The following is a 115343-nucleotide window of genomic DNA, read 5'->3' as shown; positions in this document are numbered from 1 at the left end:
TCCAGTCAATGTTTTTAATATCGTCTCCATAGGCGTACTCGCGCACTTCGCTAAACAACATGCCCCGGCCTTTAAAAGCGCTATTATACTCGCCAACAAATATATGGTTAGTTAAACCCCGGCTTTTTATTTCAATTTTCCGGACTTTTTTAAGCAAATCGGCAGTATCCATAAACAGCAGTAGGTTAAATCTAATATTGGCACAAAAATAGCTATACTTATCATAATGATAGCTAACTATCAAACTTAAATTGTTTGCAAAAAAGATAAATTTTGCTGCCCGAATGTAATTTGCTGCACCACCAGCAAGGCTAATGCCTTAGCCTAATAAAATAATATTTGCATATTTATGTATTTTGCCGTAACTTTGCGCCAAATTTATGCTTGTAAAGCATGTTGCGTTCGTTATAATAACAACACGTAATACTAAACTGTTTATTTGATTAAAATTTTACACCCACAGAAACCTAATTATTAATACGCAAAAATTTAGCTGCAACAAACAGCCTTGTATTCAAACTTTGCGTTTAATATTATTCCGGAGAGGAAAATACCTCTTAGTCTTACAAGTATCCGGAAAAAGTACTGTACCATAAAAATTTATTTTAATCAATTCTCTCATTCTTTCTTCATTTAGCAAGAAGCAGTTTAAACAGTCATGTATTTATTACTTATGATGATGCGCAAATTTGTTGCTTTCTTTTTTTCCGGATTTAACAGCAGCATCCGGAAAACCCTACTACCCTTTGTTGTATTAGTTGTAGGTTTAACTATTTCTAAAACTTCAATTTACGCCCAAAGCTCTGAAATTGGCGCATGGGTTGGCTCATCAACTTATTTTGGCGACCTTAATACCAATTTTCAATGGCAATATACTCGCCCGGCCATGGGCGTTTTATACAGGTATAATTACCACCCTTATTTGCATTTTAGGGCTGGCTTAAGTGGCGGTACCGTTTTGCACCGCGACGATGCCTCAAAAAACCCGTTTCAAGAAGTGCGCAACCTTAGCTTTAAAACACATATTATTGAATTGGCAGGGTTGGTTGATTTGCATTTTATGAAATACAGTGTTGGGCGCGGCGGACATTATTTTACCCCGTATTTAACAACAGGGCTTTCGTTGTTTCATTTTAACCCCAAAGCTAAGTTTGAAGGCCAATGGTACGCCCTGCAAACGCTTGGTACCGAAGGCCAACAGCAAACCGACTATACAGGACGCAAGCCGTATAAAAAAATTCAGCCCGCAATACCTCTTGGCGGTGGTTTTAAATATTGGCTGGCTGGCTCGTGGAACTTCTTTGCCGAAGGCACTTATACCAAAACTTTTACCGACTATATTGACGACGTAAGCACCTCGTTTGTTGATAATGCTTTGCTTGGAGACGGAACAATTACCGCCGAAATTGCCGACCGCAGCGACGAATTGGGTAACTCGGTTGGTGCCGAAGGCAAACAACGCGGCGACAGCATAACCAAAGATGGTTTTTTTATGTTTAAAATCGGCCTGACTTATACTTTGTATAGCAACCGCTGCCCCCAGGCAAAATAAATAATATTGCTAAAATGCAAACAAGTAGCTAATTTTGTTGTTGAAATTGTTTAAGTATTAAACCATATAATTAACCACTTAGACACATAGAACTTGTATAAGTATTAAAAGCTGTGACCCTTTTAAACACTTGACACTAAAAAACTATTGAGGTAAAAACAGGTTGCAAAAATGTAAAACAGATTTATTGACGACTTAGTTTCGCAATTGCTTCAATGGCACATAGTTCCAAAATGGTTCAGTCAACTAATTTTTAAACAACTTCGTTAAATAACAAGCCGTTTGAGTTAACAAATGGCATATTTTAATCTTAAAATTAACAACTTATAAATAAAAAACAACTCTGGCCGAGACATCCCCTCCTTTTGCCACTACTATTTTTGATGCCCCCCCCATTCAGATATCGCCCAGCGCACTAAACGAGGTAAAACTACTTTTAGACGAAAAAGACCTTTCAACTGCCGAGCACGGTTTGCGCATAGGTGTTAAAGGCGGTGGTTGCTCGGGTATGACTTATATTTTGGGCTTTGATACCCAGCAAGAAGGCGATGAGATTTTTGAAATTGATGGCATTAAAGTTTTTATGAACCAAGCGCATGGCATGTATTTGTTGGGCATGAAACTTGACTACGTCAACGGCCTCGAAAACCGAGGTTTTACTTTTACTAACCCCAACGCCAGCGATACTTGTGGCTGTGGCAGTTCGTTTGCTGTTTAAGCGCAATAAATAAACAAATTAGCTAAATAAACGGTTAATTTAATATAGTTAGTTACCAACCAATGCGGCAACTTTGCATAAATAGTGCTTAGTTGTAAAATTTTATATTGCCTAAAAAAATGACTGCCGGCCAACCTTCGCCTTTGTTTTCATATATTGTTATCAGTTATAACAGACCTGTTGACACCCAATTAGTGCTGGCCAATATTTTTGAGCTTGAACACGACCCAAATCAAACCTTCGAAATAATTATCATCAATAACGGCTCTACAAGTTCGTATGATAATTTTGAGACCTATTTAAACGAATTGCCAAGTTTACAGCGAAATTTAGTAAATTACATAAACAGCGCTGAAAATTTAGGAGTTGCGCGTGGCCGGAATTTGGGCATTACCCTCGCTAAAGGCTATTATTTAGTATTTATTGACGATGATGCCTTGTTTCAGGAAAAGCAAGCTCCCAAAATTATACTTGAAATATTTAACCAACACAACAGCCCAAAGCACGAGCACGAACAGCAACAGTTGTCTTATAATGATATTGGCATTTTAGCGCTTCGAGAGTATAGAACCACAACCCACGAATATTATATTGCAACCAAAAACAAACAACTTGCCAAACAGCCCCAGTTCTTTACAAATTTTTTTGTAGGAAGCGGACATGTGGTAAAAAAAGAAGTTTTTGAAAAGGTAGGCTTATATCCGGAAACCATTTTTTATGGTATGGAAGAATACGATTTAGCCTACAAAACTATAAATGCCGGATACGCTATCTTATATTCGGCAGCTATTACCGTACTTCATCAAAAAAGCCCAAATGGCCGCGAAGCCGAAACAAAGCTAACGCAATGGAATTTAGAAAACAAAACGGTTATAGCTTATAAATATTTGCCTATTATTTATACATTTAGCCATTTTATTGCATGGTCGGGTTATTTTTTGCGGCAATCGAATTTTAACGTCGTGCAATGGTGGCAGGCATTTAAAAATACCTTAACAAAATTGAAACAAACAAAACGGCAACCAATTTCTAAGAAAGCACTTGCCTATATAAAGCAGGTTAAAGGCCGGCTTTGGTATTAAATTGATTGCTTAGTTTATTTTTATTCAAATCGTCTCCGGAAGATGAAATATGGATAGAGCACGCAAAAAAACTTGCAAAAACATGTTTGAGGTGCTTTACCTAAACCACCAGTGCAAAAATCCAAATAAACTCAAATTTAGCACTACTACAATCAAAGGCAATAACCATCCGGGGGCAATTACTTCGTCGCCAATATAGTTATCAATAGCCGATGTAAGCCGCGTGGCACTCGCTTGAGGCGAGTTGGGGTTGGGTGCTGCGGCAACTTCGGGATTAGTGGGCGGTGTTGTGTTTGGCTGGTCGTTGTTGGCAGCAGCTTCAGTAAGAGGTGTATTATTGTTAGTTTCCTCGCCATTTAAAGAAGAATTAGCCTCGCTTTTTTCAACGACATTTAGCAATACCTCGCCCAACGGAATACGCCCTACTAATAATTTGGCTGCCTTGCGCAATACAAACGACAAACCATCGAGTTTTGCAAAAAAGCCTAAAGCCATACTACCCCAATCGGTGTTATTAGGATTGGTTTTTTGCTGTGCTGTAAAATAGTTGGTTAGTTTTTCGGTTAAATAGTTGTAAAATGCAGGCTTGTTTTGGCTATACACTACTTGAATTACTCTTTGGATAGCATATTTATAGCCTACCAAAGCATATAAAATTACAAAGCCCGGCACAAATAGCACTACCGCCAACCAATACAAAGCACAATAGCTGGTTTCGCCACAAAGTGCGGGGAAGTTTATAATTAAAAAAAGATTTAAAGCTAGGCCACCTAAAATAAACAGCAGTAAACTACTTAAAAAAGCAGTTGTGCTTTTAGCCACTAATTTAATACTATTTGAAATAAGAGACATGTTGAATTTATTTGTTGATTAATACTTGGTGGAGCACCTCCCTGAAAACATAAATTTTTAAACGGCAAAATTTTTATGCTGCAAAAAATGGGTTTTAAGAAGCGGGCAAATTTTATATCGCTCATCGTGGGTATCGTTATAAACTGCCGCTAAAGTTTGATACACATTTGACAGCCCAATTTTATTAGCCCACGAAAAAGGGCCATCCGGATAATTTACACCTAATTGCATGGCGCGGTCAATATCGGCAATAGTTGCCGTGCCTTCTTGTAGGGTGTAGCAGGCTTCGTTAATTATCATGCCCACAATACGCGGCGTTACCAAACCTACCCTGTCGTTCACTTCGCGCCAGTTCATACCTAATTTTTGAAAGATAGCGGCAGCTATTTCTCGGTTTTTTTGGGGCATCCAAAGCGATACCTCCCACAAAGGTCGATTTATAAAAGTAGGCCAATTATTAAATCCGGCCAAACAGCAATTCATATTCTCTTCGCCCAAAATATAAACTGCCTCTGAAAGTGAGCGCCGCACTGCCCCAACCATCACAACAGTTTGTGTAAGTGTGGCATAAGTTGCCAAACGGTCGGCGCAGTTAGTTTCTGGTATTAAGTCAAAATCTGTATCAATTATCAAATCGAAATGGTTTGTTGCCAAATGGTTAACAGCTATATTGCTACCGGGCGGCAGTTGGTTTAAGGCTGTTTGGGTTTCGGCTATTAGTAATGAATCGCCTATTAGCAAAATATTCATATCAATAAATTAAATGGGGCGTAAAAAAATATCGAATACAACTAAGGCTTATCCTATAACGTCTTCAACATCAAAAGCTATTTCGCCGCGTTCATACAGCAAACTTATATATTGGTTGGCATCTAAACTTCCTTCGGCTATTAGGGTTAGCTCGTTGGGGGTAAGGCGGCATTGGTACGTTATTTGCCGGGCTTGGTCGGCAGTTAAAAATGTTTGAGCACTCCGGGTTATTTTGGTATGCAGTACAAATTGACCGTTACAATATAATTCCAAAAATTTAACCGCCTGATTTTTAACGGGCGATTCTATAAATCCTAATTTCTTAAGGTTCCGGAAAAGTTTGTTAATGTCAATATTTGGCAAACTACTATTAGGTAAATGTGACATCCCTTAGATATATAAATAAGATGGGTTTTTGGGGCTGATGGCTTTTGGCTGTTAGCTGATGGCTTTTGGCTGTTAGCTATTGGCTGGTGGCTATTGGCTTTTGGCTGTTAGCTTTTGGCTGGTGGCTGGTGGCTGGTGGCTGTTAGCTATTGGCTGGTGGCTATTGGCTATTGGCTGTTAGCTGGTGGCTTTTGGCTATTGGCTGTTAGCTTTTGGCTTTTGGCTGTTAGCTGTTGGCTGTTAGCTGGTGGCTATTGGCTGGTGGCTATTGGCTGTTAGCTGTTAGTTGGTTGGCTTTTTGTTTTTCCGGAGTTTGAGCTTGTTTTATTCGCTTGGGAGGCTTCGCCTACTACTTGGGTAACCAAAAAGTCGAGCATAATTTTTACCTTTTTTTGTTTTTCCGACAGTTTTGCAAAGGGCAATTGATTATAGCGCGTAAAAATAAAATCGAATTCTTGGGCAAAACTAATTTCGGCCTCGTCTTCGGTATTACCTGTTCCCATTATACCCAACAGTTCAGATTGAATAATATAATAATCGTTTTCTTTTTCAAATAAACAACGCAAGGGGGCATCTAAAGTATAGGTTCGGTTGTCGCAAACTATTACGTGCGGGGCATACGATAACGAAGTATCATCGGCATTAAACACCTCTTGAATCCGGTTTTTTATTTTACCACCTTTTGTGGTAACTTTTACCCGTGCATAAGCCATGCGTTCTTCAACTTCTTCGTTAAATACAGGAATGATTTGTGTTAATAAACTGCTTCGAACCTCGTTTTTAAAAGGATTTATTCTGTAAATAGGATTGGGTTTAGATTTTTTTTGATTTTGCTCAACAATAAACACTGGTGTATTGCCTAAGCCACTAACTAATTCAAACAAGGCTTCGGTTATATGATTGCGTTTGTAGGGCAAGGGGTAAACGGTTTTAAGTTCGGTGTAATTACCCTTGTTGGCTACTTGCATTACTTGGTTAAAACTTTGGCTTACAATATCGCGTTGTTCTTCAACATTAGTGCCAAGTAAGGTTTGTATTTGGCGGGTATAGGCAAAATGCAGTACTACGTACCCCTCACCTGCATCAAACCCAACAAGGTCTAATTTAAAATTGTTGAGGTCTATGGTAGTAGCGGTTATAATTTCAAACCGGGCTAAGGTGTAAATCAAATTTTGAATGTCGTTGCCCAAGCGCAATAAAAACTCAATAGGCAAGGTGCCATACTTGGCTATTTCGCCGCCAACCATAACCGATACGGTTTTATTAAAATTGGTATTCATGGGTTTGTGTATTACTACTGCGTTGACGCTTTAACAAAGATTTAGACAAGCCGGGCGACGAGCTTTTTATTTATTTAGTGAGAGGTAGCAGAGATAATTAATTATGAACTTGTTTAAAAATTAGTTTATTGAAACAGTTTAGAACTATGTGCCATTGAAGCAATTGCGAAACTAAGTCCTCTATAAATCTGTTTTACATTTTTGTAGCCTGTTTTTACCTCAATATTTTCTTAGTATCAAGTGTTTAAACTGTCACATCTTATTTTATGCTTAAACAAATTCTATGTGTCTATGTGGTTAATTATATGGGTTAATTCTTAAACAACTTCTATGAGTTATGAGTTAGGGGTGCAATTTATGGTTGTAAGGTAGGGAGTATTTTAAATATTTCCGGATTATTTTACTTAGGTTTGCTATAAAGGCTATTTTACCATATCCGGATCCGGTTGTTTGGTTGCACTGGATATAATTTTCCTTTTGCTCTCATCACCCAAATAAATTATGCAAATTAAGCATCAATTTTTGCATATTTGGCATGGCTTTCAATAAAATCACGGCGGGGGGCAACGTCATCGCCCATCAACATCGAAAAAATGCGGTCGGCTTCGGCGGCGCTTTCAATCGTTACCCGCATAAGTGTACGGGTTTGGGGGTTCATGGTTGTATCCCAAAGCTGTTCGGCGTTCATTTCGCCCAAGCCTTTGTAGCGTTGTATTGTTACTTTACTGGTGTCGCCACCTTCTCCGGCAAATTCGCGGGTTGTTTGTTCGCGGTCTTCTTCGTTCCAGCAATAGCGTTGGTTTTTTCCTTTTTTTATTAAATACAGGGGTGGCGAGGCAATATATACATTTCCTTGCTCAATTAGGCGTTTCATGTGCCTAAACATAAGCGTTAGAATAAGCGTAACAATATGGCTACCGTCCACATCGGCATCGCACATAATAATTACTTTGTGGTAGCGCAGTTTTTCGGTTACTAATTCTTTTTCTTCGTTGTAAAAAATGCCTAATGCCTGGTAAATATTTTTTATTTCTTCGTTGGCAAAAATTTTATGGTCCTGGGCTTTTTCAACATTTAATATTTTACCGCGCAAGGGCATAATAGCCTGAAACTCGCGGTCGCGGCCTTGTTTGGCGGTGCCACCTGCCGAGTCGCCCTCTACTAAGTACAGTTCACAAATAGCAGGATTTTTGCTCGAGCAGTCGGCTAATTTGCCAGGTAACCCCGAGCCTATCAATACGTTTTTGCGCTGCACCAATTCGCGGGCGCGGGCTGCGGCCTGCCTTGCCGTGGCAGCTAATACTACTTTTTCAATAATAAATTTGGCTTCGCGGGGGTTTTCTTCCAAAAAATTGTTTAAGGCCTGCCCTACCAACGACTCAACAATGCCGGCAACCTCGCCATTGCCTAATTTTGTTTTTGTTTGGCCTTCAAACTGTGGTTCGGGCACTTTTATGGATATTAACGCAGTTAGCCCCTCTCTAAAATCTTCGCCAGTTACGTTGCCTTTGAGTTTGGAAAAGAAATTATTTTTTTCGCCATACGATTTGAAGACGCGCGTTAAGGCTTTCCGGAAACCGGTTACATGCGTCCCCCCTTCAATGGTATTTATGTTATTTACATACGAGTGTACGTTTTCATTGAAAGTTGTATTATACTGCATCGCTACTTCAACAACAATATTGTCTTGTGAATCCTCTAAATAAATGGGATTTGGTATTATCGCAATCCGGGTCGCATCTAAATAGCGTACAAACTCTACGAGTCCTCCTTCCGAGTAAAATGTTTCGGTTTTGGTTGTTCCCTCTTCTGTTTGCTCTCTAAAATCGGTTAGGGTAATGCGTATGCCGCGGTTTAGGTAAGCCAACTCGCGCAAACGGGTAGCCAAAGTATCATAGTTATACTCATGAACCGTAAAAATAGTGTCATCGGGCTTAAAGGTGGTGGTGGTTCCACGCCTTTCAGAGATGCCAATTTCGCGCACAGCGTACATAGGCGCGCCTCGCTCGTAAGTTTGTTCGTATTTTTTGCCATCGCGTTCAACTATTACATGTGTTTTTTCAGACAAAGCATTTACGCACGATACACCTACACCGTGCAAACCTCCGGATACTTTGTAGCTGTTTTTATCAAATTTACCGCCCGCATGTAGAACCGTCATCACTACTTCAAGTGCCGAGCGACCTTCGTCCTTGTGTATATCTACCGGAATTCCCCGCCCATCGTCTTGAACAGTAATTGAATTGTCGGCATTTATGCTTACAAATATATTGCTACAATAACCCGCCAATGCCTCGTCTATAGAGTTATCAACCACTTCGTAAACCAAATGATGCAAACCCTTAGAGCCAATATCGCCAATATACATGGCTGGCCTTTTGCGCACTGCCTCTAAACCCTCTAAAACCTGAATACTATCGGCACCGTAATTTTGATTCATAAAAATTGTATGTTATATTTATATTTCCAGAATAAAAGAAAGGACTGCTTTTATTGTTATCCTTATTTAGCAACAAAAAACAGCATAAACGATGTGTTTGGCATTATTGATTTGGCCTTAAACTAACACCCGCCAACAAGCATCTTAATTAAACCAGTTAAGGTTAAAAATCCTGCAAAGTTACTAATTTTTTTTCAATTTTTCAGCCCATATCAGGGCAAAATCAAGCATTCCAAGCAAAAATAATCAGCCTCATAACGGTTTAATACCATGACTACTTAGTTTCTTTCTAATAGTCTTTAAGAACTGCAAAGGAGAGCGCTAAATTAAAAAATTTGCCCTTAGCTCGATACAAATATTATTAATACCAACCCAACAACACCTGCATTTAACGCAACAATAAAAATAAAACGTACCTTTGTAGCAAGCCAATCCGGCAAAAACCAACTCAAAACTTCTTACCACTTACTGTAGTTTCGTCTCAAATTTAACCATGTATCGTATTCTTTTTCGAGTTGTTTTATTTGTTTTATTAATAGGTGTATCTAATAAGCAATGGCAGGCCACCTCCCAAACAAGCCCATCTACATTAACCACCGGCAGCAATTACGCCCTTGACCAGCAAGTTTGGATAGCACAACAAATTGCCGCCATGACTCCTAATCAGCGTATAGCACAACTTATTATGGTAGCGGCCTACTCAAACAAAGACGAAGCACACCGCACCGAAATTGCCAATTTAATTAAACAATACAAAATTGGGGGCTTAATTTTTATGCAAGGCACTACTTTTAAGCAAGTCGAGCTTACAAATTACTACCAAAGCATTAGCTCAACACCGCTGCTAATTGCCACCGATGCCGAGTGGGGGCTAAGTATGCGCTTAGACGATGCCCCACAATACCCACGGCAATTAACGCTTGGTGCCATACAAAACAATCGACTTATTGAAGATATGGGCCGCGATATAGCCCGTCAATGCCGCCGCTTAGGAGTACATGTAAATTTTGCTCCCGTTGTAGATGTCAATGTAAATCCTTCTAATCCGGTTATCAACGACAGGTCGTTTGGCGAAAACAAATACAACGTAGCCGAAAAAGGTATTGCCTATATGCGTGGCATGGAAACAAACGGCTTAATAGCTTGCGCCAAACATTTTCCGGGGCATGGCGACACTGATGCCGACTCGCACTACACCCTGCCCGTTATTAACCACGACCGCACACGCCTCAACGAAGTAGAACTTTATCCGTTTAAACGCTTAATTGAAAACGGCGTTGGCAGTATGATGATTGCCCACTTAGCAGTTCCTACCTTAGATGCCCAACCCATTAGCGCCACAAGCAGCATGACAATGCCCACCACTTTGTCGAAAAAAGTAGTAACCGACCTGCTTAAAAATGAAATGGGTTACCAAGGGCTAATTTTTACCGATGCACTTAATATGCAAGGGGTAGCTAAGTTTTTTGGCCCCGGAGAGGTAGATGCAAAAGCACTTTTGGCCGGAAATGACATCCTATTATTTTCGGGCAGCGTAAGCAAAGCAATTCACGAAATTAATAAGGCAATAGCAGCGGGGTTAATTACACAAGACGAAATTGATAACCGCGTGCGAAAAGTATTAGCAGCCAAATTCCGGATGGGCTTATACCAGCAGCCACTTCAGCCTATAAATACAAGTGGGCTACAACAAGATTTATGGCATAACGCCGAAGCTTTAAACAGGCAACTTTACGAAAACGCTATTACTTTAGCGCGCAACGACAAACAGCAAGTACCCATTATTCAGCTTGCCAACAAAAAAATTGCTGCCTTAGCCATAGGGGCAAACAGCCAAACCGATTTTCAACGCACTTTAAGCAAGTATGCCCCCATTGAACAACATACGCTAAAATGGGCCGATACCGAAACAAAATTTATACAAAAAACAAACGCCCTCAAAAAAAGCGATTTGGTTATTATTAGCCTTCACGGCTTAAGTCGCCACGCTTCAAAAGGGTATGGTATATCGGCGGCAGGGCGCAATTTAATAAGCCAGCTTCAAGCGGCGGGCGTTGAGGTAATTGTAGTAGTGTTTGGCAACCCGTATAGTCTAAAATTTTTTGAAAATAGCCCTACCATAGCAGTTGGCTACGAAGATACCCCTTATGCTCAAAATGCTATGGCACAAGCTTTGTTTGGGGCAATTGGCTTTAAAGGGCGCTTGCCCATATCGGCAGGTAGTTTTAAATACGGCCAAGGGTACAATACCCAAGGGCACTTACGCCTTAAATACACTATTCCGGAAGAATTGGGTATTAACAGTTTCGATTTATTGCCAATTGATTATATTGTGCAACAGGCTATTGCCACCAAAGCTATGCCCGGATGCCAAGTTCTGATAGCAAAAAATGGAAAAGTTTTTTTCGAACGCAGCTATGGTTCGCACACTTACGGCGCATCGCACCTTGTTTTAGACGACGACTTGTATGATATTGCTTCTATAACCAAAATAGCGGCCAGTGCCCTGGGGTTAATGGATATGTACGATGCCCAAAAACTTAATTTATATGGCACTTTGGGCAACTATCTTCCCGAAACAGTGGGCAGCAACAAAGAAAATTTGCGCATTAGAGATATATTAATTCATGAGGCTGGATTAGAAGGATGGATTCCGTTTTACGAACAAACCGTTTTTGAGCCAACCCGCAGCCAAGTTTATGCCGCCCTACCAAGCGAAGGTTATAATGTACCCGTTGCTAATAATTTATGGATGCGTAACGATTATTTGGATACCGTTTGGGAAACTATCCGGAATTCGAAATTGCCTAACCGCGGCACCTACAAATATAGCGATGTTGGGTTTTATTATTTCAAAAAAATACTTGAAAATTTCTCCGGAAAATCCTTAGACCAATATCTAAACGATCGTTTTTACAAGCCATTGGGCTTAACAACATTGGGTTACCATCCGTTAGAATGTTTTAGCCGGAATAGCATTGTACCCAGCAGCAATGATACCGAATGGCGCTACCAAGTTATACAAGGTTACGTCCACGATATGGGCGCCGCCATGTTGGGTGGCGTTAGTGGCCATGCTGGCTTGTTTAGCAACGCCAACGACTTGGCTGTAATTATGCAAATGTTGTTAAACGGCGGGTATTATGGTGGGCAGACTTATTTGCAACAGGCTACGGTTAATTTATTTACCTCGCAGCAAAAAAATGGCAACAGACGGGGCTTGGTTTTGATAAACCCGAGCCTAACAAAAACTATATACAACCCACCAGCCAACAATGCTCGTTTAAAACCTTTGGACATACGGGTTTTACCGGCACCTGCGTTTGGGCCGACCCCGAACAGCAACTAATTTATGTATTTTTGAGCAACCGCACTTACCCCAGTATGCACAATAATAAATTAAACCGCGACAATGTGCGCATTAAAATACATGACGCAATATATACCGCTTTAGCTCGCAGTAATCCGACTTTAGCTTTTGATTAGTTTGGGCAAAATTTGTTCAAACACAAACCAAACTTGTAGAGGGCGCAGGGAGGCGGGTTACTCTTTTTGGGTAAACTGTCGCATTTATCTTAATCACTGATTTAGCGGATTATTTGATTTAACGGATTTCACCATCATTGCCTCCTTTGGAGGGAATATTAATAAAAAGTGAATTAACACTGAAGTTGTTTAAGAATTAAACCATAATAATTAACCACATAGACACATAGAATTTGTTTAAGCATTAAACGGTGTGGCAGTTTTAAGGACTTGATAGCAAGAAACTATTGAGATAAAACAGGCTGTAAAAATGTAAAACAAATATATTGACGACTTAGTTTTGCAATTACTTTAATAGTACATAGTTTCAAATTAGTTGAAGAAACTAATTTTTAAACAACTTCACTTTTACATTTTATTATTAGTGTGGTAAAAATTGTGCAGTGCCTTGTTTAGTTTTTTTATTTTTTGGGCTAAAGCTTTTTTAGTAAAACCGGTAGTGCGGTAATACGGAAAAGGAGGTGCCATTTGTACTAACGATGCGTCCTTAAAAACCAAGGCATCGCGGATTAAAACATGCTGAGTATAGGGCTTCGCAGTTGTATTCGGTAAGTTAAACTCGCCCGTTACTGCTTGGTCGGGCTTGTCAAAATACGAGGCATCTTTGGCATATACCGGGCCCCGCTCAAGTACTACATAAAAATCCGGAACAATAAGATTTGTATCAAGTTCTAACAATGCGTTTCGTAAAAAGCCGGTGCGTTTTCCTAACAATAATTGTTCGGTATCATCGCTGTAAAAAAAATAGACAGGGCAAAAATCGATATGATTTTTTATTTGGGCAGCTATTTGTAGATTTTTTTGCTCTGTTTCGAGGGCAAAAGCGGCAGCACGCTCGTTTAAGCCTTGTTTAAGCATGGCATTTATAGTTTTTTGCCGCGTTGATAAACGCACTAAAATAGCACCTCCATCTTTTAAATTGTTGATTTGATATTGTGCAAACGAATTGGCATTTTTGCGCATGTCGGCAAATTGGGGTATGGTTTTTTGCACAGCTGGCGGCTGCAAGGTATTAGTTTGACTTAAACAGAGTTGCCCGCAAAAACAAGTCCCAAAAAATAAAATAGCAATTATGCTAATCATAAAATTAATATGTGTCATAGCAATTTGTTTTAAGTAGTATATCGAAAAGCCTTAAAAGTAACTAAACTAACTCGCGTACTAAAAAACGACCTGTGTGGCTATGTGGGTGCGCAGCTACCGTTTCCGGAGTTCCGGTGCATAGCACTTGTCCACCGCCTTCGCCGCCTTCGGGGCCAATATCAATTAGCCAGTCGGCAACTTTTATTACATCTAAATTGTGTTCAATTACTATTACGGTATTGCCTTTATCAACTAATTTTTGCAGTACTGCAAGCAAAAGTTTAATATCGTCAAAATGTAGGCCGGTTGTGGGTTCGTCTAATATATACACAGTGCGGCCAGTATCTCGTTTTTGCAATTCTGTTGCTAGTTTTACGCGCTGTGCCTCGCCGCCGCTAAGAGTTGTTGCCTGTTGCCCCAAGGTTAGGTAGCCCAAACCAACATCTTGCAGGCTTTTTAGCATCCGGAAAATTTTAGGTAGTGGTTCAAAAAAAACAACAGCCTCATCAACGCTCATATCCAAAACATCGCTAATGCTTTTATTTTTATAGCGCACTTCTAACGTTTCGCGGTTATATCGTTTGCCCAGGCAACGCTCGCAAGGCACATAAACATCGGGCAAAAAATTCATTTCTATTACTTTCATGCCGCCTCCCTCACATACTTCGCAGCGCCCACCCTTAACATTAAACGAAAAACGGCCAGGGCCATAGCCTCGAATTTGAGCTTCGGGCAATTTGGCAAATAAGTTTCTAATATCGGTAAACACTTCAACATAAGTAGCGGGGTTGCTGCGCGGCGTGCGGCCAATAGGTTGTTGGTCAACCTCAATTACTTTATCAATAAGCCGAAGCCCTTCAATACTATGGTAAGCCAGCGGTTTTTGTAACGACTGCGGGTAACAGTGTTTGCTTAATATTGGCAGCAGTGTTTCGTTAACCAAAGACGATTTTCCACTGCCCGATACGCCTGTGATGCAAATAAAACGCCCTAATGGAAACGATACGTTTATATTTTTTAAATTATGTCCGGTGCAGCCATTTAAAACCAAGCTGGGAGTTTCGTTAGAAACCGGCCTGCGATTTTCGGGTAGGGGTATTCTTTTTTTTCCGGATAGGTATGCTGCTGTACGCGAGTCTTCCATCCGGATAAATTCCCCCGGAGACCCTTGTCCTATAATTTGTCCACCTAATTTTCCGGCTCCGGGGCCAATATCAATTAAATGGTCGGCAGCTAACATAATGTCTTTATCGTGTTCAACCACCAACACCGTATTTCCCATATTGGTCAGTTGAAGCAACGAGCTAATAAGTCGGTGGTTATCGCGTTGATGCAAGCCAATGCTTGGTTCGTCTAAAATATAAGTTATGCCGGTAAGCTGCGAGCCTATTTGGGTAGCTAAGCGTATGCGTTGCGCCTCGCCCCCCGACAAACTGTATGACGGGCGGTTTAAACTTAAATAATTTAGGCCAACATTAAGCAAAAAAACCAGTCGGGCATTAATTTCTTTTAATACTTCATTGGCTATGGCCGCTTGGCGCTCGTTTAAGTGGGGCGGCAAGGTTTCTTCGAGCCATGTTTTTAGTGTCGCTAAATCAAGTTGGTTTAGTTGGTCAATATTGGTATTGGCTAATTTAAAATGCCGCGCTTCAATTTTTAGGCGAGTGCCTTCGCAGTCGGGGCAAGTTTTGCTACTCATATAATTTTCGGCCCATTGGCGCAGACCTTCGTTGTTTTTTGGGGCGTTGTAAACCCGTCTGATGGATGGAATTAGCCCCTCGAACGGCAAATTGTAGCTTGTTGGTATTCCATCGCCATAATCGTATTTTAATTCAATTTTTTTGCTGCCCGAGCCAAAAAGTAAGGCTTGATAGGCTTTTTCAGAAAGTTTTTCAATGGGGGTATCTAAGCTAAATTTAAAAGTGGTTGCCAAAGCCTCAATTTGCCGTAAAGTAAAGGTGTCGCGCACTTTTCCTAATGGTGCAAGGCCGCCTTCGGCAACCGATAATTTTTTATTAGGTACAATTTTATCTAAATCGCAGTCGTTTACAATACCAAGGCCATCGCAGGTGGGGCAAGCTCCGTAAGGCGAGTTAAACGAAAACGTATTGGGCGAAGGTGTTTGGTATGACAAGCCTGTATCAATACATATTAAATTTTTACTAAATGGTTTGATTTTCATTGCATCGTAATCGTAGATGTTTACAACGTCTTTGCCCATTGCAAGTGCTGTTTCAATTGATTGTATTAGGCGACTTAATTGGTCAGTTGATACCTTCAGACGGTCAATTACTACTTCAATATCGTGAACTTTATATCTGTCGAGCTGCATTTTTGGTGTAATTTCGCGTATTGTGCCATCTACGCGCACGCGCACATACCCTCGTCGTCTTATTTGTTCGAACAATTCTCGGTAATGCCCTTTGCGGGCTACTATTACTGGGGCTAAAACAGCAATATTTTTATCGGGGTAATGTTCAAACAAATAGTCTATAATTTGTTGGGTACTGTATTGTTCCATTTTTTTGCCTGTATGATACGAGTATGGCTCGGCGGCACGGGCAAAAAGCAGGCGTAAAAAATCGGAAATTTCGGTAACGGTGCCTACGGTAGAACGCGGATTTTTAGAAGTAGTTTTTTGCTCAATAGCAATAACGGGGCTTAATCCGGATATTTTATCAACATCGGGGCGCTCCATATTACCTATAAATTGTCGGGCGTAGGCCGAAAAACTTTCCATGTACCGCCGTTGTCCTTCGGCATAAATGGTATCAAAAGCCAAAGACGATTTGCCGCTGCCCGATATTCCGGTAATAACCACCATTTTGTTGCGCGGCAACTGCACGCTAACATTGCGCAAATTATGCACCCGCGCCCCTTCAACTTCTAAAAACTGGGGTTCGGAGTTGATATATTGTTCCATTTTTTAGTAAAAAGCTAATATAGGTGGCAAATATACAATCTTTTTCCGGATTTTAGGGCGTAAATTGTACAAATAGGCTTGTTTGTTTTGTTTTTATTTAGCCCAGTTTTCGCGGTCTAAACTTCTAAAATGGATAGCCTCGGCAATATGCACTACTTCAATTTCGGGGCTATTGGAAAGGTCGGCAATGGTACGGGCTACTTTTAAAATACGGTCGTAAGCGCGTGCCGACAGACCTAACCTTTCCATTGCTGTTTTTAGCAAGTTTTGGCTGGCGCTATTAATTTTACATATTTTTCGCACCATGTTCGAGGGCATGTGCGCATTACAATAAATACTTGTTTGCCCTTCGAAGCGGTTTCCTTGCACTTGACGGGCATTGATTACACGGGTCCGGATGGTACTACTGTTGTCGCCTTCATTAGTATCGGCAGTTAGTTGCTCAAAATTTACAGGTGTAACTTCAACATGTAAATCAATACGGTCGAGCAGCGGCCCCGAAATTTTGTTCAGATATTTTTGTATTACACCCGGCACACAAACACATTCTTTTTCCGGATGATTATAATAGCCGCAGGGGCAGGGGTTCATAGAGGCTACCAACATAAAACTTGCCGGATACTCGACTGACATTTTAGCTCTCGAAATGGTAACACGTCTTTCTTCAATAGGCTGCCGCATTACTTCTAAAACGGTACGTTTAAACTCGGGCAGTTCGTCTAAAAACAAAACGCCGTTGTGTGCCAATGAAATTTCGCCCGGCTGGGGGTGATTGCCACCACCTACCAAGGCTACATCGCTAATGGTATGGTGTGGTGCTCTAAAGGGTCTGGTGTTTATAAGTGCGCTATTTGAAGCTAATTTGCCAGCTACAGAGTGAATTTTTGTGGTTTCTAAGGCTTCGTGAAGGGTTAGCGGGGGTAAAATAGTAGGCAAGCGCCTTGCTAACATGGTTTTTCCGGCGCCTGGTGGCCCAATTAATATTACGTTGTGGCCGCCTGCTGCGGCTATTTCTAAGGCGCGTTTTATATTGTGTTGGCCTTTTACATCTGCAAAATCGAAGGGAAATGCATGTAAATTCTCATAAAATTCATCGCGGGTATTAACTTGTGTTGGAGTTAACTCTAATTTTCCGGATAAAAAATCAATCACTTCGCGTAGGTGCGTTACGCCATAAACAAGCAATTTATCAACAATTGCGGCTTCGCGGGCATTTTCGGCAGGCAAAATAAAACCTTGATAGCCATTTTTCCGGGCTTCTACGGCTAAAGGCAATGCTCCTTTTATTGGTCGCAGCGAGCCATCTAACGACAATTCGCCCATAATCATAAACTGTTCAATATTGGCGGGTAATTGGCCGCTTGCCACCATAATACCAATAGCAATAGTTAGGTCGTAATGCGATCCTTCTTTTTTAAAGTCTGCAGGGGCTAAATTCACCACAATTTTTTGACGAGGCATTTGATAGCCATTATTCCGCAAAGCCGACTCAATGCGGTGTTGCCCTTCTTTTACTGCATTGTCGGGTAATCCTACTACAAAATAACGTGGTTCGCCTGTGCTAATATTTACTTCTACCTTAATTTCTAATGCGTTTACACCATACAAAGCCCCTGCCTGTGTTATAGATAGTCCCATATTTGTAAAATCAATTTGATATTTTGCCGGATAGATAACATTAAAGAATAGAATACTTGTTTTTGAAAAAAAAAAGACAGATTTGACCACTATTCCTTGCCTATATAGGCAACCCTTTTTTAGCTTCTCCGTTTTAGTGGTAGTGTTTTTTGTTTTTTTTTAACGTAAAAAAACACAGCAAAAAACAATTTTAAAATAAGTATATCGTTTAAACTTATTTGGTTCTTATTTATTTAATATTGTTTTTTGAAAACCACATTTTTAACCCCATTTCTATTTCTATTTTTACTTACCATGAATGAAGATGCTACACATAATTTAATAATTCGTTTTTTATATGGCGAAACTTCGAAATCAGAAAATATTTTAGTTGCCGACAAGTTGGCTTCTGATATTATTTTTTGTGATATATATAACGAATTACGTGCCGTATATAATGCTTTGGATAGTGTAAAAATGCGGTCGCCTAATTCCAGTTCGGTACAAATTATATTAAACCACTCAAAATCTATAGCATTAGAACAAATGATGTAAACAATACAAGTATTGTTTAATGTTTTAATTTTGCTTTCTTGGTGTTGTTTTAGAACGTGGCGATGGTTGATAAAAACATACTGTATCTTTTTCTTTAATGTTTTTGTTAAGTTTTTGTTTGTTGTTATAGCCAAATACAGACGGACAAGTTTTATTAGTTATTTGAGGTTTTACCTTGCGGCCAATTAGGTTTGGCTATTATTGAAATAATAAAATAGTTGGTATTTTGTTTGTATGCGCGTTAGCAAGTACAACTAAATAGCCATAATTTCCTTTTCTTTAGCCAACAGTATTTTGTCCACTTTTTCGATATGCTCGTCGGTGGCTTTTTGAATTTGTGTTTCGGTAGTTTTGCCGTTGTCTTCGGGTAGGCCGTCTTTAACCATTTTTTTTATTTTCTCCATTGCCTCTTTACGCACATTGCGGATACCCACTTTGGTTTGCTCGCCAATATGTTTAACTTGTTTTACCAAATCTTTTCGGCGTTCTTCGGTTAGTGGGGGTAAATTAAGGCGTATGGTGTTACCATCGTTTTGTGGGGTCATGCCTAAGTTGGCGGCAAAAATGGCTTTTTCAATAGGGCCTAACATATTTCGCTCCCAGGGTTGTATTAACAAGGTGCGGGCATCGCCGGTGGTAATATTGGCTACCTGCGAGATAGGGCTGTTTGTGCCATAATAATCTACATAAATGCCATCGACCATAGCGGGCGATGCTTTGCCCGCCCGCACTTTGGTTAGTTCTTTTTCAAGATGTTCAATACTGTGGTGCATCATATCTTTGCTGTGCGAATACACTTTATTGGCTTCTTCTAATGGAATCATAACGAAAAAAGTTTTTTCAAATAAAAAATCAAAAATAGGTTTTGTTATTAAACTGCAAATTTACACAAAACAATACAAAAAAAGTATGCCGATAGTGTGGATAGCTTACGGCATACCTTTAACAAACTATTTTTTTGAAAAATTCAAACCTTACAAGCAATAAAATTTTCAATTAGGTTGAGTTGCCACGGAAAAAATTTACATATCATCTAAGTCATCACCTAAAAGAGGGTCGGTGGTTGTGGGGCGGTCGGTAAATTGCATCAATTGACTTTTTATACGATTTTCAAGTTCTGTTACCAGCTCCGGATTATCTTTTAGAAAGGTTTTTACATTGTCGCGCCCCTGCCCAATTTTATTTCCTTCAAAACTATACCACGAGCCACTTTTTGCTATAATATCTAATTCAACGGCATAGTCAATAATTTCGCCTATTTTTGAAATGCCTTCGCCGTAAATAATATCAAACTCGGTAGTGCGGAAGGGCGGCGCTACTTTATTTTTAACTACTTTTACTTTGGTACGGTTTCCTACTACATCATCGCCGCTTTTAATTTGGGCTATCCGCCTGATATCTAAACGCACCGAGGCATAAAATTTTAATGCTTCGCCGCCGGTAGTAGTTTCGGGGTTGCCAAACATAACGCCAATTTTTTGGCGCAACTGGTTAATAAAAATACAAATACATCCGGTTTTATTAATGGTTCCGGTAAGTTTGCGCAAGGCCTGGCTCATAAGGCGGGCTTGTAAACCTACTTTAGCGTCGCCCATATCGCCTTCTAATTCGCCGCGTGGCACTAAGGCTGCTACCGAGTCAATTACTACAATATCTAAAGCACCCGACCTAATTAAGTGGTCGGCAATTTCAAGGGCTTGCTCGCCGTGGTCGGGCTGCGAAATAAGTAAATTGTCCACATCAACGCCCAAGGCCTGTGCGTATGTTTTATCGAAAGCGTGTTCGGCGTCAATAATGGCTGCAATACCGCCGCTTTTTTGGGCTTCGGCAATAGCATGTATGGCTAAGGTTGTTTTACCCGATGCCTCTGGGCCATATATTTCAATAATACGCCCGCGCGGAAAACCGCCTACACCTAAGGCAATATCTAAGCCTAACGAGCCGGTAGATAAAGCATCAGTTCGCTCAACTTTGCGTTCGCCAAGTTTCATTACCGTGCCTTTCCCGTATGTCTTATCGAGTTTATCTATAACTAATTTAAGTGATTTGAGTTTGTCTTGGTCAGATGTTGCCATGTTGAAATAAATTTAATATTGTTTATTAATAATTGTATTGTTAAAAAGGTTGGGCTAATACCAATTTGTTTTTGATTGAACCGCTAACAAAAGTACTACAAATTTAGGTTAGTAGTTATTACCGGCACAAAATTACTAACAAAATTAGAAAATAGCAAAAAAAAAGAGTAAAATTCTTTGTTTTTGGGCAAAAAACCGTAATTTTGTAACAAATTTAAGTTCGCAACATAAAAAATAGTTTCTTTAAACAATAAAACATCCGGATAATAGTTAGTTATAGTACCTGTCTCCGGATAATTCAGCCATCTTAAAAACTTCATTTTTAGTTAATTTAACACTTAACTATGCAACGATTTTTGTGCTGAAACTGTTCTTTATGTATCGCTTCACTTTGTTGTGCCCAATAAAATTGTTTATTTTGACTATGTGTAAACCAGTTTTGCTAAATACCACCAAACGCTCCTTGTTGATGCAACAATTACAAAATACCGTTTTTGATGTTGTGGTGATTGGTGGTGGTATTACCGGTGCCGGTATAGCTTTAGATGCCGCCGCCCGGGGTCTAAAAGTTGCCTTGCTTGAGAAACAAGATTTTGCCGCCGGCACCAGTAGCCGCTCAACAAAGCTTATTCATGGCGGCCTGCGTTACCTTAAAAATTTAGAGTTTGGTTTAGTGCGCGAAGTAGGTACCGAACGGGCTATTTTACACCGCAACGCCCCTCATATAGTACATGCTCAAAAAATGTTATTGCCAATTTACCGAAACGGCTCGCTGGGTAAACACACTACCTCCTTAGGACTTTGGCTTTACGATAAATTGGCGGGTGTAGTGCCTGCCGAACGCCGCTCTATGCTTACTGCTAACACTACTTTAGCAGCCGAGCCACTTTTACAAGCCCGCAATTTGTTGGGTGGCGGCCTTTATTATGAATACCAAACCGATGACGCTCGCCTAACTATTGAGGTATTAAAAACTGCTGCAAAACATAAGGCTGTTGTACTTAACTACCTGAAAGTTGAAAAATACCATTATTATCAGCAGCAAATTAATGGCTTAACAGCTACTTGCCAAATTACAGGTCAAACAGTTAACGTATCAGCCCATTGCGTGGTAAATGCCGGAGGTCCCTGGGCCGATAGGCTCCGGGCTTTAGACGGGGCATTAAGCAAAAAACAACTTCAGTTAACCAAAGGGGTGCATATAGTAGTGCCCCGGCACCGGCTGCCCTTACAACAAGCAATATATGCCGATACGCCCTATGCAGATGGCCGCATGTTTTTTGCCATTCCGCGCGGGAACACTGCTTATATAGGTACAACAGATACTAATTATGACGGAAGCCTTACCAACCCGCAGGTTACTCAGGCCGATATTGCCTATTTGATTGGCGCATTGCAAGCAGTTTTTCCGGATGCTCAACTTACACAGGCCGATATTGTTTCAAGCTGGGCCGGACTGCGCCCACTCATATACGAACAAGGCAAATCGCCCAGCGAACTATCGCGTAAAGATGAGATTTTTATCTCGCAAAATGGCCTTATTACTATTGCAGGCGGCAAACTTACCGGCTACCGTAAAATGGCCGAACGGGTTGTTGACAAAGTAATGATTCGGCTACACCGGCAACATCAGTGCGCCATACGGCTGTCGGGCACTAAAACGCTGCGCTTAAGTGGCTCGTTTAGCCGGCAAGCGCAAAATCTTAACGACCTTACCCAATACTATTTAGCCCACTATCAAGAAATTGCCGGCCTAACCGAAACAACTGTTAAAAGTTTAGTTGAAAAATACGGCGGTAATACACGTCATATCTTGCGAAGCCTTAAATGTGCAACCTTTCATCCGGAAAAACCTTTAAACGAGCGTATTTTGTTGTCTGAACTGCGCTATTGCGTATTGCGCGAAATGGTAACAACACCCGCCGATTTTTTAATCCGCCGAACAAGCCGCTTGTATTTTGAACGCGAAACTTGCCCTTACTTGTTGCCCTTGGTAATAAACGAGCTGGCAAGTATTTTGCAATATACTCCTGCACAAAAACAACAGGCATTAATGGCCTGGCAAAAACAATACGAGGCTGTCCTAAAATTTGACGACAAGGACGATACGGCAATAAATTTTGAAAAATTTGACTTAATGATAGAGTTGGAGAAATAAAAAATAATTGCTTGCTGGTATTTGTTACTGAAGCAAGACCTGCCATTTTTTTACTATATCCGGATAATAATTTGCATAAAATTCCGGATTAAAATTGGCTTCGTGCAATAAAGGTAAAATCTGAAGCAAGTTCCGTTTATCAGTTATCCACTGCTCACAAACATCATGATTAAGGCGCATCCCTATGCTAGAAATTCCAATAAGTATTTGCGTTTGGGGAATTATTGCCAGCCTCAAACAAATAGGTTTAGTAGCGTGCTGCCAAAACAACTGTTGCTCGGTTTGTGAATTAGGGTTTGCGCTTATTTTGCCATAAATTTGATATTCAAGGTCAAAAAACTTGGCCGAGTTAAACCACAGCCTTGGCTGATAAGGTAAATTGTAACCACATAAATTATAGGCAGCCGTAGCGCCTTGCCGTAGGCCGGTATACCAAACTTGCTCTATAGCATTACGGTTGGGCAAAGGCTCAATAAATTGGGCGCAGTCGCCGGCGGCAAATATATTGGGTATATTAGTGTTTAAATAGTGATTTACCAAAACACCTTTATCGGTAGCTATATTACTATCTTGCAAAAAGCCAATATTGGGTTGTACGCCCGCCGTTAAACCAACAAAATCACAAAAAATTGTTTCGTTATTGGTGGTGGTAACCGAGCCTACGCGGCCTGTGGTGGCATTGGGGTTAATCGCGGCTAACTGTGTATTAAGTTTTAACCTAATGCCCCGTTGTTGTATTTGCTGGGCTACTATTTCGGATTCTTGGGGCGGTAAAATATTGCCCCAATAATTGGCTTCGCGCACCAATAAACTAAGTTGAATACCACGGCTATGCAGCATTTCGGCTAACTCAATGCCTATTAGGCCGCCCCCTACAATTACGGCATGTTGGGGGGTTGGATTGGTATTTTTTTCTAACAGTTCAAGGTCTTGGTAGCTGTAAAGACCTTGAACGCCCGGCAAGTTATGCCCTGACCAATTCCCAAAATTGGGCTTCGAGCCGGTGGCAATTAGCAATTTATGGTAGTTTAGTTGCCTATTATCGCTTAAATACAGGGTGTTGGCGTTGGTATTTATGTATTTTACATAGCCATTTAGCAGGTCAATGCGATTTTTTTGCCAAAAATTATCTTCATAGGGTTTGGTTTGGGCGTAAGTTAAATGCCCCATGTAAATGTACATTAGGGCTGTTCGGGCAAAAAAATGATTAGTTTCGGCAGATATGACGGTAATTTGGCAGTTGCCGTTAAGTTTTCGTACGTACCGGGCAGCAGTAATACCGGCAATGCCGTTACCAATAATGGCAATATGTTGCATGTTTTTTAACTACTTGACATCTTAATAAAAAACTTATACTATTAATTTGCCGTTTAGTCAATTTCCTGTAGTGAGTTAAATATATTTAGGACTAAGCGTTAGTCGTTATGGCTGGCTTGACGGTCAAAATCGCGGCGTTGGTCTTTTTCTTTAATACTGTCGCGTTTATCGTAGGCTTTTTTACCTTTGGCTAAGGCAATTTCTAATTTTATATAGCCGCGCTCGGTTTCAAGTACTTCAATCGGCACAATGGTCAAACCGCGCTCTTTAATTTTTTGCTCTAAACGTTTTAATTCGCGTTTGTTAAGCAATAATTTCCGGGCATTTTTTGGTTCGTGGTTATAAACGCCTCCCCGCTCGTATTCAGATATGTGTAAATTTTTAACCCAAAGTTCACTATCTTTAAAAAAGCAATAAGCATCGCTCATATTCAGTTTGCCAGATTTAACCGATTTTACTTCGGTGCCCGATAGTATAATTCCGGCCTTGTATTTTTCGATAAAAAAGTACTCGAAATGGGCGCGCTTATTAGAGGCACGTATTTTATAGGTTTCGGCAATAGCAGTTTGCTTGGGCTTGGTGGTTTTATTTCCGGAAATTGCTGTTGACCCCGATATTGATTTTTTGTTGTTAGTTGGTTTTTTTGTTTCCATCTTATTTTGTGAGTTGCTTGTTTATTAAATCAGCCCGAAACGAAAAATTGATTAATAAACAGTAAAAACAATGTTAATATTATTCAATTCCAAGTAGTTCGAGTAAATTTGTTACCTCATCAAACGTCCGGATGCCTGTAATTAGTTCATTTTCGCCCCAAATAACTAAACCTTCGATGTTAAAAATAGCCGTAATTTGGGCTATATCTGCTGAGTTAGCTTTCGGCAAATCTAACAAAACCGGATATTGATTAAAAATAGGTTGCCATTTTTGTGCATTTGCAATTAAATCTTTACAAGTAGTTTCAATATTTGCGGGGTCAAATTGGGCCAAAATATAGGTAGTAATTTGTTGGTGGGCGTATTGGCTTTGGTTGTAAGCCTGCTCAAAAATTGTTTGCGCCTGCCAAGGGCTACAAAGCGGAGGCAATTGCACGCAGCGTATAAAATTAGTAATTTGGTGCGCATCTATAAGTTCAAAATTGGGCGTATATTGGGCAGCTATGCCGGTTAATTGCAAAGCATAGGCAGTGTCGTTTAAATTTGTTTCGGGCTGGGGGTCAAAAAAACCTGTTAATTGTGGCCCGGTTACCCAATTTGTTATTTCACGGGCTTGTTGCAACGTAAGGGCAGTAAGGTCCAAGCAAAGCCATTCGGCAAAAGTAGCAAAAAAGCGCGCATCGCTAAGGTGCGAAATGCCTGCTGCAAATATACGCGGCGGGGTTTTAATTTGTGGTTGTTGTTCGTTGTTTGGCAAAAGCAAGCAAGTTAATGTGTTATAATTATAATATAATAATGATAAAAGTGCTGCGGCTACTGCTTGTTGAGCTTCCAGTTATATTCGTAGAAACTTAATTTATAATCGGCAGGTATGGGGTTGTTGCGGTATTGATTGATATATTGTAAGGCATTGGTGCCAAAATCGCTAGCGTACCACTCAAAAATTTTTGATATGGCAACGGTTTTAGCTTTTGTGTTTACCTGAATAAAACTATTGTCGTTTATGGCGCGGCGGGTTTGTTGGGTAAGTTGCGCCTCGAGTTTGTTGGGTTTGTAGGCAAAATTTACTAATTGCGGGCAGCCAATTGCGGCGCAAACCAAAACAAAATGAAAACGAGCATCGCGTTGGAGGCCAAAAAGCATATTTTTTTCTAAATTATCTAAACTTGTTGTTTTTTGGGCAACCTTAAAATTGGCCGCACTAAAAAAATCTTTTACGTCTAAAGGCGAGGCAGGAATATTGTGGTCAAGTACATTTTTAATAACTAAAATATTATAGGCATTAATGTAAAAGGCCTGTTTTGTTTTGCTGTCGGCTTTGCTAAGGTCGGCGTTTGCAATTATACCCAATAAACGGTTAAGGTCTGTTTGATCCTTTTTTAAGGCACTATATGCCACCCGACCATTACCTACGTATTTGCCAAAAAGGGCATCGGCTTCGTCAAAAAACATAGATAAAGCATTTGGCGGGGAAACAGGTTGTTGTGGCGGTATGTTTGTTGGGGTTGAAGGTTTATTGGGCGATGTTGAAGGTGGTAAATTATTTTGGGGGCGTACGGCTATTAACTCGGGTTGAATATTAGGGGCACCCGGAGCCGGGGGCATGGGTTTTGCCGCGTTGGCCTTGAAACTGCTGTTGTTATTGTTTTGCGCTGTGTTTTTTCCGGATTGATTAGCTGCGCCAGCCTTTTCGGCAACTATTTTTTTAAGCAAATCTTCTGAGTTAAAAATAGTATCGGGAGTTGGCAATTGCCCTGTCACTGGGGGTGTTCCGTATGCCTGTGCTGTGTCGGGGTGAGTTTGCTGTGGCGGTAAGTTATTGTTGTTTGGCTGGTTGGCAACCAATGTATTATTATCATTATTGTTGTTATTAGCCTGTTGGCATCCAATACAGCTAAAACAACAAGTTGCGGCAATAATAAAAACTAAAATAAAAATTATACTTTGTTTTGCCATGGTTTGCAGCGAAATAAATCGTTTTTAAAAATAGATACAATAACAAGCGGCAAAATTATAGTAAATTATATTACCACTTACGACTTTCGAGCACCATTTTAGTTAGGTATAAAAAACATCCGGATAAAGAAATGAAGTACAAAATGTCGCGCGTGTCGGCAACGCCTCTGCTAATAGCATTATAATGCGCATTAATGCCTAATTGTTGAATAAAATAATCGGCTTTGCCGTAAAATAAATTTAACGCACTAAAATAGTCAAATCCTTGATAAAAAATAAAACACAAAAAAACAGCCAATAAAAAAGCTACTATTTGGTTGGCCGTTAAAGCCGATGCAAATATGCCCATAGCACAAAAAGCAGCAGCCAAAAATACTAAACCTAAATACGAGCCAATAGCAGCACCAGTATCTATATTACCCACCGGCGACCCTAATTGATAAGCCGTGTAAAAGTATATGAATGTAGGCAAAATGGCAAAAATAGCTAAAAACAAGGCGGCAAAATATTTACCCAACACAATTTGCCAATCGGTAACGGGTTTGGTGGCTAAAATTTCGAAAGTACCCAAATTTACTTCTTCGGCCAATGAGCGCATTGAAATTGCCGGAATTAACAACATAAATACCCACGGGGCCAATAAAAACAGTTGTTCTAAACTGGCATAGCCATAATCGAGCAGGTTTGTTTCAGGGAAAACCCATAGAAATAACCCCGTAATAACTAAAAATATAACCAACGCTATGTAGCCAATTAGCGAGCTAAAAAAAAGGTTAATCTCCTTTCTGAAAATGGTAAGCATTTTATTTTATATTTTTTTAGAATTTTTCCGCCTCATTTCATTTTTAGCTACGCTTAAGTCCGTTCCTTTGATTTTAAAATCCGGACAAGACTTTATAAAAAACTACAAAGATTAAATTTTTTAATTCCGGATAGTTTTTTTGTTCGCTTGGGTTTCGTATGATTTCTTTGTGTTTTATTTATATAATTAGCATAGCATCACCGTAACTATAAAACCGGTATTTATGTTCAATGGCCTCTTTGTAGGCTTTCATCATTAAATCGTAGCCTGCATAGGTAACAACTAAAATTAGCAAACTTGTTTTAGGCAAGTGAAAATTAGTAAGCAAGCAGTCGGCAATATGAAAATCGTAAGGCGGGTGAATAAAAAGGTTGGTCCATCCTTCGGCTGGTTTTAAAAGGTTTTGCGCCGAAACGCTCGACTCGCTGGTACGCATTGAAGTAGTGCCGATAGCACAAACTTTGTGGCCTGTTTCTTTTGATTTGTTTACAATGGCGGCAGCTTTTTCCGGAATTTTAAAGTACTCGGCTTCCATTTTATGTTTAGAGAGGTCTTCAACCTCAATGCGTCTAAATGTACCTAAGCCTACGTGTAGGGTTACTTCGGCAAAATTAATGCCTTTAATTTCCAAACGTTTCATAAGTTCTTTGCTAAAGTGCAAGCCGGCGGTAGGGGCGGCTACGGCACCAACTTCTTTGGCAAAAACGGTTTGGTAGCGTTCGTAGTCTAAATCTTCTACCGGGCGTTTTATATATCGAGGCAGGGGGGCCTGCCCTAAGCGGGCAAGCTCGGCTTTAAAAGCCTCATCATCGCCCGGAAAAATGAACCGTATGGTGCGCCCTCTCGAGGTAGTATTGTCTATTACTTCGGCAACAAGGTCGGTTTGAATTTTGTCGGTATTAAAATAAAGTTTATTACCTACCCTAATTTTACGGGCAGGCTCAACTAACACATCCCAAAGGCGTTCTTTGGCATTTAATTCGCGCAGCATAAAAACCTCAATTTCGGCGTTTGTTTTTTCTTTCCGGCCATATAACCTTGCAGCAAATACCTTCGTGTTATTTATAATCATCGAGTCGCCATCTTCAAAATAGTTTAAAATATCCGTAAATTTTTTATGTTCAATTAAGCCCGTTTTCCTATGAACAACCATTAACCTCGAGTCGTGGCGGTTTTCGGTGGGGTATTGGGCTATAAGTTCGTCAGGTAAATTAAAATCAAATTCTGATAATTTCATATAATTAAAATATATTTATGGCTTTGTTTGTGCGGCGCAAAGATAGCACTTTATATACAAGTATTGTAATAAAATACTAAAAAGGAACGAAATTAATAGGCTTGTGGTTTTACCAAATAAAACATTCTCTTTCTTAGATGGTTAAGGCTAAAAATATAAATTTTTGCTTCATTTTTAGCTTATCTGTTAGCATCTGACTATGTATTAAAACCACTTTTTTGTTTGATGAAAACAAAATATTTATTCTAAACAAAATTAAACATAAAGTAGTTTTAAAAAGCTGAAAATATTTAACGAAATTTGCCCTAATTATTTATTATGCTGCAAAAAATAGCTGTTTTTTTCCAAATAATTGGCGAGGGGTTTGCACAAGCCTTGCAAGCTCTTTGGGGTAATCCTTTAAGAGCCTTTTTATCGGCTTTGGGCATTGCAATTGGCATTTTTTGTGTTATATCGGTATTAATGCTTATTGATAGCCTTGAGCAAAGCATCCGGAAATCGTTCTCGCGCTTAGGCTCTGATTTAATTTTTATTCACCAATTCCCTTGGGACGGTGGGCATGGCCGTTGGTGGGAGTACATGAAACGCCCCCAGCCATCGTACCGCGACTATTTAGCTCTGCGCGAACGCGCTAACCTTACCGAAGATGTGGCCATTAGGGTAGTTATTCAAGGGCAAGCACTTAAATACCGCGATAATATAATTGAAAATGCCCCCTTAGGCGCCGCTACTCAAGAGTTTGCCGACATTATGCGCTTCGAGTTTGAAAGTGGCCGGTGGTTTAGCAGCAACGAGTCGGCAGTAGGTAATGACGTTATTGTGTTAGGGCACCGCTTAGCCGAAGAGCTTTTTCCTAATATTACCGACCCGCTTGGACTGCAAGTGCGTTTTATGGGGCAGCAACTTACTTTAGTGGGTATTTTAAAAAAAGAAGGCAAAAGCCTTACCGGAGATGGAGTTGATGGCATTGCTTTTGTACCCTATAATTTTGCCCGCCGCTATTTAGACGTTGATAGCGAACAACTAATGCCATTAATTGTTGCCCGGCCAAAGGCTGGCATTCCGCTAAGCGAGGTCGAAGACCAGCTAAGCCATGTTTTGCGCACCAGCCGAAGACTAAAACCTACTGCCGAAGATAATTTTGCCCTTAATCGCTCTAGTTTGTTCGACCAATTTATAGCTTCTATTTTTGGTGTTATAAATGCCGCCGGATGGTTAATTGGTGCCTTTTCAATACTTGTAGGTGGGTTTGGCATAGCCAATATTATGTTTGTATCTGTACGCGAGCGCACCGGCCAAATTGGCATTAAAAAATCGTTAGGTGCACGCAATTATTTTATTTTACTCGAATTTTTAATCGAAGCGGTGTTTTTATCTATCATTGGTGGCATAGCTGGCTTGTTTTTTGTACAAGGCTTGGCATGGCTTGGCAATACAATGATAGATAGTTTTACCTTGATTTTAAGTTCCAAAAATGTGATTACCGCCCTAATACTGTCCACGGCAATTGGGGTTGTATCCGGAATTGTGCCGGCTATACAAGCCGCCCGCATGAACCCCGTTGACGCAATTAGGCAAAATTAACAAATTACAAGCGCGATTTTGTGTAATTTTGCCACCCAATTCAAAACATGAATGAATACACAAATTATTCAACCCCAACATTTACACCGCCTCGATAACTTAGAGTTGCTGGCAGAGCAAGTAGTAGAAGGGTTTATAATTGGGCTGCATAAAAGCCCATTCCACGGTTTTTCGGTAGAGTTTGCCGAACACCGCCTCTATAACCCCGGAGACGCGATTAAAAATATTGACTGGAAAGTATATGCCCGCACCGATAAAATTTTTTCAAAACGCTACGAAGAAGAAACAAACCTGCGCTGCCGTATTGTAATTGATGTGTCAAGTTCTATGTATTTTCCGGAGGAAGCAGGGCAAAAAAATCAGCCCGGAATTAACAAATTGCAGTTTTCCATAGTAGCGGCATCAGCGCTAATGTATATGCTTAAAAAGCAACGCGATGCCGTTGGGCTAACCATCTTCTCTGACGAGGTAAAATTTCATACCCGCGCCCGCTCCACAACTGCCCACCATAAACTGCTCGAAACTACTTTAATTCAACACCTAAACCAAAATAACCGCAACCGCGCTACCGCCGCCGCCCGCTGCCTGCACCAAATTGCCGACAATATTCATAAACGCTCTATGGTGGTTATTTTTAGCGATATGTTTGAAACAGCACAAAACCCCGATGAAATTTTTTCGGCACTACAACACTTGCGCTATAATAAACACGAGGTAGTACTTTTTCATGTAACCGACAACAAACGCGAAATTGATTTTGAGTTTGAAAATCGCCCTTACGTTTTTGTTGATATGGAAAGCGGCGAAGAGGTAAAACTACAACCCAACCAGGTAAAAGACTATTACCAGCAACAGATGTACCAGTTTTTACAAACACTAAAACTGCGATGCAGCCAATTCCGGATAGATTTAGTGCCAACCGATATTAACCTCGATTTTTCGCAAGTATTATTGCCCTATTTGGTTAAACGCAGCAAAATGCAAGTCTAACTGCTTGTAAAATTAAACATTACATAATAAATTTATAAATTAATTCTTATACCCTCCTTAAACCCCTAACCTTATTGATGTTGCCTTTTGACTCTATAATTAACAACGATTCGGTGGCATTTTTAGAACGCTACCTAAACAACACCTCCCCAACAGGCTACGAGTGGCGCGGCCAACAACTTTGGCTTGACTATATTAAACCTTATATTGATACCTATCAGGTTGATAATTATGGCACAGCCTATTGCATTATTAATCCGGATGCACCCTACCGCGTAGTTATAGAGGCCCATGCCGACGAAATATCGTGGTATGTAAATTACATAACCGAAGACGGCTATATTTATATTATCCGGAATGGCGGAAGCGACCACATGATTGCACCGTCTAAAAGAGTACAAATACATACCCGCGATGGCCGCATTGTTCCGGGTGTATTTGGTTGGCCGGCCATACATTTGCGCCAAGATGAATCTTCATTTAGAACCGATTTACATAATCTTTTTATTGATGTAGGCTGTAAAAAACGCGAAGAAGTTGAGGCGTTAGGTATTCATGTTGGCTGTGTGGTTACCTACCCCGACCCCTTTATGGAGCTAAACAACCGCTATTTTGTGGGTCGCGCCTTAGATAATCGCTTAGGTGGCTTTGTAATTGCACAGGTCGCTCGGCTGTTAAAAGAAAACAATATTAAACTGCCTTATGGTTTATATATTGTTAATTCGGTTCAAGAGGAGGTTGGCCTTAGGGGCGCGCAAATGATTGTTGAAACCATACGCCCGCATGTGGCCATTGTTACCGATGTAACCCACGATACCACAACCCCTATGCTTAGTCGAACCCGCCATGGCGACTATGCCTGCGGTAAAGGCCCTGTGCTTTCGTATGCGCCGGCTATACAAAACAAACTCCTCGATTTAATGGTAAATACCGCCCAAACTAACGATATACCTTTTCAGCGCGAAGCAAACTACCGCTCAACCGGCACCGATGCCGATGCTTTTGCCTTTGCCACAGGTGGTGTAGTAACAGGGCTTTTGTCCTTGCCGCTTAAATATATGCACACCACCGTTGAAATGGCCGATAAAGAAGACGTAGCCAATACAATACGTTTGTATTACCATACCTTGCAAAATATAGAAAGTGGCCACGATTTTAAATATATTAAATAATTAAAGTACGCAAACAGATTAACTGTTATACTAAGCAAATCATAAGATTAAAACCCTTTGATTCTACATTTTTTAAATTTGTAACACAGAAACCACAAAATCGCCATTTGTTAAGTTTAATTTGTTGTAAACAAAAGGTTGCGTGCGGTTTGGGTGGCTAAAAAGGTATGCACCTGCAAAAATTGCAATAGCGTGGCCTGCGGCTGTGTCCCATTCCATTGTGGGGCTTAGGCGCGGGTAAACATGTGCCTGCCCTTGTGCGAGGCGGCAAAATTTTAACGAGCTGCCAACATTTAATATTTCGTAGGTTTGGTTGGCTTCAAAACTTTGTTTGAGGCTGGCAATATAAGCCTCCGTTTCGGGGTTTAAATGCGAGCGACTGGCTATAATTATTATAGGTTGCCCCTTTTCAGGTGGTTTTGCCTCAATACGTGTAAGGTTAAGATTTTCTTCTATACTATGACTTGTGCCAGTTGGTATTTGTTGCCTAAAACTACCTAATATGGCAGTACCACAAAACAATTCACGCAAAACCGGGGCATATACTACGCCCAATATTGGCAGTTGATTGTAAATTAAGGCAATATTTACAGTAAACTGGCCATTGCGGGTAATATACTCTTTGGTGCCATCTAAAGGATCGACAAGCCAAAAAAGTTGCCAATTCTTCCGGATAGGCCATTCGGGCAATGGACTTTCTTCGGCAACAACCGGAATATCCGGAAATAAGATTTGTAACTCTTTTACTATGTATTCGTTGGCAGCTTTGTCGGCAGCGGTTACCGGCGACTGGTCGAGTTTTATTTCTATGGCTCTATTTGTTTGGGCGTAATGACTTAAAATAATATCTCCAGCCGCTAAAGCAATTCGATTTATTTTATTTAACGTAGTTTGGTCTTGATATGTATGCATAAATTATTGGGTTGGAAATTGCTACTTAAACTTAGGCTTTAATTAACTAACAAACGGAATTAGCAAATCTACAATTTGGGTTAAATAAAAAGCATCTTCTTCTGTAAAATCGCTGTATTCGGTGCTATCTATATCGAGTACAAATTTCGTTTCCCCTTCTATTACTAACGGCACTACAATTTCGGAGCGCGAAAGTGCATCGCAGGCTATATGCCCCGGAAAAACCTCGACATTTGGCACAATTAATGTTTTTTGTTCTAAGGCTGCCGCGCCGCAAACCCCTTTGCCCATGGCAATACGTGTACACGCTACCGTTCCCTGAAAAGGCCCCAACACCAAACTGCTATCTCTCGTATTATTAGTATTACTATCAGCACTTGACTCAAGGCAATAAAACCCTACCCAAAAAAACGAAAACTGCATTTTTAGCGCAGCACAAATATTGGCCATATTGGCTATTAAATTGGCTTTGGGGTCAATTAAGTGCGTTAGCTGGGGCAGTAGTTGTTGGTATTGGTAGGCGCGGGTGGACTGTTGGGGGGCAATTTGTATATGATGCATAAATACTTTCTATTTTACTTAGTTTGAATTGGAGTAGCAAAAAGAGTTTGCCGGAAAACAAAAAAATATCCGGATAGAAAAAACAACAAAAGCGGCATATAGTTTTTAAAACAAACAGGTCATTTCTCTTTATTTATTTAGCTTTTGCCGCAACAGCTCGCCGCAAAGAACTGCTGCCGCACAGGCCACATTTAACGACTCAACGTTTGCCTGCATGGGTATTGAACGCCATTCGTCAATATATTGGGTTGTTTTGGTGCCAATTCCATGCGTTTCTCCGCCTAATACCCATACCGCCGGGGTATTTGTTGTGGTGCTGGTGTTTGGCTGGTAAATACTTTGTTTGGCTTGGCCGCTTAAACCATAAATACGGCATTTAGCCTGCCGTAGCAGGTGCAGTCCATCGGCAATATGCTCGCAGCGCAACAAGCGAGCTTTAAAAATAACTCCCGCCGATGCTTTTATTACTAAGGGGCCAATAGCAGGGCAGCCCACACGCGGGTAAACAATGCCATCAATGCCCATGCCGGCTGCGGTTCGTATAATAAGTCCCACGTTAGCGGGGGTAGTAATGCCATCAAGGGCTAATAAATTAACTTGTTTTTGAGGAGCGTTTTGCTGTAAGTATTGTAAGTCGTTGGCAATAAAATAATTTACTGTTTGTATATTTGGAGCTAATATATCGGCTACCACACCTTGATCTTCATCGGGTTTTTTGCTGATGCGTGCTACTTGCACAGCCGGCATCCGGATACACTGAACCCCCCGCAAACCACATGCTTGTTCAATAGCCAATACCACAGCGCCTACGGCATTGGTAGCCATCAACACTTTATCTATTTGCAAATTAGGGTTGTTTAATGCCTCTAAAACCGGTTTTCGGCCATAAATGGTAATAAAACGGTCGCGTGGGTGTTTTTCTTCCATATCTTTGGGGTGTAAAACTACTTTTAAGTAAGCAATTTTCCAAAAAACTTTTTTATTAAATAATATTTTTATTTATTCAATTGCTCGTTTATGAACAGTAAACCCTTGAATGACCTTTATATTAGCTTGGTACAACCCAACGTAATTTGGGAAAATCCTGTCGAAAACCGCAAACATATTTCCCAATTACTGCCTAAAGCAAATGGCCACATAATATTATTGCCCGAAATGTTTGCAACCGGATTTACCATGAACACCAAGAATTTTGCCGAAACTATGCAGGGTCCAACTGTTCAATGGATGCTACAAGAAGCTCAAAATAGAAATCAAGTTATTGCCGGAAGCCTTATAATTAAAGAGGACGACAAAGAAAATGCTAAAGATGATGCTATTAATAAAAAATACTATAATCGTTTTGTATGGGCTTTTCCGGATGGGCACTGCAAATGGTATAATAAACGCCATCTTTTTAGAATGGGAGCCGAACATTTGCATTATGAACCCGGAAATAAACGAGTGATTATTAATTATGCAGGTTGGCGCATTTGCCCGTTAGTGTGTTACGATTTGCGTTTTCCGGCATGGAGCCGCAACCATCAATTGCCTTTGTTTGATTTGCTAATTTATGTGGCAAGTTGGCCGCAGGTGCGCAGTTTTGCCTGGGAGCAACTGCTTATTGCCCGCGCTATCGAAAACCAAGTTTATACAGTTGGGGTAAACCGCGTTGGCCTCGACACGCATGGCCAACAACACCAAGGAGGCAGCACGGTACTAAACTATATGGGGCAACCAATGGCTGCTGCCCCATCAAACAACGAAGAAGTGGTAATTAATGCAACCATTAATTGGGAGGCTCAAAACGAATTCAGGGCAAAATTTGGGGCTTGGCGCGATGCCGACACCTTTAATATTGAGTAAATACCGTTTAGACTGCTTAAAAGGTCGGTATAGATTTATTGCACAACCATTAATTTTTTATGCCATTGATCTGAGGCAGTTTGAAGGGAACATATATATAAACCGGCTGGTAAATTAGCTGTGCTTATTGTTATGTTTGGTGGTATTTGGTCGTTTGCGGCAACAGGTTGGCTTAATACTATTTGGCCATTTGTGTTGCGCAATAAAAATTGCCCATCGTTTAACAAGGGTACAGATAAACTAATTTGGGCGTACTTGTTAGCGATATTTTGCTGTACCTGCAAACAATTATCGTTATGATTGGGCAGATAGCAGTCGGCATTGGCATTATCATCCGGATTTTGTTGGTTGCCATAAAATAACCCGCCTTTTCCCGATTTTTTCACAATATCAACCGTATAGTCTTCTACTTCGCCATAGTCAAAAACATCGTTGGGGCCTACCCATCCGGTGCTGCTCATAGATACACGCATACGAGTTTTGCCCTCAAGGGCTGCATCCGGAATAGTAAAATTACCTTTAAATGTTGTTCCGGGTTTATAAAACATATTAGCCACTAAATTGCTGGCACTAAATATCCGTTCTCCGGGCTCAAAATCGTAATTTTGATTCCAGTCAACCCAAATTTGCCAGTACAAAACATAGCCTTTATTTTTTACGCCTGCCGATACCAATAAAGGTAAAACGGTATCTTTTGGCAATTCAAATACCAATTTTTCGGTAAAATCGGCATAACCATTATTTTTTCCACTTACATGTAGTACATTATTAATACTAATCCCTTCAATCCATTCATTAGCAGAACTTTCGGCTTTTGACAGGGCGTAGCCTTTGCACGTAGTAAAAAACGATTTCACTGCCGAGTAGGTGCTGGTATCAAAATCGCAAGCAGTTTTTATGCTAAAACTGTATTCGGTACAAGGCTCGAGCAGGCTAATATTGATTGAGTCGGCGGTGGTATATTTGTTTTGCCATATAAATTCGCTGGCTTTTTTAAACCTGATGGCATAAAATGCACCCGGAAACCCTTCCCATTTAAGGGTAACAGCATTTTCGGTAATGGCAGTGGCTGCAGGATTTTGCGGGGCAGGACAATCGTATCCGGTATTAAATATTAATATATCGCTGTAATCGCTGCTACCATATTGGGTATCACAAGTGGTTTTTATACGCGCCTCGTAGTCTGTTTTAGGTGTTAGGTCGGTAATTTCTATTTGCGCCTGACTAACAATTAGTTTTTTCCAGTCTTTGTTATTGCCACCAACAAAACGGTATTCAAACAAATAGCTCAAGGCGCCGTCTTGGGGTTGCCATAACAATAAAGCACTTGATTTTGTTACTTTTTCGGCTGTCAAACCGTTGGGGGGCTGGCAACTGAATTTAGGGGTAAAATAAATAGGTTCACTTTTTAAACTGGTGTCGCCCTCGCTGCAAATAGCCCGCACATAAAGTTTGTACTCTTTGTTGGTATATAAATCGGTTAGGTTTAGGTAATTATCGGGGGTATAAACCAAAAATTTATAGGTATCGAACCCAAAACTGTAATAGACCTCATAATTAACGGCGCCATAAACGGGCTCCCAATACACAGATGCCGATTTGGTATATATATCGCTAACTGCTAAATCGTAGGGTGGGTAGCAGGAGGCATCTAATGTTGAGAAATTAATAACTGGGCAATAAGGGCTTAGCGAGTTGTCAATACAGGTGGTTTGCACTTGTAACTCGTAGGTTGTGCCCGGAATTAAATAGTTAAGTGCGGTATTGGTTTTGCTGATATTGTAAATATATTTCCATTCGTCTTGGCCAAACGGGCGGTAGCGCAAGGTGTGAGTTGGCGTAATTTCGGTGGTTTCCCAAGCAATTTGTGCGCTTACTTGGGTAATATTTCCGGCGGCAAGTTTAGTTGGTGGGTCGCAAATAATGGTTTGGGTGCCGGTAATACTTATATTGTCTATATAAATATTATTGCCGTTTTCTGAGAAAGCTTCAAAACCTATCAGCACTTCGCCACCTGCATAGGCCGACAGGCCAAGCGTTTCGGTACGCCACTCGTCGCAATTTGCCGGAATGAATGTTGAGGTACAATATCCGGATTTAGTAGCTAAACTACTGCCTTTTTTATTGTAAACCTCTTTAAATGTTTCGCCGCAATTGGTCGAAACAATTACGCGCAGCCCATCGGTGTACGATGCCCCTGCTTGGCAATAGGCCACATCAAAATTAAGAGCAGCATTGGTATAAGTGTTAAGGTCAAGACGGGTGTAGGCGTAGTCGTATTGGTTTAGATTATAGTAATTATAGCTGTTTACATAAAAACTGAACATGTCGGTGTCCTCACATTTATTAGATAGCTGTAATTTCCAAGTTTGGTCGTTGTCGGGGTTTATGATAGACCATTTGGCGGTGTTGAGTTCAAAGTTTTCGGCAAAAGGCATGGCATTTAGTATGGCGAAGGCAAAGGTTTGCGAAGCGTCGTCGTTGGTTGTATTTAGGTCGGTTAGGCCATTGGGGGCAGTAGTGTAGGCGGTAAGGGTGTATGATCCGGAAAAAGTAAGGTCGTTTGTTGGCGGTAATAATACAGACTCGGCAAAACCTGCCGGCAAATTTCCTACCCAGAAATAGTTATAAATAGTGCCGGGTGCATTAGAGAGGTAGTAGTTGATGGTTGCTTTTTTTAAGGATTGGGTGCCATAGTTTTTAATAATTACCGTTGGAGCAAGTGCAGCATTACAAGCAAACCCTTCCGGATTGGTTATGTCGGTGATGGCAGCATCTAATAAAACCAGCGATAAACAGCCGTCGCTTTCGATGAGACTACTTCTGTATTTTATAAACGACAAGCGCATACGGTCTTTTTGGCCTTCGGTAAACCGTACTTTACAAGCGCGTTTATTGTAATCTAAGTAATTATCTGTGGGGTCGTTTTGGTCGCCAAGCCCACCTATATTTTTTGCCCTGAACGGATTGCGTGGGTGGGTGTCGTCTGTGTCGGTTGTACAACTATTGTCGGGTGTTGAGCAGTTTGCAGTCGAAATTTTTGAACCATCCGGAGGGGTGTCGCAAACATAGTCGCCGTTTTCTAAGCAGTTGTTATTAGTGCAGCCGTTTTCAAAAGTATGGAATAGGTTAAGGTAATGGCCAGCTTCGTGAATTAATACTTTAGTCTCGTCTATTGAACTGCCAAAGTATTTGGCCACAGTTAAGATGCCATCGGCTGCTGTTCCGGCCGATGTTGCATAGGGCGTTAAACCAACTGTATTACAATCGTTAACGTAGCACATGTCGGTAACAACCCAAATGTTTAAATACTTGTCTGGGTCCCATTGCGCAATATCAGTTTTTACATAAATGTCCTCATCTTCTTTAAGGTCAATATTGGTATATTTGCTCGATGCGTGCCTTACTATACCGGTAGTACTACTGCCTTCAGGGTCGCGGGTAGCCAAACAAAACTCAATACCCACCGATATGCCCTTGCTGTTGTAATAGCTGTTTTTGTTATTAAAAGCATCGTTTAACCAGTTAATAGCTTGCTGAACTTGCGCATCTTTAAGATTTGCGCCTTTGCCAATAGTTTCGCTGGGGGCGTGTACCAAATGTACAACAGTAGGAATAGTGTAAACCTCGTCGTCTTTACCTTGTTTAGCGGTATTATTTAATTTTTGTAAGGTGGCAGTAGCCAACTGATGGTTACATTTATTTTCATAAACTATGTATTTAGGGTTGTTTTTTATGTGTTTTTGCCGCCAAAAATCAACGCCGCAAGCTTGCATTTGACCTTGATTTTGAGCTTTTAAAACCTGTTGCGGCTGAGATAATAATCCTAGTAAAGTAACAATACAAAGAAAGGCAAAACGTGCAAACGCTTTGCTCGAGTTAGTGGGATGATACGGCATAAACCTTAAAATGAAGTAGTTTTGTAAGTATTGAAAGTAAGCAGTAAACGAAAAAAGCCCTCAAAGGTAATATTTTTTCTCGGATTAAAAGCGTTGGCACTTGGATTTTTGATGAATAAAATACATTTAATTATTATTTAATAAACATATAAAATACAGGCAAATTTTATTATCTATTATTTTTTATGTTTTGACGTTGCAGTAGCCTTTTAAACTATTACTGTTTAACTTTGTTGTTGCTTGTATTGTTTTATTATAATGTCGAATATGAATGCCTTAAATGACTACTTAGACAACCATTATATACATCGCAGCAACTGGCTTAGAGCAGCAGTTTTAGGTGCAAACGATGGCATTATATCAATATCAAGTTTGGCCATTGGCGTGGCTACAGCAAGCAGTACTAAAGAGCCTGTAATTTTGGCAGCTATTGCCGGACTGGCTGCCGGCGCTTTGTCTATGGCTGCCGGCGAGTATGTTTCGGTAAGCTCGCAAACCGATATTGAAAAAGCCGACATTGAACGAGAAAGACAGGAAATAGAAGAAATGCCCGAAATTGAACTGCAACGTTTAGCACAAATTTATGAACAACGCGGGCTAAAAAAAGAAACAGCTTTAGTGGTAGCACAAGAGCTAACCGCTTTTGATGCCCTTGGCGCGCATGTGCGCGACGAACTGGGTATCAACGAAATTAGCCGAGCCAACCCTATACAAGCAGCTTTGGCATCGGGGGCGGCATTTTTAGCGGGTGGCGCTATGCCGCTTATAGGAGTTATAGCCTTGCCGCCACAAAATACCGAGTACTATCTTTATGGAATGGCAATTTTGTTTTTATCCGTATTAGGTGGCGTTGCAGCCAAAACCGGAGGTTCAAATGTTGTAAATGCTATTGTAAGGGTTAGCTTTTGGGGTACCATAGCTATGGTTTTAACAGCTATTGTAGGTTATTTATTTGGTGTGAATATTTAAATAATTCAACATGTATGAATGCATGCTTTGATGGTAGCATTGCTAACCCAGCTAGTTTTTTTCCGGATAAATAAAAAAATGCAAACCCATACCCTCACATCCGGAAAAAATTTGGAGATAAATTTTTATACCTACCAAACGTTTGGTATATTTGCACTTCAAAAAAGAAAAAACCAAATTGACCTCAAAAAATCTCTGTAAATAAAAATTCTATAAGTTACCGAACATTATTGGCAACTACACAATTAACCATTAATCATCAAAAAAAATCAGATAAAAATGACGGCCTTTGCACCACAACATAATCAACAAACAGTAATACCGGCAGCGCAACGCCATATTAAAAAAGTAGCCGTATTAGGTTCGGGGGTAATGGGTAGCCGCATTGCCCTGCATTGTGCCAATATTGGCTTGCAAGTTGTACTGCTCGATATTGTGCCTCGCGAGCCAAACGCCACCGAAACCGCCTTAGGTCTAACCCTAACAAACAAGCAGGTGCGCAACCGTATTGTTAACGAAGCACTACAATTTGCCTTGCAAAGTAACCCATCGGCAGTGTATAACAAATCTTTTGCCCAACGCATTACCACCGGAAACTTTGAAGACGATTTGCAATTGCTTAAAGAGTGTGACTGGATAATTGAAGCCGTAATTGAACGCCTTGATATTAAACAAAGTATTTACGAAAAAATAGAAACAGTACGCAAACCGGGCACCCTTATAACGAGCAACACCTCGGGCATCCCCATCCGGATATTAGCCGAAGGACGCAGTGCCGACTTCAAACAACATTTTTGCGGCACCCACTTTTTTAATCCGCCGCGCTACCTTCAACTCCTCGAAATAATTCCAACCCCCGACACCCACCCGCAAGTAACCGATTTTTTAATGCAGTACGGCGACCAATTTTTGGGTAAAACAACTGTTTTGTGCAAAGATACCCCCGCTTTTATTGCCAATAGGATAGGTGTATTTAGCATTATGGCTATTTTTCATTTAATGCAACAAGTAGGATTAACCATTGAAGAGGTTGATGCACTAACCGGCCCCATATCGGGGCGGCCAAAATCGGCTACCTTCCGGACCTGTGACGTTGTAGGCATAGACACCTTAGTAAAAGTTGCACAAGGGGTATATGATAACTGCCCTAATGACGAAAGCCGTCATTTGTTTGCCATCCCTAATTATGTTAATACTTTGGTTGAAAAAGGCTGGATTGGCGACAAAGGCGGGCAAGGCTTTTATAAAAAAATGCGCACCGATGATGGAAAAACCGAAATTTTAGCCCTCGACCTCGACACTTTGAACTACCGCCCGCAAAACAAACCCAATTTTGCCAGTTTAACCGCCGCTAAAACTACCGACGACCTTAAAAAACGCCTTAAAATACTGCACAGCGGCACCGACAAAGGCAGCGAGTTTTTAAATAAACTTTCGGCACAACTATTTCAATATGTATCGAACCGCATACCCGAAATTGCCAACGACTTATACCAGGTTGACGATGCCATGCGAACAGGTTTTGGCTGGCAACTCGGCCCTTTTGAATACTGGGATGTGTTGGGTGTTGAAAAAGTGGTGGCCCAAATGACTGCATCCGGAGTACAAGTAGCCGAATGGGTACGCATTATGATAGCATCGGGCAAAACGCAGTTTTATACTACCGAAAACGGCCTCCGTAAAGCGTATAACCCCGCTACACAAACCTACGAACCTATACCCGGCGGCCAAACTTTTATAATATTAGATAATTATCGCACGCAAAAGCCCGTTTGGGGCAATGCCGGCACCACTTTGCACGATATTGGTGATGGCGTTTTATGTTTAGAGTTCCATACTAAAATGAATGCCATGGGCGATGAAGTTTTGGCCGGAATACAAAAATCTATCGAAATTGCCGAAACCGAAGGTTGGCGCGGCTTGGTAATTGGCAATAATGGCGAAAATTTTTCGGCAGGGGCAAATTTAGCCCTTATGTTAATGTTGGCCATTGAACAAGAGTACGACGAATTAGATTTTGCCGTTCGTATGTTTCAGCGCACAACTATGCGGGCACGCTACTCGCAAATACCTGTAGTAGTAGCACCGCACGGGCTTACCTTGGGCGGAAGTTGCGAACTGACCATGCACGCCGACAGTGCCGTTGCCAGTGCCGAAACCTATATTGGTTTAGTTGAGGTAGGAGTAGGTATTTTGCCCGCCGGAGGTGGCACAAAAGAGTTGGCATTGCGGGCCAGCGATGCTTACTACGAGGGCGACATACAAATACCACGCCTGCAACAATCTTTAATGAATATTGCCACCGCAAAAGTTGCAACCTCGGCACACGAAGCCTTCGATTTGGGTATTTTGCTTAACAACCGCGACCATGTTGTGGTTAATCCGCGAAGGGTAATTGCCCAAGCGAAACAAAAAGTACTTAGTTTGGCCAGTGCCGGATATAGCCAACCCCAGCCCCGCACCGATATTAAGGTTTTAGGCCGCTCGGCATTGGGCACTTTTTATTCGGGTATTGCTGCCCTGCGTTTTGCCGGTCACGCCAGCGAACACGACGAGCTAATTGCCCAAAAAGTTGCCCACGTACTATGCGGCGGCGACCTTTCTATGCCCACCAACGTTACCGAACAATATTTGCTTGATTTAGAGCGTGAGGCCTTTTTGCACCTAATTAGTACGCGCAAAACCATGCAACGCATTGAACACATGCTTAAAACCGGAAAACCTCTGCGCAACTAATTTTTTGGGCTGAACTTAGCAACAGCTTGCAGCAAATAAAAATTTAGACCTTAATGAGCTTTAGTACATCCGGAGAAATTAAGCGCTGACATATAAATTTGTAGCTGTTTTTAGAATAAGAAGCGATAAATTTATCTTTATCCGGAAAGTTTTCATCCGGAAATGACGATAATAATACTTCAACCCAAGTAGAATTGCCTTTTTTAGGCTCAACTAATTATTTGTGTGTAATTTTGTACGGCAATATTTTTGGCCGACTGTTTTTTATTTGCTTTTAACCCTAAGGCTGTACTTCGCTAAACTGCCTTGCTCGGCCCAAATTTGTTGTTGGTAACGAAAGTTAATTTCCTGTGATTTATTTTTTTAAAACTACCACATCGCTTCAGTTTTTATCGCTGCTGATATTGGCCGTATTATTAAACCTAAATTTATGGGTTATTCCGCCAACGGCAATACCCGCTGAAGGTGCCGCCCCTTTAGGCCGGTTAGTGGTGCAGGCGCTTCAAAATTACCCGATGCACGGTTTGTGGGTTTTATATGTATTGGGCTTGTGTTTACAGGCATGGCTTATTCAAATTTTGGGCAACCGGTTTAATTTATATAAGAAGACTTCCATATTGCCAGCCTTTTGTTATTTGGTTTTAACCGGACTAATAAATACTTATATGTTTTTATCGCCGGCATATTTTATGGTTTTTGTGGTTATATGGCTACTTTTTTTGATCTTTGGCAATTTACAAACACATTTATTAGCACCCGCCTTTGACGTTGGTTTTGCCGTTGGATTGGGTATTTTAATTTATGCACCTGCTTTGCCCCTTGCACTGTTTGTATTTGTAGCCCTAACTATAGTGCGCACGTTTACTTGGCGTGTTTGGATGGTAGCTCTTTTTGGGTTGTTGATACCCCATTTTTGGGTTGCTACCTGGTATTTTGCTACCGACTCGCTACACTTGCTTTTATCTCATTATGGTGGTGAGCTTATTGCTACAAGTCCTGTGCCATCACTATCTTCTCAAAACGAGGTTTGGATAAAACTGGGCTTATTAACAGTTTTAACCCTTTGGACCATTGCTTTGCTGCGTACCGAATTTTTAAAAATGCCCGTTCAAACAAGGCGGTATTTTAATGTAATTTTATATGCCGTTTCGTTTGCGCTGTACGCTTTTTTAGTGTTGCCCGATGCAGCTTGGCATCCGGCAAGTTTGTTTTTAGTGCCTTTCTCGTTGTTTTTAGCCTATTTATACACCGAGACATCTAATTTGTGGTACAGTGAATCGTTGAATGTATTAATATTGGCGGTTTTATTTTATTACCAATATGTTAGTTTTTTGCCGTTTTAGCGCTTAATTGCCAATCATGCTTCCATGGTTAAATTGAAAAACTAATTTTGAAGCAGGTGCATAAACTCGGCCTCGGATATAATTTTTATGGTTGAAATTTTTTGGGCTTTTTCTAATTTCGAGCCGGCATCGCTGCCAACTACCAAATAATTTAATTTTTTACTAACGCTACCCAAAACGCTACCACCGTTTTCGGTTACTAAGGCTTCGGCCTGGCTGCGGGTAAGGGTTGGCAGTGAGCCTGTGAATAAAAAGTTTAATCCTGTTAATTTATCGCTGCTTTGTTGGGGGGCATCTTCGGCTCGTTGAAGGGTATTAACACCCAAACTTTCTAATTCAGCAATTAAGTGTAGATTGTGGGCATTGGCAAAAAAGTTGTGCACATTTTCAACAATACGAGGGCCAAAATCGGTTAGCCCAAGCAGTTGTTCTGTTGTAAATTTGGCAATTTGGGCTATACTTTTAGCGGCATTAGCTAAGGTAATAGCTTTGGTAGCACCAACCTCTCTGATACCTAAACCAATTATTAACCTGCTAAGTGATTGATTTTTAGAGGCTTCGATATTAGCTTGTAAATTAGCAACTGATTTTTCGCCAAAACCTTCTAAGATTGCAATTTTTTCGTAAGGCAGCCTATATATATCCGGAATTTGGCTTATAAATCCTTCGCGCATCATCCGGATGATAATTTCGCGCCCCAAGCCACGTATGTCCATAGCATCTTTTGATACAAAATGGATAATTTTTTCTTCAACCTGGGCGGGGCACTCACTGTTTATGCAGCGCCAAATTGCTTCATCTTGGGGACGTACCAAGTGAGTACCGCATGAGGGGCAAATATCCGGAAAAACAATGGCTTGTTCCTGTCCGGTTCGGTTTTCGGTTAAAACTTTTACAATATAAGGTATAACATCGCCGCTACGCTCTACTAATACCGTATCGCCAATTCGTATATCTTTTTCGGTAATAAAATCTTGGTTGTGCAGCGATACGTTGGTAATATTAGCCCCTGCCAAATTAACGGTTTTAAGTCTTGCCACTGGGGTAACAGCCCCCGTGCGTCCTACCTGAAAATCAACACTTTCGAGGGTTGTAGCAGCCTGCCGCGAATCAAATTTATAGGCAATTGCCCAGCGTGGGTGGTGCGAGGTACTGCCGCATTGGTCTTGTTGGCGCAAGTCGTTAAGTTTAACTACCACGCCATCAATTTCGTAGGGGTATAGGTTGCGGGCATTCTTAAAGGCGATACAATCAGTTATAGCATCGTCAATTTGGGTGTAAATTTTATTGTTGGCTACACCATTGACGGATTTAGTTATACGAAAACCAATTTGGGATAAAATTTCTATGCACTGGCTGTGCGAAACAATTTGTTTGGCTAATAAATTATTGCCATCAGCATCATAAGCGGCACTTATTTGATAAATAAAGGCTTCGAGTTGGCGCTCGGCCATTTTACTGCTGTCTTTTTGGCGCAATGCCCCTGCTGCCGAGTTGCGCGGGTTGGCCAACTCCGATTCGCCGCGTTCTTTTCGCTGTAAGTTTATTTGTTCAAAACTGTGTTTACTAATGAGTACTTCGCCGCGCACTTCGGCTTTGGCAATACCATATTTCGAGAAATTTGCGCGCAGGGGTATTGTTGGCAATGTTTTAAGATTATGGGTTATGTCGTCGCCACGTTCGCCGTCTCCGCGGGTTGCGCCGCGTATTAACAAGTCGTTTTCGTACACCAAAGCAATACTTGAGCCATCGAGTTTAGGTTCAATCATAAATGAAGGCACAGCGCCTTCAATCAATTTTTGAACTGTAGCAACCCAATCAGTAATATTTTGTTCGGTATATGCTTTGTCTAACGATAGCATTGGCGTTAGATGGGCTACGGTGGTAAACTCGTCAACAACGCCGTGGGCTACCCGTTGGGTAGGAGAGTCGGGGGTTTTTGTCTCCGGATATTGGCTTTCGAGGGCTTTAAGAGCATCGAACAAATAATCGTAGTTAGTGTCTGGAATATTGGAGTCGGCCAGTACATAATAGCGCCAGTCATGGTAATTAATTACCTGCCGCAGTTGGTTGGCCAAATTTTGAGTTTCACTTTCGGGTACATCCATTAAGGCCTGATAAGCCAATAGTTGCTTGGTTAGCTTGTCGAGGCTGGCAATTTGAGACGCAGTATAATGCATAACTTGTTAATTGTTGGTGCAGCTAAAATGTGGAAACTGTATTTTAAGCATAAAATACGCCCTACCATTTTGAAAATTCATTGGCAGGGCGTATTTACATTATGGTATAGTTTAATCTGGCAATTTGTACTTTATGGTCAAATTTTTAGACTGAGCTATACGTTTTTATTACTTCACAATAACTCCGTCGGCTTCAAAACTAATTTCAATTTCGGGTTCGGTAATTTTGGCAATTTCCTCTGCCGATTTTCCGGCATCTTCAGCGTAGTGTTGTAAATCGGCTACCGAAGTAGTATCAAATCTGGCAATACCATTAATAACAGCTGTGCGGCCTTGAATATCTTTGGGCATAAAAAAGCCATAATCTTTAAAATGGACACGCATATCGCCACCGTCTGCAGTTTTTAAGTTCATCCAACAGCCCTTTTTTTGGCATACTTCGGTAACTTCGCCTGTTGTTTTTATGTTTATTTCTCCTTTGCCCGATTTTTTAAGCGCATCAAACGCCTGGGCTAAACTTACCGCCCCGGTTTCGTCTATTTTAGCACCAAAATTGGTAGGGCTGCCGTCGGCATTCATTTTAGCTTCGCTAGCATCGCCATGGTCATGGTCGTGTCCTTCGTGGTCATGTCCGTCGTGGCTATGGTCGTGCCCATCTGCGTGTTCATGTTGGCCTTTTTGCCCGCCCCCACCACAGGCTGTTTGAAGTGCTGCGAAGGCAAATACTGCCATAAAAAGCATAAAAAAGAAAAAATTTTGTTTCATGGTATTAGGTAAAAAAATTAAGAAAATTGAAGTGCAAAATTACGTTTTTTTTATGAAGGTGCATGACAAACAGCTACAAAAATTGGCAAACCTGAAATGTAATCACTTAATTATTCACCTAAGCTTTTTTTAATCCTATTTTGTATCTTTACGGCTTTATTTACATATATAAATTTGTACTGCCTTTAACATATGCCTAACAAAACTTTAGTTTTACCTGTTTTGCCTACCTTGTTAATGGGCTATGCCAATACGCCTTCGAGCAACGATTTTGGCTACTTACGCAATTTAAAACAAGAACGTCGCGCATTAGGCAATATTTTATTAGAGGCCGAAGAAGATGGCTTATTAAAACTTAATATTGAACCCGATGCTACTTTAGATGATATTAGGCGGGTGTTTCAGCAAAACGAAGTTAGCTTTTTCCACTATGCAGGTCATGCTTCTTCTTCCGGATTAGAATTAGAGGATGGCGATGAAGGCAACAGGTTGGCAATTGTTTCCGGATTAGCAGATTTTTTGGGCAATCAAAAAAAATTGTTACTGGTTTTTTTAAATGGCTGTTCAACACAAAACTTAGCCCGAAACCTTAGCGACAAAGGTATTCCGGCAGTAATTTACACCAACGAATCAATAAACGACGAAGTAGCACGTCAATTTGCTATTTATTTTTATCAGGCAATTGAACGGGGGCGTACCATTTCAGATGCTTTTACCGAAGCGGCTGCCGGCATACAAACTGATGCCCGATTTGCCAGCACCGCCGCTATGTACCAAGCACGGGCATCGCGGCTAATTAACCCACCCGATACGAACAGATTTCCTTGGGAAATATTTATACACCCCGACTATGCCAACCAGCTAAAAACATGGCAACTAAGGGCAACGCCAAAAGTAGTAATACCAGCACAGGTATTTAAGTTTAACGTTAGTGATGCCAAATTTACCGGATTGGAAGAAAAATTGAAAAAAGACGATCCTACGCTTTATGCCAGTTTATTAAATTTGCAAAAATTTGCCGAGCAACAGATTACCGAATATACAGCGGTCATTAACAAATACAGTGGCCATACCCGCAACTACAGCGATAATTTGCGCTATTGGCTAAACCGGATATTAAAAAAAGATATTAAAAAGATAAAAAAAGAGGAACTATATTGTTATGCGGCCTCTGCCGCCTTACTAACCTGCTGTCTATGGCAAAACGAGGCACTTATTGCCGATATTGACCGCCATTTTGCCTTGGTAAGCGCCGACTTCATAGAAAATAACTGGTCTAAATTATACTTAGAAAAAGATTATGTTAAAGCAGTTGCCGCTTTAGTTCGCAGTGTTGCCCTGCCCGTTTTGCCGCCAAACGACTATAAAACAAGCCTGTTTTTTGACGAGGCAAAGCTTTCAATGATGCTTACGGCCAGCATATTTCGAATTTCGGCGCACTTAGACCTTGAAACAATAGAACCTGAAAACTTGTTGCCAAACGAGCAATTGCCGCACGTAAGCCAAAGTCGCGAACAATGGACACAACTAAATAAAACCCGACTATTAACCAACAACGACCGCGGTATTTTAACCATACGATTAGACTGCGACGAACAAAATATTTACAACGCCCTGCAACAACGAACCTCGGATATTAAAATCCATATTGAACAAGGAATAAAAGAAGAATACGATTTAGCAGGCCGCGAGTTTCCGCTAAAGGCAATAGTTAACGAGCTAAAAGCACTTAATATTCCGGCACGCCCCATAGGACTTAGCTTTGATAGAAGGCGTATCTTTAATGCTTTTGTAAATGAAACTAACCAAGGCAAAGAAATTACAGGCTTGTTTGAGGCATTGCAAAATAGTATAGACACTTGCCGCGAAAAACAAAAAGCCCAGTCAAATTACATGCCACGCATTTTTATAACCCTTACCGATGACACCTTGATTTTAGAGGACAACGGGTTGGGTATGAATTTAGACATTATAGAAGCAAAATTTGCACGCTTGCGCGGTAAAGTATTTACCGACGAAATTACACAAATGAGAACCAAACGTGCAATTGCTCAAATTGGAATGGGCGTTTTTTCGTATTTTTTGATCGCCGATTCTTTTGAAGTTGAAACATTCCGGAAAGATTATCAAGCCTTAAAATTCAGAGCTTACAGCGATCCGGAAATTAATTTCTATTTTTTTGACGAAACGCAACATATAAAAGAAGGAACACGTATTATTTTCTTCCTGAAAAAAAGCCTGAAATCTCAATTTACTTTCGATTGGATGGTTGCCCAAATACAAAATTATGCCCGGAATATAGAGGTGGAAATTGTTTTACAATATAAAAACCGGAAATATATTTCGCTTAAATCGCCATATCAATTTACCGAACCTGAAATGCAGCGCCAACTAAGCCCTAATATGCGTGCAAATACTGCCCAGTTTCAGCTAATTTCAGCACGACTGCGTCAACCCAATTTTGACGGCATGTTGGCCTTAATTGTATATTTAGACGAAAAAAGTGAGATAGGCCGCAACCGGTCAGCTTATTGGAGCCAAAAATTTACAGCAAACAACGGTATTACCATTTTACATAAAGGAGCATTTTTATATCATTATACCAACGAAAGCGATACCCAAATTACCACCGCTATACCTGAAATTTTTGGCCAAGTAAATATATTAACCGATAGCTTACCCACGCTCAATGAAATGCGTGAGGCGGTACGCTTTTACGAAAAAATGCTGCTAGCTAAAATTTCTGACTTATTGGCCAACGAACAAAAAAAACTATTCGATTTTCAAGGTTACTATTTTAGAGCCGAAGCCTTGCAAGACCCTTTAGCAGACATTGTAAAATCCGGATTATTAGCCAGCGTATTTACAGGTCTTAAAATGGAATACATGTCTATTCAAAAACTGCTCGAATACAACGAAATTGCCATTATTGAAAACGCGACCTTACCCAAACCCTTTTCTGAACCAGTTGCCATAGCCACTTTTACCGAGTGCAATTGCCCTCTCATTACCACCGACCGTATGCCCTATGTGCGCTCTTTGTTTGAGCCTACGTTTACCAAGCCACTTCGGTTTTATGCCTATTTAATGCCAGGACAGACTTCTTCATACTTAATTTATAAGAAATGGGATGAAAAAACATCGCCTCACTTTGAGGGCGAGTGGTATAATATGCAAATGATACCCTTTACTGACGATACAACCCTGTATTGCTTAAAAGGGGAGCAAGGATTTTTTAATTCCCGACATCAAATTATTCAACATCTTATTAGCTTAAATCCTAAAATCGAAACTGAACAAACTGTGTATGAGGTGGTTCGTAAATTTGCTCAACAGTTTGAACTTATATTGGTAAGCACCGAGCCAAAATTGCCCAATATAAACGCCATTAATACCGAGTTAGCTAAATTGCCAGTCTTGGCGGGGAGCCCACAATTTTTGGTTACAGCTAACGACTTTCCTGTTTGGATGCGCAAATAATAAGCCAAATTTAAGCTGCGACTGGGTTTTGCGTTCAGTGGGCAAATTATTATTGCTTTTTAAAGTTTGCTGATGTCGTCTTCACTGAGTCCGGTAAGTTTAGAAATATCCGGAATTGATAAACCCATTATTTTTGCTTGTTTAGCTGCTTCAATTTTTCCTTCAATTTTTCCTTCGTCAAACGCGGTTTCTATAACGCTTTTTAGGTCTCTATATACTTTTAAGCTGCGCTCGTATTTGTCAAGCTCTGTTTGCGCAAGGTTGGCTAATTTTGCTTTCATTTTCTTTTCGACTTTAAAGTTTACATTATAATATTGTAAATTTGCTTGCGTGTTTTTTATTTTTTAATTGGCAGCATTGATGTATAAAGGCAAGGTCGCTAACTTATTCTTTGCCGTACTTTTTTTACAGCTTCTATAATATTAGCGGCAGTAAGGCCATATTTTATCATTAAATCATTGGGTTTACCACTTTCGCCAAATTTGTCATTTACGGCTATCATTTCCATAGGTGTTGGTTGATGAAGGGCTAAAGTTTGGGCTACGCTATCGCCTAAGCCGCCATTTTGCTGGTGTTCTTCGGCGGTAACGACGCATTTGGTTTTAGCCGCCGATTGTAAAATGGCTACTTTATCTAAGGGTTTAATGGTGTGCATGTTTATTATTTCTGCGCTAATACCTTGCTCGGCTAAAAATCGGCCAGCCTCAAGCGCTTGCCAAACTAAATGACCGCAGGCAATAATAGTTACATCGGTTCCGGATGTTAAAATTTGGGCTTTGCCTATTTCAAAAACTTGGTTGGCGGGGGTAAAAATGGGTACTTTAGGGCGGCCAAAACGCAGGTAAACAGGGCCTTCGTGTTGGGCAATGGCTTTGGTGGCAATTTTAGTTTGGTTATAATCGCAAGGCACAATAACGGTAAAACCGGGCAGCATTTTCATTAGGCCAATATCTTCTAAAATTTGATGCGTAGCACCATCTTCACCCAAGGTAATACCTGCATGTGAGGCGCATACTTTTACATTTTTTCCGGAGTAGGCCACCGATTGCCGCAACTGGTCATAAACGCGGCCTGTGCTAAAATTGGCAAACGTTCCTGTGAATGGAATTTTTCCGCCAATGGTTAAACCGGCGGCAATGCCTATCATATTGGCTTCGGCTACTCCGGTATTGTAAAATCTATCGGGGTATGCAGCCTGAAATTTGGTCATTTTTAACGATTCGGTAAGGTCGGCACAAAGTGCAACAACATTTTGGTTTTCGTGGCCAAGCTCTAAAAGACCGTCGCCAAACCCACTGCGGGTATCGTTTTCGCCAAGTATTGGGTAATTTGTTGTCATCTTTAATTGTAAAATATAAGCAAAATTAAGGGGTAATGCCCTTTTTATGTTTAAAAATTTGTTTTGGTTGCCAGTTTTAAATTACTTTGCAAACAAACCTAAATTTAAGCTACAAAGATACAATTCCTATTTGGGTTTTTATGGGATGAGCAGTAAATAATGCTTACATCTGTTATCATGGCGAAATCTAAGTTTATTGTATTTATAAATAATTTAAACTTCGGGTTTAAGTGGTGTTTATGCTTCCGGACTTTCGGCCTTCCATTTAAGTGCAAATTTTAAATCGGCAAAGCTTATAAAACCAATTAACAACGCCCAGCCAAAACAGCTTAAGCAAGCTAAACCAATTTGCCCAAACAAATGGATGGTTGGCAGTAGTTTGTTTGTTAAGATGTAAGCAGTACTGCATCCAGCTAAAAAAACTAAACTTTGGGCTAAACGTTTTGCCGACCAAATTAGTTTTGCATATTTTTTTGCCAGCCATAAACAGCCTATCAGCATAAATAACTGCGTTAACAAGGCAATACAGGCTGCTGCTAAGGCGTAATATTGCGGAATTAGCCATGTATTGAGCAAAAAGTTAAACAAAAAACATCCGGATGCCAACCAGTTTAAAGCTCCAATTTTGCCTGTTGCACTTGCTAAAGACCCATAAATATGAACAAGTACCATGGCTATAAACGCCAACATTAAAATGGCAAATACTTGGGCGGCATAGGTGTTTTCACGCATCCATACTAATTGACCCAGCCATGCCGCTACCGATGCACAGGCGGCAAACACTAATAACCACCTCCCTGCAATGCCTACAATATTATTTACAGGCTGGTTGCGGGCCAACATCCGCGAAAATCCGGGCATTAGTACAGTTGCCATTAACACGCCAATAATATTTAACGCATCGAGCATACGCCATGCCAGCGCATATACATCGACTTCGGCGTTTGCTTTTTCGGTTGGCAACAATATGCTAAGTAAGGCCACATCGCCGCGGGTAAAAACCGTCATAAGCAGGCCCAACAAGGCAAAAGGCCAGGTATTGCGCAGCATAAAACCAATAGACGACCAGTTTTGCCGCCACCTAAAATTTGACCAAGCCCAAGGCTTTGTGTAACGGTGCAAAATAGTTATGGCTACTATAAAACTAATGCCGTAACATAATGTTTGTAACGAGGCATACCATACCATATTAAATGGTTGTTGGTTTTTTGAAGCCATCCACAGCAAAATACCACCGCCGGCAATCATCAGTAATCTGTCAATTACCGAAATAATGCTGTCGGGGGTAAAAATATGCAAGCCTTGCAAATTGGCTCGTATAAATTGCAAAAATCCCAAAAAAATTTGACCTATGGCAAACCAGCTTAATAAACTTATATAGGTTGGGTTAATATTGTTTTGCGCAAAAAGCATGACAAAACATATTATCATATAAAAGGCTGCCAACAAAAGGCGCAATAGCACAACAGGGGCAAAAGTTTGCTGAAAATGCTGTGGGTTTTGTGCCAAATATCGGCTAAGGTAGTTGTTAATGCCTACATCGAGTAAGGTAGCCGGCAATAATGCGTAGGTAAACAGTTTAAAGTATTGGCCGTAAACTTGTTGGCCGGCTGTAAGTTGAACTGTTCGGTCTATACCAAAAATCCAAATGGGTTTTACCACTAAATTAAGCGCAATTAGTAAGCCTGCGCTGCTTAGTAAACTTGGTTTGTTGGTTTTGTTGTTATTGGGCTTTGTTGGCATTACAAAAACAAAAATGCCTTTAAAACTAAGTACCCCCACCAGGATTCGAACCTGGATTTAAAGTTTAGGAAACTTCCGTTCTATCCCTTGAACTATGAGGGCAAGCTAATTTCAATCAAAATTTTAATTGAAGGGTAAATAGCGTTGGGTAAATTATTAGGCACAAAGGTAAGGCAAACTGTTTAGTAAATGAAATGAATTGAAGCCAAATAGCATTTATAAACCCAAAGTGTTGTTTTTTAGGTTGCTATAAGGTTTTGCAAGGGCAGTTTGCGGGGAGGTATATTTTGCATGTGCTGGGCTATGTGCTGGATGTGTTGTGGCGTAGTGCCGCAGCATCCGCCAACAATATTTAGCAGGCCTTGTTGTGCGTAGTTGGCCAATACATGGCACATTTGTTCGGGAGTTTCGTCGTAGCCACCAAAGGCGTTGGGCAAGCCGGCATTGGGGTAGCAGCTAATATAGCAAGGGGCAATATGGCTAAGACTTAATAAATAAGGGCGCATTTCGTGGGCACCAAGGGCGCAGTTTAAGCCAATACTTAGTAAAGGGGCATGGCTTACCGAGGCATAAAAAGCCTCAACGGTTTGCCCGCTTAAAGTACGTCCACTTTGGTCGGTAATGGTTACCGATACCATTAGGGGCAGGGTTTTTCCGGTATTTTCAAATAAATCTAATATGGCGTATAAGGCTGCTTTACAGTTTAGCGTGTCAAAAACAGTTTCTACCAATAAAATGTCGGCACCGCCTTCCATAAGGCCACGCGCCTGCTCGTAGTAGGCAGTTTTAATGGCATCGAAAGTAGTTGCGCGATAGGCCGGCCTGTTCACATCTGGCGATAAAGAAAGGGTTTGGTTGGTTGGCCCCATGGCACCAGCTACCCACTTGGGCTGATGGCTACCCGTTTGCGAGCGCCAATTTGCAACAGCTTGTTGTGCAGCCTGTGCAGCGGCAAAATTAATATCATAAACAAGGTGTTGCGTATTATAGTCGGCTTGCGATATAGCAGTAGCATTAAACGTATTTGTTTCAATAATATCGGCGCCGGCGCTTAAATACTGGGTATGAATTTCTGTTATAATATCGGGGCGAGTTAAGCACAATAAATCGTTGTTTCCCTTTAACGGCTTGGCATGGTTGGTTAATAACGAGCCTCTAAAGTCTGCTTCGGTTAGTCCGTAGCCTTGAATGAGGCTGCCCATAGCTCCATCAATAATTAAAATGCGCTCGTTAAGTGCTTTTTGTAACAAGGTTTGCATGGTGAGTGTACTTGGTTTTTTTATTCAAAATTAAAAAATAAGGTGCAAATTACGTCGAATTTTATTTGTACGCAAACTGCATTGAGGTTTTGGTAAGTTTGTTAGTGGTAAAAACAACTTTATCCGGATTTTTTCTTTAGACTGTTTCCGAACGGTCATAAGAAACAAATAGCGCTTGGCAATAATTTATTTACTGAGGTTGATATGTTTTAAGGATGTCTTCACCGTATAGCCATATGCCCCATTGATTTGAGTATGGGTGTACTTGGTTTGTTTTTTTTCCGGATGCTTGTACTAACGGACGTTGCTCGTTAGCCCAGGCAAAAAGTCCGCCCCAAAGATTATAGACATTGGTAAAGCCATTTTGCAGCAGTTTTTCGCCAATGCGCTCGCTGCGGTAACCTATGGAGCAGTAAAGAATTATAGTTTGGTTTTTAGGGGTACTGGCTAATAAAGAAGCATAAGTTTCAAAATCGTTGTTGTATCCGGCAAATATAGCGTTGGGTAGGTGACTAACGTTGTACTCGGTAATTTCGCGGGTATCGAGCAATAAAAAACAAGATGAACTTTCCGTTTGCTGTTGTTGCGTAGTTGCTAATTGTTGCGTACTAATTGTAGGCACTGTATTTTTATATAATGCTGTCAGCATGGCATTATAACTTGCTTGCCCGGCTATGGTTTGTTGTCCACAGGCTTTGGTGCAGCCAAATATCAATAATAATAAAGCAAAAAAAACACCGCTATATAATGGTAGGCCGAGCGAGGGTTTTGAGCACAAATTTAAAAGCATCCGGAAGTTTTTTTGAGTAGGGTAAAGGTTGAGTGGTTTAACAAAGTAATTGTATTTTTGTTCGACTTGATAAAATAAGTTCAAGCAAGGTAGCGTTACGCAAAACAAGGCAAAAAATTATAAAAAAACAACCATCTGACAATTTATCTGCTAAAAAGATGTCGTTATAGTTAATTAATCAATTAATGCTAAATTTGCCGCCATTATTTAAAAACTAACTCCCGTGCAAACAATTACATAAATGAATACTAACAACAGCAACACTGCAACTGTTAAACCCGTTGAAACCAAGCAGCAGGTAAAGCAGTTCATTAAAATGGCGTTCGATATTTATGCTAACGATCCAAACTGGGTTGCCCCACTCAATATGGATATTGCCAAACGCTTAGACCCCAAACAAGAACCATTTTACCAAAACGCCGACCTTCAAATGTTTATGGCCTATAACCAAAACAACAAAATTGTAGGCCGTATTGCCGCCATTGACAATAAATTATTTAATCAAATTCATGCCAATGCCAATATGGGCTTCTGGGGTTTTTTTGAGTGCGAAAACAACCAAACTACTGCCAACGCATTATTCGAGGCCGCTGCCCAATGGCTTAAACCGCGTGGCTTAAACCGGGTACAAGGGCCGGCCAGCCCATCGAGCAACCACGAGTATGGCCTGCTTACCGAGGGTTTTGACGACCCACCCCGCTTGATGATGACCTATAACCCACCTTATTACCGCGACCTAATTTTAAACTACGGTTTTGAAAGGGCTAAAGGGTTAGTGGCCTTTAAACTCGACCAAAAAACATTGCTGTCCAACGAAAAATTTGTGCGTGTAGCTGCCATTGCCCAACAACGCTCAAAAGTAACAGTTCGTAAAATAAATATGCGACATTTGGCCGATGAGTTAAAAATTTTTAAACATATATACAACAACGCATGGGAGCATAATTGGGGCTTTATACCTTTTACCGACCCCGAATTAGACGCTATGGCCAAAGACTTAAAAATGCTAATTGCCGACGACTTAGTGCTTTTTGCCGAAATTGACGGGCAACCAATAGGTTTTGCCTTGGCTATACCCGACTATAATTTGATTTTTAAAAGTTTTAAGGGCAATTTATTTCCATTTAACTTTTTTAAATTGTTTACCCAAAAAAAACGCATTAACTGGGCAAGGGTAATGGTGCTTGGCCTGCTACCGCAATACCAAGGGCGCGGTATTGATAGCGTTTTGTACCACGAGTTGATACTTAGAGCCCGAAAAATGGGCATTGATTACGCCGAAGCAAGTTGGATTTTAGAAGATAATTTACCCATGATGCGCGCCGCCGAAAATGTACTAAATGGCATCCCGTATAAAAAATACGAAGTCTATGAAAAAGATATTTAACCCCGTTGCGGTAACTTTTAACGCAACAAAACTTTGTTTGTTTTGTTATTTTGTGGCAAGATGCTAATTGAAGGATTTCACATTATTTAACCAACAAATTTGTTTTAATTGCAGTAATTTTACATCCGGATATAAATAAAACTATTCAATTTGCTCTCCGGATAAAAAAATAATTCTTGATTTTAATTTTTAGCATGTCATTTTTTAATAAACTTTCCTTGGGGCTAAAATACATAGCCTTCCTTGCAGCTACTATTTTGCTGTTAATGGCACAATCTGATACCGCTTTTGCCCAATCGAAAAAGAAAGATAAAGGTAAAAATAAAGATAAAACTACCACCTCTACAAAAGCAGAAACAAACAACCCCAATCACGAAAAAATTGAAAAATTACTGTTTGACGGCATCTTGGCCAAAACTAAAGACAATTTTACCGGCGCAATAGACGCTTACAAAGAATGTTTAAAAATTGACCCTACAAACGATGTAGCCATGTACGAATTGGCACGGCTATATTACGAAGGCAATAATAGCGACCAAGCCCTTGCCTTTGCCAAAGATGCCGCAAATTTGGCACCCGACAATAAATGGTATCAATATTTATATGCTGAGGTTTTAGCACTTGGCGGTAAATTTAATGATGCTGCCGAAGTGTATAAACGCCTGATTACTAAAAATCCGGATGGTTATGATTACTATTTCGACTTGGCGTATATGTACCTTCAGGCGGGTAATTTTGATGCAGCCCTTACAACTTACGACGCTTTAGAAAACAAAATGGGGTTTATGCCCGAAATTGCCCTCGAAAAAGCCAAACTATACCGACACCTCAAAAGATTTGAAAAAGCAATTACCGAATTAGATAAACTAATTGCCTTTAATCCTGCCGATGCCACCAATTATAAACTATTGGCCGATATTTACGAAACTCAGGGAAACGCCAAAAAAGTAGAAGAAACCTATACCCTAATGGCTAAAAATGCCCCCACCGACCCCCAAAGCAGGTTGGTAATGGCACAATTTTACCTGCGCAAAGGCGATTTCGACAAATATATTGCCGAACTTGAACCGGCCTTCGCCGACCCCGCAGTTAGCTTAGATGCCAAAGCGGGTATATTGGTAGCACATATTCAAGCATCAAACACCCCCGATATACAACAAAAAAAAATAAGCGCTTTGGCCGAGCGACTGCTTAAAGCGCACTCGCAATCGGCGTTGGCATTTGCCATTAATGGCGAGTTGGCATACGTTTATGGCGATACAAAAAAAGCATTAAATTATTATCAAAAAGCACTTGATTTAGACAGCAACCAACCCGCCGCGTGGATTCATGTGCTTGAAATTCAATTTGAAATAGAAGATTATCCCGGATTGGTTGAAACCAGCCAAAAAATGATAGAGGTTTTTCCCAATCAGGTGCAACCCTATTTTTACAAAGGATTAGCGTAAATGCGATTAAAAAATTACGAAAAATCTATTAAATCGCTAAAACAAGGTGCGTTAATGAGCGCTGCCGATAAAGACATGTCTATTCGGCTTTACTCGTTAATGGGCGAGGCCTACCATTATTTACAAAACAGCGAAAAATCGAACGAAAATTTTGAAAAAGCCCTTTCGATAGACCCTAACCAAGCCAATACCCTTAATAATTTTAGCTATTTCTTGTCGTTGCGTAGCGAAACCTTAGACAAGGCCGCCCAAATGGCTGCCAAAGCCAACGAATTAGTACCTAACCAACCATCGTACCAAGACACCTACGCTTGGGTACTGTATAAGCAAGGCAAATTTACAGACGCAAAAAAATGGCTCGACAAAGCCCTTGCCAACGAAACCGCTAAAACTAATGCCACTATTTTAGAACATTATGGCGATGTGTTGTTTAAACTAAACGAAGTAAATAACGCTTTAACCTACTGGCAAAAAGCTAAAGAGAAAGGTAGCAACAACAGCAAAATTGACCAAAAAATTGCCGACAAAAAACTGTACGAATAGCAATCAGTATTTTGTTTTTAATAGCTTCAATTCTGGCAAATCAGTTGCCCCAACACGCACAAAACCTACCGCAAAACAAAACTGCTGACGCTGCAAGAGTTTGTTTTCTGCCCCTGCTTCGTAGAGATATTTCGTAGCATTATGCTGTTCTTGTTTTTTCGTTCACTAAAGATAAAAGTAGGAAACGCTGCTATACCTTATTTTTAGCATATTCTCCAAATTTAGCTGTGTAATTTAATTAAAGTGAGCTATTTTTAGCTTTAAAGATGGTGGGGTATGGAATTCAAAAATATTTGTTCAAAATATTGTAAAAATATCCGGATGAAAATTAAAAAAATTCTTCTAAATCTATTGTAAGTCAATTAAAAATTGTATCTTCGCACACCCAAACAAAAACTAATACGCTTTCATAAACCCCATTTACGAACGTATAAAATACTACTGTACGCACGCTATTTATCCATTAAACTATGGTGGCAACAACCGCAAACAACCGATTGCAGCAAGCTTTATCGGCCTATTTTGGCTTTGATAGCTTTAAAGGAGAACAAGAAAAAATTATAAAAAGTATTTTAGCCGGGCAAGATACCTTGGTTATCATGCCAACGGGTGCCGGAAAATCATTGTGTTACCAATTGCCCGCGCTACTGCTCGATGGTATGGCCATTATTATATCGCCGCTAATTGCCCTGATGAAAAATCAAGTGGACATGATGCGCGGCTTTAGCTCAACAGACGACATAGCCCACTTTTTAAACTCATCGTTAAAACGCGCACAAATTAAGCAAGTTAAAAACGATTTGTTAAGCGGTGGCACCAAAATGTTGTACGTTGCCCCCGAAACCCTAACCAAACCCGAAACTATTGAGTTTTTACGACTCCTAAATCCCTCGTTTGTTGCCGTTGACGAAGCACACTGTATCTCGGAATGGGGCCACGACTTTAGGCCCGAATACCGCCGGATAAGGGAAATGGTGGACCAAATTAGCCCTCAACTGCCTTTAATGGCACTTACAGCTACCGCAACACCCAAAGTTCAAACAGATATTATTAAAAACCTTCGCCTGCGCGAACCCAATATTTTTATTTCGTCGTTTAACCGCCCAAACTTATATTACGAGGTGCGCCCCAAAGGCGAGCGCGAAGATGTTATCAAACAAATAGTACAATTTGTACATCATAACCCCCGAAAATCGGGCATTATTTACTGCCTCAACCGCTCAAGCACCGAAGAAATTGCCGAGCGATTAGAAGCAAACAATATTAAAGCCTTTGCTTACCATGCTGGTTTAGATGCTGTTACCCGCTCAGAACGGCAAGATGCGTTTTTATCGGAAGACGTTCAGGTAATAGTGGCTACCATCGCTTTTGGTATGGGTATTGATAAACCCGATGTGCGCTTTGTAATCCATTTTGATATGCCCAAAAGCCTTGAAAACTATTACCAGGAAACAGGCCGTGCAGGCCGCGACGGCCTTGAAGGTCGTTGTGTGGGCTTTTTTAACCACGCCGATATGCTGCGCTTAGAGAAGTTTATGCGCGACAAATCGTTTGCCGAACGCGAAATTAACTCCTTACATATTGCCGAAGTTACCTCGTATAGCGAAACCGGAAGCTGTAAACGTCGTTTTCTGTTGCACTATTTTGGCGAAGTTTACGAACAAAAAAACTGCGGCTGCTGCGATAATTGCTTACACCCGCGCCCTACACAAGAGGTCAAAGAGTATATGCACCTGTTTTTAAAAGGGCTGCAAGCAATGGAGCACTCCTTTAAAATAAAATATGTTTTAGACTTTTTAATAGGCAACAAAACCCAGGATATTCTAAGCTATAAACACGAAAAATTGCCCCAGTTTGGCAAAGGAACTGATAAAGATAAAAACTTTTGGTACACCATTTTTACCCACGCTCTGCTAAGCCAATACATCCGGAAAGACATTGAAGAATACGGCCAAATAAAACTGCTTGAAGCCGGAATTAACTATATTGAAAACCCCTCCTCTATCCAAATTCCGCTTAACTATGGCTACCATAACCTCGACAGCCCCTCTGGAGGAGGCAACCCCGATGCCGAGGCTAGTAAAGGCAGCGCCTTAGACCCTACTTTGCTGCGAATGCTTGAAGACCTACGCCATAAAGTAGCTAAATTAAATAGCGTTCCACCTTATACCGTTTTTCAAGACCGGTCGTTGAAAGAAATGGCTACTTATTACCCCATTACTAAACCCGAACTTGAAAAGATATATGGCGTAAGCCCCGGAAAAGCCGACCGCTATGGAAAAGAATTTCTTGCCGCCATTGCCAAATATGCCGAAGAAAACGATGTTGAACGCATTACCGAATTAGTTGTTAAATCTGTTGCAACAAAATCAAAGGACAAATTGTATATCATTGATAAAATAGACCGAAAAGCCTCGCTTGACACCATTGCCAATCACGTTGATTTGAAATTTTTAGAACTATTAGACGAAATTGAAAAAATATTAGACCAAGGAACAAAGCTAAATATTAAATATTACATAGATACGTTTTTAGACGAAGAACAACAAGATGAAATATTTGACTGTTTTATGGAAGCCCAAACTGATGATATTAATGCCATTTACAAAGAATTGGATGGAACATATAACGAAGAGGAATTGAGGTTAATGCGTATTCGATTTTTATCGGAAGTAGGACATTAAAAACTATAAATATAAAATTGGCAACTTATACTCTAAGTTTAGGTTAAAAGTATCTATCGCCTATTCTTTCCGGATAGATGAAAAACTGACTTCAAATATCAGTTTGATCTTCTAAAAACGCTATCTAATAAAAATAAACCAACGCCTCACGCATGCCTGTTCAGTTTGTTGGGTTGGGTGCTGCCAAAGCTGGCACCACTTGGCTGGCCGATAATTTGCGCAAACATCCGGCAGTTTTTATTCCCAAAATAAAAGAAGTTCATTATTTTAATCCGTTTATGCCTTGGTCGCCCAAAGTGGCCAATCATAGAAGGTTAAACCCTGTAAACTGGTACGAGGAATTTTTTAAACCTGCACTTCCGGACCAATTATGTGGCGAGTTTTCGGTTATGTACCTGCATCAGCCCGGTGTGCCACAAGCCATACACCAATATAATCCGGATGCTAAACTAATTATTATGCTGCGCGAACCCGTCTCGCGCGAGTTTTCGCTGTATAAATATTATTTACAATACGGCGTTCTTACCAGCCCTTCTTTTGAACATGCCCTTGAAAACCACCCTGAATTATTCTATACCTCAAAATATGCCGACTATTTAAACGACTGGTATCAATTTTTTGAGCCCCGGCAAATACTTATTTTATGGTATGACGACGTGCGCAGCCATCCGGAAAAAGTATGGGATGCCACTTTGGCTCATTTAGGCTTATCGTATTACTACCCAAACGACCTCACAAAGCAATCAAATATTACCGGCAGCTCTAAATTTGCATTTGTTAATAGGTTTGTAGCTGGCTCGCAAGCGTTTATCCATAAAAATGGGCTGCAAAAAATATTGCCGTTATTGCACAAAACAGGCATTGTGCGCTTGGCCGAACTAATAGCCAAAAAAAATATTAGCACCCAAAAAAAAGGCCAAACTGCGCCTTTGCCGCAAACCGCCGCTGCCCTTTATCAATACTATGCGCATGACATAGCTCAGTTAGAACAAATAACCGGCAGAGACCTGTCAGCATGGAAAAAACATGAGCAAAAATAATACCGACAACACTACCGCTGCCAATACAAATAATAACCAAGAAGAAGAACAACAACAACTGCATAAAAAAAATAATACCAAAAAGATTGTTGCCCTGCAAACCGCTTGGAGTTTTGCAGCCAAAGGTGCAGCCTTTTTGGGGTTTTATGCTGCCAATTTAAGTATTGCTGCCTACTTGCTTCCAAATGGTTTTGGTTTATGGAGTTGGTTATGGTCATGGATTACTGTTGCATTGTGTTTATCGTATGGAGGAATTAATTTGGCTACCCAGCATTTTATTGCCGGATTGAACGCAAAAACTCAAACAGAACAACTTAAAAATACCTTATTGGCATCGTTGCAAATAAGATTAAAATTTAGTGCAGTTAGCACAGTTTTATTACTGCTGATAATGTGGGGCTTGGGGTTTTTAAATTATAAAAATAGTCAATACGATTGGCAACAGTTAGCAGCGCCGGCAGCAGTAATATTATTTTTTGGCGGGGTGTTAGAGTGGGCAAAAAATATTTTGGCAGCCTTGCATAAATTGTTTGGTGTCTTTATTATTACAAGTATTGAGTTTGGGGCGAAATGGGCTTTGGCGTGGTGGGCTTTAAACAATACCCCCCCCGATACTTATTTGGTTGCATTACTTTGGGCTTTTGCTATAGCAGTGGGTTTGGCAGCAATAACAAGTGTATTTTTTTGGCTCCGGATGTGCTTTTTTACCAACCATCTGCCCCAGAAGCGCAATACAAACGATACACGTAATGAGTTTAAAGCGCTAGAAAAGAAATTACACAACTATAGTTTGCCGCTTTTTATAATTAGTGTTGGTTTTTTATTGTTTACCGAAGCCGATATTATTTTACTTGGTTTTTTTCATCCGCCCGATATAGTTGGCCAATACAATGCGGCTAAACTTTTGCTTATGCCGTTGCCACAAATAAGCCAAGCCTTAGCTATGGGAAGTTTGCCTTTGTTTGGAAGCATTAATGCTGCGCAGCCAAAATGGTGGTTAAAAAAAGTATTTTTGCGTTTATGTTTAATTAACGCCTTCTTATTTGGTTTTATTACGGTAATTGTTTGGTTGTTTGCACCTTTTATAATGAGCTATTTGTACCCGTTAAGCAATATAGGGCAAGGCGTGTGGGTATTGCGAATTTTGGTTTTATATGTCTTGGCTGCCTCATTTGCAGTCGTGCTTAATGGTATTTTAGATTACAGAGGGAAAGCTACACAACGGTCGTATAATATGTTGGCATCGTTGGCATTATTAGCCCTGTTTGGCACTTTGGGTGCTTGGTATTGGCAAGGTATTGGTGTTGCCTTGGCCGTAGTTTTGGCCTATATTCCGTATGTATTGCGCAACTATTGGTTAGTTAAAACCGAGCTGAACTAAATTAAGGAAAAGTTAAAAGAAGCAATAGATTACCCTCCGGATGTTTTAGTTTGTAGTGTTAAATTTTTAGCTCCTTAACCCATTGTAAAAATAATTTTAAAGCTTCTTGTTTTGGCGCATCAAAAGCGTACGATATATTTTGTTGCAAATAAGTTTTTATGTCGAAGTTCAGAGGGTAAATTGTGTTAAATTGCTCGGCTACTTCCGGAATTAAAGTTAAGCCCAAAGCAAAAGCTTTGTTTAATGCTTGCTCAATGTGCTTAGGCAATGGCTTTAAACTTGCCCAAACAGCAAATACAAAGGGTAAATTTGTAAACTGCTGCCATGCTGTAGCCAAATCATAAACAAAAGGATAAACCGCATCGAGACCAATTGCACGGTCGCCAATAATTACCCCGGCGGTATCGCCTTTAATCTCTGATTCAAATCCGGGTTGAGCCGGTAAAAATTCCGGATAAAATTGCCAATATTTTCGCATCAGTATTTGAACTAATCGCACCGATGTCGCCGAATGATAATCGAGCAGTATTGTTTTAATTTGTGGTAACGGGCAATAGCTGTATAAACACACTGTTTTTACAGGTCCGGATGCGCCAAGGCAATAATTAGTTACTATATGCGGGTTGTTTAACTGCGGTAAAATGCCGGCGGGTACTAAAGCTAAATCAACCTCGTTATTACAAAGCCGCTCGGCTGTTTTTGAAGGTATTTCGAGTGTTATATTAAATAAATGGGCAATGCCTGCCCGCTCAATACCCAGCAAAAAGGGCTTGGTATTTAGGTACGATACCGCCGAAACACTAATCATGATGGCACAAAAATACGAGTAATTTTTAAAGGTTATGAGGTTGCTACTTTATAAAGTGCGAAACCATACTCCTTAAATTTATTTGCCAGCAGGTTTAAGATATTAAAGCTTAACAAAAGTATCTTAACGGCTCATAAGCTCTAAAATATTAATTCCCAACTCATCCATTCGGGTAGCCGTATTGCTTAACACAATTACACCAATTTTGCGGTCGGGAATAAATGCGATATAATTGCTATAACCAGCAGTGCGTCCACTATGGGTAATAATAGGCGGTGTGGTTTTTCGTCCGTCGTCTAAAACATACCATCCCTCGGCTACCCAAACATGTGGCATTGCTGTTAGGTAGTGTGGTTTTAGGGTAGTTTGCAATGCCTTATTAACGTGGCTATTATTATTGCTTGCCGGCATATAGGCTTGTATAAACTGCATAAGGTCGTTAAGGCACGAGCGTGCGGCCTCGGCACCTACCACCGTACCGTAAAAAAAAGGTGGTTGTTGTTTGCCTGTAAACGAAAATCCGGGTGCTAACTGCCCTGTTTGCTCAAGGTTAAGGTTGGGGTTTACAAAGGTAAATTGCATGGCAAAAGGTTGCAGTAAGTATTGTTTTAGCAGTTCGTTGTAAGTTTGCCCTGTGGCATTTTGCAGTAGTTGCCCCAACAAGCCAATGCCTAAATGTGAGTACTTGAATTGGTTTGCAGGTTGGTTTTTTCTCCGTTTATTTTTGTACCATTTATTGTCGTTAGCAGTGTTTTTTGAGGGGGTATAGGTTTTTAAATAAGCATATAAGTCGGTTAGGGTATAGTTTTCGTAGGCGTTATTTGGGTTGGTAAGTGTTTGTGCAATATTGCCCGGCTCTTTGGGTAGCCCCGATGTGTGCGTAGCTAATTGTAGTAGGGTAATATTTTTCAAGGCGGGGTTGGCAGCAACCGAGTCGGGTAGGTATTGGGTAATCGTATCGGTTTTTTGTAGTACGCCGGCGGCCTCTAATTGCGCCAACAAGGCGGTGGTAATTATTTTGCTTAGCGAGCCTATATGAAACACGGTATTACCATTGGCAGGTGTATGGTGTGTGGGTAAAATTTGACCGTAAAAATATTGATAATGGCAGGTGTCGTCAATAATGCCAACAGCTATTGCCTGGGTGTATTTGTCTTTGCAGTAGTCGGTTACAATGCGGTCAATAAGGGGTTTTAGCACTTCTGAAGATTGTGCTTTTAACGACTGGGGGTTTAAGGTAAACCATCCGGATAAAAGCAGCATAATATTAAACCCTCCGGATAATATAAACCGTTGTAGTAAGCCTTTAATTTTCATCCGGATAAAATAAAATGGAGCACAAACAAAACCTGCCATGAATAATAATAGAAGGAGGGCATCGTCAAACTGAAAAAATCGCCTCCTGTTGTATTTATTGTTCAGATTAGCACAAATTTAATGCCTAAATAAACATATTTTACGCAGTTATTGTTTTTGCCAAAGGCTTAATCGAAGGTCGTCAATAAAAACAAGGCCGCCGCCAATATTCCAACCGTAAAGTTTTAGTTCATCGGTTGGTTGTAATACTGGCAATTTAACATAAAATTGAACATTTTGCCATAGGCCGGTTTTGCCGGGGTTATAAAATACCTGCCGCGTATTGCTTATTTTGTTTTGCAGCCTAATGCCTTGCCAAACTATATTTTTTTGATTGCGCAGTAATTCAAAAACGACCATACTCATTTTGTATATACTATGCTCTTTTTGAGGCAAATAAACCTGACAGTTAATTTTAACGTAATAAGTTTGTTTGTTGTCATTACCTGCAATTGAGTTTATATCGAGCAAATTTTTTAAGGTATCGGCAATACCTTTTGAAAAAGGCGTTTGTGGGCTTAGAACGGCAAATTTTTCTCCGGATATTGCTTTTACTGTGTCGGTAATAGCGGGTGGAACATCGGGTGTTTCAAAATCAACAGTGGCTATGTTTTTTACAAATTTCAGTTGGGTAGAGTCGGGCTGAAAACGGCCTGTATCGAAGGCAATTAAGTCGTTATTGCTTAGTTTTGTTTTGCCCAACGATGCCCAAAAAAATGCCGGATTGGAGGCTTCGGTAAATTGAAGGTCTAAATAAAACTGGTAGGTGGTAAACAAGTTTAGCCATAAGCAAAGCACCCAAAAAGCAAGTAAGGGCCAACGCCAAAAGGGTAATTTTATGCCTTTTTGTAAGGTTAAAGCTAAGGGAATGGCTAAAAGGGCGTAAATATCTATCATTGGGCGCGAGCCAAAACCGTTTATGTATTGCCAGCACCACCAACTATAATTTGCGTAAACCGTTATCGGAAAAATAACTAATAAAGGCCCTAAAAAACCATTCTTTTGCCTATACATATACCAGGCACCCCAAGCAGCAATTAAAAAAATGGGAGTATATACTAACCATCCGTTGCCAAAAGCAAAAAGGCCATTCAATATTTGTGGTTTTAAAAAGTTAAAACCCTGTTGCCCATAGCTATAAAAAAGCCATTTTCCGGTATAGGCTTTCCATAGGCATAACTGCGGAGTCCACACTATAAAAGCAACAAATATGGCTAAAACAACCAAGCTCCAATTTTGCAGCGCCCAAATAAACCTATTTTTAAGCGATTGCCAATTTGTAACACCATATAATACAGGTACAAAAATAGCCACCGCCTCTGTTGGCCTAATTAATGCAATAAAACCTACACATACCCCCACTAAAACTGCATATTTATACGAAAAACTTTGGTAAAGCCTTGGTGTTGCGTAAAGCAGCCACGCCCAAAGGGTAAACAAATAACCATGTGCCATAGCGGCATTGTAGGTAGCAAAGTAAAACAAATTAGTAACAAACGCTATGCTAAGTATGCTCCATAAAGCAATATTATGCCCAACAAGCGGTTTTAGCACCCAAAACAAAGCCCACAAACCCAATAAAATATAAAAAATATTAGCCAAATACATGGCCAGTAAGTATGGCGCTGAAAACCCGTCGGCAGTAAACCCGCCCAAATGAGCAATAGCGTGGCCAACTGCAAAAAATGGCAAGTTTAGCATTGCAACCCCCATCGTATATTGTATTACCTGATTGCCGTTTATGTACGTGGTATTCCCATAATCAATTGGCTCGTTGGTATGTAAATTAGGGTGTGCTTGGTAACCATCAATACGACTTAACCCTGCGTGGTGCGTTTGTTTTAAATTGTTTAAATCGTTATGGATAAAATACGCGGGTAAATAAACATAGTAACCCAACGCATCACTGGGTTGTAGCATGTTTAGCCGCCATCGGTCAAAATAAATAGCAGCGCAAATAAAAACAATGGCAATAAGAGCTAAAACGCTAAACAGCGCTTGTCGTTGATTAAGGAAATTAAAAGACATAACTTGTATAGCTTAAATTATTGCTTGTTCTTACCTTCGCAATAAACGGCACAAAAATACTTTGTTTAGGCTAAACTAAGGAGTTTATTATTAAGGGCGTTTTTTTTACCATGTTGAAAAAAATTTTTAGCACCCAAGCAGCCTTTTTATACTTAATTTTGTTCTTTAATAATAACAATATAACTAAACAACCATGAATCCACAGATTTCCGGAAAAACCCGCACCAAAATTATTGCCACTTTAGGCCCTTCATCCGACTCTTTAGAAAATATAAAGGCACTAATCATGTCGGGTGTTGATGTTTTTAGGCTTAACTTCTCGCATGGCGACCACAATTACCACGACCAGCTAATTGACAGGATTTTACAAGCCAACAACGATTTAAACACCCACGTTGCCATACTTGCCGATTTGCAAGGCCCCAAAATTCGATTGGGCAAATTAGAGGGCGATAAACCTTTTGAAATTTTTGCCCAAGACAAAATTACGCTCACCACAATAGAGCAACTTAGTACACCCAAAATATTGTATTGCACGTACGAGGCTTTGGCAAATGACGTAGGCACAGGTGACACGATAAAAATTGACGATGGTAAAATTGAATTAAAAGTGCTTAAAACCGATGGCCGCACGACTGTAGAAACCGAAGTAGTGTTTGGCGGTATTATTAAAGCTAACAAAGGTGTTAATCTTCCGGATTCGGCACTTAGCACCTCGTGCTTTACCGAAAAAGATAATGCCGACATTGAATTTATTTTAACAAAACCCGTTAACTGGATTGCGCTTTCGTTTGTACGGTCAGCCGAAGATATTAGCAAACTCAAAGGCATCATACAGTTTAAAAATCATCCGGCAAGGGTTATAGCCAAAATGGAGCGCCCCGAGGCTATTAAAAATGCCGACGCCATTATCGAAAAAACCGATGCCGTAATGATTGCCCGCGGCGACCTTGGCGTTGAGCTACCCATAGAACAAGTGCCTATTTTGCAAAAAGAATTGGTGCGCAAATGCCTAAAAGCCGCTAAACCTGTAATTATTGCCACCCAAATGATGGAAAGCATGATTGACAACCCCTCGCCCACGCGCGCCGAAGTAAACGACGTAGCCAATGCCGTTTTTGATGGTGCCGATGCCTTAATGTTGAGTGGCGAAACAGCTATGGGCAAGCACCCCGTTAGGGTTATTGACCATTTTGTTCGCATAATTCAAGAAATTGAAATGAATCCAAGTAAAGTTATTTACGGCAAGTTTAACGAACCCGAACGCGATGGCAATGATTATTATTTTGCCGATGTTGTGTGTTATAATGCTGCAAAAATTGCGCAACAATTAGGTGCCCGCTGCATTATAGGCATGACCCATTCGGGCTACACTGCCTTTAAAATATCGAGTTTTAGACCCGAAGCACATACCTATATTTTTACACCTAACCGGGATTTGCTAAATGCCGTTAGCCTTGTTTGGGGTGTAACTGCTTTTTATTACAACCGAGATGAAGGAACTGACAGCACTGTTCTTGATGTGCATCAAGTTTTGCGTGACAACGATTTAATTCGTCGCAACGATTTAGTGATAAATACCCTAAGTATGCCCCTAAGTGAAAAGGGTAAAACCAATACCGTTAAAATTACCGAAATCAGATAGAAAGGCGGCAATCGTTTATTTCAGATTGCCGGAGATGTGGTCTAATTTTTCCGGATGGTTTGCTACTTACTTGCCTAAGGTGCGTTTAATAGCTATTTCTTCATAGCCTTCAATGAAGTCGCCTACTTTAACATCATTAAAGTTTTTAATACTAATGCCACATTCTTGGCCGGGCATTACTTCTTTGACTTCGTCTTTGTAGCGGCGCAAGGATTCTATTTCGCCGGTATAAACAACGACACTATCGCGCACTAAGCGTATTTTGGTGTCGCGGGCAACTTTACCTTCGGTAACAAAGCATCCGGCAACTGTGCCTATTCTGCCTTCTTTAGTAATTTTAAACACTTCGCGCACCTCAATATTACATACAAAACGTTCTTCAAATTTAGGTTCAAGCAGGCCTTCCATAGCTGCTTTTATTTCGTTGATGGTTTCGTATATAATACTGTACAAACGAATATCAATACTTTCTTGTTCGGCCTTTTTGCGGGCGGTTGGCACTGGCCGCACATGGAAGCCAATAATAATAGCATCGGAGGCGCTGGCTAATAAAACGTCACTTTCTATGATTGCGCCTACACCTTTGTGAATAATGCGCACTTGAACTTCTTCGGTTGATAATTTTTGCAGCGAATCGCAAAGGGCTTCTACCGAGCCGTCCACGTCTCCTTTCACTATTAGGTTTAATTCTTTGAAGGTGCCTAAAGCTAAACGGCGGCCAATTTCGTCGAGGGTAATATGTTTTTTGGTGCGTTGTGCTTGTTCGCGCAAAATTTGTTCGCGGCGGGTAGCAATTTCTTTTGCGTCACTTTCGGTGGCCATTACGCGCATACGGTCGCCGGCGGTAGGTGCGCCGTTAAAGCCCAAAACGGTAACGGGTGTTGATGGGCCTGCTTTTGTTACTTTAGCACCGCGCTCGTTAAACATTGCTTTTACTTTTCCGAAATAAGAGCCTGCCATTATTACATTGCCCACTTTTAAGGTGCCGCTTTGCACTAATACGGTAGATACATAACCACGTCCGCGGTCTAATGATGCTTCAATAATTGCGCCTACGGCCATCCGGTTGGGATTTGCTTTTAGTTCGAGCATTTCGGCCTCGAGCAAAATTTTGTCTAAGAGTTCGTTTACACCGGTGCCTTTTTTTGCTGATATTTCTTGGGTTTGGTATTTGCCACCCCATTCTTCTACTAACAAGTCCATATTTGCTAATTGTTCGCGTATGCGTTCGGCATTAGCTTCGGGTTTATCCATTTTATTAAAGGCAAATATCATGGGTACGCCAGCTGCTTGTGCATGACTTATGGCTTCGCGGGTGGTAGGCATTATACTGTCGTCGGCAGCAATTACAATCACGGCAATATCTGTTACTTTAGCACCACGTGCGCGCATGGCGGTAAAAGCTTCGTGGCCGGGTGTATCTAAAAAAGTAATTTGGCCGCCGTCTTTGGTAGTTACTTCATAAGCGCCTATGTGTTGGGTTATGCCACCCATTTCTCCGGCTACTACGTTGGCGCTGCGTATGTAGTCAAGCAATGATGTTTTACCGTGGTCAACGTGCCCCATGATGGTTACAATAGGTGGTCGGGCCATAAGTTCGTTGGGGTCTTCTTCTTCTTCTTCACTAAAGGCATCGTCTTCTTCGGCGATGGTTATAAATTCTACTTCAAAATCAAACTCGGCGGCTACAATTTCAATTAATTCGGCATCTAAGCGTTGGTTTATTGAAATCATGTGGCCTAAGGTAAAGCATGCTGTTATAATTTCCGAGACGGTTACATCCATTAATTTGGCTAATTCGCTGGCTGTGATAAACTCGGTAACGCGCAAAATTTTTGTTTCGGCCTGTTCGGCCATTTCGCGTTGCTTGATTTCTTCTTCGCGGCGTTGTTTTTTTTGTTGTTTAGCTTTTTGGCTGCGACCTCCACCGCGTCCGGTACCGATTTTAGTAATGGTAATGCGCATTTTGTCTGTGACATCGCGGTCAGAAATTCCATTCTCACCTTGCGATTTACCTTTCTTTTTATTACGCCCACCACCATAATTTGCATTTCCAGCTCCGGCGTTGTTGTTGGAAGTATTACTATCGCCGGTATTATTAGGACGGTTTTGCTGCTGCGGTTGTTGGCGGTTAGCTTTTTTAATCAGCTCCTTTTTAACACGAGCGCCGGTTTCGACATTTTGCCCGCTACCATCTACTGAAACTGCGCCGCTAACTGTGTCGGGTTCAATGGGTTTAACAATACGCTTGCGTTTTCTTTTGCGTTTGCGTTCGCCCGCAGCGTTGTTTTGTTGCTTGTCTGTTGTAGTTCCTAAGTCAATTTTGCCTTTTACGCTAAGCCCTTTAAGTTGGGGGGTAGCACCTCTTATTAGTTCTGGCTCGGCGGGTGGAGTTGGTTCTACGGGTGTAGTAATAGTTTGCGGTGGCTCAGTGGGTGGGGTAGGGGTTATAGTTGGCGTATCTAAAGGCAGGACAAGTTGTTTTTGTTTATCCTGATCGGGCTTTTCTTTGGTTTGGTCGTTGGGGGTTTTCTTTTTTTTTCTTTCTCTTTCTGTTGGTTTTTGCTTTCTACGTTTGGATTAACATTCTTTTTTTCTGTGTTTTGTTTGCCTTTTGGCTGTTGATTTTTTTTATCGGTGTCGTTTTTATCGAGAGCATCGAGGTCAATTTTTCCTACAACTTTATAGGTGCTTTTATTAGTAACTAATTCTTGTTCTTGCTCTATTTTGGCCTCAGTATTGGTTGGTGCTACTTCCTCTTTCTGTTTAATCTCTTCCTGTTGTTGCTGAGGTTTATTTTCTTTTTCAACTACGGCATCAAGGTTGTTAGATTGTTGGCTCGTTGTTTCGGTGGTATTTGAGTCGATTGGCTGGGTTGTTGGTGTTTGTTTTTCAGTTTTTTCGGTAGATATGTCTTCACTTAGCTTTCCGGATTCGGTATTTATTGTTGTTGTAGTTGTTTGGGTTATGGGTTCCTCATTTTGTATTTGTTTGCTCTTGGTTTCTTCGGGTTCGGTTTTTGTTTCGGTATGAGGTACAGTTGTTTCGGTATCTGGTGGCAGTTCAACTTGCTGATGCTGTTGAGGTTGTTCGGTTAGGGCTGGCTTGTCGGATTCAGTTTGTTGATTATTTGTAATAATATTGGGGGTAGCAACGGGGGTATTTGTCCCTGTTGTTATAGGCTCGGGTTTACGGGTAGTAGTACTTAAAGTAATTTGGTGCGCTTTATCTTTTAGTTGCGCATCTTTTTTAAATTCGGCAAGCAATACTTCGTACATCTGCGGCGTAATTTTGGCCATTGGTTTTAATTCAACGTCAAAGCCTTTTTTACGCAGCAGTTCGCCTGCTGTTTCGTAGCCAATATTTAATTCGGTAGCTGCTTTAACTAACCGATTTGGAGTTTCTGCCATGAAGGATATTTATATAAATTGGTCGTTTTTTAAGTTATAAAATTAGGGGTTTATTTATTTATCAGTTCTAAATTTTAAATTTTATTTAGTTGTTTAATCTTTTAATCTTCGTTTTGTTCATTGTCTTCAAATTCGGCTTTCAGTATGCTTAATACATCCTCAATAGTTTCCTCTTCTAAGTCCGAGCGGCGCAATAACTCATCTGCGCTAAGGTTTAAAACGCTACGGGCTGTATCGCAGCCGATACCTTTAAGAACATCAATAATCCATTGGTCAATTTCATCGGCAAATTCATCCAAATCAATATCATAATCATCAGCCTCGTCGTCCGATTCGCGGTAAACATCTATTTCGTAGGCGGTTAGTTTGCTGGCCAGTCTGATATTGATACCGCCTTTACCAATGGCTAATGATACTTGTTCGGGCTTTAAATAGGCCGATACTCTTTTTTTATTTTCGTTCACTTCTATCGAGTAAACCGTTGCAGGTGTTAAAGCTCGCTGAATAAAAAGTTTAGTATTATTAGTATAGTTTATAATGTCAATATTTTCGTTTCGCAACTCGCGCACTATGCCATGTATGCGCGAACCCTTCATACCTACGCAAGCACCAACGGGGTCAATACGGTCGTCAAATGATTCAACGGCTACTTTGGCGCGTTCACCTGGTTCGCGGGCTATTCGGCGTATGGCAATTACACCGTCAAATATTTCGGGCACTTCAATTTCGAGTAGTTTGGCTAAAAAGGCGTTATCTGTTCTCGATAAAATAATACGTGGGGTATTATTGCGCAGTTCAACTTTTTTTACAATAGCTTTAACAGTATCTCCTTTTTTGTAGTTATCGGTTTTTATTTGTTCAGTTCGGGGCAATAACAATTCGTTGCCGTCGTCGTCTAAAATCAGCAGTTCGCGTTTCCAAGCCTGGTAAACCTCGCCGGTTACAATTTCGCCAATTCTTTCGTTGTATTTTTTTAAAAGTTCCTCTCTTTCGAGTTCCATTATCCGCGACATCAAGGTTTGGCGGGCAGCTAATACCGAGCGGCGGCCAAACGAGTCTAAGGTAATGGGTTCGTACAATTCTTCGCCTATTTCTAAGTCGGGTTCTTTTTGGGTAGCTTCGGTATAACCAACTTGTGTATTTATATCTTGTACTTCATCGTCGGCTACAATTTGCCTGCGATGCCAAATTTCAAGGTCGCCCTTTTCGGTATTAACAGTAATTTCAAAAATTTCATCCGAGCCGTATTTTTTCCGGAGTAAGGTTTTAAAAACATCTTCTATTACCCGCATTAACGTGGGGCGGTCAATACTTTTAAACTCTTTAAACTCCGAAAAAGAATCAACTAAGCCTATATTGTGGTTACTCATGACTACTATTTGTGCGTTTGGGGTTAACTAAAAAAATATTCATGGGTGTTTTTTATTTAATTTATTGTTTGTTTGTTTGTTTGATGTGGTTAAAAATAAACTAATTATTAATTAAAAGTTATTTTCTTTTTAGTTTGTAGTATATCTGAAAAAGATATTTCGTGATTAGTGGTTTTAGGGTTTTTATCGATGGCTTTTTTTAAGGATATTTTTTTCTCCGGAACTGCCAAAACGATATTTTCGGCGGCAACAAATTGCAAGATGCCTTCTATTTTTTCTCCGCTTATTAAAGTAACCTGTACTTCGCGGCCTATATTTTTGGTGTATTGCCTTACTACTTTAAAGGGGTTGCCCATGCCTGGAGATGAAACCTCAAGTACATAATCCTCCGGAACAAAATCGGCGGCATCTAAAAAAGGTTCTAAATATCGGCTAATGGCGGTGCATTTATTTAAATCCATGTTTTCGTCACAATCGGCATACACCTCAATTTTTTTCCCTCCGGTTCGTATTTCTACTAAAAAGCAATTGGTTTCGGCAAAATAAGTGGCCAAATGGTCGGTTATTAATTGTGTTACTTGTTCGGGTATCATATTTTGATTTTAATATTATACCACTTTTCAGGTATAATAAACAAAATAGGGGACTTAGCCCGTCCCCTATTTTCTCAAATTCCGAGTGCAAAGGTACGATATTTGTTTTTGTTTGCCAAATTATTTTTTTGCAATAATATGTTATTTTTAATCTAATCGGTTTCTTTTAAATGCCATATCAAGGCGTTTTTTATAATATTGGGGTTTTGCCAAACAAGAAAATGATTTTCGTTGGGTAAAATTTGCATATTTACTTTGCAGGCATTAGTAAGTTGTTGTTGAGCAAACTGTGCATTTTCGGCTGGCACCAAAAAATCGGCGCTGCCTTGCAAAATGGTTGTACGCTGGGTAACTGTTGGCCAAAGTGGCAACATAGTATTTAGCTCGCGGTAGGCATAGCGTATTTCGCGGTTCGAGGCTGCCAACGAGGGTGGCACAAACCAGCGCAAGGGTATATTGTCTATAAATGGTCGCCACCATTCGCGGGGTTCAAGGTTGGGGGCTACGCTGCCGGCAACAATTACCAAATCGCTGACCAACTGCGGGTAATCCATAGCTAACCGCACTATTAATGGCCCACCTAACGAGTGGCCTACCAATATAGTTTTTGCGTTATGAAACCTTTCGATAGCGGGAGCAATTAATTTTGCTTGCTCCTTAAACGAAGACTCGGCAACGCCAAACCCCGAGTAGCCAAAGCCCGGCCTGTCTATTGCAATCATTTGCGCTTGTTGCAGTAAGGAGGTGTCGGCCAAAAAATTGGCAAAATTATCTAACGAGCCGGGCGAGCCATGTATAAATACAATAAGTGGTTTAGTGGTATCGCCAATATGGGCGTAGTGCATATTGCGGTTTTCGACCGTATAGTTGTAAAAATCAGGTGGTTCTATGTTTTTTCTGGTAAATTGTTTTTGCAGCACTTTGTCGGCGGTACGAAAAGTAAAACATCCGGAAAATTGCACTAATAGAAACCAAACAAAAGCTAAAAAGCCAACAATTTTAAAACTTTTCTTTATAAATTTCATTTTAATACAGATAAAACATTCCGACTTTCAGCAAGAAAAAGAAGAGTGGAAACTTAAAAAAACTTGTCTGCTTTGTTTCCGGATAGCTATAAAAAAAACGATTCAAAGAGCAAAATTACCTTATTTTCCGGAAAGGATAAAAACAATACATCGCCACAATTCTGTTTTGGACCAAAAAAATGGCTAAAATGCTTTGTTGTTTCTAATATTATTAGTAATTTTGCCTCAAATTTTAGCAATAAGGCTTTTTACACCCTTAAATTAAATAAGTGGCCAAAAATACCCCTCCACCGCCCGATATTACCGCCCCCGCCGCCCACGACCACCAAACAGGCCCCTTAGCAGGCAAATACCAAACCTGGTTTTTAGACTATGCCTCGTATGTAATACTTGACCGCGCCGTACCCGCCATTGAAGATGGTCTTAAACCCGTTCAACGCCGTTTGTTGCACGCCCTAAAAAGTATTGACGATGGCCGCTACCACAAAGTAGCCAACGTAGTAGGCCAAACCATGCAGTATCACCCACACGGCGATGCCTCTATTTACGAAGCCTTAGTAAATTTAGGCCAAAAAGATTTGCTTATTGACACCCAAGGCAACTGGGGCGATTATAGAACGGGCGATACCGCCGCCGCCCCGCGTTATATTGAAGCGCGCTTGTCAAAATTAGCCCTCGAAATTGCTTTTCATGCCGATTTAACCGAGTGGCAACTTAGTTACGATGGCCGCAAAAAAGAGCCGGTAACCTTGCCCATGAAATTTCCGCTGTTATTAGCACAAGGCGTTGAAGGGATAGCCGTAGGTTTGGCCACCCGTATTTTACCGCATAATTTTAACGAATTAGTAGAGGCATCGATAAAAATTTTACAAAAAAAAACCTTTATTATTTATCCCGATTTTTTAACCAGAGGGTTGATTGATGTAGCCGATTACCGCGAAGGGCAACGCGGCGGCAAGGTGCGTGTGCGGGCGCGTATTGAATGTCCGGATAAAAAAACTTTAATAATACGCGACATTCCGTACGGCACCAACACACAGGGGCTAATAGACAGTATCATTAAAGCCAACGACAAAGGCAAAATTAAAATTAAAAAAGTTACCGATAATACAGCCAAAGATGTTGAAATTGTAATTGAACTAACGCCAGGCGTTTCGCCCGACGTTACAATAGATGCCTTATATGCGTTTACCGACTGCGAAGTGTCAATTTCGCCTAATTGCTGTGTAATTATTGACAAAAAGCCACATTTTGTAAGCGTAAACGACTTATTAAATTTCAGCACACAACACACCACCAATCTATTAAAACGCGAGTTAGAACTAAAACTAAACGACCTGCGCGAAAAATTACATTTTGCCTCGTTAGAGCAAATTTTTATCGAAAAACGTATTTATCGCCGTATTGAAGAGTGTGAAACCTTTGAAGCCGTTATCGAAGCTATTCAATCCGGATTAAAACCCTACACTAAAAATTTTATCCGCGTTGTAACACGAGACGACATCATCCGGCTAACCGAAATCAAAATTAAACGCATCTCTAAATACGATTCTTTTCAGGCAAACGAGGCTATAAAACAGCTGCAAGCCGATATTTCCCAAACTGAACACCACTTAACACACCTAACCGATTTTGCCATCGCGTATTTTAAAAATTTATTAACCAAATATGGTAAAGGCCGCGAACGCCGCACCGAAATTCGAAGTTTCGATACTATAAAAGTTCGGCAGGTTGCCCTTGCCAACGAAAAACTTTATGTTAATCGTACCGATGGTTTCATGGGTTATGGCCTTAAAAAAGATGAATACGTTTGCGACTGCTCAGATATTGACAATATTATTGTAATTCGCAAAGACGGCAAATTAATTGTAACCCCCATTGGCGAAAAAGTATTTGTAGGCAAAGATATTTTGCATATTGATGTGTGGCGGCAAAACGACGAACGCCGTACTTATCATATAGTTTATTTAGATGGCAAAACAGGGCAAAGTTTAGTGAAAAGATTTAACGTTACCGCTGTAACCTACAAACGCGAGTACGATATAACACAAGGCACGCCAAACTCAAAAATTTTATATTTATCTGTACACCCCAATAGCGAGGGCGAGGTAATTAGCGTGCAACTTTCGCCTACCAGCAACGCCCGCAACAAACAACTCGAATACGATTTTACCGATTTAGAAGTGCGCAACCGCAATACCAAAGGTAATTTGCTTACTAAATACCCTGTACGCAGCGTCAAACAAAAAGAGGTAGGCAGTTCAACTATTGGCGGGCGTAAAATTTGGCTCGACGAAAAAATTGGTCGCCTTAACACCGAAGGGCGCGGGCAATTGCTCGGCGAGTTCGATACAGGCGATACCATTTTAACCATTTACCAAGACGGCAATTACGAAATGACCGATTTTGAATTAACTAACCGCTACGAAATGGATAAATTAGTGCTGATAGAAAAACATCAACCGGATAAAATAATAAGTGCTGTTTATTTGAACAAAGAAAAAGCCGACTGGTTTGTTAAACGCTTCCGGATTGAAACAGCCAAACTCAATGAAAAATTTTGTTTTATTGGCGAAACCAAAGGCTCGGCACTTGAATTGGCAACTACCGACCCCGACCCCGTTGCCGAATACATTTATTTAAAGAAGAAAGGCGGAGAGAAATTGACAAATTTGCTTATTTTTAACGAATTTATTGACGTAAAAGGCTGGAAAAGTATGGGCAACAAACTATTTATTTATAGTTTAAAAGATTTGCGCTTACTAACCGAAGTCGAAAAACTCAAAAAAATACCTACTATAAGTTTAACTGCTGCCCAAACTCACAAAACTACTTCTAATAATACACCTATTATTGCCCCAAACCCGGATAAAATTATTGACGGTGAGCAAGGTAGCCTGTTTGGGTAAATGTTTTGGCTCTCTCCAAAATAGTAACCCACCCCCCTAACCCCTACGAGGAGCTAATCTTGTAGGGGTTAGGGGGAGTAAGCACCAACCTCGCCCACCAAACTAACCATCAACCCCAACTACACCCATTTAATACGCCAAGGCGTAGCCTTTGAAATGTTTAACACCCAAGGGCAGTCGGTTAAAACCGTTCCTTTATCATCGGGAGGGGAAACAACCACCTTTACCACCGGCAACCTAAACATCCGGAATATATTACTGCCGCCTTCAAAACCATCCGGAAATGGCGGGGTTAAGCTCCTGCTCTACTAATTTTACCTCTTTGAGAGGCTAAACGCAAGTTACATAGCCCAGAATTTAAATTGTGGGCTATGTAATTCTAAGCAATTTACAATTAAAAATAAACGCCTACCCGCAAGCCAATATTCGAAGGTTTAAGTTTAACATCGTGGGCTTTGTCGTTAACAAGGGGCAAAAAGCCATGATGATAAACAAACCCACCGTAAGCAGTAGTACCGCCGGAGAGTTCGTAATCTAAGCCTATGCCTGCTTTTAAAGAAATATCAAGTAAATTGGTTAAATCTTTTGCTGGTTCGCTATCAACTGTTTTGACGTTGTTAATTTCGCGGTCGTAGCGCGAGCGAACGGTAACGCCCGGCACAACTCCAATTTGGGCTACAAAATTAAGTTTGTCTAATTTAGGTATTACTTTTCCGGTTTTAAGTTTTAGGCTCAACGGAACTTGCAAGGTTTGGGCGCGCACACTTGTTTCAACGGTTGTGTCCTTGCCCGATAAAACGGTATAACTGCCCCCGTTTGAGGTTACATATGCGCCGGTAGCAAAATAAGCACGTTGGTCGTCTCTCTTTTTAAAATCGAGCGATAAACCATAGCCAAAGCCCATCCGGCCGGATTTGCTGTCAACGGTATCGGCAGTGCGTAAAAAATCGTAAACAACAGAGGCGTTTAAGCCAAAACTAACTTGGGCTTGTGTAAGATGTGCGGTAGCGAACAGACATACAACTACCAAAAACATTTTTTTCATGAATTTACTAAAGTTGGGTTTGATAAGTTAAATTGTAAAATACGATGCAACAATTTTACGACATTTTTTGTTAGTTGCACCCAAGCAAAGTAATAATAACTCGTTTGCTTGAATTAATTTTGTGCTTTAATAAAATAATTAGTAATTTACCGTCTATTCAGACCCTTTATGCCAACCAAAGTCACTTCAAATACTGCCAATTGTTTAGTTGTTTGCTTTGCATTTTGCCTAATAATAGCCCTTATTTTTAGCAGTAGTAGTTGTAATCAAAAACAGCCTGATACCACCGCAAATACAGCAAATAATACTAACAGCAGCCAAATTAAAATTAAACGATTTGAGCAAGCCCTGTTTACGGTTGATACGAGTGCTGGCAATTATGTGCCAAGCGTAAAGGCATTAATTCAGCAATATCCGGATATTTTTCCGTTATTTTCCGAGCAAATAATGCAATGGGGGGGCATAAACGACCCCGGCGAAAATTATCTTTACGCCTTAAAAGGATTTATCTCTAATTCCGATGTACGTGGGCTTTACCAAACCACCCAAGAAAAATTTCCAAACCTATCCCAACTCGAAGCCGAACTTACCGCAGCATTTGCAAACTACCAGCGTTTGTTTCCAAATCGAAGTATTCCAAAGCAAGTATTTAGCCATATATCAACTTTTGGGCCTGCCGTATTAACCGTTGATAGCGCCATGTTAGGTATAAATTTAGATATGTTTTTAGGCCGGAATTTTGATGTTTACCGGATGCGCGAAGTTAATATTCCGGAATACCTGTCGCGCCGTGCCGAGCCTCCCTACATAACGCCTATGGCTATGCAAGCTTATTTACAAGGCATTTTCCCAATTGCTCCCTCAGAGAAAGATAAAAGCAGCCTAAAACTAATTGACTACATGGTTTACCAAGGCAAAATTCTTTATTTATTAGATGCCGTTTTACCCAAAACCCCCGATACCCTAAAAATTGGTTATACCGCCCAGCAACTTGAATGGTGCCAACAAGAAGAAGCTAATATTTGGACATTTTTTATTGACAAAGAACTGCTCTTTAATGCCAATTACCACGACTTTTTTAAATTTGTAAACGAGGCCCCCACTACCAATGAAATGCCGCCCCAATCGCCCGGAAAAATTAGTGCATGGGTGGGCTGGCAAATTATAAAAGCCTATCTCAAACAAAACCCTAATGCAGCTAACAACCTCAGCGAATTAATGCGCCTGCACAACAACGGGCAGCAAATTTTAACTGAGTCGAAATACAAACCTAAATTAGAATAAATTTGCTCAACATCAGTCCAATCATATTGCAATTTGATACAAGGTAAAAAAATTTTATTAGGCATTTGCGGCAGTATTGCTGCCTACAAAGCGGCAGTTTTAGCGCGTTTATTAGTAAAACACGGTGCTCAGGTGCGTGTTATAATGACACCCGGTGCTTGTTCGTTTATTACGCCGCTTACCCTGTCAACTCTTACAAACCACGAAGTTATAACCCAATTTTATAACTCCGACACTGCTGTTTGGAACAATCATGTTCATTTAGGGTTGTGGGCTGATGTAGTGCTAATTGCACCCGCCTCGGCAAGTGTTATGTCGCGGTTGGCAACCGGCCTTTGCAACGATGTTTTAGCTGCCACCTACCTCTCGGCCCGGTGCCCTGTTGTTTTGGCTCCGGCAATGGATGTTGATATGTGGCATCACCCGGCTACGCAAGCTAATATTGCCAAACTAAAAAGCTATGGCAACCATATTATACCCGTGGCGCATGGTTTTTTGGCAAGCGGATTGGTAGGCGATGGGCGTATGGCCGAGCCCGAAGAAATTGTAACTTATTTAGAGACATTTTTTATGCGGCAACAGCATCCGGATATTATAGCTAAATTATCCGGAAAAAAACTCCTTATCACCGCCGGCCCTACCTACGAGCCAATAGACCCTGTTCGTTTTATAGGCAATAGGTCATCGGGCAAAATGGGCATTGCCTTAGCCCAAACCGCAACTGCCTTAGGCGCACAAGTTACCTTAGTATTGGGGCCAACCAATTTACGGCCACAACCAGCTGATAATTTAACGCTAATTACAGTCGAAACAGCCGATCAAATGTATCAAGCAGCTATCAAATTATTTGGGCAAACACAAATTGCAATTTTATCGGCTGCCGTTAGCGATTATACCCCTGAGCAGGTGAGCGAACAAAAAATTAAAAAAACCGAAGGCGGCCTTACCATTCCTCTAACTAAAACCGCCGATATTTTGGCCTATTGTGGCCTACATAAAAAAGCCGGGCAATTTGTAGTAGGCTTTGCCTTAGAAACAAACGATGAAGTAAGCTACGCTCAAAAAAAATTACAAATCAAAAACGCCGACTTAATTGTACTAAACTCGCTGCGCGATGCCGGCGCTGGTTTTGGCCATGATACCAATAAAATAAGTTTTATTTTGCCAAATGCTGCACCCATAGCCTTGCCTTTATTGCCTAAAACAGCGGTTGCCTTAGAAATATTAGACAAAATTGCCGATTCAATTGCTTGAAAATTAGCTTAAACAAACCTATTTTGACCAAAATAAACATCATTACTTTAAACTTAGGAGGTTCATTTATTTTTTTAAATCCGGATTATACTGCTAAATTCTAAAAAAAGTAAATTGTTAAAACGAGTTTAACCTTGTTCACTTAAAAATTTGGCTAAATGGATATTAAACTCATCGGGGCGCTCCATCATGGGTGCGTGGCCGGTTTTGTCCATCCATATTAGTTGGGCGTTTGGCAACAATTTTTTAAACTCGTCGGCTACAAATGGGGGGGTAACATTATCGTGTGTGCCCCAAATTAGCAAGGTTGGCACTTTAATAGCAGGCAGTTGGTCTTTCATATTATAGCGTATAGCCGATTTTGCAACCGACACCACCCTAATTGCATAATCTAAACGGTTTACAATATCATATACTTCATCTACTAGTTCTTTGGTGGCGGTATTAGGGTCGTAGAAAGTTAAGGCTGTTTTATTTTTAATGTACTCGTAGTCGCCCCGCCTTGGAAAAGTATCGCCAAATGAGTTTTCAAATAGCCCCGAGCTACCCGTTAATATCAAACTTTTAACCAAGTGTTGTTGCCTTAAAGTGAACAACTGTGCTATGTGCCCACCTAACGAGTTGCCCAGCAAATTTATTTGCGTGTAGCCTTTATGCGCTACAAACCGCTCTACATAATCTACCAAATCATTAATACCGGGGCGAAATTTTTTCGAGTCGTAAATGGGTAAAATAGGCACTACAATTTTATAGGCGTGGCCAAAATGGTCAATTAATCCGGCAAAATTGCTTAGTGCGCCAAACAAACCATGTAGCAACATTAATATTTTACCTTCGCCTTGCTCAACGTATTTAAACTCGCCCTCGTGCTGTATTGATAACTGCATATTGTATTATTATTTATTGGATGGTAGTTATAACTTTTTTATAGCGTTTAAAAACAAGGGGTAAATATACAAAAAATATAAACCTCGCTGCTATTGTTTGTTGGCAAAGCAGCTATATCCGGATAAAAAATGTAGTTTAACAGCCCTTACACCTCGATTTATAAAGAATTTATCAAGGTTTGTAAAAAATTCCATATTTCTGTTAAAGCTGGTACAACTGCGTTAATTGTTATAACTGGCAAAGGTTGTACCAACTGGTATAAACTTGACTGTGCGAGATAGGCGCTAATTAAACCCAAATTATTAAGCACGTTTAATGCCCAAGCGGTAGCCAAAACAAAACAAAACGCCCAAAATAGGAGGCCTAAAAATCGATTTACCCAACGCATACTGCGCGAGTTTACATAATAACCAACCATAGACACAAACAACCTAAAAGCAGTTATAGCTAAAATGCCAGTAATTATAGCTGCCAATACTGGTGAAGCCATATTGCCTAAGCCTATTGCTTTTAAAGCTACAACACCCAAATACCAACATTTAAGGGTAAAAATTACAATAAGCACCCATTTCAGTATATTTAACAAAGGGCCGGCAAGTCCGGTATAAAACCCTTTAAATACACCCATAAAAAATGCCGCTAAAATTACAATGTCTATAGGGTTCACTAATAACTGTCTAATTGGTGAATGAGCGTATATTAAATAGGTCTAATCAAAAAATTGGCTATTTCGTCCCATGATTTTGGCCGTAGTACTACTGCTTGTTGCCATTTTGGTGGCAGTTCGGTATTGGCGTTATAGGGGTGCCAAAGCCATATAGCCCCAATGCCCAAGTTGGCGGCCAAGCCCACGTCTGCGGGGCTGTCTCCAATAACAAACGAGTTTTTGTAGTCAAAATCAGGGTTGTTTGCATAATGTTGCACTCTTCCGGTAAAAGGTTTGCGGGTAGGCAACTGTTCATGTGCGTAGCTACGGTCAATACATTGTTCAACAAAACAAATTCCGGCATTTTTTAACGTATCCATTAAATGTTGATGGATGGGAAAAAAATCGTTTTCCGGATAAAACGGAGTACCTAACCCATCTTGGTTGGTAACTAATACGAGGTCATAAAAATTCCGGATAAGTAGTTGTTGTAGAACAGGAATCACATTGGGTAATAGCTGTAATTGTTGTAAACTTCTTATCCGGAAATCATTTCCTTGCGGCTCATGAATTAAAGTACCATCTCGGTCAATAAATAATATTGGGCGCATTTAATTGTTGAAAAAAAGATATTTCAATCGCAATCTCGTCATTATTTATTTATTTTACTCATCGGTTTCCTGAGGAGGTAGTGGCACGTTTGGGTCGGTTATCTCGTACCGTTTTACCCGAATCTTTGTAATTCATTGGCTGTGCGTTCAATACGGAGTAGTTGTTCATATTGTAATTCCAAACGCTATATGGGTTTAGGCGCATATCATAGCTATTGCTGTTTACCGCCATACTTGTCGTTTTGTTGCGCAACGAATTGTAGTAGGTCATAAACAAACCAACTTTGTTTATGGGCAAATTTAGCGCGTAAGGTTTTGTGGCAAATGGAATTAAGCCATCGAGCAGTGCTGGGTTTAAGAAGCGCAATTCATCGTAATCCATATCAATATTTTTTGCTGCTTCGGCCAACGAAATTGGCAGATTGCGCACTTGTACGGTATCGGTTAAATAAAATAGATAAGGGGGGTTATTATGTGCAATATCGTGCTCTAAATGGTAATTGATAATGTAATTAGCGGCAATAAACAAGGGAAGATAGCCTTGGTTGTCGGGAGGCAAAAAACGTATTACTTCCCAAAAATTGCGGCTCGATGTTTCGCGCAGGGCTTTATCTACGGCTCCCTCGCCACTATTAAAGGCTGCTATTGCTAAATACCAGTTTTGGTAACGCTCATATAAGTATTTTAAATGTTTGGCGGCTACTTCACTGGCTAATATCGGGTCGCAGCGTTCATCAACATACGAGTTTGTTTCTAAACCATAGCGTTGTGCAAGCCGGTACGGAAGCATCCACATGCCCATACGGCCATTTTCAGAGCGGGCATTTGGCGACATAGCCGATTCAATTACCGGAATACATTTTAACTCAATAGGCAGGCCATGTCTTGCCAATACCTCTTCGACCATTGGAAAATAATGAGATGCACGGCCCAACATGCGGCTTACCTGGTCGCGTTTTGAGCCAACGTACAAATCTATAAAGTATTTTACATATTCATTATACTCCATTGGAATAACAGTTGGCAATACGGCTAACCTTTGGGCATAGATGTTTGTAGGATATAATTGAAGGCCATGTGTATTTTGACGACTGTAACCTTCAAATAATGGCGCTTGCGCTAAACTGTGCTGCTCAATATAATTTGCATAAATTAGGTCTTCGTTCAAATGGTCTATATCTGCCGATGCTGTTAAAGTCATGGCATCCCAATCAAATTCACCACCTAATAATAATTTTTTAGCCGGTTTTGATACTGCCGGCTGTGAAACGGCTTTGGGTGGTGTTACAGCAGCGGTTGGTGTGGTTGTTGCGGTAGTTTTATTAGTATTGGCCGCAATAGTTGTTGTTGGTTGGATAGTATTGTTTTGCTTGGATTCGGTTGGCAAACTGGTTATTACCTGATTCAATGGCGCTTGTGCCGGTTGGGTAACGTTCCATTTTTGTTGGCCCGATTTAGCATCTATGGCATATAATGAGGCATCGCCACAGCAGGTAAAATACAAACCGCCTTGTTTGTAGGTCATTTGACTGCAATTACCTCCGGTTGGAATTTTCCAAAGTATTTGGCCGTTTTCTGAGTCAAAACAATACAAACTGTCATTATTACAGTTGGCAAAAATTTTATCAATTTCAGAAACTAACAAAAGTCCGGAATTTACAAAATCACTTTTAAGTGTTTGCGTCCAAACTAAATTACCTGTTTTGGATTCTTGGCAAGTAATTTTTAAACCAATGGCCGAGTAAACCTTATTTTGGCCAACAATTGGTGTTTGACTACAAGCGTCTGTAGTTGATATTTTATTCGGGTTTAGTGTTGCCGGTGTTGATGAGCGGTCAAAGGGGTTTTCGGGCACCAAGGTTGGGGCATCAGAATTGGTGAATTTTGATTTTGCTTGTGTATTACCACTCTGCTGGCCATAGGTCATCACCATCATGTTTGGGGCAAGCCATAATACTAATAGAACAACCCAAATTAAGCAATATTGGGTAAACCGTGGGCAAAAATTGCCTTTAAAAACAAACATAAGAAGGTAAGTTTTAAACTTTTTAAAATTTGACTAAGGTGTTATGGCGCACTTTTACTTTTTACATTTTTTTTATTATCGTTTTATAATAAAAAACTAAGTTTTGTTGGCAAAGATAAGGTTATTATACTAAAATTTGTACGAAAAAATTTTTTCTAAAAATATTTTTGCTCAAAAATATTAAGGCACCGGATCATGGCCATGCCCCCCCCACGGGTGGCAACGCAATATACGCCGCAAAGCCATAAAGCCGCCTTTAAACGGCCCATATTTTTTAATTGCCTGTGCTGCATACCGCGAGCAAGTGGGGGTGTACCGGCAAGATGGCCCTAATAAAGGCGAAATAAACAGTTGATAAACTTTAATAAGCAATAAAAAAATACTGCTCAACAGCCAATTAATTGGTTTAAATAATTGGTTTATTAGTTTCATCATCTAATAATATAGATTTGTTTACAATACAGTTTTGGTAAACATGTGTTAAAAGATGAGCAACTATGTTGACAATTTGTTCAAAAGGCAATAATTTAGGTGCTACATAGCACAAAGCTATAATAATTTTAGGTAATGGTTCGCTATAAAGTACCATACCACCCTCGTTAATGTACTGACTATTGTTATGCTGGGGTGAAAGCAGGTTTTGGTTTAACCTAAATGCTTCGCGCAACAAACGTTTTGCCCTGTTGCGGGCTACTGCATGACGAAAATAACGTTTAGGCACTACAAATAAAACTTGAAAATCAAGCATTTGCCGGGCTGGGGCCGCGCTCCAAATTATTTTTACCGGATGCAGTTTTTTTGCCTTTCCATTTTCAAACAGGTTGGTAATTGCAGTTTTATTCTTTAAACTAACCTTGCGCTGTAGTGGGTATTTTTTCAAGCTGGTTCGATGATGTTTTTTTAGAGTTAAAAAATATCCGGATAAAAAAATGTGCCACGCACAAGAGCAAAAATAAAGCTGATAACGAATAAGTTTAAAATCAAAACTACTATTGTCCTATTTCTATACAATATTAAACAAATATTTTCGAGGTAATATTGCTTTGTACAACTTGTTTATTTATTGAAATTTAATGGCTTTTACGGGTTCTATTTTTGTAACTAACCAGGTTGGCAACAGCAATACTAAAACACAAATAAGCAGCGTACCAATATTTAAGACGGCTATAGCAAACCAATCAATAGCAATTGGGGCGGTGCTAATATAATACGACTCTTCGGGCAGGGTAATAAATCCAAATTTTTGCTGCAACCAACAAAGCCCTAATCCGGCAATATTGCCCAAAACAAGCCCTATGCTTGCAATAATGGCGGCATTATACAAAAATATCTTTCTTACGCTCCAGTTTGTTGCGCCCAAGGCTTTTAGTACGCCAATCATATTAGTTCGTTCTAAAATTAAGATGAGCAAAGCTGTAATCATGTTTATAACTGCAACAATTAGCATGAGTACGATAATTACCACCTCGTTCATGTTTTGCAGGTTTAGCCATTCAAAAATATTAGGGTCAATACTTTTTAGGTTTTGGGCAATTTGGTCTTGTGGAACTATATTGTAAATGGCATCGCTGGTGGCATCCAATTGATTGATATCGTTTAAAAAAACCTCAAATCCGCCAATATCTTGGGGCTGCCATCCTTCGTTTAGTTTTTGGATATGTTTAATATCAACCAATGCGTATCGCTCGTCGTATTCTTCCATGCCTGTATTATAAATGCCGGCAATAATAAACCTGCGCGCACGCGGCGGGTTTTGAACAAAACGAACCGTTATACTGTCGCCAACCGAAAAGTGCATTCGGTTAGCTGTAATTTGCGACAATAAAATTAAATTGCTTTTTGAGGTGTCGTTAATAGTAAATGTTTTTCCGGATACTATATATTTTTCAAAAAATGACCAATCAAAATCAGTGTCAACACCTTTAAGAACAATTCCTTCAAAATTGCCTTCGGTGGTAATAATGCCGGCCTTACGCGCATAAGCCTGCACGTGCCTAATATTGGTCATTGTATCTATTGTAGTTAAGTAGGGCTGATTTTTGGCAATCGGTGCAGCATCATCGTAACCACCGCCACCTTTAAACGAGCTAATTTGTACGTGTCCTAAAAACCCAAATAGTTTATTGCTTATTTCGCGCTGAAACCCGTTTACCATAGCCGTTGCTATTATCATTACGCTAATAGAAAGTGCTACCGCCAAAATAGCAATACGAACAATAAACCCCGAAAAAGAGCGAAAATTGCCTAAAGCCATCCGGCGGGTTATAAACAAAGGTAAGTTCACGGTTTTAAAAAAGAATTAGCTTGTTCTTTTAAAGATATTTAGCCAGTACAAAAAGCGCAACAAAGTTACATCGTTAATTTAAGAGCTACAAACCAATTTTGTTTTAGTGGATAAAGGATAGCGAAACTTGGCTGCCAGTTCATTTTCCGGAAAAAAGAAAATAATAGAAGCTATAATTGTGTGGTTTTCCAAATTTCTTTCTTGATAATTCATTTAAATTAATTTTTTAGCAACCAGTTGTATAATGGTTTTCCTAAGGGTATTTTAGCAAAAAAGGAGTAATAATACCGCACATTAAGCCATCCTAATTTGGCAGCGCTTAGGTAAACAATTAATGTATATACAAATAACGATGCTACAAAACCCAAAAAAGAAAACGCAGCCTTACCCGCTATTAGGCGTATCGTTAAAGCAAGCACTACATAATACAATGCCTGTTTTATAATATTGCGCAGTGGTATGGTAGCCCATAGTGGTTGTTTAATAACTTGCATTGATTTTCGCAACAACAACAAATATAACAATGCGTTGGTGAGTAATAATGCTAATGCCCCCCCTTGTATATTTAAATAATGTATTAAAACCCAACTGACAAGCAAATTAAATAATAAAACTTGCCAATTAATACGCAATATTAACGACGCACTATTGGTAAGATTTAACACATCGGCATAATTGGTAATTTTAAATAACAATATTAAATTAGCTATAAAAAATATTGGTGTACTGTCAATGTATTTTTGGCCGTAGTACAAAGGCACAAAACAGGCCGCAAATACTAATAAAAATGCAATTACCGGATAAATTAAGGCGGCCGTTTGGGCAGCTATATCGCGCTTAAGCCTTATAAACTCGGCGATACGATTTTGCTGCAACATAATGGCCATGTCGGGTAATAAAATAGTGCCTACCGATATATACACATAACTTATTAAAGGCAATTCGGCTATGCCGTTTCTAAACAAGGCAAAAACTTCTGTCCCATAGTTCCAGCTTATAAGCTGTCCGGCAATTAGAATATAACAAAAGCTCAGGGTTTGAGTTATTGCTAACGGAAAACTTTGTTTCCAAGCTGGTTTTAATATAGACCATTCTATGGATGCCCCTTTAGCCAATAAGTGGCGCGGCATTGTGGCTAACCCATATATACCCTGAAACAGCGGCACTAAATAAAAACTAATGATAAGCGCTTCAACCGTATTATATACTTGTACGGCAACCAACATTGCCAACAACCTGATTAACGTACCCAACACCGACACACCCAAATAGTGTTTACTGTGTCTGTAATGTATTAAAGTATGGCAAATGGGATTTACCGCCATTTGAAGTGGCAAATGAAATGCGTACAAGGCAGTTAAATAGCCTAAATGAGGATTGTTAAAGACAATACTTGCAACCGGAGAAATAACTAATATTGCCCCCATACTAATAAGACCTAACAATATATACAAGGCCATAAACGACCTAAAAATAGTTGCATCCGGATATTGCTTGCGCGCCAAATACAACGAAAAAACAGTGGCTAAGCCTGTATTTGCCAAATTGCGCAGCAAATCAGATACCAACATAACCTGCCCATAAGTGCCATAATCTGCTTTACTAAGTGCCCTCGCTAACCAAGGGGTAAAGATAAACAGTAAACCCACGTTCAAAAACTGCCCAATTAGCAATAAGCCAACACTAACCGATTTTGAAGATGTTTGTTGCGCCATAAAATTAACAAACGAACGAACGAAACGAACTATTAACGCTAATTCTACTTAATCGCGGTGAGGCGGCAGGGGGGTATTAGTATTTGTTGAGGTGGTGGGCGTGGTGGTGGTGGTAGTTGCTGGTGGTGGTTGAGTTGGCGGTGGTGGTGTAGGCCGATTTTGGGTAGAATTAGTAGCAGTACTTTCAGGCAAACACGTGCCTACCGACAAATCGCGTGCTTTATTTAAAACAAGTATAAAGGACTCCCGGATTTTTGATGTGCGCTGAAAAATATTATCCATTTGGCAATGTGCAAAGCGCGCCACTGGCTCAATATACGGATAAACATTCGACTCCGCAGTGGTTTCTTTTTCTACCATCCGGCTATTTTCGGTAATATTGGTGGCTAAACTAAACAAATAAATTAAAGTGGCCATCCATGCTAATCCGCCCAATGCTTTTGCCAAATGAAACTCTTTGGCTTTATTGCCATAAACATAGGCTCGTTCTAAAATATAAAAAACCGAAAACCAAAATCCTATTTGCATTAAAAAAGCAATTATCGGAAAATAATTTGCAGAAATACGCCCTCCACCCGCCATTAACAAAATGCGGGTAAAAAAGGGGTAAAACATAATCGAGGCAGCAATGCTCGAAAAAAGTTTGAATAAAAAAAATAGGGTTCCACTAAAGTGTGGCTGCATTATTTTTACCAAACCAAAGCCAATAACGGCTATAAAAGCTATATCAAGTGGGTTCATATTTCAAGCGGCAAGTTAAAAAAATGTGGCGCAAACGCATTTGATAGGGAGGCGGTGGTAGGCATCGGGTAATTGTATAAATACAAAGTTTGATCCAGGTTGCTTGCAAAATATTTATTGTTTGCGCGCACACGAGTTTAGTTCGCAGCTTGTGTGTATATTTTATCTTAATAAATGCAAAGATACATTAAGATTTAGTAACTTATAGTTTAGTTGGTTAAAAAATTACATTTTTAGCAAAAAAAGCGATTACTACTGTAGCAGTTGCTTTACAGTTTCGGCTATGGTTTTACCATCGGCGCGGCCTGCAAATTGTTTGTTAGCCTCGGCAATTACTTTGCCCATTTCTTTGGGCGATGTAGCCCCAGTTTGGGCAATAATTTGTTTTAAGGCCGCGATTAATTCGTCGGAGGTAAGTTTTTGTGGTAAGTAACGTTCAATAATTTGCAATTCTTCGCGCTCGGTTTGGGCTAAATCGGGGCGGTTTTGTTGTACAAATATATTAATTGAGTCGTTGCGTTGTTTAGCTAATTTCGATAATATTTTAATTTCGTCGGCTTCGGTAAGGTCGCCGCTATTGCCTTCGCTGGTTTTGGCTAATAGTATGGCCGATTTAATGGCACGCAAACTGCGCAAAGCGGCTTGGTCTTTAGCGCGCATAGCCTCTTTAATGTCGTCGTTAATTTTAATTTCTAAAGACATAGATTTTGTAAGTTAGTAAAAAAATAATAATGTTAGAGCCTGTCTAAATTTTATTTTCTAATTCTATTAAGCATCAATTTTATCATGGCAAGTTGGATCATTGTCTGGCTCGTTTCGGTTTGGAACTCAAAGTCTTTACTCAATCTTCGATAGTTTTCGAGGCATGCAAAAGTTCTTTCAACAATCCATCTTTTTGGCAATACTCTGAATTTCGAGGCTGTATTCGATCTACTTACAACCTCAACCACCCACCCAAACGTTTTGCGGGTATTTTCAATTAACTCGCCTCTATACCCGCCATCAGCTACTATCTTTACCAATCTGCAAAACCTGCCTCTGAGGTCAGCTATAACCATTGGGGCTGATTTACTGTCATGCTCATTTGCCGCATGAACCACAACCGCTAAAAGTAGTCCCATTGTATCTACAATAATATGCCGCTTTCTGCCTTTAACTTTTTACCCCCGTCAATCCCTCTGCACAAGCCTCCGACGCTTGTTGTCTTTACGCTCTGGCTATCAATTATACCAACACTTGGCGATGAAGCCCTGCCTGCTTGCTTTCGAGTCTTATCCCTGAGTATTTCATGGATGAGTTCTATCGTCCCATCCTTCTTCCACTTGGTAAAATAGTAGTAAACAAGCTTCCATGACGGAAAATGGAACGGCAGCATGCGCCATTGACAGCCAGTTTAAGCAAATAGAACAGCGCATTAAAAATTTCTCTTAAACTGTGTTTTCGTTTCCGTTTGTCGTCTAAAATGCCTAATATTGCACTCCATTGACTATCGGTGAGACTGCTTGGGTAGGTTTTCATTTTACTTTATGTGTTTGATTTTCATAAAGCTATGAATTATTATTTAAACGTCAAACTGATAGTCTTTTATTCACATCTCTTTTAATAACTTTTTTCCTATCAATTTTTAGGACTGGCATGCCAATTTTTAATTTTTAGACAGTCTCTTATTCTATTTCTTATTTATACGTTATATGAATACCGGATGGTTATATATTTAGGCTAAATAGCAAAGACAATCTGAATGCCCTAAGCCAAGGGCAAAATTAATCATTTTTTCCGGATTTTATTTTTTGCCCCTGTAATGCTCTTTGGTTGTCTGCACAGACTTTAACATTTATCAATACCGCTAATTTTCTTAAAAAGTTCCCGTTTTTAGTATTATTTTGCCCTAACTGAAAGGTAAATAAATCAAAATCAAACAATATTTATATTATATGCTTTAATTTTATGGTCTAATAATTCGGGAAGGGTTAAGTTAAAAAGCGTAATTTTGCCGCTTATATATTGTTTACTGGTAGTTTTTTGTTCTATTAATTAATTGATTGATTGATTGACTGTTAGTTTAAGGTAGCTACTGCATGCAACGACCATCTATTGTATATTCTCAAATTATTAAAACCAAACTCGAAGGCAAAAAGCAACTTGCAGTATTGGTTGATCCGGATAAATTGCAATTAACTGATGTGCCCTCACTTAGCACGCTGGCTTTGCAAGCCGGTGTGAATTATTGGTTTTTGGGTGGCAGTTTGGTTACCAAACATCAAACCGACGACCTGGCGCAAGCCTTAAAGCAGCACAGTTCCTTGCCCGTTATTTTATTTCCGGGGAGCCCGCTACAATTAACCCCAAGTGCCGATGCGGTTTTATTTTTATCGTTAATATCGGGCCGAAATCCCGATTTACTTATTGGCCAACATGTTATAGCTGCCCCATTAGTGCAGGCAATGCGCCTCGAAGCACTACCAACCGGATATGTTTTGATTGACGGCGGCACTGCTACAACGGTATCGTACATGAGCGGCAGTAGCCCCATACCCGCCAATAAACCCGATATTGCAGCCTGTACCGCCCTCGCTGGCGAACTGTTAGGTTTAAAATTAATTTATTTAGATGCCGGCAGCGGTGCCATAAATAGTGTACCTATTGCAACTGTGGCAGCCGTTAAACAACAAATTGAGATTCCTTTAATTGTAGGTGGCGGCATAAAAACGCCACAACAAGCTGCTGCTTTATGCCAAGCTGGTGCCGATTTGTTGGTAATTGGCACTGCTTTTGAGCAAAACCCACAATTAATGTTAGATATAGCCAAAGCTATACGTTAAACAACAAACAAACTGCTAATAACTACGCAGTTATCAAGGGTTTGTTTTTCGCTTATGTCTAAGGATATGCTACAGCAATAAATCCGGAAAAAATTAGGCGGCAAAAGCAGCTTTTTCATCAACTAATAAATGGGTTGCCAAAAACTCTTCCATGGCTTTGTAAAATTCAAACTTGTTTTCTTGGTTCAAAAATCCGTGACCTTCGTTGTCTTTAACCATATAGTTTATTGTAACACCGCGTTTTTGCAAGGCTTCTACAACCTGGTCGCTTTCATTAATGTTTACACGTGGGTCTTTGGCACCTTGTGCTATAAACAGAGGCACTTTAATATTATTAACATGGAAAACGGGCGAAGCTGCCGTAAAATAGTCTTTATCGTGTTCGGGGTGGCCAACCATTTGGTACATTTGGTCTAAAAAAACCTCCCAATACGGCGGTATTGATTTCATGAAGGTAAACAGGTTCGAAACGCCTACATAGTCTATGGCACAGGCATATAAATTAGGTGTAAAAGTAATGCCCGCCAAAGTTGCATAGCCCCCATAACTGGCACCATAAATGGCAATACGCTGCGGGTCGGCAATTCCTTGTTCAATTAGCCATTGTACGCCATCTGTAATATCGTTCTGCATTGTAAGCCCCCATTGTTTAAAAGAGGCCTCCCAAAATTTGCGGCCAAAACCTACCGACCCTCTAAAGTTCATTTGCAAAACGGCATAGCCTCTGTTGGCCAAAAACTGCACTTCGGGATTAAAGCCCCAATGGTCGCGTGCCCACGGGCCGCCGTGTGGGTTTACTACAACGGGTAGTTTAGAGGCTTCGACCCCAACCGGTAAAGTTAAATAGCCGTGTACTGTTAAACCGTCTCGGGTGGTGTATTTAATTGGGCGCATTTCGGCAAGTTCATACTTGTCCATCCAAGGCGAGTTATCGGCCAAAAATTGCAAAGTATTGGTAGTGGTGTTATAAACATAAAAACTGCCTAATTGCCGGTCGCTGTAGGTGCGAACTAGCCAAATTTTTTCGTCTAAACTCCGGCTAATAACGGCAATTTCCAATTGATTGTTGGGTAATAAACTTTTAAGTTGTTGGTAGTTTTGGGCAAAATCGGCATCTAAAAAGTGCATTTCCTGTTTCCACGCCTCGTAAATTACGGCTTGAGGTTTCCATGTGAGGCGCGAGATGCGGCATCCGGTACAATCAACTTCCGGATGTTCAAAAATCAAATCCAACTCTTTATTATTGGCAATATCATACCGAACCAAAGCGGCTTTGTCGCGGTTTATGTTCGACAAAGCGTAGATATGTTCGTTGTTGGCATCAAAGGCTATTGCCTCAAAACTATCTTTAAAACTAAACGAAAGTATTTTTTCAAACTTGTCTTGCGCTGTTTTCCGGTGGCAAATGTATGTTGTTGCCCCTTCTACGAGCGTAACCATCCGGACGGCGCCTTCTTGGTCGCAAGTAAAACTTAGGTAGCCCCCCGGGTTTTCAAGCACTAACTCAGCTTGACTAGTGCGGATATTTAGTTTATAAACATCGAAATGGCGTTTGTCGCGGTGATTATGGGTAATTAAAATTTCATCTTGGTGACCGTTGAGCAATAAATCAATAATATTAACTTTAATACCATCAAAAGGTGTTAACAAAACGGCATCTTCAAGGCCCGATTTATGTACGCTGTACAAACGAAAGTTTTCATCGCCGTCTGTATCTTTTAAATAAAGGATATAGTCGTCATTTCCCCAAAAGCAGCCTGCTATATTTCGGTCGGTGCTATTGGTTAAAAGGTGCTTTTCTTCCGGATGCTCAATAAGGGCGGTATAGACATTTAACCGGTTGGCATAAGGAGCCAACCAAGCTATATTTTGCCCGTTCGGCGAAATGGCAAAACCTGTTTTCTCGGGCATCTTAAAAAAATCTTCTAAAGGTATGGTCGGCGTGAATGGTATTTGCATACTATTTTAAAAAAATATATTAAACAAAATGCGATAACAAATAATTAACGCAAAGGTACAAAATAAAGCCGATATTATTAATAATTACACTTTTTACTTTATAAGAATTAACATCATTTAAACTTATTTCCGGATTTTCAAGGTAAAAAAGCCTGCGTCATCCGGAAAAATAAGTTTAATTTTGCAGGCAATTTTAACGAAAGGGCTTTTATTTGCTAACTCAGTATTCGCCATTCTGGTTAGCATGGTGCAATATTATACAAGCCATTCAACTTGTTTTATTTTATCCATCTATCATACACAAGGCAAAAATTGCATTAATTACTTTATTTATTTATTTATGGAAAGCAACTACCGCAAAGGGCTAACTTTTGACGATGTGCTGTTAATACCAGCCTACTCAGAAGTTTTGCCTCATCAAGTTGACTTAACTACACAACTTACACCAACCATAAGGCTAAACATGCCCCTAATAAGCGCTGGCATGGACACTGTTACCGAAAGCCGGATGGCTATTGCTATGGCACGCGAAGGTGGTATTGGCATTATTCATAAAAACATGAGCATAGAACGCCAAGCCGACGAGGTGGACAAAGTAAAACGCTCGCAGAACGTAGTTATTAATAATCCGTTTTATTTATCGCCCAACCACAAAGTACACGAGGCCGATGCCTTAATGGCAAAATATCGAATTTCGGGGGTGCCCGTAACCGAAGGGCAACGTTTGGTAGGTATTATAACCAACCGCGATATTAGGTTTGAAACCGACCATAACAAGTATATATTTGAGGTAATGACGGGCAAAAACTTAATTACAGCACCCTCGGACACTACTTTAGACGAGGCAAAAAAACTACTTCAGTTTCATAAAATTGAAAAACTGCCTTTGGTTGATGCCGAAGGCCATTTAACCGGATTAATTACTATTAAAGATATTGAAAAATCAATACAGTACCCCCATGCAGCCTTAGATGCACAGGGCCGTTTATTGGTAGGTGCTGCCTTGGGCAATACCCCCGACCTGTTACAAAGAACCGCCGCTTTAATACAAGCTGGTATTGATGTGGTAGTGTTAGATACCGCCCACGGCCACTCGTTAGGCGTAATACAAGCTGTAGAGCGCTTAAAAAATACCTACCCCAATTTACAAATTATTGCCGGAAACGTAGCCACAGCCGCCGCCACCAAAGCCTTAATTGCCGCCGGTGCCGATGCCATAAAAGTAGGCATAGGCCCAGGCTCAATATGTACTACAAGGGTTGTAGCAGGGGTTGGCGTACCGCAAATTACAGCCGTAACCGATTGTGCCGAAGCAGCACTGCCTTACAATATACCTGTTATTGCCGATGGTGGAGTAAAATACAGTGGCGATATAGTAAAAGCCATAGCTGCAGGTGCCAGTACCTGTATGCTGGGCAGCATTTTTGCCGGATGCAAAGAAAGCCCCGGCGCTACCGAATTATACCAAGGCCGCCGGGTTTAAAGTGTACCGGGGTATGGGTTCGCTGGCGGCTATGCGGCGCGGCAGCAAAGACCGGTATTTTCAGCACGGAGCTAACAAATTAGTGCCCGAAGGTATTGAAGGGCGTGTTGCCTACAAGGGCCGCTTAGCCGATACCGTTTACCAACTGTTAGGTGGTATTAAAGCCGGAATGGGTTACTGCGGCACCCCAAACATACCCAGCCTGCATCAGTCGGCACAATTTATGGTAATTACCGGCGCCGGCCTCCGCGAAAGCCACCCCCACGACGTAGATATTACAAAAGAAGCCCCCAACTATACAGTAAAGTAAAGTAAAGTAAAATAATTAATAAAGTTACTATTTTCATTAATATCGTCTAAACTTAAGCATAACAACTTACTGCCAATATTAGTAGTTAAGCAAAAAGTACAACTTAACATTTGCTGCCTTTATACTACTTTATTATGAAAAAAGAAATCTTTAGCCTCATTTGCCTTTTATTTTTAGGTATGCCTTTAGGATTTATTGTAACTGCCAAAGCACAAACAACCATGCAAGCAGGCAAAATGTACACCTACAACAACGAAGGCAATTTAATTGAACTGCACACCCCAATTGCCAATTTTTCAACTACAAAATATAACTTAGGGAATATTGAAGCCGGCGAACCCGCACATGTTGATTTTACAGTGAAAAATGTTGGCAACGAGCCTTTATTAATTGCCGATGTAAAAACCTCGTGTGGTTGCACCTCGCCCGGATGGACAAATGCAGCCATAATGCCCGGCCAGGTGGGGTTTATCAGTGCCCGCGTTGAAACAAAAGGCCGATCAGGCTCTTTTATACACACCGTGATGGTACTTACAAATGCCACCGACACACCCAGACAATTGCTTACCCTTACGGGCACCGTAATACCTAAGCCGACTAACAGCGACGATGCCGCCCCACAATGGCAGGCAACCAGCAACCCGCTTGAGGATGGCGATAATTAGACAACGAAAACAACTTTGCTTGCAGTTATTTTGGTTAGTCAATGTTTTAGCGCAACATAGATTATGTATAAGCTATGTATAGTAGCATAGTGCAAACTAAATTTGTTTGAAACTTAAATTTTGCTTCCTCCATAGCAATTTATCCGGAAATATTGCCCCAAAAGTAGCGCCTTGTCTTAAAAATAAGGCATCAATTCTTAAAATTAAAATCTGATTTAAGAAAAATAATCTCTTTTTTATACTAATTAAGAAAAAGGGTAAAATATGGTTCCGGAATTTTATCGAAAATGTGTAATGATGTTTTTTTATTATTTATTGCCTTTGTTGTGAGGTTCGATATTGCTGTAATGCTTGTGTAGTAAGCATTTTACGATTTATACCTACTTTGCCATAGGTAAAAAACTATCCCGTAAAAAAATATATCCGGATAAAAAAGCCTGTTTTTTTTATATCATTTTTGTAATTGCAACCCCCTTGTCCATGGCGGTAATTTTGTGTCATCAAAAATAATTAATCATTTTTTTAACACAAAATATTTTACTTCGCCATGACTAATTTTTTGACTTTCCAAAACTGCGCTTTAACTTTATTACTTAGCGCGCTTTTAAGTTTAACTGCGTTTGCCCAAGAACCCATTGACACTGCCACCATTCAACCCGCCGCCGATTACTACGAGTGGATAGATGGCCAAAGTTCCTTAATGATTAATGTAGCCGATATTTTGGCTAACGATCTATGCATCACCGACGACCCTGTAGTTTGTAAAGATTTACTAAAAGGTTTGTACGTTACAGAAATAGGACAGCCCGACTTCGGAAAGGCAGTTTGGGATGTTGACCTAATTTTTTATTACCCAAACTCCGAATTTTTCGATAATGGTTACGACAAAATAAACTATACCATATCGAACGCCAACGGCATAAAAGGCGAACATTTAACTGGGGTGATTTATATTTACAAAAAAGGTATTGACCCTGTTATCCTGCCATGTTTAACATTTACACCTTTTTGCACCTACCCTAATTTAATTTGTAACCCAGGAATTTGCAGCAATATACCTAACTATCTAAATATTTGCACAGGAAGCCCGGTAAATTGTTGGTCGGGCACACATGGCACGCCAAATGGCGTTGCTGCTAACTGGCCTTATGCAGGCGGTATTGATGCTGGTTATGTAAGCATGTGGGCATTAGCTAATGCCGGCGGCGGCACATCACACGGCGAGGGTTTAAAAACCAATGTAACGATAAACCCAAACAGCATGTATTTATTTGCCTACAACCGCGCTACCCCCGCAAGCAACACTTTAAACAATGCCATTGTAAGTTTGCATAGCAGCGTAGCCACTTGTGTTGGTACTGCCTACGACCCCGCTACGTCCACTCCTAACCAAAATATTTTAACCGAAACAAACCTTACTACTAACACCACAATGCAAACGGCTTTTACTTGTTTTACAACAGGCAGCCAAGGCTATAGTGAATTAGCTATTTACCCGCGCCAAAACAGCGGCAGTGCACAAAGCATTTTAAGTGTTGACAGGGTTGATTTAGTTGAGCTTCCATTGCCGTTATCTTATGCTTACACAGCGTTGTGCAACCAACAAACAGTACTTCAGGGGCCTAATATTTGTTTGCCTCCGGGTTTCGGCTGGCAATGGTATTTGAATAATACTTTAATTACAGGCGCAACAAGTGCCACTTATATAGCCGCACACAACAGCAACGGCACATATAATTACAGCATCCAACTTACCTACCCAACAAGTGGTATTAATTACGGCGGGTGCAAAAAATATGGCTTAGATTATATGCTTACCGTTGACGGGTGCCCATGCGATAACAATTTATGGTTTAATGGTACTTTTGAAACCTCTGCTAACGCCGTAGCCTCCGGAATGCCCGTAGCGCAATACACCCCATCTTATTTTGAGCCTATTCAGCCCAATTTTTGGCCTGTTTTATTTCCTAATCCGCAAATACCCGACCACACTACCGGAACCATTAGTGGCCACTTTTTTTGGCAAGACCACGTGCGAAATAATTGTAATTTTACCTGCATGCCCCCTACTTCTGGCGGAGTTGATTTGGTAATCCTACAACAAAATATAAATACCGTTGCCAGCGGAACTTATACTTTTAGTGCCTGGGTTTGGCCACCCGCTTGCCAAACAGCCGGAAAAATAAGCCTTGAAGTAAACGGCACCACCTATTTAACCCACAATTTTGCAACCGACCCTAATTGTGTACCGCAACAATGGCAGCAAATTAGTACCACCATTACCGGCACCGGCCTGCCTATGACCTTTGCCCTTATTGCCGATGATGAAATTTATATGGGCTACGATTTTGCTATTGACGATATTGAAGTGTGTGGGCCAAGCTGCTCGGAAAGCAATTTTGTAGCAAACCTATCGGCACAAACTTTTGGCTACGCAATAAGTCCGGGCACACTTAACGCCACCTTTACCGTACCTGCCGGCGTATTACCCACCGACCTTGTTGAATGGGATATTAATTGCGACAACAGCATTGAAAGCACGCTAAATCCAAGCTATACACATACCTTTGCGGCATCGGGCACTTATGTAGTGTGCCTAACCGTTAAACGAGTAAGCGGCAGCGACACCTGCGAGGTTACCCTCACCAAAAAAGTAACTATACCACTAACCTGCAATGAGTTTACAACACAAATGCAAAACGCACCACTGCCGGTAGATATGAGCTTATTGCCAACTGTAACCTTTTATCCTCCTTTTGGCTTATTAACAAGTGATGTGGTAATATGGGATACTAATTGTGATGGAGTTCCGGAATTTACCGGAAATGGCAGCACACCCTTTGTAGCATCCGGATTGCCCTGCGGCCCGCAAACTATTTGTGTCAGAATCATCCGGACTTTTGTTTACCAAACCGGTCTCAATGGCGAAATTTTAGATGTCGATTGCGAAGTAAAACTCGAAAAACAGATCGTTATTCCTTGCGACAAACCTTGCTGCGCCGACTTTATGACCGATTTTAACAACTATGGTATAGTAGTTACCCATTTAGGCGGCATAAATTACCAATTTTGTGTATCGGGCAGTTTAACAACCGGAGACATTGTAAACTGGGATATTAACTGCGACTCAACACCCGATACACCTAATAGCCAAGCAGGCAATTGCTTTACCTTTACCTTTGCAACCCCCGGAAATTACACCGCTTGCGCCGAAGTTATACGCCCCAACAGCGATGGTACCGTTTGCAAAATAAAACTTAACACCTGTTTTGATGTGGTTGATACACCCGAACCCTGCTTATGCGATAAATTACAAACTAATGTTAGCTCTGGGTTTATCTACAATACTACTTTAGACTCGTTTACCCCTGTAGCCCTACTGCCTTGCGATGTAGTTACCTGGACTTGGGGCGACAACAGCCCAAATACTACCTCTATAGGCAATAATACAGTTTACCATACCTACAGTACATCCGGCAGCTATTACGTTTGTATGATGGTACAACGCACCGATGACCAAGGGTTGGTTTGCTACGCTGAGAAATGCGACCTAATTAGTGGTTTTGCCTCCCCTCCTAACCAATTGCCTACCAATGTGCAACCACAAGTAGCACCTAACCCCACCGAAAATTATATTACTATTACTTTTAGCGATATAGCCCCTGCCGTACACACCGTAAACCTAACTACGCCCGATGGTAAAATTGTAACCACCAAAACCATTATGAACGGCATGTTAACACAAAGCCTCGATTTAGGTGCATTGCCACAAGGTTTATATGTATTGTACTTCTATAACCAACAAGGAGTGCTTGTAGCTAACCCGCAAAAAATAGTAAAAATATAAAAAAGTTGATAATTAGCTAAGAAATGGCAATTACGTGTTGTTAAGTAGCCATTAGCAAACGGGCAGTGTTTAAAGTATTGACACTGCCCGTTTTTAATTTTCGCACTATAAAAGATTAAATTTAGGGGTCAAAAAAATAAGTTGATTATTTTTAGCCGTATGCCATATCCTTTTTGTAATTTTGCACGCAAATTTAAACGAAACTCAAAATTATATTGTTTTTATTAGCAATATAATGAGATTTAAATTAAAAATTAACTAAATTCGTTATGTCTTGGTTTGGAAGTTTTTTATCCTCATCAATTGGTCGGAAAACCATTATGAGTTTGACTGGATTGTTCTTATGCTTGTTTTTAGCCGTACACATGTCGGGTAATTTGCAGCTATTTAAAAACGATTGTGGCCAGTCTTTTAATATATACACCAAATTTATGACCAACTTTGGGCCAATAAAAATAATATCGTATGTAACCTACTTTTTTATTCTGCTCCACAGTTTCCAAGGCATTTACTTGGCATACCTAAATAAAAAAGCACGCCCCATAAACTACGCGCAAACTAAGGCCAACCAAACAACTTGGGCATCGCGCAGTATGGCTTTACTTGGCACGGTTATGCTGCTTTTTATTGTCATACACATGAAAAGTTTTTGGTTCGAGTTAAAATTTGGCACAGTAGCAACTGTATCGTATGATGGACACGAGTACAAAGATCTATATAAAATTGTTGTCGTTGCTTTTGGCCAATGGTGGTATATAGCTTTTTACCTTTTTTCGGTTGTTGTAGTAGGGCTTCATCTATGGCATGGTTTTCAAAGCGCGTTTCAATCTTTAGGACTTAACCATAAAAAATATACGCCACTTATCAAAGCAATTGGGGTAGCGTTTACGCTTATCATTTCCATAGGCTTTGCCTTGCAACCACTTTATATTTTTTTAAACCATGCTAGTATTACCCAAAATTGCTTAGGGCAATAATTTAACGAAAATACTTCGCCTTTAATTTATCACGCCGCATATTCATTTTCATTTTTGTTTGTTTGAATTTTTAGTTATGCAACTTAATGCCAATATCCCTAACGGTCCATTAGAAAATAAGTGGACACATTATAAGTCAACCGTTAAATTAGTTGCGCCAAACAATAAACGCAAGCTCGATATTATTGTAGTAGGTAGTGGCTTAGCCGGAGGGGCCGCCGCCGCCTCGTTGGGCGAATTAGGCTATAATGTAAAATGTTTTTGTTTTCAAGACTCGCCTCGCAGAGCGCACAGTATAGCCGCACAAGGTGGTATTAATGCAGCTAAAAACTATCAAAATGATGGCGATAGCGTATATCGGCTTTTTTATGATACAATTAAAGGTGGCGACTACCGCTCGCGCGAAGCCAACGTTCACCGCCTTGCCGAAACCAGTGTACAAATTATTGACCAATGTGTAGCGCAGGGCGTACCCTTTGCCCGCGAATATGGCGGCTTATTATCAAACCGTTCGTTTGGAGGGGTACAAGTAAGCCGAACCTTTTATGCTGCCGGCCAAACCGGACAGCAATTACTGATAGGTGCATACAGCGCACTTAGCAGACAAATTGCCGCCAAAACAGTTACCATGTATAACCGCCACGAAATGTTAGATGTGGTATTAATTGACGGCAAAGCACGCGGAATTATTGTCCGGAATTTAGAAACCGGTGCCATTGAACGCCATGCCGCCCATGCCGTTGTTTTGGCAACCGGAGGTTACGGCAATGTGTTCTTTTTATCAACAAATGCAATGGGTAGCAACGTAACCGCAATTTGGAAAGCTCATAAACGCGGCGCATTGTTTGGCAATCCCTGTTTTACCCAAATTCACCCAACCTGCATACCTGTAACCGGCCAATACCAGTCAAAACTAACCCTAATGAGCGAAAGCTTGCGCAACGACGGCCAGGTATGGGTGCCTAAAAAAATTGAAGACCGTCTTAAAAAACCCAATACCATACCCGAAGAAGACCGCGACTATTACTTAGAGCGTATGTACCCCGCCTTTGGAAACTTAGTACCCCGAGATGTAGCCTCAAGAGCCGCTAAAAGGGTATGCGACGAAGGCCGCAGTGTAATTGAAAATGGCGAAGCTGTTTATTTAGATTTTTCGGCGGCTATTAAACGTTTAGGCGAAGACATAGTGCGCGAACGCTATGGCAACCTATTTGAAATGTACGAGCGAATTACCGGAGAAAGCCCCTACAAAACACCAATGCGCATTTATCCGGCAGTACACTATACTATGGGGGGCCTTTGGGTTGATTACGAACTATCCTCTAATATACCCGGATTATACGTTACCGGCGAAGCCAATTTTAGCGACCACGGTGCAAACCGCCTTGGTGCCTCGGCATTAATGCAAGGTTTAGCCGATGGCTATTTTATATTGCCCATAACTATTGGAAACTACCTGGCCAACGAAATTAGGACCGGAAAAATCTCTACCAATCACCCCGCTTTTGACGAGGCTGAAAATACAGTTAAAAACCAAATTCAACACTTATTGCAGGTTAAGGGCAACCAGTCGGTTGACGATATACACATGAAATTGGGCAAAATAATGTGGGATTATTGCGGTATGGCGCGCAACGCCGAAGGGTTGGCCAAAGCAAAAAAAATGATACAAGCATTGCGCGAAGAGTTTTGGCGCGATGTATTTATTCCGGGCGATGACGCTTCTTTTAATCCGGAATTAGACAAAGCCAACAGAGTTGCCGACTTCTTAGAACTTAGCGAGTTAATGGTTGACGATGCCCTACTCAGAAATGAAAGCTGTGGAGGCCATTTCCGCGAAGAGTATCAAGATAACGGCGAAGCCAAACGCAACGACGACCAATTTTTATATGTGGCCGCCTGGCAATATAGCGGCGATGCAGCTAAACCCATTCTACATAAAGAACCACTTGTTTACGAAACCATTAAATTAGTTACACGTAGTTACGTTTAATAAGTTCACAACGTATATTTTTATTATTTTTGCTTGCCTGTATATTTTTTTTAAGTAAATAGCTGTTCAAGCAAGTTGTCGCTTACTATATTTGGTAAAGTAACCTTTAATAATGGCTCGGTTTCCATGGCGCGTTTTATGGCAAAAATGGCTTCGGGGTTGCGAGCCCAGCTACGGCGGGCAATACCATTATTAACATCCCAGTGCAGCATAGCTTGTAGTCGTTGGGTAGCTTCGGGGGTTCCGTCAAGCACCAATCCAAAGCCGCCATTTATAACCTCGCCCCATCCTACCCCACCGCCGTTGTGCAGGCTAACCCAGGTAGCACCCCTAAACGAGTCGCCTATAACGTTATGAACGGCCATATCGGCGGTAAAACGCGAGCCATCGTAAATATTACTTGTTTCGCGGTACGGCGAGTCGGTGCCCGATACGTCGTGGTGGTCGCGGCCAAGCACAACGGGCGCGGTAATTGTGCCCTTAGCAATGGCTTCATTAAAGGCTTTAGCTATCCGGATGCGGCCTTCGGCATCGGCATATAAAATACGAGCTTTCGAGCCAACAACTAATTGATTAGCTTTTGCTGCTTCTATCCAGCGCAAATTGTCGTGTAGCTGAGGTGTAATTTCGGGCGGGGCAGTTTCGAGCATTTGTCGCAGCACTTGGGCGGCTAAAGCATCTGTTGTAGCCAAGTCTTCGTTAGTGTTACTTGTGCAAACCCATCTAAACGGGCCAAACCCGTAATCAAAACAAAGCGGGCCTAATATGTCTTGCACATAGCTTGGGTATTTAAAGTCGATGCCGTTGGCAGCCATCACATCGGCACCGGCACGACTGGCTTCGAGTAAAAAAGCATTGCCATAATCCCAAAAATACATACCTAAGTTAGTACCTAATTTATTGACAGCATTTACCTGCCGAATTAAACTTTGCTGTACCGCAGTACGAAACGCATCGGGATTTTGCGCCATTAAATCTTGAGATTCCTCAAGCGTATATCCGGCGGGATAATACCCTCCGGCCCAAGGGTTATGCAACGAGGTTTGGTCTGAACCCAATTCAATCCGGATATTATGTTGGGCAAAATACTCCCACATATCTACTACATTGCCCTCATAAGCCAACGATACGGCTTGGCCGTTTCCTTTCGCCTGCATTATTCTTGCTGATAGCTGTGCTAAATCGGTATAAACTTCGTCAACCCACCCTTGCCGGTGGCGAAGTGCTACCACTTTGGGGTTAATTTCGGCCACCACGCCTACCGCTCCGGCAATTACGGCTGCTTTTGCTTGCGCTCCTGACATGCCCCCTAAACCCGAAGTTGCAAAAACTACGCCCTGCAACCCATCAGGCCCGGCAATACCAAGCCTGCGTCCGGCATTTAGTACCGTAATGGTTGTTCCGTGTACAATACCTTGCGGCCCAATATACATAAAAGATCCGGCGGTCATTTGGCCATATTGGGTGACCCCCAGCGCATTAAACCGCTCCCAGTCATCGGGTTGCGAGTAATTAGGAATCATCATGCCGTTAGTAACAACTACCCTTGGCGCATCGGGATGCGAAGGGAACAAGCCCAAAGGATGCCCCGAGTATAAAACAAGGGTTTGTTTGTTGGTCATTTTTGCCAAATACTGCATCGTTAGCAAGTATTGCGCCCAATTTTGAAACACTGCGCCGTTGCCGCCGTAGGTAATGAGTTCGTGGGGGTGTTGTGCTACTTCCGGGTCGAGGTTATTTTGTATCATTAGCATAATAGCAGCAGCCTGCGGGGTTTGGCACGGGTAATGACGAACAGGTCTTGCGTGCATAGGGTAAACTGGCCTAAAACGGTGCATATAAATACGCCCAAACTGATTTAACTCGGCTGCAAACTCAGGTGCAAGAACAGGATGATGTTGTACTTGGAAATACCGCAAAGCATTTTTTAGCGCTAACTGTTTTTCGGCAAGCGTTAAAATAGGTTTCCGGATGGGGGCATGGTTTAAAGTGGTATCGTAAACAGGTGGGGGCGGCAACTGAGTAGGAATACCGTTTAAAATATGGGCTTGAAACTCGGCAATAGTCATACAACAAATAAAGAAATGATAGAAACTAACTATCTGTATTTAGAAGGCGTTTAAGAATTAGGCAAAGATACTGCCTACACTAATATTATTAATTGCATTATTGCAAAAACCTGCTTTATTTGTATCAAATTGTGATTTAGTCTTGGAAATAGCATAGCCAAATCTTGAAAAAAGCTTAACTTTGTAGGTTATTTTACATTTTGTTTTTTTTATTACTGTTTTGTTTGCTAATATAGGCAACGAAATACGTTTTTTTTACGTAAAGGAGTTGTTATTTTAGTTGTTGTCTTACGAGAAAAGAGGCAAACAAATCTAAATAGGCACAATAATTTATAACAGATGACAGATATTTTATGCCTATCCATTGCCATTTCCAATTAAAAAATTCATATAAATAAATACACATAACACAGTTTTACTATTCCCAATACTTTATGAAATCCCAAACATTATTACCCCATTTGTTAAAAATCGGTTTATCGGTTTTTATGTTCTGCCTTGTGGGATGCTCCAACTTTTTATTTGCAAACAACCCGTGCTATTTGGTATGCCAAAGCAACGAAAATGCAATTTTTGAATATACCATTTGCCCACCTCAAGATGGCAACAGCCGCCCCGACTATGTGGCAGGAAAACTTTTTTTAAAAATAAGCCCTAAATATGCCCATGGCGATTTTAAGTACGATGCCAAACAACCCAAAGCTCACCGCGGCATAGTGTACTTTAAAGACCTTATTGACGAATACGGTATCTATTTGATTGAAAAGCCTTTTAAAACAAAGGCCATGCAACGCCATTACCAAGTTCATTTCAGCCAAATACAAAAAACCGACCAACTACTTGAAGCCCTGCGCAAATTGCCCTTCACTGAATACGCCGAAAAAGTAGCTGCTCGCTACACTTATTACACCCCTAACGACCCCGACCTGCCCAAACAATATAATTTAAAAAATATTGAAGCCGAAAATGCATGGGATGTTACAAAAGGCTCAGACAAAATTACGATTGCCATTGTTGACGATGCTGTAAAAATTACACATAACGACCTTAAAGATAATATTTGGGTCAATTCAAATGAAATTCCAAACGACAATTTAGACAACGACTCGAATGGATTTGTAGATGATGTAAACGGATGGGACCCCGCCGACAACGACAACGACCCTAATCCGCCAAATACAGCCAACGACAACGAGTTTTCGCATGGTACGCACTGTGCAGGTATTTCGAGTGCTACCACCGATAATGCCTTAGGTATTGCCTCCATTGGGTTTAAAACGAAAATTATAGCTGTAAAATGTACTAAAGACGGCCCCTATACCGGTTCAATAGATGCCGGATATCAAGGAGTTGATTATGCAATGGCTGCCGGCGCTCGTATCATCAGCATGTCTTGGGGGGGCGGCGCCCCCTCGGCTACCGAACAAGATTTGTTTGATGCCGCCCATGCCGCAGGCATTGTGCTTATTTGCGCCGCTGGAAACGATAATACCGACAACCCCATGTACCCGGCCTCGTACGATTATGCTATTAGTGTAGCTGCCAGCGATGAGGACGACAAAAAAGCCGACTTCTCGAACTACGGCGCCACCATTGACGTAACCGCCCCGGGCGTTGATATTTGGAGCACCGTAGCAACCACCAACGACAGTTATTTTTCGTACAGCGGTACTTCAATGGCATGCCCGTTGGTATCGGGGGTGGCAGCACTTATTTTGGCCTACGACCCCGGTATGCCCCCCGACAAGGTTGAAGAATGTATAAAAACTACCGCCGACCCCATCGAGGCCTTAAATCCGGGTTTCGAAGGCAAGTTAGGTGCTGGTCGGGTTAATGCCTACAAAGCAGTACTTTGCGCAAAAGCCGCCCCAACAGCCATCATCGAATCGAGTTTTATTGATGTAACCTGCGTATTTGCCTTAGCAGATTTTTATAATAAAAGTTTTGGCGCAAATATTACCAGCGTTGAATGGACATTTGACGGCGGCACACCGGCTACTAGTACCGAGCAAGACCCAAAAGTTTACTGGAGTGCCGATGGTACTTATATGGTTACACTTAAAGTTACCAACCCCGAAGGCAGCGACATAGATACCATGTATGTAAACATAGGCACCCCATCCGGAAAATTTGTTTGTAACGACACTACTTTATTTCCCGGATATCCCACTTTCTTAAAATTAGAATTTACCGGAACTCCCCCTTGGAAAATAATCATAAACGATGGCACAAAAGATATAACCGTTTCGGGCATAGACGAAACTCCCTATTTTTGGGAGGTTTTTCCCGACACCTCGACTACCTATACTATGACCAAATTTTTTGATGCCAATTGTATAGGAGACGCCGGCGGCGACTGCACCGTTTACGTAGATACCGAAACCGAATGCCTTGATTGCCCTGCCTATTTAGTACAAGAAGTTTTGTTAGGCGGAGGCTGTATATCTGCATTTAACGTAAAATTTACCGGAGACCCCTCGCAGTTATCTTATTTTGAAAAACAAACAGATTTAGATATTGGCTTTTCATCCGGATTAATGCTAACCACCGGAGACTCGGACTTTGTATATGGCCCTAACGATAGTGGCAGCGAAACACAGGCGCCCGGCGGTAATTCATTGGATGGCGATCCGGATTTAGATGAACTTAACCCAAGCTACCAAACCAACGATGCAGCAGTCTTAGAATTTGATTTTATCCCTTCAGAACCTAATGTGTCGTTTAAATATGTATTTGGCTCTGAAGAGTACAATGAATTTGTAAACTCTTCGTATAATGATGTATTTGGTTTCTTTTTAAGTGGTCCTGGTATTAGTGGGCCATATTCAAACAGCTCTGTTAATATTGCTCTAATACCCGGCACCTCAACTCCGGTATCCATTAACAACGTAAATAACGGTTTAAATAGCAGTTATTACGAAGATAATACTGGTGGTATGTCTAGTATCATTGAAACACAATTAGATGGCTGTACTGTAACACTAACTGCCGAATTTACCGGATTAGAAAAATGCGAGTTGTACCATATTAAATTAGGCGTAGCCGATGCCGGCGACCACGTACTTGACTCGGCGGTGTTTTTAGAGGCCAACTCATTTACCGACGGCAGCGACGTGGATGTAGTATCTTTTGGCGCTGTACCCGGCACTAAAACAGTATATGAAGGGTGTAAAAACGGTTATTTTTTCTTCGAGCGCGGCGATGGCATTGATATTAATACCGATATGACCCTACTCTTTAAAACAGCCCGGCAGTGCAATTCCGGGCGTTGACTATGAACCGCTTCCAGCAAGTATTACCATTCCTGCTGGAGACACTGCCATTGTTTTATTTGTTACCGTTTACGAAGACAATATCACCGAAGGTTTAGAGACTGTTTCGATAAAATTAGATGAGGTTGAATGTGGCTGCACCACTATACCCATTTTGGCCACTTTGGTAGTTTACGACAATTTAGCTATTGATGCTGTTCCGGCACAAACTATTTGCCCTGGTGGCTCGGCACAACTTGACGCAACTGGAGCTGTATCTTACGAGTGGTCGCCGCCAGATGGGCTTTCGTGTACTAATTGCCCTAACCCAGTAGCATCGCCAAGCAAAACCACCATGTACAAAGTGGTTGGCACCGATACACTGGGCTGTAAAGCTACCGACTCGGTAATGGTGTATTTGGCCAATGTTCCTTATATCCCAAATATTAGCATAGATACCAGCCTTTGTATAGATGGCGAAGCCAAAATTAAACTAAACAACCTTTCGCCAATATCTAACTACCAATATTTATGGTCGCCTGCCACTGGTTTAGATAACCCAAAAAGTTTAGGTGCCACCGCTACCATTACCGGCGATATTACCTATACCTTAACCATTACTAACCAGCAAGGCTGCACAGGCACCCAAACCGTTACCATAAATGTTGACCCCGTTGTACTCGAATTTGACCTTAAAGATGTTTCAATTTGCCCCGATGAGCAAGCAATTTTAGACGCATCAGGTAATTACAGTACTTGGCTTTGGTCGAATGGAGAAACTACACCTACTATCTCCGTTAGTCAATCGGGCGAGTATAGTGTAACTGTTACCGACAAAATATCCGGATGTGACGTATCTGACTTTGCCAATGTTACCATTTACGCCCCTCCTACCCCTACATTGGGCGGCGATACCCTCTTTTTTTCGGGCAATACTGCTACCATTTTTGTAAACGAAACTTACGCCACCTACACTTGGGATGATGACAAAGGTCAAACCACACAAAGTATTACAGTTACTAAACCCGGCACCTACACCGTTACCGTTACCGATGCTAATGGCTGTGAAGCTAAAAACAGTATTACCGTTGCCGAAATTCCGCTCGAAACTTTCTTGTTCCCCAATGCGTTTAGTCCCAATAACGATGGCTTAAACGACTACTTCAATATTAAAGCACAAGCAGGTATTAAAACTGCAAGCATGCGCATTTACGACAGATGGGGCAATTTGGTGTTTAGTACCGATAATTTAATTGGCTCAAATGGCTGGGACGGCAACCGCAATAGCAGCCCGGTATCTGCCGGAGTATATGTATTTGCCGGAACTGCCCAACTTAACAATGGAGATTTGCAAACCTTTAAAGGCAATATTACGTTGCTGAGATAGATAAGAAACAAATAGATTACCCAGCCTTGTATTAATTGATATGTAGTATTCTGTTTTGCAGGGCAAAGGGAAAAAACACTCCGGATAAATTGGCTTTAAAATGCTAATTCATCCGGAGTGTTTTTTATATAGTTGTCATCTACAAAAGTGTTTCTAAAATAAGGCTGGTTGTGTGCGCCCGAAGGGATTTGAACCCTTAACCCCCGCATTAAAAGTGCGGTGCTGCTACCATTTAAGCTACAAGCGCCCTGAAAATTGAAAATAACAACAGCTAAATGCTGTTTTAAATGCCCCGATGGGCAGTGAGTTGGCTTTGAAAACCCCATTTACCAAACGATAAATAAGGGCTTTGAAAGTGCATAGCTCGTATCTATAAAAAACCTCCGATACAGGATTTGAGCCTGTATTTCTTTTAGTAACCTTTAATTCAACTAAAGCTAGTCAAAAATTTAGCGACAAACTAAATCGGAGTGAGATGGTTGGTTAACAATTTGCCTCAACAGAAATAGAAAGCAAAAAAGCTATTTATTAAAAGCCTTGCCGCCAAACAATTTGCGCAAACGTTGGCTTGGCTGTGGGGCTGGAGCTTCGTCTTTTTGGCTATTTGCCTCCTCTTTTTCATCAAAATGATATAATTTCTTAGCCAAATGGCGCGAAAATGGATGCTGATGATCCGACAAGGGTAAAAAATATGTGAACATAAGAATGTAGAGTTTTGTGTGATAGATAAAGAAATGTTTAAAATAAGCTGGTGTAGTGGCCTTGTAATTAATTAGCTGCTGATTGTTTTGAGGATGTGGTTGGTAGTATATATGGGAGCAAAATGAGTTTAAATTTTATTTTTGTTAATAAGCGCATAGTTTTGAGATAAAACAAAACCGCCGTATTTGAATTTACAATAACAAACACGGCGGTTAACAGACATAAAAAAGATATTATGCGTAATACTTTTTTATTATTAACTTTATATGTTTGTTTATTCTTCGAACTGATGTGAATGACAATTGCCTCATGATAAAAATATTGGCCTTGGGTTGTTGATAAAATTAGCCATTTTTGTAGCTGTTAAAACGATATTTAGATCTTTGCTTGTTCAAAAAACGAAAGTAATTGTCTAATAGTTTCCTTGTGTGCATTTTTTTTTCATAAATTTTTCGATTATTGCCGTACAATAGCCGTTCTCACATAGGTATTACCGCACCACGCCACTAAATTATACATGCCGAATGCTAAGTTTTGCAATGGAACAACCATTTGTAATCGATTTAATCCATCCGGATACTGAGGCTGCCCGCGCCATACTTCTTGCCCTAAGGCGTTGTATAACCGAGTTTCAATAGGTTCATTATCGTATTTCGTTGAAGTAACTACAATAATTACCTGCTCGGTAGCAGGGTTGGGTTGTACTATACATTGCAATTCCGAAGGTCGCAAGTCGTTAATTCCATCAATACAAGCAGCTGCTAAAAATTCAAAAACATTTTCTGTTTGGCAGCCTTTAGCATCTATAAGTTTTGCCGTTAGGTAATAAGACAAATCAAAATTAAATTCGTTTAAAACTATTGAATCTCCGTTGGCGCTTACAAATGCGGGTATTAAATTTTCGCCACTCCATTGCGTGCTAAAGGGCAAATTTGTTGCGGTAGCTTGTAACTTAATACTATTTTGAGTTGAAGTGCAAAGCACATGGTCGTTAGTTAATATTCCATCCGAGGGTATCCATGCTTGTTGTGCCTCGTTGTAAAAATAAGGCGTTATAGTGTCAATTTTAGGTGCAATATTAGCATAAATACAAGTATCAAATTGAGTTTTTGTGCTGCAAAATTGCCCTTCGAGGTGTACGCAGGCGTACCCGTCATTGCCCCAGGTAGCAGGTGGGGTAACAGTTGTTGTGTTTTCAAAGCTGCCA

83 protein-coding genes, 2 tRNA genes and 3 pseudogenes (2 of these 88 running past the window's edge) are annotated in these 115343 nt (G+C 40.7%); 34 read left to right on the top strand and 54 right to left on the bottom strand.

Translation table 11 applies throughout. The annotated features are described in order from the left end of the window. A protein-coding gene (locus IPI59_07720) for a DUF58 domain-containing protein (GenBank protein ID MBK7527422.1) crosses the window boundary here: on the bottom strand, positions 1–172 show its 5' end (the start). The gene continues 827 nt to the left of window position 1, outside the view; only the first 172 of its 999 coding nucleotides appear in the window; the start codon lies at positions 170–172; its stop codon lies off the left edge, out of view. Positions 173–658: 486 nt separating this feature from the next. Between IPI59_07720 and IPI59_07715 the strand changes: the two genes are divergently transcribed. The 3 genes from IPI59_07715 (at position 659) to IPI59_07705 (ending at position 3352) form a co-directional block, all read left to right on the top strand. Continuing rightward, positions 659–1552: a hypothetical protein gene (locus IPI59_07715; GenBank protein ID MBK7527421.1), complete on the top strand. Its 894-nt coding sequence runs from the start codon at positions 659–661 to the stop codon at positions 1550–1552. A gap of 376 nt (positions 1553–1928) precedes the next feature. Further along, positions 1929–2270, top strand: coding sequence for an iron-sulfur cluster assembly accessory protein (locus tag IPI59_07710; GenBank protein MBK7527420.1), 342 nt, complete (start codon positions 1929–1931; stop codon positions 2268–2270). A 119-nt stretch (positions 2271–2389) separates the two neighbouring features. Beyond that, positions 2390–3352, top strand: a complete 963-nt coding sequence (locus IPI59_07705) for a glycosyltransferase (GenBank protein MBK7527419.1) — start codon at positions 2390–2392, stop codon at positions 3350–3352. A 96-nt stretch (positions 3353–3448) separates the two neighbouring features. Here the strand turns inward: IPI59_07705 and IPI59_07700 are convergent, their stop codons facing one another. The 3 genes from IPI59_07700 to IPI59_07690 form a co-directional block, all read right to left on the bottom strand. Beyond that, positions 3449–4204, bottom strand: coding sequence for a hypothetical protein (locus IPI59_07700; GenBank protein ID MBK7527418.1), 756 nt, complete (start codon positions 4202–4204; stop codon positions 3449–3451). A gap of 57 nt (positions 4205–4261) precedes the next feature. After that, the gene (locus tag IPI59_07695) at positions 4262–4747 is read right to left on the bottom strand and encodes a hypothetical protein (GenBank protein ID MBK7527417.1); all 486 of its coding nucleotides are present in this window, start codon (positions 4745–4747) and stop codon (positions 4262–4264) included. 255 nt (positions 4748–5002) lie between these two features. Continuing rightward, positions 5003–5341: a hypothetical protein gene (locus IPI59_07690; protein ID MBK7527416.1), complete on the bottom strand. Its 339-nt coding sequence runs from the start codon at positions 5339–5341 to the stop codon at positions 5003–5005. Positions 5342–5455: 114 nt separating this feature from the next. On the opposite strand from IPI59_07690, the gene IPI59_07685 reads away from it, so the two are divergent. Further along, entirely contained in the window at positions 5456–5620 is a 165-nt protein-coding gene (locus IPI59_07685) for a hypothetical protein (protein MBK7527415.1), read from the top strand. Here IPI59_07685 and IPI59_07680 read toward each other — a convergent pair. Together IPI59_07680 and gyrB are read right to left on the bottom strand one after the other, a co-directional pair. After that, positions 5617–6621, bottom strand: a complete 1005-nt coding sequence (locus IPI59_07680) for a hypothetical protein (protein ID MBK7527414.1) — start codon at positions 6619–6621, stop codon at positions 5617–5619. The two genes, IPI59_07685 and IPI59_07680, sit on opposite strands and share 4 nt — an antisense overlap. Before the next feature lie 508 nt (positions 6622–7129). Beyond that, positions 7130–9061 carry a DNA topoisomerase (ATP-hydrolyzing) subunit B gene (gene gyrB / locus IPI59_07675; protein ID MBK7527413.1) on the bottom strand — a complete coding sequence of 644 codons (1932 nt, stop codon included), beginning with the start codon at positions 9059–9061 and terminating at the stop codon, positions 7130–7132. Between the two features lie 493 nt (positions 9062–9554). On the opposite strand from gyrB, the gene IPI59_07670 reads away from it, so the two are divergent. Continuing rightward, positions 9555–12410, top strand: a complete 2856-nt coding sequence (locus IPI59_07670; GenBank protein MBK7527412.1) for a serine hydrolase — start codon at positions 9555–9557, stop codon at positions 12408–12410. Between the two features lie 545 nt (positions 12411–12955). On the opposite strand, the gene IPI59_07665 is transcribed toward IPI59_07670, so the two are convergent. The 3 genes from IPI59_07665 to IPI59_07655 form a co-directional block, all read right to left on the bottom strand. Beyond that, a complete protein-coding gene (locus IPI59_07665; protein MBK7527411.1) occupies positions 12956–13615 on the bottom strand; it encodes a hypothetical protein in 660 nt (219 codons plus the stop codon). Positions 13616–13751: 136 nt separating this feature from the next. After that, entirely contained in the window at positions 13752–16613 is a 2862-nt protein-coding gene (gene uvrA, locus IPI59_07660) for an excinuclease ABC subunit UvrA (GenBank protein MBK7527410.1), read from the bottom strand. A 93-nt stretch (positions 16614–16706) separates the two neighbouring features. Beyond that, a complete protein-coding gene (locus IPI59_07655) occupies positions 16707–18251 on the bottom strand; it encodes a YifB family Mg chelatase-like AAA ATPase (protein MBK7527409.1) in 1545 nt (514 codons plus the stop codon). A gap of 294 nt (positions 18252–18545) precedes the next feature. On the opposite strand from IPI59_07655, the gene IPI59_07650 reads away from it, so the two are divergent. Then, on the top strand, positions 18546–18785 hold the full coding sequence (locus IPI59_07650) for a hypothetical protein (GenBank protein ID MBK7527408.1): 240 nt from the start codon (positions 18546–18548) through the stop codon (positions 18783–18785). Between the two features lie 254 nt (positions 18786–19039). Here IPI59_07650 and frr read toward each other — a convergent pair whose 3' ends face one another. After that, on the bottom strand, positions 19040–19609 hold the full coding sequence (gene frr / locus IPI59_07645; protein MBK7527407.1) for a ribosome recycling factor: 570 nt from the start codon (positions 19607–19609) through the stop codon (positions 19040–19042). 198 nt (positions 19610–19807) lie between these two features. Further along, complete coding sequence (gene recA / locus IPI59_07640) at positions 19808–20860, bottom strand: recombinase RecA (GenBank protein MBK7527406.1); 1053 nt, start codon at positions 20858–20860, stop codon at positions 19808–19810. A gap of 424 nt (positions 20861–21284) precedes the next feature. Here recA and IPI59_07635 point away from each other — a divergent pair, with 424 nt between their 5' ends. Beyond that, positions 21285–23018, top strand: coding sequence for a glycerol-3-phosphate dehydrogenase/oxidase (locus IPI59_07635; protein MBK7527405.1), 1734 nt, complete (start codon positions 21285–21287; stop codon positions 23016–23018). 24 nt (positions 23019–23042) lie between these two features. Here the strand turns inward: IPI59_07635 and IPI59_07630 are convergent, their stop codons facing one another. From IPI59_07630 to queA, 6 genes are all read right to left on the bottom strand, one after another. Continuing rightward, positions 23043–24335 carry an NAD(P)/FAD-dependent oxidoreductase gene (locus tag IPI59_07630; protein ID MBK7527404.1) on the bottom strand — a complete coding sequence of 431 codons (1293 nt, stop codon included), beginning with the start codon at positions 24333–24335 and terminating at the stop codon, positions 23043–23045. Between the two features lie 98 nt (positions 24336–24433). Beyond that, entirely contained in the window at positions 24434–24988 is a 555-nt protein-coding gene (gene smpB, locus IPI59_07625; GenBank protein MBK7527403.1) for an SsrA-binding protein SmpB, read from the bottom strand. Positions 24989–25067: 79 nt separating this feature from the next. Continuing rightward, complete coding sequence (locus IPI59_07620; GenBank protein MBK7527402.1) at positions 25068–25751, bottom strand: hypothetical protein; 684 nt, start codon at positions 25749–25751, stop codon at positions 25068–25070. A 50-nt stretch (positions 25752–25801) separates the two neighbouring features. After that, positions 25802–26440 (bottom strand): DUF547 domain-containing protein, encoded by a 639-nt coding sequence (locus tag IPI59_07615; protein MBK7527401.1) that lies wholly within the window; start codon positions 26438–26440, stop codon positions 25802–25804. A gap of 574 nt (positions 26441–27014) precedes the next feature. Next, positions 27015–27746 (bottom strand): gliding motility-associated ABC transporter permease subunit GldF, encoded by a 732-nt coding sequence (gene gldF / locus IPI59_07610; protein MBK7527400.1) that lies wholly within the window; start codon positions 27744–27746, stop codon positions 27015–27017. Positions 27747–27924: 178 nt separating this feature from the next. Further along, positions 27925–28983, bottom strand: coding sequence for a tRNA preQ1(34) S-adenosylmethionine ribosyltransferase-isomerase QueA (gene queA, locus IPI59_07605; GenBank protein MBK7527399.1), 1059 nt, complete (start codon positions 28981–28983; stop codon positions 27925–27927). A 318-nt stretch (positions 28984–29301) separates the two neighbouring features. Here queA and IPI59_07600 point away from each other — a divergent pair, with 318 nt between their 5' ends. From IPI59_07600 to IPI59_07590, 3 genes are all read left to right on the top strand, one after another. Then, positions 29302–30567: an ABC transporter permease gene (locus IPI59_07600; protein MBK7527398.1), complete on the top strand. Its 1266-nt coding sequence runs from the start codon at positions 29302–29304 to the stop codon at positions 30565–30567. 51 nt (positions 30568–30618) lie between these two features. After that, complete coding sequence (locus IPI59_07595) at positions 30619–31557, top strand: DUF58 domain-containing protein (protein MBK7527397.1); 939 nt, start codon at positions 30619–30621, stop codon at positions 31555–31557. Between the two features lie 77 nt (positions 31558–31634). Next, positions 31635–32729, top strand: a complete 1095-nt coding sequence (locus tag IPI59_07590) for a M20/M25/M40 family metallo-hydrolase (GenBank protein ID MBK7527396.1) — start codon at positions 31635–31637, stop codon at positions 32727–32729. 72 nt (positions 32730–32801) lie between these two features. On the opposite strand, the gene cysQ is transcribed toward IPI59_07590, so the two are convergent. From cysQ to IPI59_07575, 3 genes are all read right to left on the bottom strand, one after another. Continuing rightward, a complete protein-coding gene (gene cysQ, locus IPI59_07585; GenBank protein MBK7527395.1) occupies positions 32802–33641 on the bottom strand; it encodes a 3'(2'),5'-bisphosphate nucleotidase CysQ in 840 nt (279 codons plus the stop codon). Between the two features lie 42 nt (positions 33642–33683). Next, positions 33684–34202 carry a GAF domain-containing protein gene (locus tag IPI59_07580; GenBank protein ID MBK7527394.1) on the bottom strand — a complete coding sequence of 173 codons (519 nt, stop codon included), beginning with the start codon at positions 34200–34202 and terminating at the stop codon, positions 33684–33686. 129 nt (positions 34203–34331) lie between these two features. Continuing rightward, positions 34332–35129 carry an RNA methyltransferase gene (locus IPI59_07575; GenBank protein ID MBK7527393.1) on the bottom strand — a complete coding sequence of 266 codons (798 nt, stop codon included), beginning with the start codon at positions 35127–35129 and terminating at the stop codon, positions 34332–34334. Between the two features lie 90 nt (positions 35130–35219). On the opposite strand from IPI59_07575, the gene IPI59_07570 reads away from it, so the two are divergent. Continuing rightward, positions 35220–36047 (top strand): amidohydrolase, encoded by an 828-nt coding sequence (locus tag IPI59_07570; protein MBK7527392.1) that lies wholly within the window; start codon positions 35220–35222, stop codon positions 36045–36047. Positions 36048–36082: 35 nt separating this feature from the next. On the opposite strand, the gene IPI59_07565 is transcribed toward IPI59_07570, so the two are convergent. After that, positions 36083–39946 (bottom strand): fibronectin type III domain-containing protein, encoded by a 3864-nt coding sequence (locus IPI59_07565; GenBank protein MBK7527391.1) that lies wholly within the window; start codon positions 39944–39946, stop codon positions 36083–36085. A gap of 267 nt (positions 39947–40213) precedes the next feature. Between IPI59_07565 and IPI59_07560 the strand changes: the two genes are divergently transcribed. From IPI59_07560 to IPI59_07550, 3 genes are all read left to right on the top strand, one after another. Further along, complete coding sequence (locus tag IPI59_07560) at positions 40214–40915, top strand: VIT family protein (protein ID MBK7527390.1); 702 nt, start codon at positions 40214–40216, stop codon at positions 40913–40915. A gap of 279 nt (positions 40916–41194) precedes the next feature. Further along, positions 41195–43651 carry a 3-hydroxyacyl-CoA dehydrogenase/enoyl-CoA hydratase family protein gene (locus IPI59_07555; GenBank protein ID MBK7527389.1) on the top strand — a complete coding sequence of 819 codons (2457 nt, stop codon included), beginning with the start codon at positions 41195–41197 and terminating at the stop codon, positions 43649–43651. Positions 43652–44001: 350 nt separating this feature from the next. Then, positions 44002–44994, top strand: a complete 993-nt coding sequence (locus IPI59_07550; protein MBK7527388.1) for a hypothetical protein — start codon at positions 44002–44004, stop codon at positions 44992–44994. Between the two features lie 41 nt (positions 44995–45035). Here the strand turns inward: IPI59_07550 and ligA are convergent, their stop codons facing one another. Further along, positions 45036–47174 carry an NAD-dependent DNA ligase LigA gene (ligA, locus tag IPI59_07545; protein ID MBK7527387.1) on the bottom strand — a complete coding sequence of 713 codons (2139 nt, stop codon included), beginning with the start codon at positions 47172–47174 and terminating at the stop codon, positions 45036–45038. Between the two features lie 168 nt (positions 47175–47342). After that, positions 47343–47753, bottom strand: coding sequence for a DUF4920 domain-containing protein (locus IPI59_07540; protein MBK7527386.1), 411 nt, complete (start codon positions 47751–47753; stop codon positions 47343–47345). 378 nt (positions 47754–48131) lie between these two features. Here IPI59_07540 and IPI59_07535 point away from each other — a divergent pair, with 378 nt between their 5' ends. Next, positions 48132–51419, top strand: coding sequence for a CHAT domain-containing protein (locus IPI59_07535; protein MBK7527385.1), 3288 nt, complete (start codon positions 48132–48134; stop codon positions 51417–51419). A gap of 59 nt (positions 51420–51478) precedes the next feature. On the opposite strand, the gene IPI59_07530 is transcribed toward IPI59_07535, so the two are convergent. The 6 genes from IPI59_07530 to IPI59_07505 form a co-directional block, all read right to left on the bottom strand. After that, positions 51479–51700 (bottom strand): hypothetical protein, encoded by a 222-nt coding sequence (locus IPI59_07530; GenBank protein ID MBK7527384.1) that lies wholly within the window; start codon positions 51698–51700, stop codon positions 51479–51481. Positions 51701–51798: 98 nt separating this feature from the next. After that, complete coding sequence (locus IPI59_07525; GenBank protein MBK7527383.1) at positions 51799–52758, bottom strand: transketolase family protein; 960 nt, start codon at positions 52756–52758, stop codon at positions 51799–51801. A 237-nt stretch (positions 52759–52995) separates the two neighbouring features. Beyond that, the gene (locus IPI59_07520; GenBank protein ID MBK7527382.1) at positions 52996–54501 is read right to left on the bottom strand and encodes an oligosaccharide flippase family protein; all 1506 of its coding nucleotides are present in this window, start codon (positions 54499–54501) and stop codon (positions 52996–52998) included. A gap of 30 nt (positions 54502–54531) precedes the next feature. Then, a tRNA-Arg gene (locus IPI59_07515) sits at positions 54532–54603 on the bottom strand. A 137-nt stretch (positions 54604–54740) separates the two neighbouring features. Further along, complete coding sequence (locus IPI59_07510; protein ID MBK7527381.1) at positions 54741–55760, bottom strand: homocysteine S-methyltransferase family protein; 1020 nt, start codon at positions 55758–55760, stop codon at positions 54741–54743. A gap of 190 nt (positions 55761–55950) precedes the next feature. Further along, positions 55951–56634 carry a rhodanese-like domain-containing protein gene (locus IPI59_07505; protein MBK7527380.1) on the bottom strand — a complete coding sequence of 228 codons (684 nt, stop codon included), beginning with the start codon at positions 56632–56634 and terminating at the stop codon, positions 55951–55953. Between the two features lie 283 nt (positions 56635–56917). Here IPI59_07505 and IPI59_07500 point away from each other — a divergent pair, with 283 nt between their 5' ends. The 6 genes from IPI59_07500 to IPI59_07475 all read left to right on the top strand — a co-directional run bounded on the left by IPI59_07500 (position 56918) and on the right by IPI59_07475 (position 65033). Then, positions 56918–57937, top strand: a complete 1020-nt coding sequence (locus IPI59_07500) for a GNAT family N-acetyltransferase (protein MBK7527379.1) — start codon at positions 56918–56920, stop codon at positions 57935–57937. A gap of 194 nt (positions 57938–58131) precedes the next feature. After that, positions 58132–59385, top strand: coding sequence for a tetratricopeptide repeat protein (locus IPI59_07495; protein MBK7527378.1), 1254 nt, complete (start codon positions 58132–58134; stop codon positions 59383–59385). After that, entirely contained in the window at positions 59386–59928 is a 543-nt protein-coding gene (locus IPI59_07490; GenBank protein MBK7527377.1) for a hypothetical protein, read from the top strand. It begins immediately after the preceding gene. 470 nt (positions 59929–60398) lie between these two features. Continuing rightward, positions 60399–62612: a RecQ family ATP-dependent DNA helicase gene (locus tag IPI59_07485; GenBank protein MBK7527376.1), complete on the top strand. Its 2214-nt coding sequence runs from the start codon at positions 60399–60401 to the stop codon at positions 62610–62612. Positions 62613–62764: 152 nt separating this feature from the next. Next, positions 62765–63652 (top strand): sulfotransferase, encoded by an 888-nt coding sequence (locus IPI59_07480; GenBank protein ID MBK7527375.1) that lies wholly within the window; start codon positions 62765–62767, stop codon positions 63650–63652. Beyond that, positions 63639–65033 (top strand): oligosaccharide flippase family protein, encoded by a 1395-nt coding sequence (locus IPI59_07475; GenBank protein MBK7527374.1) that lies wholly within the window; start codon positions 63639–63641, stop codon positions 65031–65033. The genes IPI59_07480 and IPI59_07475 overlap by 14 nt, the downstream gene beginning before the upstream one ends. A 58-nt stretch (positions 65034–65091) precedes the next feature. On the opposite strand, the gene IPI59_07470 is transcribed toward IPI59_07475, so the two are convergent. The 3 genes from IPI59_07470 to IPI59_07460 all read right to left on the bottom strand — a co-directional run bounded on the left by IPI59_07470 (position 65092) and on the right by IPI59_07460 (position 69225). Further along, on the bottom strand, positions 65092–65841 hold the full coding sequence (locus IPI59_07470) for a menaquinone biosynthesis protein (protein ID MBK7527373.1): 750 nt from the start codon (positions 65839–65841) through the stop codon (positions 65092–65094). A gap of 123 nt (positions 65842–65964) precedes the next feature. After that, complete coding sequence (locus IPI59_07465; protein ID MBK7527372.1) at positions 65965–67197, bottom strand: serine hydrolase; 1233 nt, start codon at positions 67195–67197, stop codon at positions 65965–65967. 108 nt (positions 67198–67305) lie between these two features. Next, the gene (locus IPI59_07460; protein ID MBK7527371.1) at positions 67306–69225 is read right to left on the bottom strand and encodes a glycosyltransferase family 39 protein; all 1920 of its coding nucleotides are present in this window, start codon (positions 69223–69225) and stop codon (positions 67306–67308) included. Between the two features lie 193 nt (positions 69226–69418). Here IPI59_07460 and pyk point away from each other — a divergent pair, with 193 nt between their 5' ends. After that, entirely contained in the window at positions 69419–70870 is a 1452-nt protein-coding gene (gene pyk / locus IPI59_07455; GenBank protein ID MBK7527370.1) for a pyruvate kinase, read from the top strand. Between the two features lie 66 nt (positions 70871–70936). Here pyk and infB read toward each other — a convergent pair. The 5 genes and pseudogenes from infB to IPI59_07430 form a co-directional block, all read right to left on the bottom strand. Then, positions 70937–73222 (bottom strand): annotated as a pseudogene (gene infB / locus IPI59_07450) (translation initiation factor IF-2). Between the two features lie 110 nt (positions 73223–73332). Then, complete coding sequence (locus IPI59_07445) at positions 73333–74280, bottom strand: hypothetical protein (GenBank protein ID MBK7527369.1); 948 nt, start codon at positions 74278–74280, stop codon at positions 73333–73335. A 101-nt stretch (positions 74281–74381) separates the two neighbouring features. After that, on the bottom strand, positions 74382–75650 hold the full coding sequence (gene nusA / locus IPI59_07440; protein ID MBK7527368.1) for a transcription termination/antitermination protein NusA: 1269 nt from the start codon (positions 75648–75650) through the stop codon (positions 74382–74384). A gap of 107 nt (positions 75651–75757) precedes the next feature. Further along, entirely contained in the window at positions 75758–76243 is a 486-nt protein-coding gene (locus tag IPI59_07435) for a ribosome assembly cofactor RimP (GenBank protein ID MBK7527367.1), read from the bottom strand. 152 nt (positions 76244–76395) lie between these two features. Then, on the bottom strand, positions 76396–77268 hold the full coding sequence (locus IPI59_07430) for an alpha/beta hydrolase (GenBank protein MBK7527366.1): 873 nt from the start codon (positions 77266–77268) through the stop codon (positions 76396–76398). Between the two features lie 269 nt (positions 77269–77537). Here IPI59_07430 and IPI59_07425 point away from each other — a divergent pair, with 269 nt between their 5' ends. After that, a complete protein-coding gene (locus IPI59_07425; protein MBK7527365.1) occupies positions 77538–80177 on the top strand; it encodes a DNA gyrase/topoisomerase IV subunit A in 2640 nt (879 codons plus the stop codon). A 156-nt stretch (positions 80178–80333) separates the two neighbouring features. Then, positions 80334–80489: a hypothetical protein gene (locus IPI59_07420; protein ID MBK7527364.1), complete on the top strand. Its 156-nt coding sequence runs from the start codon at positions 80334–80336 to the stop codon at positions 80487–80489. Between the two features lie 82 nt (positions 80490–80571). On the opposite strand, the gene IPI59_07415 is transcribed toward IPI59_07420, so the two are convergent. After that, the gene (locus IPI59_07415; protein MBK7527363.1) at positions 80572–81222 is read right to left on the bottom strand and encodes a hypothetical protein; all 651 of its coding nucleotides are present in this window, start codon (positions 81220–81222) and stop codon (positions 80572–80574) included. Positions 81223–81390: 168 nt separating this feature from the next. On the opposite strand from IPI59_07415, the gene IPI59_07410 reads away from it, so the two are divergent. Together IPI59_07410 and coaBC are read left to right on the top strand one after the other, a co-directional pair. Further along, complete coding sequence (locus IPI59_07410; protein MBK7527362.1) at positions 81391–82506, top strand: hypothetical protein; 1116 nt, start codon at positions 81391–81393, stop codon at positions 82504–82506. Positions 82507–82539: 33 nt separating this feature from the next. Beyond that, complete coding sequence (gene coaBC / locus IPI59_07405) at positions 82540–83760, top strand: bifunctional phosphopantothenoylcysteine decarboxylase/phosphopantothenate--cysteine ligase CoaBC (GenBank protein ID MBK7527361.1); 1221 nt, start codon at positions 82540–82542, stop codon at positions 83758–83760. 128 nt (positions 83761–83888) lie between these two features. Here the strand turns inward: coaBC and IPI59_07400 are convergent, their stop codons facing one another. The 11 genes and pseudogenes from IPI59_07400 to IPI59_07350 all read right to left on the bottom strand — a co-directional run bounded on the left by IPI59_07400 (position 83889) and on the right by IPI59_07350 (position 94189). Then, on the bottom strand, positions 83889–84647 hold the full coding sequence (locus tag IPI59_07400; protein MBK7527360.1) for an alpha/beta hydrolase: 759 nt from the start codon (positions 84645–84647) through the stop codon (positions 83889–83891). Between the two features lie 158 nt (positions 84648–84805). Continuing rightward, positions 84806–85315, bottom strand: coding sequence for a hypothetical protein (locus IPI59_07395; GenBank protein MBK7527359.1), 510 nt, complete (start codon positions 85313–85315; stop codon positions 84806–84808). A gap of 32 nt (positions 85316–85347) precedes the next feature. After that, positions 85348–85905, bottom strand: coding sequence for a histidinol-phosphatase (gene hisB, locus IPI59_07390; GenBank protein MBK7527358.1), 558 nt, complete (start codon positions 85903–85905; stop codon positions 85348–85350). A 58-nt stretch (positions 85906–85963) separates the two neighbouring features. Then, the gene (locus IPI59_07385) at positions 85964–87931 is read right to left on the bottom strand and encodes a transglycosylase SLT domain-containing protein (GenBank protein ID MBK7527357.1); all 1968 of its coding nucleotides are present in this window, start codon (positions 87929–87931) and stop codon (positions 85964–85966) included. Between the two features lie 180 nt (positions 87932–88111). Beyond that, positions 88112–88363 (bottom strand): membrane protein insertion efficiency factor YidD, encoded by a 252-nt coding sequence (gene yidD / locus IPI59_07380; protein MBK7527356.1) that lies wholly within the window; start codon positions 88361–88363, stop codon positions 88112–88114. Next, a complete protein-coding gene (locus IPI59_07375; GenBank protein ID MBK7527355.1) occupies positions 88338–88811 on the bottom strand; it encodes a ribonuclease P protein component in 474 nt (157 codons plus the stop codon). The genes yidD and IPI59_07375 overlap by 26 nt, the downstream gene beginning before the upstream one ends. 180 nt (positions 88812–88991) lie before the next feature. After that, a complete protein-coding gene (locus tag IPI59_07370) occupies positions 88992–90215 on the bottom strand; it encodes an ABC transporter permease (protein ID MBK7527354.1) in 1224 nt (407 codons plus the stop codon). 218 nt (positions 90216–90433) lie between these two features. Beyond that, positions 90434–91930, bottom strand: coding sequence for an oligosaccharide flippase family protein (locus tag IPI59_07365; protein MBK7527353.1), 1497 nt, complete (start codon positions 91928–91930; stop codon positions 90434–90436). Positions 91931–91978: 48 nt separating this feature from the next. After that, positions 91979–92671, bottom strand: coding sequence for a hypothetical protein (locus tag IPI59_07360; GenBank protein ID MBK7527352.1), 693 nt, complete (start codon positions 92669–92671; stop codon positions 91979–91981). A gap of 252 nt (positions 92672–92923) precedes the next feature. Next, positions 92924–93373 (bottom strand): GatB/YqeY domain-containing protein, encoded by a 450-nt coding sequence (locus IPI59_07355; GenBank protein ID MBK7527351.1) that lies wholly within the window; start codon positions 93371–93373, stop codon positions 92924–92926. A 50-nt stretch (positions 93374–93423) separates the two neighbouring features. After that, positions 93424–94189: pseudogene (locus tag IPI59_07350) on the bottom strand (IS5 family transposase). 560 nt (positions 94190–94749) lie between these two features. Between IPI59_07350 and IPI59_07345 the strand changes: the two are divergent. Beyond that, positions 94750–95493, top strand: a complete 744-nt coding sequence (locus tag IPI59_07345; protein ID MBK7527350.1) for a geranylgeranylglyceryl/heptaprenylglyceryl phosphate synthase — start codon at positions 94750–94752, stop codon at positions 95491–95493. Between the two features lie 93 nt (positions 95494–95586). Here IPI59_07345 and IPI59_07340 read toward each other — a convergent pair whose 3' ends face one another. Continuing rightward, entirely contained in the window at positions 95587–97452 is a 1866-nt protein-coding gene (locus IPI59_07340) for a S9 family peptidase (GenBank protein ID MBK7527349.1), read from the bottom strand. Positions 97453–97792: 340 nt separating this feature from the next. On the opposite strand from IPI59_07340, the pseudogene guaB reads away from it, so the two are divergent. The 5 genes and pseudogenes from guaB (at position 97793) to IPI59_07315 (ending at position 106727) form a co-directional block, all read left to right on the top strand. Next, positions 97793–99245: pseudogene (gene guaB / locus IPI59_07335) on the top strand (IMP dehydrogenase). A gap of 134 nt (positions 99246–99379) precedes the next feature. Further along, positions 99380–99910, top strand: a complete 531-nt coding sequence (locus IPI59_07330) for a DUF1573 domain-containing protein (protein MBK7527348.1) — start codon at positions 99380–99382, stop codon at positions 99908–99910. Between the two features lie 547 nt (positions 99911–100457). Beyond that, positions 100458–103757: a hypothetical protein gene (locus IPI59_07325; protein ID MBK7527347.1), complete on the top strand. Its 3300-nt coding sequence runs from the start codon at positions 100458–100460 to the stop codon at positions 103755–103757. Between the two features lie 269 nt (positions 103758–104026). Next, positions 104027–104734, top strand: coding sequence for a succinate dehydrogenase cytochrome b subunit (locus tag IPI59_07320; protein MBK7527346.1), 708 nt, complete (start codon positions 104027–104029; stop codon positions 104732–104734). A gap of 76 nt (positions 104735–104810) precedes the next feature. Then, on the top strand, positions 104811–106727 hold the full coding sequence (locus IPI59_07315) for a fumarate reductase/succinate dehydrogenase flavoprotein subunit (protein ID MBK7527345.1): 1917 nt from the start codon (positions 104811–104813) through the stop codon (positions 106725–106727). Between the two features lie 50 nt (positions 106728–106777). Here the strand turns inward: IPI59_07315 and IPI59_07310 are convergent, their stop codons facing one another. Continuing rightward, positions 106778–108796 (bottom strand): urocanate hydratase, encoded by a 2019-nt coding sequence (locus IPI59_07310; protein ID MBK7527344.1) that lies wholly within the window; start codon positions 108794–108796, stop codon positions 106778–106780. Between the two features lie 542 nt (positions 108797–109338). Here IPI59_07310 and IPI59_07305 point away from each other — a divergent pair. Both IPI59_07305 and IPI59_07300 read left to right on the top strand, forming a co-directional pair. Continuing rightward, the gene (locus tag IPI59_07305; protein MBK7527343.1) at positions 109339–112068 is read left to right on the top strand and encodes a choice-of-anchor L domain-containing protein; all 2730 of its coding nucleotides are present in this window, start codon (positions 109339–109341) and stop codon (positions 112066–112068) included. A 154-nt stretch (positions 112069–112222) separates the two neighbouring features. Further along, positions 112223–113434, top strand: coding sequence for a gliding motility-associated C-terminal domain-containing protein (locus IPI59_07300; GenBank protein ID MBK7527342.1), 1212 nt, complete (start codon positions 112223–112225; stop codon positions 113432–113434). 173 nt (positions 113435–113607) lie between these two features. Here the strand turns inward: IPI59_07300 and IPI59_07295 are convergent. The 3 genes from IPI59_07295 to IPI59_07285 all read right to left on the bottom strand — a co-directional run. Further along, positions 113608–113681, bottom strand: a tRNA-Lys gene (locus IPI59_07295). A gap of 274 nt (positions 113682–113955) precedes the next feature. Further along, the gene (locus IPI59_07290; protein MBK7527341.1) at positions 113956–114135 is read right to left on the bottom strand and encodes a hypothetical protein; all 180 of its coding nucleotides are present in this window, start codon (positions 114133–114135) and stop codon (positions 113956–113958) included. 457 nt (positions 114136–114592) lie between these two features. Continuing rightward, positions 114593–115343 carry the end of a choice-of-anchor B family protein gene (locus IPI59_07285; protein MBK7527340.1) on the bottom strand. Its footprint extends 2759 nt past the window's final position, so 751 of the gene's 3510 nt are visible here — the last part of the coding sequence; its start codon lies off the right edge, out of view; its stop codon occupies positions 114593–114595.

The organism is Sphingobacteriales bacterium, assembly GCA_016706405.1.
Lineage (GTDB): Bacteria > Bacteroidota > Bacteroidia > Chitinophagales > UBA2359 > BJ6.
Note: the sequence above shows the minus strand (reverse complement) of the source record. Positions and strands in the feature narration are given on the sequence as shown.

Excerpts from the sequence above, each read along its gene's own strand:
- IPI59_07715 (MBK7527421.1), top strand. The coding sequence starts at position 659 with ATGTATTTATTACTTATGATGATGCGCAAATTTGTTGCTTTCTTTTTT.
- IPI59_07705 (MBK7527419.1), top strand. The coding sequence starts at position 2,390 with ATGACTGCCGGCCAACCTTCGCCTTTGTTTTCATATATTGTTATCAGT.
- IPI59_07700 (MBK7527418.1), bottom strand. The coding sequence starts at position 4,204 with ATGTCTCTTATTTCAAATAGTATTAAATTAGTGGCTAAAAGCACAACT.
- IPI59_07695 (MBK7527417.1), bottom strand. The coding sequence starts at position 4,747 with ATGGTTGGGGCAGTGCGGCGCTCACTTTCAGAGGCAGTTTATATTTTG.
- IPI59_07690 (MBK7527416.1), bottom strand. The coding sequence starts at position 5,341 with ATGTCACATTTACCTAATAGTAGTTTGCCAAATATTGACATTAACAAA.
- IPI59_07680 (MBK7527414.1), bottom strand. The coding sequence starts at position 6,621 with ATGAATACCAATTTTAATAAAACCGTATCGGTTATGGTTGGCGGCGAA.
- gyrB (MBK7527413.1), bottom strand. The coding sequence starts at position 9,061 with ATGAATCAAAATTACGGTGCCGATAGTATTCAGGTTTTAGAGGGTTTA.
- IPI59_07670 (MBK7527412.1), top strand. The coding sequence starts at position 9,555 with ATGTATCGTATTCTTTTTCGAGTTGTTTTATTTGTTTTATTAATAGGT.
- uvrA (MBK7527410.1), bottom strand. The coding sequence starts at position 16,613 with ATGGAACAATATATCAACTCCGAACCCCAGTTTTTAGAAGTTGAAGGG.
- IPI59_07655 (MBK7527409.1), bottom strand. The coding sequence starts at position 18,251 with ATGGGACTATCTATAACACAGGCAGGGGCTTTGTATGGTGTAAACGCA.
- IPI59_07650 (MBK7527408.1), top strand. The coding sequence starts at position 18,546 with ATGAATGAAGATGCTACACATAATTTAATAATTCGTTTTTTATATGGC.
- frr (MBK7527407.1), bottom strand. The coding sequence starts at position 19,609 with ATGATTCCATTAGAAGAAGCCAATAAAGTGTATTCGCACAGCAAAGAT.
- recA (MBK7527406.1), bottom strand. The coding sequence starts at position 20,860 with ATGGCAACATCTGACCAAGACAAACTCAAATCACTTAAATTAGTTATA.
- IPI59_07635 (MBK7527405.1), top strand. The coding sequence starts at position 21,285 with ATGTGTAAACCAGTTTTGCTAAATACCACCAAACGCTCCTTGTTGATG.
- IPI59_07630 (MBK7527404.1), bottom strand. The coding sequence starts at position 24,335 with ATGCAACATATTGCCATTATTGGTAACGGCATTGCCGGTATTACTGCT.
- smpB (MBK7527403.1), bottom strand. The coding sequence starts at position 24,988 with ATGGAAACAAAAAAACCAACTAACAACAAAAAATCAATATCGGGGTCA.
- IPI59_07615 (MBK7527401.1), bottom strand. The coding sequence starts at position 26,440 with ATGTTTTTTGACGAAGCCGATGCCCTTTTTGGCAAATACGTAGGTAAT.
- gldF (MBK7527400.1), bottom strand. The coding sequence starts at position 27,746 with ATGCTTACCATTTTCAGAAAGGAGATTAACCTTTTTTTTAGCTCGCTA.
- queA (MBK7527399.1), bottom strand. The coding sequence starts at position 28,983 with ATGAAATTATCAGAATTTGATTTTAATTTACCTGACGAACTTATAGCC.
- IPI59_07600 (MBK7527398.1), top strand. The coding sequence starts at position 29,302 with ATGCTGCAAAAAATAGCTGTTTTTTTCCAAATAATTGGCGAGGGGTTT.
- IPI59_07595 (MBK7527397.1), top strand. The coding sequence starts at position 30,619 with ATGAATACACAAATTATTCAACCCCAACATTTACACCGCCTCGATAAC.
- IPI59_07590 (MBK7527396.1), top strand. The coding sequence starts at position 31,635 with ATGTTGCCTTTTGACTCTATAATTAACAACGATTCGGTGGCATTTTTA.
- cysQ (MBK7527395.1), bottom strand. The coding sequence starts at position 33,641 with ATGCATACATATCAAGACCAAACTACGTTAAATAAAATAAATCGAATT.
- IPI59_07580 (MBK7527394.1), bottom strand. The coding sequence starts at position 34,202 with ATGCATCATATACAAATTGCCCCCCAACAGTCCACCCGCGCCTACCAA.
- IPI59_07575 (MBK7527393.1), bottom strand. The coding sequence starts at position 35,129 with ATGGAAGAAAAACACCCACGCGACCGTTTTATTACCATTTATGGCCGA.
- IPI59_07570 (MBK7527392.1), top strand. The coding sequence starts at position 35,220 with ATGAACAGTAAACCCTTGAATGACCTTTATATTAGCTTGGTACAACCC.
- IPI59_07565 (MBK7527391.1), bottom strand. The coding sequence starts at position 39,946 with ATGCCGTATCATCCCACTAACTCGAGCAAAGCGTTTGCACGTTTTGCC.
- IPI59_07560 (MBK7527390.1), top strand. The coding sequence starts at position 40,214 with ATGAATGCCTTAAATGACTACTTAGACAACCATTATATACATCGCAGC.
- IPI59_07555 (MBK7527389.1), top strand. The coding sequence starts at position 41,195 with ATGACGGCCTTTGCACCACAACATAATCAACAAACAGTAATACCGGCA.
- ligA (MBK7527387.1), bottom strand. The coding sequence starts at position 47,174 with ATGCATTATACTGCGTCTCAAATTGCCAGCCTCGACAAGCTAACCAAG.
- IPI59_07540 (MBK7527386.1), bottom strand. The coding sequence starts at position 47,753 with ATGAATGCCGACGGCAGCCCTACCAATTTTGGTGCTAAAATAGACGAA.
- IPI59_07535 (MBK7527385.1), top strand. The coding sequence starts at position 48,132 with ATGCCTAACAAAACTTTAGTTTTACCTGTTTTGCCTACCTTGTTAATG.
- IPI59_07530 (MBK7527384.1), bottom strand. The coding sequence starts at position 51,700 with ATGAAAGCAAAATTAGCCAACCTTGCGCAAACAGAGCTTGACAAATAC.
- IPI59_07525 (MBK7527383.1), bottom strand. The coding sequence starts at position 52,758 with ATGACAACAAATTACCCAATACTTGGCGAAAACGATACCCGCAGTGGG.
- IPI59_07520 (MBK7527382.1), bottom strand. The coding sequence starts at position 54,501 with ATGCCAACAAAGCCCAATAACAACAAAACCAACAAACCAAGTTTACTA.
- IPI59_07510 (MBK7527381.1), bottom strand. The coding sequence starts at position 55,760 with ATGCAAACCTTGTTACAAAAAGCACTTAACGAGCGCATTTTAATTATT.
- IPI59_07500 (MBK7527379.1), top strand. The coding sequence starts at position 56,918 with ATGGATATTGCCAAACGCTTAGACCCCAAACAAGAACCATTTTACCAA.
- IPI59_07495 (MBK7527378.1), top strand. The coding sequence starts at position 58,132 with ATGTCATTTTTTAATAAACTTTCCTTGGGGCTAAAATACATAGCCTTC.
- IPI59_07490 (MBK7527377.1), top strand. The coding sequence starts at position 59,386 with ATGCGATTAAAAAATTACGAAAAATCTATTAAATCGCTAAAACAAGGT.
- IPI59_07485 (MBK7527376.1), top strand. The coding sequence starts at position 60,399 with ATGGTGGCAACAACCGCAAACAACCGATTGCAGCAAGCTTTATCGGCC.
- IPI59_07480 (MBK7527375.1), top strand. The coding sequence starts at position 62,765 with ATGCCTGTTCAGTTTGTTGGGTTGGGTGCTGCCAAAGCTGGCACCACT.
- IPI59_07475 (MBK7527374.1), top strand. The coding sequence starts at position 63,639 with ATGAGCAAAAATAATACCGACAACACTACCGCTGCCAATACAAATAAT.
- IPI59_07470 (MBK7527373.1), bottom strand. The coding sequence starts at position 65,841 with ATGATTAGTGTTTCGGCGGTATCGTACCTAAATACCAAGCCCTTTTTG.
- IPI59_07465 (MBK7527372.1), bottom strand. The coding sequence starts at position 67,197 with ATGGCAGGTTTTGTTTGTGCTCCATTTTATTTTATCCGGATGAAAATT.
- IPI59_07460 (MBK7527371.1), bottom strand. The coding sequence starts at position 69,225 with ATGTCTTTTAATTTCCTTAATCAACGACAAGCGCTGTTTAGCGTTTTA.
- pyk (MBK7527370.1), top strand. The coding sequence starts at position 69,419 with ATGAATCCACAGATTTCCGGAAAAACCCGCACCAAAATTATTGCCACT.
- IPI59_07445 (MBK7527369.1), bottom strand. The coding sequence starts at position 74,280 with ATGGCAGAAACTCCAAATCGGTTAGTTAAAGCAGCTACCGAATTAAAT.
- nusA (MBK7527368.1), bottom strand. The coding sequence starts at position 75,650 with ATGAGTAACCACAATATAGGCTTAGTTGATTCTTTTTCGGAGTTTAAA.
- IPI59_07435 (MBK7527367.1), bottom strand. The coding sequence starts at position 76,243 with ATGATACCCGAACAAGTAACACAATTAATAACCGACCATTTGGCCACT.
- IPI59_07430 (MBK7527366.1), bottom strand. The coding sequence starts at position 77,268 with ATGAAATTTATAAAGAAAAGTTTTAAAATTGTTGGCTTTTTAGCTTTT.
- IPI59_07420 (MBK7527364.1), top strand. The coding sequence starts at position 80,334 with ATGTTTAACACCCAAGGGCAGTCGGTTAAAACCGTTCCTTTATCATCG.
- IPI59_07415 (MBK7527363.1), bottom strand. The coding sequence starts at position 81,222 with ATGAAAAAAATGTTTTTGGTAGTTGTATGTCTGTTCGCTACCGCACAT.
- IPI59_07410 (MBK7527362.1), top strand. The coding sequence starts at position 81,391 with ATGCCAACCAAAGTCACTTCAAATACTGCCAATTGTTTAGTTGTTTGC.
- IPI59_07400 (MBK7527360.1), bottom strand. The coding sequence starts at position 84,647 with ATGCAGTTATCAATACAGCACGAGGGCGAGTTTAAATACGTTGAGCAA.
- hisB (MBK7527358.1), bottom strand. The coding sequence starts at position 85,905 with ATGCGCCCAATATTATTTATTGACCGAGATGGTACTTTAATTCATGAG.
- IPI59_07385 (MBK7527357.1), bottom strand. The coding sequence starts at position 87,931 with ATGTTTGTTTTTAAAGGCAATTTTTGCCCACGGTTTACCCAATATTGC.
- yidD (MBK7527356.1), bottom strand. The coding sequence starts at position 88,363 with ATGAAACTAATAAACCAATTATTTAAACCAATTAATTGGCTGTTGAGC.
- IPI59_07365 (MBK7527353.1), bottom strand. The coding sequence starts at position 91,930 with ATGGCGCAACAAACATCTTCAAAATCGGTTAGTGTTGGCTTATTGCTA.
- IPI59_07360 (MBK7527352.1), bottom strand. The coding sequence starts at position 92,671 with ATGAACCCACTTGATATAGCTTTTATAGCCGTTATTGGCTTTGGTTTG.
- IPI59_07355 (MBK7527351.1), bottom strand. The coding sequence starts at position 93,373 with ATGTCTTTAGAAATTAAAATTAACGACGACATTAAAGAGGCTATGCGC.
- IPI59_07345 (MBK7527350.1), top strand. The coding sequence starts at position 94,750 with ATGCAACGACCATCTATTGTATATTCTCAAATTATTAAAACCAAACTC.
- IPI59_07340 (MBK7527349.1), bottom strand. The coding sequence starts at position 97,452 with ATGCAAATACCATTCACGCCGACCATACCTTTAGAAGATTTTTTTAAG.
- IPI59_07330 (MBK7527348.1), top strand. The coding sequence starts at position 99,380 with ATGAAAAAAGAAATCTTTAGCCTCATTTGCCTTTTATTTTTAGGTATG.
- IPI59_07325 (MBK7527347.1), top strand. The coding sequence starts at position 100,458 with ATGACTAATTTTTTGACTTTCCAAAACTGCGCTTTAACTTTATTACTT.
- IPI59_07320 (MBK7527346.1), top strand. The coding sequence starts at position 104,027 with ATGTCTTGGTTTGGAAGTTTTTTATCCTCATCAATTGGTCGGAAAACC.
- IPI59_07315 (MBK7527345.1), top strand. The coding sequence starts at position 104,811 with ATGCAACTTAATGCCAATATCCCTAACGGTCCATTAGAAAATAAGTGG.
- IPI59_07310 (MBK7527344.1), bottom strand. The coding sequence starts at position 108,796 with ATGACTATTGCCGAGTTTCAAGCCCATATTTTAAACGGTATTCCTACT.
- IPI59_07290 (MBK7527341.1), bottom strand. The coding sequence starts at position 114,135 with ATGTTCACATATTTTTTACCCTTGTCGGATCATCAGCATCCATTTTCG.